The organism is Pseudomonas sp. B6001, assembly GCF_013386015.1.
Classification (GTDB): domain Bacteria; phylum Pseudomonadota; class Gammaproteobacteria; order Pseudomonadales; family Pseudomonadaceae; genus Aquipseudomonas.
Window position 1 is genome coordinate 231,164 of the sequence record NZ_JACAOX010000001.1, and the last position, 114,206, is coordinate 345,369.

113 protein-coding genes, 4 tRNA genes, 1 pseudogene and 3 riboswitches (2 of these 121 running past the window's edge) are annotated in these 114,206 nt (G+C 57.8%); of the genes and pseudogenes, 54 read left to right on the forward strand and 64 right to left on the reverse strand.

All coding sequences use genetic code 11. The annotated features are described in order from the left end of the window. From HX821_RS01120 to HX821_RS01160, 9 genes are all read right to left on the reverse strand, one after another. Positions 1-166: the 5' end (the start) of an XdhC family protein gene (locus tag HX821_RS01120; RefSeq protein ID WP_008434978.1), read on the reverse strand. It extends 821 nt beyond the left edge of the window; the window shows 166 of its 987 coding nt (coding positions 1-166); its start codon is at positions 164-166; its stop codon lies beyond the left edge, outside the window. 150 nt (positions 167-316) lie between these two features. Next, on the reverse strand, positions 317-1,336 hold the full coding sequence (gene murB / locus HX821_RS01125) for a UDP-N-acetylmuramate dehydrogenase (protein WP_177035149.1): 1,020 nt from the start codon (positions 1,334-1,336) through the stop codon (positions 317-319). Next, positions 1,333-1,797, reverse strand: a complete 465-nt coding sequence (locus HX821_RS01130; protein WP_004371338.1) for a low molecular weight protein-tyrosine-phosphatase — start codon at positions 1,795-1,797, stop codon at positions 1,333-1,335. The genes murB and HX821_RS01130 overlap by 4 nt, the downstream gene beginning before the upstream one ends. Continuing rightward, entirely contained in the window at positions 1,797-2,561 is a 765-nt protein-coding gene (kdsB, locus tag HX821_RS01135; protein WP_008434982.1) for a 3-deoxy-manno-octulosonate cytidylyltransferase, read from the reverse strand. The genes HX821_RS01130 and kdsB overlap by 1 nt, the downstream gene beginning before the upstream one ends. Then, a complete protein-coding gene (locus tag HX821_RS01140; RefSeq protein ID WP_003174668.1) occupies positions 2,558-2,743 on the reverse strand; it encodes a Trm112 family protein in 186 nt (61 codons plus the stop codon). Before HX821_RS01140 ends, kdsB begins: the two co-directional genes overlap by 4 nt. Positions 2,744-2,767: 24 nt before the next feature. Continuing rightward, positions 2,768-3,778 carry a tetraacyldisaccharide 4'-kinase gene (gene lpxK / locus HX821_RS01145; protein ID WP_177008421.1) on the reverse strand — a complete coding sequence of 337 codons (1,011 nt, stop codon included), beginning with the start codon at positions 3,776-3,778 and terminating at the stop codon, positions 2,768-2,770. Continuing rightward, on the reverse strand, positions 3,778-4,206 hold the full coding sequence (locus tag HX821_RS01150) for a biopolymer transporter ExbD (protein ID WP_004371361.1): 429 nt from the start codon (positions 4,204-4,206) through the stop codon (positions 3,778-3,780). The genes lpxK and HX821_RS01150 overlap by 1 nt, the downstream gene beginning before the upstream one ends. Next, positions 4,203-4,838, reverse strand: coding sequence for a MotA/TolQ/ExbB proton channel family protein (locus HX821_RS01155; protein WP_177035150.1), 636 nt, complete (start codon positions 4,836-4,838; stop codon positions 4,203-4,205). The genes HX821_RS01150 and HX821_RS01155 overlap by 4 nt, the downstream gene beginning before the upstream one ends. Positions 4,839-4,869: 31 nt before the next feature. Continuing rightward, positions 4,870-7,161: a DNA internalization-related competence protein ComEC/Rec2 gene (locus HX821_RS01160; RefSeq protein WP_177035222.1), complete on the reverse strand. Its 2,292-nt coding sequence runs from the start codon at positions 7,159-7,161 to the stop codon at positions 4,870-4,872. A gap of 147 nt (positions 7,162-7,308) precedes the next feature. On the opposite strand from HX821_RS01160, the gene HX821_RS01165 reads away from it, so the two are divergent. After that, positions 7,309-7,824 carry a DUF2062 domain-containing protein gene (locus HX821_RS01165; RefSeq protein ID WP_004371367.1) on the forward strand — a complete coding sequence of 172 codons (516 nt, stop codon included), beginning with the start codon at positions 7,309-7,311 and terminating at the stop codon, positions 7,822-7,824. Between the two features lie 3 nt (positions 7,825-7,827). Here the strand turns inward: HX821_RS01165 and HX821_RS01170 are convergent, their stop codons facing one another. Next, entirely contained in the window at positions 7,828-9,198 is a 1,371-nt protein-coding gene (locus HX821_RS01170) for a sensor histidine kinase (RefSeq protein ID WP_008434990.1), read from the reverse strand. Next, a complete protein-coding gene (locus tag HX821_RS01175) occupies positions 9,185-9,913 on the reverse strand; it encodes a response regulator transcription factor (RefSeq protein WP_004371371.1) in 729 nt (242 codons plus the stop codon). The genes HX821_RS01170 and HX821_RS01175 overlap by 14 nt, the downstream gene beginning before the upstream one ends. Before the next feature lie 205 nt (positions 9,914-10,118). Here HX821_RS01175 and HX821_RS01180 point away from each other — a divergent pair, with 205 nt between their 5' ends. The 4 genes from HX821_RS01180 (at position 10,119) to HX821_RS01195 (ending at position 14,989) form a co-directional block, all read left to right on the forward strand. Beyond that, a complete protein-coding gene (locus tag HX821_RS01180; protein ID WP_008434994.1) occupies positions 10,119-12,872 on the forward strand; it encodes a response regulator in 2,754 nt (917 codons plus the stop codon). 214 nt (positions 12,873-13,086) lie between these two features. Continuing rightward, complete coding sequence (locus HX821_RS01185; RefSeq protein WP_008434996.1) at positions 13,087-14,076, forward strand: 2-hydroxyacid dehydrogenase; 990 nt, start codon at positions 13,087-13,089, stop codon at positions 14,074-14,076. Between the two features lie 71 nt (positions 14,077-14,147). Next, positions 14,148-14,588 (forward strand): hypothetical protein, encoded by a 441-nt coding sequence (locus HX821_RS01190; protein ID WP_004371378.1) that lies wholly within the window; start codon positions 14,148-14,150, stop codon positions 14,586-14,588. Next, positions 14,585-14,989: an META domain-containing protein gene (locus HX821_RS01195; RefSeq protein WP_004371380.1), complete on the forward strand. Its 405-nt coding sequence runs from the start codon at positions 14,585-14,587 to the stop codon at positions 14,987-14,989. Before HX821_RS01190 ends, HX821_RS01195 begins: the two co-directional genes overlap by 4 nt. A gap of 117 nt (positions 14,990-15,106) precedes the next feature. Here the strand turns inward: HX821_RS01195 and HX821_RS01200 are convergent, their stop codons facing one another. Beyond that, on the reverse strand, positions 15,107-15,568 hold the full coding sequence (locus tag HX821_RS01200) for a TlpA disulfide reductase family protein (protein WP_008435326.1): 462 nt from the start codon (positions 15,566-15,568) through the stop codon (positions 15,107-15,109). Positions 15,569-15,683: 115 nt separating this feature from the next. On the opposite strand from HX821_RS01200, the gene arsC (HX821_RS01205) reads away from it, so the two are divergent. Genes arsC (HX821_RS01205) through HX821_RS01215 form a run of 3 tightly spaced genes read left to right on the forward strand, consistent with a single transcriptional unit; the run spans position 15,684 to position 17,051 of the window. Continuing rightward, the gene (arsC, locus tag HX821_RS01205; protein ID WP_008435325.1) at positions 15,684-16,037 is read left to right on the forward strand and encodes an arsenate reductase (glutaredoxin); all 354 of its coding nucleotides are present in this window, start codon (positions 15,684-15,686) and stop codon (positions 16,035-16,037) included. Further along, positions 16,034-16,648, forward strand: a complete 615-nt coding sequence (wrbA, locus tag HX821_RS01210) for an NAD(P)H:quinone oxidoreductase (RefSeq protein ID WP_004371390.1) — start codon at positions 16,034-16,036, stop codon at positions 16,646-16,648. The genes arsC (HX821_RS01205) and wrbA overlap by 4 nt, the downstream gene beginning before the upstream one ends. Next, complete coding sequence (locus HX821_RS01215) at positions 16,632-17,051, forward strand: DUF2069 domain-containing protein (protein ID WP_004371393.1); 420 nt, start codon at positions 16,632-16,634, stop codon at positions 17,049-17,051. The genes wrbA and HX821_RS01215 overlap by 17 nt, the downstream gene beginning before the upstream one ends. A 107-nt stretch (positions 17,052-17,158) precedes the next feature. Here the strand turns inward: HX821_RS01215 and HX821_RS01220 are convergent, their stop codons facing one another. Together HX821_RS01220 and ttcA are read right to left on the reverse strand one after the other, a co-directional pair. Next, the gene (locus HX821_RS01220; protein ID WP_004371396.1) at positions 17,159-17,830 is read right to left on the reverse strand and encodes a DNA-3-methyladenine glycosylase I; all 672 of its coding nucleotides are present in this window, start codon (positions 17,828-17,830) and stop codon (positions 17,159-17,161) included. Positions 17,831-17,897: 67 nt separating this feature from the next. Further along, positions 17,898-18,722 (reverse strand): tRNA 2-thiocytidine(32) synthetase TtcA, encoded by an 825-nt coding sequence (gene ttcA / locus HX821_RS01225; protein WP_008435321.1) that lies wholly within the window; start codon positions 18,720-18,722, stop codon positions 17,898-17,900. Between the two features lie 362 nt (positions 18,723-19,084). Between ttcA and HX821_RS01230 the strand changes: the two genes are divergently transcribed. Then, complete coding sequence (locus HX821_RS01230; RefSeq protein ID WP_004371402.1) at positions 19,085-19,687, forward strand: Yip1 family protein; 603 nt, start codon at positions 19,085-19,087, stop codon at positions 19,685-19,687. Positions 19,688-19,815: 128 nt separating this feature from the next. Next, the gene (locus tag HX821_RS01235) at positions 19,816-20,310 is read left to right on the forward strand and encodes a SprT family zinc-dependent metalloprotease (protein WP_004371405.1); all 495 of its coding nucleotides are present in this window, start codon (positions 19,816-19,818) and stop codon (positions 20,308-20,310) included. 123 nt (positions 20,311-20,433) lie between these two features. Here the strand turns inward: HX821_RS01235 and HX821_RS01240 are convergent, their stop codons facing one another. After that, on the reverse strand, positions 20,434-21,615 hold the full coding sequence (locus tag HX821_RS01240; protein ID WP_177035151.1) for a CaiB/BaiF CoA-transferase family protein: 1,182 nt from the start codon (positions 21,613-21,615) through the stop codon (positions 20,434-20,436). A 149-nt stretch (positions 21,616-21,764) separates the two neighbouring features. After that, a complete protein-coding gene (locus HX821_RS01245) occupies positions 21,765-23,099 on the reverse strand; it encodes a dicarboxylate/amino acid:cation symporter (protein WP_008435307.1) in 1,335 nt (444 codons plus the stop codon). A gap of 337 nt (positions 23,100-23,436) precedes the next feature. On the opposite strand from HX821_RS01245, the gene HX821_RS01250 reads away from it, so the two are divergent. Continuing rightward, positions 23,437-24,435 (forward strand): AraC family transcriptional regulator, encoded by a 999-nt coding sequence (locus HX821_RS01250; RefSeq protein WP_003214223.1) that lies wholly within the window; start codon positions 23,437-23,439, stop codon positions 24,433-24,435. A gap of 129 nt (positions 24,436-24,564) precedes the next feature. Here HX821_RS01250 and HX821_RS01255 read toward each other — a convergent pair whose 3' ends face one another. From HX821_RS01255 to HX821_RS01265, 3 genes are read right to left on the reverse strand one after another with little or no spacing between them, the layout of a single operon-like run. Next, positions 24,565-25,911 carry an ATP-binding protein gene (locus tag HX821_RS01255; protein WP_023659245.1) on the reverse strand — a complete coding sequence of 449 codons (1,347 nt, stop codon included), beginning with the start codon at positions 25,909-25,911 and terminating at the stop codon, positions 24,565-24,567. Further along, positions 25,908-26,585 carry a response regulator transcription factor gene (locus HX821_RS01260; protein WP_003214228.1) on the reverse strand — a complete coding sequence of 226 codons (678 nt, stop codon included), beginning with the start codon at positions 26,583-26,585 and terminating at the stop codon, positions 25,908-25,910. The genes HX821_RS01255 and HX821_RS01260 overlap by 4 nt, the downstream gene beginning before the upstream one ends. Before the next feature lie 18 nt (positions 26,586-26,603). Continuing rightward, on the reverse strand, positions 26,604-26,912 hold the full coding sequence (locus HX821_RS01265) for a hypothetical protein (RefSeq protein WP_003214230.1): 309 nt from the start codon (positions 26,910-26,912) through the stop codon (positions 26,604-26,606). A 180-nt stretch (positions 26,913-27,092) separates the two neighbouring features. Here HX821_RS01265 and HX821_RS01270 point away from each other — a divergent pair, with 180 nt between their 5' ends. Then, complete coding sequence (locus tag HX821_RS01270) at positions 27,093-27,809, forward strand: 4'-phosphopantetheinyl transferase (RefSeq protein ID WP_177035152.1); 717 nt, start codon at positions 27,093-27,095, stop codon at positions 27,807-27,809. Here the strand turns inward: HX821_RS01270 and HX821_RS01275 are convergent. Together HX821_RS01275 and HX821_RS01280 are read right to left on the reverse strand one after the other, a co-directional pair. Continuing rightward, on the reverse strand, positions 27,806-29,416 hold the full coding sequence (locus HX821_RS01275; protein WP_177035153.1) for an ATP-binding protein: 1,611 nt from the start codon (positions 29,414-29,416) through the stop codon (positions 27,806-27,808). The two genes, HX821_RS01270 and HX821_RS01275, sit on opposite strands and share 4 nt — an antisense overlap. After that, a complete protein-coding gene (locus tag HX821_RS01280; protein WP_087692787.1) occupies positions 29,413-30,138 on the reverse strand; it encodes a response regulator in 726 nt (241 codons plus the stop codon). The genes HX821_RS01275 and HX821_RS01280 overlap by 4 nt, the downstream gene beginning before the upstream one ends. An 805-nt stretch (positions 30,139-30,943) precedes the next feature. Here HX821_RS01280 and HX821_RS01285 point away from each other — a divergent pair. From HX821_RS01285 to HX821_RS01315, 7 genes are all read left to right on the forward strand, one after another. Next, on the forward strand, positions 30,944-33,841 hold the full coding sequence (locus HX821_RS01285) for a ribonucleoside-diphosphate reductase subunit alpha (protein WP_008435294.1): 2,898 nt from the start codon (positions 30,944-30,946) through the stop codon (positions 33,839-33,841). 140 nt (positions 33,842-33,981) lie between these two features. Further along, positions 33,982-35,211 (forward strand): site-specific integrase, encoded by a 1,230-nt coding sequence (locus HX821_RS01290; RefSeq protein ID WP_256348911.1) that lies wholly within the window; start codon positions 33,982-33,984, stop codon positions 35,209-35,211. A gap of 4 nt (positions 35,212-35,215) precedes the next feature. Then, the gene (locus HX821_RS01295; RefSeq protein WP_177035154.1) at positions 35,216-36,679 is read left to right on the forward strand and encodes a site-specific integrase; all 1,464 of its coding nucleotides are present in this window, start codon (positions 35,216-35,218) and stop codon (positions 36,677-36,679) included. 1 nt (position 36,680) lies between these two features. Further along, the gene (locus tag HX821_RS01300) at positions 36,681-38,798 is read left to right on the forward strand and encodes a hypothetical protein (protein WP_177035155.1); all 2,118 of its coding nucleotides are present in this window, start codon (positions 36,681-36,683) and stop codon (positions 38,796-38,798) included. Continuing rightward, positions 38,798-39,205 carry a hypothetical protein gene (locus tag HX821_RS01305; RefSeq protein WP_177035156.1) on the forward strand — a complete coding sequence of 136 codons (408 nt, stop codon included), beginning with the start codon at positions 38,798-38,800 and terminating at the stop codon, positions 39,203-39,205. Before HX821_RS01300 ends, HX821_RS01305 begins: the two co-directional genes overlap by 1 nt. Before the next feature lie 149 nt (positions 39,206-39,354). Beyond that, the gene (locus HX821_RS01310; protein ID WP_177035157.1) at positions 39,355-39,906 is read left to right on the forward strand and encodes a hypothetical protein; all 552 of its coding nucleotides are present in this window, start codon (positions 39,355-39,357) and stop codon (positions 39,904-39,906) included. Then, complete coding sequence (locus HX821_RS01315; protein ID WP_177035158.1) at positions 39,906-40,349, forward strand: hypothetical protein; 444 nt, start codon at positions 39,906-39,908, stop codon at positions 40,347-40,349. Before HX821_RS01310 ends, HX821_RS01315 begins: the two co-directional genes overlap by 1 nt. A 15-nt stretch (positions 40,350-40,364) precedes the next feature. Here HX821_RS01315 and HX821_RS01320 read toward each other — a convergent pair whose 3' ends face one another. The 3 genes from HX821_RS01320 to HX821_RS01330 all read right to left on the reverse strand — a co-directional run bounded on the left by HX821_RS01320 (position 40,365) and on the right by HX821_RS01330 (position 42,564). Further along, positions 40,365-40,574 carry a hypothetical protein gene (locus tag HX821_RS01320; RefSeq protein ID WP_371316407.1) on the reverse strand — a complete coding sequence of 70 codons (210 nt, stop codon included), beginning with the start codon at positions 40,572-40,574 and terminating at the stop codon, positions 40,365-40,367. A 256-nt stretch (positions 40,575-40,830) separates the two neighbouring features. Next, on the reverse strand, positions 40,831-41,295 hold the full coding sequence (locus HX821_RS01325; protein ID WP_177035159.1) for a hypothetical protein: 465 nt from the start codon (positions 41,293-41,295) through the stop codon (positions 40,831-40,833). Between the two features lie 714 nt (positions 41,296-42,009). After that, positions 42,010-42,564 (reverse strand): hypothetical protein, encoded by a 555-nt coding sequence (locus HX821_RS01330; protein ID WP_218172283.1) that lies wholly within the window; start codon positions 42,562-42,564, stop codon positions 42,010-42,012. Positions 42,565-42,869: 305 nt separating this feature from the next. Between HX821_RS01330 and HX821_RS01335 the strand changes: the two genes are divergently transcribed. The 6 genes and pseudogenes from HX821_RS01335 (at position 42,870) to HX821_RS01360 (ending at position 50,018) form a co-directional block, all read left to right on the forward strand. Beyond that, complete coding sequence (locus tag HX821_RS01335) at positions 42,870-43,337, forward strand: helix-turn-helix domain-containing protein (protein WP_177035161.1); 468 nt, start codon at positions 42,870-42,872, stop codon at positions 43,335-43,337. Positions 43,338-43,487: 150 nt separating this feature from the next. Then, positions 43,488-44,096 (forward strand): annotated as a pseudogene (locus HX821_RS31695) (histidine phosphatase family protein); the annotation flags it as partial. A 992-nt stretch (positions 44,097-45,088) separates the two neighbouring features. Further along, positions 45,089-47,365 carry a hypothetical protein gene (locus HX821_RS01345; RefSeq protein ID WP_177035163.1) on the forward strand — a complete coding sequence of 759 codons (2,277 nt, stop codon included), beginning with the start codon at positions 45,089-45,091 and terminating at the stop codon, positions 47,363-47,365. A gap of 110 nt (positions 47,366-47,475) precedes the next feature. Further along, positions 47,476-47,685, forward strand: coding sequence for a hypothetical protein (locus HX821_RS01350; protein WP_177035164.1), 210 nt, complete (start codon positions 47,476-47,478; stop codon positions 47,683-47,685). 498 nt (positions 47,686-48,183) lie between these two features. Next, entirely contained in the window at positions 48,184-48,600 is a 417-nt protein-coding gene (locus HX821_RS01355) for a hypothetical protein (RefSeq protein ID WP_177035165.1), read from the forward strand. Between the two features lie 65 nt (positions 48,601-48,665). Next, a complete protein-coding gene (locus tag HX821_RS01360; protein ID WP_177035166.1) occupies positions 48,666-50,018 on the forward strand; it encodes a hypothetical protein in 1,353 nt (450 codons plus the stop codon). 348 nt (positions 50,019-50,366) lie between these two features. On the opposite strand, the gene HX821_RS01365 is transcribed toward HX821_RS01360, so the two are convergent. The 3 genes from HX821_RS01365 to HX821_RS01375 all read right to left on the reverse strand — a co-directional run bounded on the left by HX821_RS01365 (position 50,367) and on the right by HX821_RS01375 (position 51,722). Continuing rightward, entirely contained in the window at positions 50,367-50,750 is a 384-nt protein-coding gene (locus HX821_RS01365) for a hypothetical protein (RefSeq protein ID WP_177035167.1), read from the reverse strand. Positions 50,751-50,840: 90 nt separating this feature from the next. Continuing rightward, positions 50,841-51,287 (reverse strand): hypothetical protein, encoded by a 447-nt coding sequence (locus tag HX821_RS01370; RefSeq protein ID WP_177035168.1) that lies wholly within the window; start codon positions 51,285-51,287, stop codon positions 50,841-50,843. A 42-nt stretch (positions 51,288-51,329) separates the two neighbouring features. Next, positions 51,330-51,722 carry a hypothetical protein gene (locus HX821_RS01375; RefSeq protein WP_177035169.1) on the reverse strand — a complete coding sequence of 131 codons (393 nt, stop codon included), beginning with the start codon at positions 51,720-51,722 and terminating at the stop codon, positions 51,330-51,332. A gap of 230 nt (positions 51,723-51,952) precedes the next feature. Between HX821_RS01375 and HX821_RS01380 the strand changes: the two genes are divergently transcribed. From HX821_RS01380 to HX821_RS01435, 13 genes are all read left to right on the forward strand, one after another. Beyond that, the gene (locus HX821_RS01380) at positions 51,953-52,429 is read left to right on the forward strand and encodes a helix-turn-helix domain-containing protein (RefSeq protein WP_122674071.1); all 477 of its coding nucleotides are present in this window, start codon (positions 51,953-51,955) and stop codon (positions 52,427-52,429) included. A gap of 475 nt (positions 52,430-52,904) precedes the next feature. Further along, positions 52,905-53,240, forward strand: a complete 336-nt coding sequence (locus HX821_RS01385; protein ID WP_177035170.1) for a hypothetical protein — start codon at positions 52,905-52,907, stop codon at positions 53,238-53,240. A gap of 137 nt (positions 53,241-53,377) precedes the next feature. Continuing rightward, positions 53,378-53,439: riboswitch (Fluoride riboswitch) on the forward strand. 138 nt (positions 53,440-53,577) lie between these two features. Beyond that, positions 53,578-53,961 (forward strand): fluoride efflux transporter CrcB, encoded by a 384-nt coding sequence (gene crcB, locus HX821_RS01390; RefSeq protein WP_177035171.1) that lies wholly within the window; start codon positions 53,578-53,580, stop codon positions 53,959-53,961. A 10-nt stretch (positions 53,962-53,971) separates the two neighbouring features. Then, complete coding sequence (locus HX821_RS01395; RefSeq protein WP_047338306.1) at positions 53,972-54,295, forward strand: DUF190 domain-containing protein; 324 nt, start codon at positions 53,972-53,974, stop codon at positions 54,293-54,295. Between the two features lie 96 nt (positions 54,296-54,391). Further along, positions 54,392-54,464: riboswitch (Fluoride riboswitch) on the forward strand. A 79-nt stretch (positions 54,465-54,543) separates the two neighbouring features. Further along, positions 54,544-55,890, forward strand: coding sequence for a voltage-gated chloride channel family protein (locus HX821_RS01400; RefSeq protein WP_177035172.1), 1,347 nt, complete (start codon positions 54,544-54,546; stop codon positions 55,888-55,890). Then, a complete protein-coding gene (locus HX821_RS01405) occupies positions 55,887-56,252 on the forward strand; it encodes a hypothetical protein (RefSeq protein ID WP_007247311.1) in 366 nt (121 codons plus the stop codon). Before HX821_RS01400 ends, HX821_RS01405 begins: the two co-directional genes overlap by 4 nt. A gap of 83 nt (positions 56,253-56,335) precedes the next feature. Continuing rightward, entirely contained in the window at positions 56,336-56,659 is a 324-nt protein-coding gene (locus tag HX821_RS01410) for a DUF190 domain-containing protein (protein WP_029615650.1), read from the forward strand. Positions 56,660-56,701: 42 nt separating this feature from the next. After that, on the forward strand, positions 56,702-56,968 hold the full coding sequence (locus tag HX821_RS31705; RefSeq protein WP_256348470.1) for a hypothetical protein: 267 nt from the start codon (positions 56,702-56,704) through the stop codon (positions 56,966-56,968). A 94-nt stretch (positions 56,969-57,062) separates the two neighbouring features. Next, positions 57,063-57,404, forward strand: coding sequence for a hypothetical protein (locus HX821_RS01415; RefSeq protein WP_177035173.1), 342 nt, complete (start codon positions 57,063-57,065; stop codon positions 57,402-57,404). Between the two features lie 73 nt (positions 57,405-57,477). Continuing rightward, complete coding sequence (gene eno, locus HX821_RS01420; RefSeq protein WP_020193419.1) at positions 57,478-58,761, forward strand: phosphopyruvate hydratase; 1,284 nt, start codon at positions 57,478-57,480, stop codon at positions 58,759-58,761. Between the two features lie 356 nt (positions 58,762-59,117). Beyond that, positions 59,118-59,648 (forward strand): inorganic diphosphatase, encoded by a 531-nt coding sequence (ppa, locus tag HX821_RS01425; RefSeq protein ID WP_177035174.1) that lies wholly within the window; start codon positions 59,118-59,120, stop codon positions 59,646-59,648. A 108-nt stretch (positions 59,649-59,756) separates the two neighbouring features. Beyond that, positions 59,757-60,182, forward strand: a complete 426-nt coding sequence (locus tag HX821_RS01430; protein WP_177035175.1) for an EamA family transporter — start codon at positions 59,757-59,759, stop codon at positions 60,180-60,182. Between the two features lie 176 nt (positions 60,183-60,358). Further along, positions 60,359-60,910 carry an arsinothricin resistance N-acetyltransferase ArsN1 family B gene (locus HX821_RS01435; RefSeq protein ID WP_177035176.1) on the forward strand — a complete coding sequence of 184 codons (552 nt, stop codon included), beginning with the start codon at positions 60,359-60,361 and terminating at the stop codon, positions 60,908-60,910. Between the two features lie 26 nt (positions 60,911-60,936). Here HX821_RS01435 and HX821_RS01440 read toward each other — a convergent pair whose 3' ends face one another. Genes HX821_RS01440 through HX821_RS01470 form a run of 7 tightly spaced genes read right to left on the reverse strand, consistent with a single transcriptional unit; the run spans position 60,937 to position 65,817 of the window. After that, a complete protein-coding gene (locus tag HX821_RS01440; RefSeq protein ID WP_177035177.1) occupies positions 60,937-62,013 on the reverse strand; it encodes an ArsO family NAD(P)H-dependent flavin-containing monooxygenase in 1,077 nt (358 codons plus the stop codon). 29 nt (positions 62,014-62,042) lie between these two features. Beyond that, the gene (gene arsC / locus HX821_RS01445; RefSeq protein WP_177035178.1) at positions 62,043-62,465 is read right to left on the reverse strand and encodes an arsenate reductase (glutaredoxin); all 423 of its coding nucleotides are present in this window, start codon (positions 62,463-62,465) and stop codon (positions 62,043-62,045) included. A gap of 20 nt (positions 62,466-62,485) precedes the next feature. Further along, positions 62,486-63,199: an arsenical resistance protein ArsH gene (gene arsH, locus HX821_RS01450; protein ID WP_177035179.1), complete on the reverse strand. Its 714-nt coding sequence runs from the start codon at positions 63,197-63,199 to the stop codon at positions 62,486-62,488. Between the two features lie 47 nt (positions 63,200-63,246). Next, positions 63,247-63,717, reverse strand: coding sequence for an arsenate reductase ArsC (locus HX821_RS01455; RefSeq protein WP_177035180.1), 471 nt, complete (start codon positions 63,715-63,717; stop codon positions 63,247-63,249). A gap of 16 nt (positions 63,718-63,733) precedes the next feature. Then, a complete protein-coding gene (locus tag HX821_RS01460; RefSeq protein ID WP_177035181.1) occupies positions 63,734-65,017 on the reverse strand; it encodes an arsenic transporter in 1,284 nt (427 codons plus the stop codon). Between the two features lie 24 nt (positions 65,018-65,041). Further along, on the reverse strand, positions 65,042-65,398 hold the full coding sequence (locus tag HX821_RS01465) for a metalloregulator ArsR/SmtB family transcription factor (RefSeq protein WP_074848706.1): 357 nt from the start codon (positions 65,396-65,398) through the stop codon (positions 65,042-65,044). After that, positions 65,395-65,817, reverse strand: coding sequence for an arsenate reductase ArsC (locus tag HX821_RS01470; RefSeq protein WP_177035182.1), 423 nt, complete (start codon positions 65,815-65,817; stop codon positions 65,395-65,397). The genes HX821_RS01465 and HX821_RS01470 overlap by 4 nt, the downstream gene beginning before the upstream one ends. 129 nt (positions 65,818-65,946) lie before the next feature. On the opposite strand from HX821_RS01470, the gene arsN2 reads away from it, so the two are divergent. From arsN2 to HX821_RS01505, 7 genes are all read left to right on the forward strand, one after another. Further along, positions 65,947-66,411, forward strand: a complete 465-nt coding sequence (gene arsN2, locus HX821_RS01475; RefSeq protein WP_177035183.1) for an arsenic resistance N-acetyltransferase ArsN2 — start codon at positions 65,947-65,949, stop codon at positions 66,409-66,411. Between the two features lie 72 nt (positions 66,412-66,483). After that, positions 66,484-66,852: a hypothetical protein gene (locus tag HX821_RS01480; RefSeq protein ID WP_017337075.1), complete on the forward strand. Its 369-nt coding sequence runs from the start codon at positions 66,484-66,486 to the stop codon at positions 66,850-66,852. Positions 66,853-66,913: 61 nt separating this feature from the next. Continuing rightward, positions 66,914-68,086 (forward strand): DUF3800 domain-containing protein, encoded by a 1,173-nt coding sequence (locus HX821_RS01485; protein WP_177035184.1) that lies wholly within the window; start codon positions 66,914-66,916, stop codon positions 68,084-68,086. Continuing rightward, positions 68,079-68,615: a hypothetical protein gene (locus HX821_RS01490; RefSeq protein ID WP_177035185.1), complete on the forward strand. Its 537-nt coding sequence runs from the start codon at positions 68,079-68,081 to the stop codon at positions 68,613-68,615. Before HX821_RS01485 ends, HX821_RS01490 begins: the two co-directional genes overlap by 8 nt. Before the next feature lie 609 nt (positions 68,616-69,224). After that, the gene (locus HX821_RS01495; protein WP_177035186.1) at positions 69,225-70,265 is read left to right on the forward strand and encodes a hypothetical protein; all 1,041 of its coding nucleotides are present in this window, start codon (positions 69,225-69,227) and stop codon (positions 70,263-70,265) included. Next, entirely contained in the window at positions 70,262-71,365 is a 1,104-nt protein-coding gene (locus tag HX821_RS01500) for a hypothetical protein (RefSeq protein WP_218182496.1), read from the forward strand. Before HX821_RS01495 ends, HX821_RS01500 begins: the two co-directional genes overlap by 4 nt. 50 nt (positions 71,366-71,415) lie before the next feature. After that, entirely contained in the window at positions 71,416-72,054 is a 639-nt protein-coding gene (locus HX821_RS01505; RefSeq protein ID WP_177035187.1) for a hypothetical protein, read from the forward strand. Between the two features lie 1,355 nt (positions 72,055-73,409). Here HX821_RS01505 and flgE read toward each other — a convergent pair. From flgE to HX821_RS01535, 6 genes are all read right to left on the reverse strand, one after another. Beyond that, on the reverse strand, positions 73,410-74,732 hold the full coding sequence (flgE, locus tag HX821_RS01510) for a flagellar hook protein FlgE (RefSeq protein WP_003214240.1): 1,323 nt from the start codon (positions 74,730-74,732) through the stop codon (positions 73,410-73,412). Positions 74,733-74,763: 31 nt separating this feature from the next. Next, positions 74,764-75,492, reverse strand: coding sequence for a flagellar hook assembly protein FlgD (gene flgD / locus HX821_RS01515; protein WP_003214242.1), 729 nt, complete (start codon positions 75,490-75,492; stop codon positions 74,764-74,766). Positions 75,493-75,508: 16 nt separating this feature from the next. After that, complete coding sequence (gene flgC / locus HX821_RS01520) at positions 75,509-75,961, reverse strand: flagellar basal body rod protein FlgC (RefSeq protein WP_003214244.1); 453 nt, start codon at positions 75,959-75,961, stop codon at positions 75,509-75,511. A 3-nt stretch (positions 75,962-75,964) separates the two neighbouring features. Beyond that, on the reverse strand, positions 75,965-76,372 hold the full coding sequence (gene flgB / locus HX821_RS01525; RefSeq protein ID WP_003214246.1) for a flagellar basal body rod protein FlgB: 408 nt from the start codon (positions 76,370-76,372) through the stop codon (positions 75,965-75,967). Positions 76,373-76,606: 234 nt separating this feature from the next. After that, positions 76,607-77,434, reverse strand: coding sequence for a protein-glutamate O-methyltransferase CheR (gene cheR, locus HX821_RS01530; RefSeq protein WP_177035188.1), 828 nt, complete (start codon positions 77,432-77,434; stop codon positions 76,607-76,609). 43 nt (positions 77,435-77,477) lie between these two features. Then, positions 77,478-78,410: a chemotaxis protein CheV gene (locus HX821_RS01535; RefSeq protein WP_003214250.1), complete on the reverse strand. Its 933-nt coding sequence runs from the start codon at positions 78,408-78,410 to the stop codon at positions 77,478-77,480. Between the two features lie 80 nt (positions 78,411-78,490). On the opposite strand from HX821_RS01535, the gene flgA reads away from it, so the two are divergent. The 4 genes from flgA (at position 78,491) to HX821_RS01555 (ending at position 81,082) form a co-directional block, all read left to right on the forward strand. Continuing rightward, entirely contained in the window at positions 78,491-79,255 is a 765-nt protein-coding gene (flgA, locus tag HX821_RS01540; RefSeq protein ID WP_032899382.1) for a flagellar basal body P-ring formation chaperone FlgA, read from the forward strand. A gap of 142 nt (positions 79,256-79,397) precedes the next feature. After that, on the forward strand, positions 79,398-79,721 hold the full coding sequence (gene flgM, locus HX821_RS01545) for a flagellar biosynthesis anti-sigma factor FlgM (RefSeq protein WP_003214254.1): 324 nt from the start codon (positions 79,398-79,400) through the stop codon (positions 79,719-79,721). 48 nt (positions 79,722-79,769) lie between these two features. Continuing rightward, positions 79,770-80,237, forward strand: a complete 468-nt coding sequence (gene flgN, locus HX821_RS01550) for a flagellar protein FlgN (protein WP_003214256.1) — start codon at positions 79,770-79,772, stop codon at positions 80,235-80,237. A gap of 95 nt (positions 80,238-80,332) precedes the next feature. Beyond that, positions 80,333-81,082 carry a flagellar brake protein gene (locus HX821_RS01555; protein WP_003214258.1) on the forward strand — a complete coding sequence of 250 codons (750 nt, stop codon included), beginning with the start codon at positions 80,333-80,335 and terminating at the stop codon, positions 81,080-81,082. A gap of 60 nt (positions 81,083-81,142) precedes the next feature. Here HX821_RS01555 and HX821_RS01560 read toward each other — a convergent pair whose 3' ends face one another. After that, the gene (locus tag HX821_RS01560) at positions 81,143-82,525 is read right to left on the reverse strand and encodes an MFS transporter (protein ID WP_102369716.1); all 1,383 of its coding nucleotides are present in this window, start codon (positions 82,523-82,525) and stop codon (positions 81,143-81,145) included. A gap of 342 nt (positions 82,526-82,867) precedes the next feature. Continuing rightward, positions 82,868-82,944: transfer RNA gene (locus HX821_RS01565), tRNA-Arg, on the reverse strand. A 336-nt stretch (positions 82,945-83,280) separates the two neighbouring features. Here HX821_RS01565 and HX821_RS01570 point away from each other — a divergent pair. The 3 genes from HX821_RS01570 (at position 83,281) to HX821_RS01580 (ending at position 84,470) form a co-directional block, all read left to right on the forward strand. After that, complete coding sequence (locus tag HX821_RS01570) at positions 83,281-83,508, forward strand: hypothetical protein (RefSeq protein WP_102604982.1); 228 nt, start codon at positions 83,281-83,283, stop codon at positions 83,506-83,508. Positions 83,509-83,528: 20 nt separating this feature from the next. Beyond that, positions 83,529-83,708 (forward strand): PA3371 family protein, encoded by a 180-nt coding sequence (locus tag HX821_RS01575; protein WP_003214263.1) that lies wholly within the window; start codon positions 83,529-83,531, stop codon positions 83,706-83,708. A 435-nt stretch (positions 83,709-84,143) separates the two neighbouring features. Beyond that, complete coding sequence (locus HX821_RS01580; protein ID WP_003175643.1) at positions 84,144-84,470, forward strand: Arc family DNA-binding protein; 327 nt, start codon at positions 84,144-84,146, stop codon at positions 84,468-84,470. Positions 84,471-84,573: 103 nt separating this feature from the next. On the opposite strand, the gene mgtE is transcribed toward HX821_RS01580, so the two are convergent. The 8 genes from mgtE to ltaE form a co-directional block, all read right to left on the reverse strand. Next, complete coding sequence (mgtE, locus tag HX821_RS01585) at positions 84,574-86,016, reverse strand: magnesium transporter (protein ID WP_003214265.1); 1,443 nt, start codon at positions 86,014-86,016, stop codon at positions 84,574-84,576. A gap of 339 nt (positions 86,017-86,355) precedes the next feature. Continuing rightward, positions 86,356-86,432: transfer RNA gene (locus HX821_RS01590), tRNA-Arg, on the reverse strand. Between the two features lie 72 nt (positions 86,433-86,504). Next, a tRNA-Arg gene (locus HX821_RS01595) sits at positions 86,505-86,581 on the reverse strand. 108 nt (positions 86,582-86,689) lie between these two features. Beyond that, positions 86,690-86,780, reverse strand: a tRNA-Ser gene (locus HX821_RS01600). A gap of 62 nt (positions 86,781-86,842) precedes the next feature. Beyond that, positions 86,843-87,031, reverse strand: a complete 189-nt coding sequence (gene csrA, locus HX821_RS01605) for a carbon storage regulator CsrA (protein WP_002554426.1) — start codon at positions 87,029-87,031, stop codon at positions 86,843-86,845. Positions 87,032-87,217: 186 nt separating this feature from the next. Continuing rightward, entirely contained in the window at positions 87,218-88,459 is a 1,242-nt protein-coding gene (locus HX821_RS01610) for an aspartate kinase (RefSeq protein ID WP_003214308.1), read from the reverse strand. Between the two features lie 95 nt (positions 88,460-88,554). Further along, entirely contained in the window at positions 88,555-91,173 is a 2,619-nt protein-coding gene (gene alaS, locus HX821_RS01615) for an alanine--tRNA ligase (protein ID WP_177022208.1), read from the reverse strand. A 146-nt stretch (positions 91,174-91,319) separates the two neighbouring features. Next, the gene (ltaE, locus tag HX821_RS01620; RefSeq protein ID WP_032899380.1) at positions 91,320-92,324 is read right to left on the reverse strand and encodes a low-specificity L-threonine aldolase; all 1,005 of its coding nucleotides are present in this window, start codon (positions 92,322-92,324) and stop codon (positions 91,320-91,322) included. Between the two features lie 190 nt (positions 92,325-92,514). After that, positions 92,515-92,684: riboswitch (FMN riboswitch) on the forward strand. Positions 92,685-92,795: 111 nt separating this feature from the next. Here ltaE and HX821_RS01625 point away from each other — a divergent pair. After that, positions 92,796-93,305, forward strand: a complete 510-nt coding sequence (locus HX821_RS01625; RefSeq protein WP_003214313.1) for a 6,7-dimethyl-8-ribityllumazine synthase — start codon at positions 92,796-92,798, stop codon at positions 93,303-93,305. 130 nt (positions 93,306-93,435) lie between these two features. On the opposite strand, the gene astE is transcribed toward HX821_RS01625, so the two are convergent. The 7 genes from astE to HX821_RS01660 form a co-directional block, all read right to left on the reverse strand. Further along, positions 93,436-94,440: a succinylglutamate desuccinylase gene (gene astE, locus HX821_RS01630; RefSeq protein WP_003214315.1), complete on the reverse strand. Its 1,005-nt coding sequence runs from the start codon at positions 94,438-94,440 to the stop codon at positions 93,436-93,438. A gap of 11 nt (positions 94,441-94,451) precedes the next feature. After that, complete coding sequence (locus HX821_RS01635; RefSeq protein ID WP_003214319.1) at positions 94,452-94,742, reverse strand: hypothetical protein; 291 nt, start codon at positions 94,740-94,742, stop codon at positions 94,452-94,454. A 23-nt stretch (positions 94,743-94,765) separates the two neighbouring features. Beyond that, positions 94,766-96,112, reverse strand: coding sequence for an N-succinylarginine dihydrolase (gene astB, locus HX821_RS01640; protein WP_102369720.1), 1,347 nt, complete (start codon positions 96,110-96,112; stop codon positions 94,766-94,768). Positions 96,113-96,270: 158 nt separating this feature from the next. Further along, positions 96,271-97,740, reverse strand: a complete 1,470-nt coding sequence (gene astD / locus HX821_RS01645; RefSeq protein ID WP_177035226.1) for a succinylglutamate-semialdehyde dehydrogenase — start codon at positions 97,738-97,740, stop codon at positions 96,271-96,273. Then, a complete protein-coding gene (gene astA / locus HX821_RS01650; RefSeq protein WP_003214325.1) occupies positions 97,737-98,762 on the reverse strand; it encodes an arginine N-succinyltransferase in 1,026 nt (341 codons plus the stop codon). The genes astD and astA overlap by 4 nt, the downstream gene beginning before the upstream one ends. 49 nt (positions 98,763-98,811) lie before the next feature. After that, entirely contained in the window at positions 98,812-99,831 is a 1,020-nt protein-coding gene (gene aruF / locus HX821_RS01655) for an arginine/ornithine succinyltransferase subunit alpha (RefSeq protein WP_003214328.1), read from the reverse strand. Positions 99,832-100,076: 245 nt separating this feature from the next. Continuing rightward, positions 100,077-101,297: an aspartate aminotransferase family protein gene (locus HX821_RS01660; RefSeq protein WP_003214332.1), complete on the reverse strand. Its 1,221-nt coding sequence runs from the start codon at positions 101,295-101,297 to the stop codon at positions 100,077-100,079. Between the two features lie 278 nt (positions 101,298-101,575). On the opposite strand from HX821_RS01660, the gene HX821_RS01665 reads away from it, so the two are divergent. After that, positions 101,576-106,564, forward strand: coding sequence for a dermonecrotic toxin domain-containing protein (locus HX821_RS01665; RefSeq protein ID WP_177035189.1), 4,989 nt, complete (start codon positions 101,576-101,578; stop codon positions 106,562-106,564). Positions 106,565-106,567: 3 nt separating this feature from the next. On the opposite strand, the gene HX821_RS01670 is transcribed toward HX821_RS01665, so the two are convergent. The 7 genes from HX821_RS01670 to acs form a co-directional block, all read right to left on the reverse strand. Further along, positions 106,568-107,548, reverse strand: a complete 981-nt coding sequence (locus HX821_RS01670; RefSeq protein ID WP_003214334.1) for a GlxA family transcriptional regulator — start codon at positions 107,546-107,548, stop codon at positions 106,568-106,570. A gap of 247 nt (positions 107,549-107,795) precedes the next feature. After that, complete coding sequence (locus HX821_RS01675; RefSeq protein WP_003214336.1) at positions 107,796-108,560, reverse strand: ABC transporter ATP-binding protein; 765 nt, start codon at positions 108,558-108,560, stop codon at positions 107,796-107,798. A gap of 27 nt (positions 108,561-108,587) precedes the next feature. Next, the gene (locus HX821_RS01680) at positions 108,588-109,700 is read right to left on the reverse strand and encodes a succinylglutamate desuccinylase/aspartoacylase family protein (RefSeq protein ID WP_177035190.1); all 1,113 of its coding nucleotides are present in this window, start codon (positions 109,698-109,700) and stop codon (positions 108,588-108,590) included. 1 nt (position 109,701) lies between these two features. Next, positions 109,702-110,400, reverse strand: coding sequence for an ABC transporter permease (locus HX821_RS01685; protein WP_008435252.1), 699 nt, complete (start codon positions 110,398-110,400; stop codon positions 109,702-109,704). Further along, positions 110,397-111,086 (reverse strand): ABC transporter permease, encoded by a 690-nt coding sequence (locus HX821_RS01690; protein WP_003214341.1) that lies wholly within the window; start codon positions 111,084-111,086, stop codon positions 110,397-110,399. The genes HX821_RS01685 and HX821_RS01690 overlap by 4 nt, the downstream gene beginning before the upstream one ends. Positions 111,087-111,177: 91 nt before the next feature. Next, complete coding sequence (locus tag HX821_RS01695; protein WP_003214343.1) at positions 111,178-111,963, reverse strand: ABC transporter substrate-binding protein; 786 nt, start codon at positions 111,961-111,963, stop codon at positions 111,178-111,180. Positions 111,964-112,647: 684 nt separating this feature from the next. Continuing rightward, a protein-coding gene (gene acs, locus HX821_RS01700; RefSeq protein ID WP_003214346.1) for an acetate--CoA ligase crosses the window boundary here: on the reverse strand, positions 112,648-114,206 show its 3' portion. It continues 397 nt past the right edge of the window; the window shows 1,559 of its 1,956 coding nt (coding positions 398-1,956); the start codon falls outside the window, past its right edge — the gene reads right to left on this strand; it ends in the stop codon at positions 112,648-112,650.

The window sequence follows — 114,206 nt, forward strand, 5'->3', positions numbered from 1 at the left end:
CGGACACCGAGCCAATCACCACCCCGTCGCCGCGCAAGGCCAGCATCGCCCCCGGCGGACGCGGGGCGCTGCCCCAGGTCTGGACCACGCTGTACAGCACCACTCGCTGCCCGGCGAGGCGCCATTCCAGCACGCTGCGTAATACATTCAGATCAACACTGTCCATCAGGCTTTCGCCTCCCGCCAACCTTGCAACTGATTTTGATAAACAGCATCTATGGGTTGATCAAAAATATCGGTAGTCAGCTAAGTTAACTCACCGGCAATAAAAAAGCCCTGCAATGCAGGGCTTGGTGCGTCAAAAAACAAGCTTAGTTCAATAGCGATTCGGCTCCATTTCCAGCACCACCTTGAAGCGCTTTTCGATGTCCTGCTGGATACGCAGCGCGAGCCCGGCAATGTCCTGGCCGCTGGCCGCGCCGTAGTTCACCAATACCAGTGCCTGCAAGCGATGCACGCCGGCATCGCCATCGCGAAAGCCTTTCCAGCCGGCCTTGTCGATCAGCCAGCCGGCGGCCAGTTTCATCTGCCCGTCGGCCTGGGGGTAAGCCACCAGGTCCGGGTATTGACGCTGCAACTCGGCAGCCAGTGCCTGGGACACCAGCGGGTTCTTGAAGAAACTCCCCGCATTGCCGAGCACCGCCGGGTCGGGCAGTTTCTCGCTACGAATGCTGCAAATCGCGCGGCTGACATCGCTGGGCGTGGCCTGCGCGATGCCTTGCTCGGTCAGGCGCTGTCGCACCGGCCCGTATTCAAGTTTCAGATGCACGGCACGGCTCAGGGCAAAACGCACCCGCAGGATCAGCCAGCGCCCCACTTCGTGCTTGAACAGGCTGTCGCGGTAGGCAAAGTTGCACTCGGCCAGGCTGAAATCCCGCAGTTCGCCGGTCTGGCGATCAAGGGCGGTCAGGCCGCTGAATACATCCTTGATCTCTACACCGTAGGCGCCGATGTTCTGCATCGGTGCGGCGCCGACCGTGCCGGGAATCAGGCTGAGGTTTTCCAGGCCGGAAAAGCCCTGGGCCAGGGTCCACAGCACAAACGGATGCCACGCTTCGCCCGCTTCGGCCTCAACCACGACCTGCACGCCATCGTCGTGCAACACCCGGATGCCCTGGCTGGCCATGCGCAGCACCAGTGCGTCAATATCCTGGGTCAACAGCAAGTTGCTGCCGCCGCCAATCACCAGCAACGGCAGTTGTTGCTTGGCGGCACAGGCCAGGGCCTCACGCACGTCGGCGTCATTGTGGGCCTCGGCAAACAGCCGGGCACGCACGTCGATACCAAAGCTGTTGAACGGCTTGAGCGAAACCTGTGCCCGTACCTGCAAAGTCATAACCGGCCCTTCAATTCAATCACCAACAGGTCACAGGCGCGCTCGATCAGGTCGAGGACAGTTTCAAAGCCCTGGTCACCTTCGTAGTACGGGTCCGGCACTTCATCCACCACCGAGTCGTAGCGGCGCAGGAACAGGTCCAGGTCCGCCTTGCCTTGAGCCGGCTGCATGGCCTTGAGGTTGCGCAGGTTGCTCTGGTCCATGGCGAGGATCAGGTCGTAGCGGGAAAAGTCGGCACGCGACACCTGTTGTGCACGCTGGGCCGACAGGTCGTAGCCGCGTTGCAGCGCTGCACGCTGGCTGCGCTTGTCCGGTGGGTTGCCGACGTGCCAATCACCGGTACCGGCAGACGCCACCTCAACCTGATCGGCCAGGCCGGCTTCGCGCAATTTGTGGCGCAGAACGCCTTCGGCCGTGGGCGAACGGCAGATGTTGCCCAGGCAGACGAACAGAACCTGCATCAGGCCCCCAGCAGGCGACGGACGCGCTCGAGGTCTTCAGGGGTGTCGACGCCCGCCGGCGGCGCTTCCAGGGCATCGCCCACATGAATGCGCACGCCGTGCCACAGGGCACGCAGTTGTTCCAGGGATTCGGTATTTTCCAGCCAGCACGGGCCCCAGCTCACGAAGTCGTGCAGGAAACCGGCGCGGTAGGCGTAGATGCCGATGTGGCGACGGTACGGCACGCCAGCCGGCAGCACGTCAGGCTGTTTGGCGAACGCATCCCGCGCCCACGGCAAGGTGGAGCGGCTGAAGGTCAGCGCCAGGCCATTGATGTCGCTGACCACTTTCACCACGTTGGGGTTGAACAGGGTCTCGATGTCTTCAATCGGCTCGGCCAGGGTCGCCATGCGCGCTTCGCCATGGGCTGCCAGGTTGGCCGCCACCTGATCGATCACGCTGGGCGGAATCAACGGCTCGTCACCTTGCACGTTGACCACGATGGCGTCCGCCGCCAGGCCCAGCTTGGTGGCCACTTCGGCCAGGCGGTCGGTACCGGAGTTGTGGTCTTCACGGGTCAGCACCGCTTCGGCACCAAAGCCTTTGCAGGCCTCGATGATGCGCGGATCGTCGGTGGCCACCACTACCCTTTCGGCGCTGCTTTTGCAGGCCTGTTCCCACACCAGCTGGATCATCGGCTTGTTGCCGATCAGTTGCAGCGGCTTGCCGGGCAGGCGGGTGGAGGCGTAGCGGGACGGGATGACAACGGTGAAGGCGGTGGTCATTTATCCAGGCGCTCGTCGGTGGTCAGGGTGCGGGCTTCGCTTTCGAGCATTACCGGAATGCCATCACGAATCGGGTACGCCAGGCCGGCGCCCTTGCTGATCAGCTCGGTTTTGTCGGCGCTGAGCTTGAGCGGACCCTTGCAGATCGGGCAAGCGAGGATATCGAGCAGTTTGGTGTCCATGAGTATGTCCTGGAGAGCAGCGTTTTAAGGCAAAAGGCGAGCGGGCAGCAAGCGCATCAACTGCGTGTCGAACCAGGCGATAAACGCCGGTGACGGTGCCGCGTCCACCGCAAGGTACCACCAGTCGGGCCTGGCAAAGGCGCGGCACTTCACCGCGTCCTTTTCAGTCATGACCAACGGCAGTGCCGGTGTGAAATTCAAGACCTCGGCGCTGTACGGCGCGTGGTCGGCAAAAGCATGGGGTATTGGGCGCCAGTGTAGCGTTTCAAGGGTATTGAAGAAACGTTGCGGGTTGCCGATGCCGGCCACCGCATGTACCTGCTGCCCCACCGGGAAGTGTTCGACGGGTTTACGCTCGCCGGTATGCAGGTTGACCAGCGCGGCAGGCAACAGACGGAAGGCAAAGCCGTCGTCACGGTCAGAACCTGCGCCGTTGTAAAGCAGCGCATCGACGCTCTGCAAACGCTCGACCGGCTCACGCAACGGCCCCGCCGGCAGGCAGCGACGGTTACCCAGCCCGCGGGCGGCGTCAATCAACACCAGTTCCAGGTCACGGGCCAGGCGGTAATGTTGCAGGCCGTCGTCGGAAAGGATCAGGTCGAGGGTTTCGCTGGCCAACAGCGCCTTCACGGCGCGGCTGCGGTCGGGGTCGATCATCAGCGGCACGCCGCTGCGCTGCACGATCAGCAAGGGTTCGTCCCCCGCCACCGCTGCGGTTTGATCGGCCTCTACGCGCCATGGAAACTGTGGCGGCTTGGCGCCATAACCGCGGCTGACCACACCGACGCGCAAACCACTGCGCTGGCAATGGTCGATCAGCCAGAGAATCATGGGCGTCTTGCCGGTGCCACCCACCGTGATATTGCCTACCACCACGACCGGCACCGGCGACTGATAGATCTCGCCCTCGCCCGCCAGGAACCGTGCGCGCTTGCGCTGCACCACCCGGCGATAGAGGGATTCCAGCGGCTGCAACAACGCAAGTGCAGGATGGCCTTCGTACCAAGCCTTGAGCAAACGATCAGTCATGGCCATCAGGGTTGGCTCGCCGCCTCGACGGTGGTCATGCGCAAATGGCTGAAGCCGAGCTTGCCGGCAGCGTCCATCGCCGTGATCACGGCCTGGTGCTTGGTGTTGCCATCGGCGCTGATGGACAGTGGCAAGTTAGTGTCCCCACCAGACTCTTTTTGCAGCGCTTCCATCAGGCTGGCCAGGTCGTTTTTCTCCAGCAACTGGTTATTCACCGAGAACACGCCATCGGCGCTGATGGCGATGTCCAGTTGCTTGGCCTGCTGGTCTTCCGCCGGCGAACCGCTGACGGCTTCCGGCAGGTCGACGCGCAGCTGGGTTTCCCGGGTAAAGGTGGTGGTGACGACAAAAAACAGCAGCAGGATAAACACCACGTCGATCAACGACGCCAGGTTGATATCGACGTTTTCCCGTTGCTTGCGACGAAATTTCACGCGTTGCCCTCAACCAGGTCCACGTCACGGTCGCCCTGTACCACTTCCACCAGCTTGATGGCTTCCTGCTCCATGCCCACCACCAGTTCGTCGATGCGCCGTTGCAGGAAACGGTGGAAGAACACCGAAGGAATACCGACCATCAGGCCCGCCGCCGTGGTGATCAAGGCCTTGGAAATACCACCGGCCAGCACTGCGGCGTTGGTGGTCATGCCCGACCCCATGAATGAGCTGAAAATATCGATCATGCCCAGCACCGTACCGAGCAGGCCGAGCAACGGTGCCATGGCGGCGATGGTGCCCAGGGCATTGATGTAGCGCTCCAGCTCATGGATGACCCGGGCGGCGGCCTCTTCGATGCACTCCTTCATGATCTCGCGACCGTGCTTGGAGTTGGCGAGGCCGGCGGCGAGGATTTCACCCAGGGGCGAGTTGGCGCGCAGTTCCTTGAGCTTTGTCTTGTCGAGCTGCTTGTTCTTGATCCAGCCCCAGACCTGGCCCAGCAGGTGGTCAGGCGCTACACGGCTGGCACGCAGGGTCCATAGGCGTTCGGCGATGATGCCGAGTGCGGCGATGGAACTCAAAATGATCGGCAACATCATCCAGCCGCCGGATTTGACCAATTCCCACACAGTGAATGTCCCCTCGAAAAAGTGCGCCACTTTACCATAAGGGTCCGGTGGAAGGGCTGGCCTGCCCCAGAGCATCCTGTCGCAGGGGCCGCTCTTTGGTAACGCTGTTTTGCGGTGGGCGCTCGCGCCAGAAACGCCGCTGGCTGCGCGCGGCCAGCGGCGGCTGGAAGGTGCCCAGTTGCAGGCGGAGTGCGCCTTGCTCGGCACTGTCATAAATCGCGCTGCCCATGGCCTGGTAACGCTCCAGCACCTGTGGATGCGGGTGGCCAAATCCATTGCTGCGCCCCCGGGAAATCAACACGGCCTTGGGTGCCAGGCGCTGTAGAAAGGCCCATGACGACGAGCTGCGGCTGCCGTGGTGCGGCGCTTGCAGCCAATCGACAGGAGCGCCCATGGGAGTGGCCAGCAATGCCCGCTCGGCGTCATGGTCAATATCCCCGGTCAGCAACAAGCGCTCGCCATTGGCCTGCACCCGCAACACGCAGGACATCTGGTTACCGTCCGTCGCATCAGGCCATTGCCATAGCTCGAACCTCACGCCGTCCCACTCCCACTGCTCGCCGCTGACACACGCCTGGGTACCGAGCGAGGCCGGCAGCCGTGCCGTCTCACCGCCCACCACACGCTTGACCGGCAACCCATGGACGACGGCCAACGCGCCGCCGGCATGATCGGCATCGGCATGACTGAGCAGCATCACGTCCAGCTCTGCGACCCCCAGCTTGCGCAACGCAGGCAATACGACACGCGCGCCAAGATCGAACTCACCGGAGCGCGGCCCGGCGTCATACAGCAGTACATGGTTGCGGGTACGCAGGATGATCGCCAACCCCTGGCCGACATCCAGTTGCACCACCTCGACCAGCCCATGAGGTATCGACTCCCGCGGCGGAAACACCGCCAGCAGCAACATCGGCCAACCCAGCAGCCGAAACGGGACGCCCTTGGGCAGCAATAACAGCACCGCCCCCAGCAGGCTCACCAGCCAATAGTTAATGGGCACTTGCGCCGGTATCCAGGCCGGCAAGTACTGCGCCAGCAGCGCCAGTGCCTTGAACAGCCCGTCCAGCGTGCCGCCCGCCAGCCATAACAACCCCTCTCCTATATAAGGCAGCGGCAATAACACCGTACCCAGCAAGGCCAGGGGCAGCACCACCAGGCTGATCCACGGCACCGCAACCAGGTTGGCCAGCGGCCCGCTCAGGCTGATGGGCAGGCCAAGCACCAGCAGCAGCGGAAACAGGCCGATGGCAATCATCCATTGGGCGCGGGTCCAGGCTTGCCACAAGGGCCAGGGGCCCAATCGGCCACTGAACGCCAAAATCAGCACCGCAACAGCCGCAAAAGACAGCCAGAACCCCGGCTGCAGGCTGGCCAACGGTTCGAGGATCAGCACCGCGTCCAGCGCCAGCAACAGCGGCCACCAGATTCCCAGGTGACGAAACCGCAGACGCCACAGCAATACCAGGCCCACCATCACACAGGCCCGTTGCACCGGCACCTCGAAACCTGCCAGCAGGCCGTAGCCCAGCGCTGCAGCAAACGCCAGGCCGCAGGCCCAGGGCAGCCACGGCAAAGGTTTCGGCCAACCCCCGTAGCGCGCAAGACCGGCGACCAGGCCATAGATCAACCCCGCCAGCAGGCCGATGTGCTGCCCGGATATCACCAGTAAATGCACGGTGCCAGTGGCTTGCAGGACCCGCCAATCCTCGGCGGCCAACCCGGAACCATCGCCGAGCACCAGCGCCGCCAGGCCCGCCTCTCGCCCCTGGGCATCCACTGCCAGCAGCCGCTGGCGAATCCCGTCGCGCCAGGCATGTCGTGCCGGTGCCAGCAGTTGGCCGTCCTTGACCGAGCCGGTGGCGCCAATCCGCTGGGCCAGCAGCCAGGCTTCATAGTCAAAGCCATCGGCATTGAGCAATCCGGAAGGACGCTTGAGAGTCACCGCCAGTCGCCAGCGCTCACCGCTCTTAACCGGTGGGCCGCCGCGCCAGGACACGCGAATGCGCTTGGGAAGCAGGTCCTTGCGTGACCGGCTGTCGGTCAGTTCGAAGCGCACACCGTCGCCCATCTGCTGCGGTAACCCGCTGACACGCCCCTCCACCCAGCGGGTCTGGCCATCCAGATGCGGGGCCAACCGGTCATCCAGCGCCCACTGGGCGCTGAGGCATGCCCAGCCCAGGCCAAGCAGGAAAAACCCCAGCGGATAGGTACGAAAAGGCAACAGCATCAGGGCCAGCACCGGCATCAGCAACAGCCAGCCGCCGGACGGCAACGCGGGTAAAAAACGCAAGGCGAGCAGCCCCAGCGCGAGTGCGAACATCCCTGTTCTCATGGATCTTTCCTTGAAAGCGACCCATTGAGTCTTAGCCGGGCTAGCGGTGTGGCCTATTATTATTTGTCACAAAGTCTGAATTTCACGTTCGTGGAATGCGGGCATACTTGCCCCTCGAACTGACCTGGACCCCTTATGCCACGGCGCTTATTCAAACGGTACATGCCCGATCCGACCAGCATTCGGGAACACAAGTCCTTACGCTTTCTCGGCAAGTTGCTGCATGACCCGAATCTCTGGCACCTCAATCGGCACTCGGTCGCGCGGGCCATGGCCGTTGGCCTGTTCGCGGCATTCATCCCCATTCCCTTGCAGATGCTGCTGGCAGCGGTCCTCGCCATCAGCGTGCGTGGCAACATGCCGATTGCCGTGAGCCTGGTCTGGCTGACCAACCCGATTACCATGCCGCCGGTGTTTTTCTGCACCTACATGACCGGGGCCTGGCTGATGAATGTGCCACCCCGCAGCATGCCCGACGAGCTGACCTGGGAATGGATCAGCGGGCAGTTGTCGACGCTGTGGCAACCGTTCCTGCTGGGCTCGGTAGTACTGGGGCTGGTGATGGCGGTGCTGGGTTATTGCCTGACCATGGGCTATTGGCGCTGGTGGGTGGCCCGGCAGTGGAAAAAACGCAAACAGCGCAGGTTGTAACCGTTAGCGCGCCAGCAAGCGCATGTGCACACGTAAACCCTGGCCGGTATTTTCCGCCCACAGGCTGCCGTCCTGACGCTGCACAGCGTTGCGCGCAATGCTCAAGCCCAGGCCAAAGCCGCCGTCGCCGGGCCTTGAGCCGTCCAGCCGGGTGAATGGCGCAAAGATTCGCTCCAACTCCACCTCATCGATCCCGCCGCCCTGGTCTTCCAGCCACAAGTGCCAGTGATCCCCCTCACGCTGCCCGCCCAATTGCACCGTTCCGTCTTGCGCAGAGTGCCGGATGGCATTGCGCAGGATGTTCTCCAATGCCTGGGCCAGCAGGTTCAGATGACCGCGCACCCAGCAGTCGGCCCCCAGCTCGCACTGCAAGCGTGAAGCCGGCCAGCCACTTTCAAAACAGGCGTTTTCCCGGAGCATGTCCCACAGCGCCTGCACCTGGATGTCTTCCTTGGGCAACGGCGCGCGTTCGGTGTCGAGCCAGGCCAGTTGCAGGGTGTCGTCCACCAGGCGCTGCATGCCGTCGATTTCCCTCCCCAGGCGCTCGCGCAGCTGGGTCAGGTCCTGCTCGCTGTCACTGGCCACACGCAGGCGGCTCAACGGTGTGCGCAACTCATGGGACAAATCCCGCAGCAGTTGCTGTTGCAGGGCCACGGTGCCTTGCAGGCGTTCAGACATCTGGTCAAACGCGCGGCCCAATTCCCCCAGTTCATCCTGGCGGCTGGTGGTGTCGCGGGAAAGCCGGGTGCCCAGTTGATCGGCACGCCAGGCGTTGGCCTGCTCTCGCAGGTGGTTGAGAGGCATGATCAACAGCCGGTAGAGGCCAATGCACAGCAGCAGGGTGAACAGGCCGGGAATCACGCCATTGGTGACGATCCGCCAGAACAGCTGGTTTTGCCCGGGCATGAAACGCCGCGGCAACTCGATCACCAGGGAGCCCGCACCCGGGTCGAGCGGGAACGGGATTTTCAACCACGGCAGGCCCTTGGCATGCCGGCTGACGGGCCAGTCCAGGCCGCGCAGGAAGGTCAGGCGCTGGCTCTCCTTGTCCGTCAGTGGGTAGCTGCTCAGGGATTGCAGGTCGTTGCCGATAACCCCCACCCAGGTGCGCTCGCGCTGGCCCAGGGTGTGCAACCATTCGTCCACACCGGCGTTGCCGCCCTTGTTCCAGGCCAGTTCCGCGCCAGCGGCATAACCGCTCAGGGTGGCGCGGGCCTCGCTGGACAGAAAGGCATTCTGCTCTTCCATATACCGGCCCCATGACCAACTGAGCCAGATCATCAGCAAGCAGAATGCGATCAGCAGGCAGGCCAGTTTCCAGAATAACGAATGCTTGCCCGGCAGCCGTTTGAACGCGGCTTTAAAGCCCGTCATCGTGACCGCTCAACACATAGCCCTTGCCCCACACCGTGCGCACTTCCCGCTCGCTGTAGCCGACAGCCTTGAGCTTGCGACGAATCTGGCTGATGTGCATGTCCAGGCTGCGGTCATGGGGCGCATAGCCGCGCTGGAACACATGCTGGTAGAGGAAGGCTTTGCTGAGGACTTCTTCGGCGTTGCGGTGCAGGGTTTCCAACAGGCGATATTCGCTGCGGGTCAGGCCGGCCCACTGCTCCCGGTGAAACACATCACACAGCTCGTCATCGAAACGCAGGCTGCGGGCATCGCCGCGCACCGCCGCCAGGGCCGGCAACGGCCGCCGGTCCAGGGCGACCCGGCGCAGGATCGCTTCGATGCGCACCCGCAACTCGGCCATGCTGAACGGCTTGGGCAGGTAATCGTCGGCCCCCAGGCGAAAACCGCTGATGCGATCGGCTTCGGCCCCCAGGGCCGACATCAGGATCACCGGCATCGAATGGCTCTGGCGCAAATGCGTGAGCACCGACAAACCGTCCATGCCCGGCAGCAGGATGTCCATCAACACCACGTCGAAGCGCTGATCGCGGGCCATTTGCAGGCCCTGCTGGCCATTCTGGCACCAGGTCACCTGGAAGCCACAGAGGCCCAATTGCTCATGGACATAGGCGCCAAGCACAGGATCGTCTTCAATCGCCAGGATACTGGGTAAGCCAAGTGCTGCGGGATTCATTAGCGTCTGCAAGTCATTCTCAATGACTGATTATTCAAGATTGCCCCCCCATGAGCAACCGCCGCCGGGCGTCCGGCGGCCCAAGGTTTGCCTCAGGTCATTAATTTTGCAAGATTCCCCGCCGCGCAAATGGCTACACTGCGCAGGTGGCGCGGGCCGGATGCCTGCGTGGAATTCGACAACAGTGTGGTAGCAGGAGAGTGGCGTGCTTAAAAGAATGGGGATAAAAGGCCGCGTACTGTTGCTGACCTTATTGCCTACCAGCCTGATGGCGTTGCTGCTGGGCGGGTACTTCACCTGGATGCAGCTTTCGGAGTTGCAGTCGCAGTTGCTGCAACGCGGCGAGATGATCGCCGAGCAACTGGCGCCGCTGGTGGCCCCGGCCCTCGGCACCAGGAACACCGACCTGCTGGAACGCATCGCCACCCAGTCCCTGGAACAAACCGATGTGCGCGCCGTATCGTTCCTCGGGCCCGACCGCACGCCCCTGGCCCACGCCGGGCCGACCATGCTCAACCAGCCGCCCATCGGCAACAGTTCGCACCTGTTGCAGCGCACCGGCAATGACGCCACCCGTTATCTGCTGCCGGTGTTCGGCCGCCATCGCAACCTCGCCGGTGAACTGATCCCGGATGAATCCGACCGCCTGCTCGGCTGGGTCGAGCTGGAACTGTCCCACAACGGCATGTTGCTGCGTGGCTACCGCAGCCTGTTCGCGAGCCTGCTGCTGATCGCCATCGGCCTGATCTGCACGGCGGCCCTCGCCTTGCGCATCAGCCGTACGATCAACTCACCGATCGGCCTGATCAAACAGGCCGTCGCGCAACTCAAGGACGGCAATCTCGAAACCCGCTTGCCACCCCTGGGCAGCCAGGAGCTGGATCACCTGGCCTCGGGCATCAACCGCATGGCCGAGACCCTGCAAAACGCCCAGGAAGAATTGCAACACAGCATCGACCAGGCCACCGAAGACGTGCGGCAAAACCTCGAAACCATCGAGATCCAGAACATCGAGTTGGACCTGGCCCGCAAGGAAGCCCTGGAAGCCAGCCGCATCAAGTCGGAGTTTCTGGCCAACATGAGCCATGAAATCCGCACGCCGTTGAACGGCATCCTTGGTTTCACCCATTTGTTGCAGAAAAGCGAACTGTCACCGCGCCAACTGGATTACCTGGGCACCATCGAAAAATCCGCCGACAACCTGCTGGGCATCATCAACGAAATCCTCGACTTCTCGAAAATCGAGGCCGGCAAGCTGGTGCTCGACAGCATCCCGTTCAACCTGCGGGACTTGCTGCAAGACACCCTGACCATCCTCGCCCCGGCCGCCCACGCCAAACAGCTGGAGCTGGTGAGCCTGGTCTACCGCGACACGCCGCTCGCCTTGGTGGGTGACCCGCTACGGCTCAAGCAGATCCTCACGAACCTTGTGAGCAACGCGATCAAGTTCACCCGCGAAGGCACCATCGTTGCCCGCGCCATGATTGAAGACGAACAGGAAGACAGCGTACAACTGCGCATCAGCGTGCAGGACACCGGCATCGGCCTGTCGAACCAGGATGTGCGGGCGCTGTTCCAGGCGTTCAGCCAGGCGGACAATTCGCTGTCACGCCAACCCGGCGGGACCGGCCTTGGCCTGGTGATTTCCAAGCGCCTGATCGAACAGATGGGCGGTGAGATCGGCGTCGACAGCACGCCGGGAGAAGGCTCGGAATTCTGGATCAGCCTGAACCTGCCGAAAACCCGTGACGATATCGAAGACCTGCCCTCCGCGCCGCTGCTGGGCCGGCGCGTGGCGGTGCTGGAAAACCACGAGCTGGCGCGCCAGGCCCTGCAACATCAGCTGGAAGACTGCGGCCTGGAAGTCACCCCGTTCAACAGCCTGGAAAGCCTGACCAACGGCATCACCAGCGCCCACCAGACCGAACAGGCGATTGACCTGGCCGTGCTGGGCATCACCGCCAACGACATTCCGCCGGAGCGTTTGAACCAGCACCTGTGGGACCTCGAACACCTGGGCTGCAAGGTACTGGTGTTGTGCCCGACCACCGAACAGCTGCTGTTCAACCCCTCGGTGCCCAACCCCAACAGCCAGTTGCAGGCCAAGCCCGCGTGCACCCGCAAACTGCGTCGCGCCCTGGCCGACCTGATCAGCCCGCGCCCGCTGCGCAGCGAACCCGGCGAGCCCCTGTCCAGCCGCGCGCCGCGGGTGCTGTGTGTCGACGACAACCCGGCCAACCTGCTGCTGGTGCAAACCCTGCTGGAAGACATGGGCGCCAAGGTCCAGGCGGTGGAAAGCGGTTACTCGGCCATCGAGGCAGTGAAGCAGGAAGCCTTCGACCTGGTGCTGATGGACGTGCAGATGCCGGGGATGGACGGTCGCCAGAGCACCGAGGCAATCCGCACGTGGGAAAGCGAACGCCATGGCACACCGCTGCCCATCGTCGCGCTGACGGCCCATGCGATGGCCAACGAAAAACGCGCCCTGCTGCAAAGCGGCATGGATGATTACCTGACCAAACCCATCAGCGAACGGCAACTGGCCCAGGTGGTGTTGAAATGGACCGGGCTGGCCCTGCGCAACCAGGGCCCGGACCGTGGCACCGAAAGTTTCGGGCATGCCACGCAATTGCCGGTGCTGGACCATGAAGAAGGTTTGCGCCTGGCGGCCGGCAAGGCGGATCTGGCGGCAGACATGCTCGCGATGCTGCTGGCCTCGCTGGAAGCGGACCGTGAAGCGATTCGCGTCGCCCGTGACGCCAATGACCGCAACGCCCTGATCGAACGGGTGCACCGCCTGCACGGCGCCACCCGGTATTGCGGCGTGCCGCAACTGCGTGCGGCCTGCCAACGGGCCGAGACCCTGCTCAAGCAGGACGACGCCAAGGCCATGCCGGCCCTGGATGAACTGGACATGGCGATTGCCCGGCTGGCCAGCGAGGCGCGAGTCAGCGCGTAAACTTTCGGGGCAATGTGGCGAGGGAGGCTTGCTGTGGCGAGGGAGCTTGCTCCCGCTGGAGTGCGAAGCGCTCCCAGGATTTTGGGGCCGCTGCGCAGCCCAGCGGGAGCAAGCTCCCTCGCCACAGCAAGCTCCTCGCCACAGTAAGCTTCCTCACCACAGACAAGCCCCCTCGCCACAAAATCAGCTTTCCATCATCAAGAAGGAATATTTGATGCGCATCATCCTCTTCAGCAGCCAGACCTACGACCGCGACAGCTTTCTCGCCCAACCGCTGCCCGAAGGCATGCAGCTGCAATTCCAGCCGGCCCGGCTGAACCTCGACACCGTGGCCCTGGCCGAACACCACGAAGTGGTCTGCGCCTTTATCAACGATGACCTCAGCGCCCCGGTGCTGGAGCAGTTGGCCAGCGGCGGCACCCGCCTGATCGCCCTGCGTTCCGCCGGTTACAACCATGTCGACCTGCCCGCCGCCAAGCGCCTGGGCCTGACCATCGTGCGGGTGCCGGCCTACTCGCCCCATGCGGTGGCCGAACATGCGGTCGCGTTGATCCTGGCCCTCAATCGCCGCCTGCACCGTGCCTACAACCGCACCCGCGACGGTGACTTCAGCCTGCACGGCCTGACCGGGTTCGACCTGGTGGGCAAGACCGTCGGCGTGGTCGGCACCGGGCAGATCGGCGCCACATTCGCCAAGATCATGGCCGGCTTCGGCTGCCAGCTGCTGGCGTACGATCCCTACCCCAATCCGCAGGTCGAGGCCCTTGGCGCCCGGTATGTGAGCCTGCCGCAGTTGCTGGGCGAGTCACAGGTCATCAGCCTGCATTGCCCGCTGACGGCGGACAGCAAACACCTGATCAACGCCCAAAGCCTCGCCCATATGCAGCCCGGCGCGATGCTCATTAACACCGGGCGCGGCGGCCTGGTGGACACCCCGGCGCTGATCGACGCGCTCAAGGACGGCCAGCTAGGCTATCTGGGGCTGGATGTGTATGAAGAAGAGGCCCAGCTGTTTTTCGAAGACCGCTCGGACCTGCCCCTGCAAGACGACGTATTGGCGCGCCTGCTGACCTTCCCCAATGTGATCATCACCGCGCACCAGGCCTTCCTGACCCGCGAGGCGCTGGGGGCGATTGCCGGCACCACCCTGGCCAACATCGCGGCGTGGGCCGGCGGACAGGCGCAAAACCTCGTCGAAGGATGATCAGCGGTCACATAGCCGCGCCATGATGGGTAGCGGCGCATGATAGGATGCCGCGCCTATTTGGAGGATCCATGGCCGAACACGATTTCCGCTTCAGCTTGCTGAGCCCGCAACACACCCTGATCGAATGCCGGGCCCTGGTGCCGGGCCGTTATCAAGTCACCGGCAACGGTGGCTCGATCAAGAACGGCGACGTTCTGATCGTCACCCTGCGCGGCAGCAAAACCCTGTCGATGCGCCTGACCGTCGAAGGCGATGCGCGCTACTCCATCCGCCCGGCGGGCCAGTGGGTCGCCATGGCCCAGGGGCCGAAATTCGGCGAACTGGAGATTCACACCTGGAAGGTCAACTGCGACAGCTGCGACAACGTGCTGGAGTTTGAATTCGCGGTGGAAACCAAGCTGACCAAGGAGCCGCTGCAACCGGCCGCCACTGCACGGGTTACCGAGTTGGGCTGGGCCACCCTGGGTGACAAGCACCGCTGCCCGAAATGCCAGCAGGCCGCGCAATGAAAGCCCTGCTGATGCTGGCCGTGCTCGGCGCAGGCCTGGCGGGCTGCGCCAGCGACGAGGTCAAGCTCAAGCAGGATCACAGCTACGTGGTGGAATGGATCGGTGAGCGGCCGCTGATGGATTACGCCCACCTGACCGTGACCCTCGGCGCCGATGGCCGGGCCTATGGCAACGGTGGCTGCAACCATTGGTTTGCGCCCTACACCCTGGACGGCGACAAGCTGAGCTTCGGCAAGGTCGGCAGCACCCGCAAACTCTGCGCCGAAGCGCTGATGGAGCAGGAGCACCGCTTCTTCCAGGCCCTGCAGGGCGTGCAGCGCTGGGACATTTCGCCGATCGAACAGACCCGCTTCTGGCCGGCGGATGGCAAGCCGTTGCGGTTGTGGCTGGAAGAAGGCTGATCTGAAGGCGCAACAAATCTAAATGTGGGAGCGGGCTTGCTCGCGAAAGCGGTGGATCAGTCGATGTATCCGGTGACTGTCACACCGCATTCGCGAGCAAGCCCGCTCCCACATTTTTTATCCGCGCAACGCCCTGAGCTTGGCCAACACCCCTTCCGCCGTCTGCTCACCCATCAGTTGCTCGCGCACCTTGCCCTTGTCATCAATGATGTAGGTCACCGGCAGGGCTTCACTGCGGGGAATGTCGAAGATCCCGTCCGGGTTCTGCGCCAGTACGGTGAACTTGATGCCCAGCTTCTCGCTGGCGCTCTTGAGCTCTTCACCCTGGACGTTGTCGAAATTCACCCCGAACACCCCCACCGACTGGCCCTTGAGCTGTTCGGCCAAGGCGTTGAGTTCCGGGATTTCGGTACGGCACGGGCCACACCATTCGGCCCAGTAGTTAACCACCAGCCATTGCTTGTCCAGGCGCTCGGCGGCCACTTTCTGACCATATTGGTCAACGCCATAATCATTGCCACAGCCGCTGAGCAGCAGTGTGCCGATGATTGCCAATGCGCCTAACAGTCGCCTCGTCATGGGGTAATCCTTCGTAAAAATGAACGTTGGCTGCGGCCTATCGCCTCTCATGGTTTAAGGACGCGGCGCAGCGCGGGTAGAATACCCGCCACCTTACGCAAGATGCGACCCGCACATGACCGATCTGACGCTTTATCACAACCCGCGCTGCTCGAAATCCCGCGGTGCGCTCGAACTGCTGGAAGCCCGTGGCCTCACACCGACGGTGGTGCGCTACCTGGAAACCCCGCTCGACGCCGCGCAATTGCAGGCCCTGCTGGGCAAGCTGAACATCAGCGCGCGGCAACTGCTGCGTACCGGCGAGGACGAATATAAAACCCTCAACCTGGGTGACACCAGCCTCAGCGAAGCACAGTTGATCGCTGCCATCGCCGCTCATCCGAAACTGATGGAGCGCCCGATCCTCGCCACCGCCGACAAGGCCGTGATCGGCCGCCCACCGGAGAACATCCTGGAGCTGGTTTCGTGAGTGCGCCGTATGTGCTGGTGTTGTATTACAGCCGCAACGGTTCAGTCAGCGAAATGGCCCGGCAGATTGCCCGGGGCATCGAGCAAGCCGGGCTTGAGGCGCGGCTGCGCACCGTGCCGGCCATCTCCAGTGAATGCGAGGCCGTGGCGCCGGACATTCCGGTCGACGGCCCGCTGTACTGCAGCCTCGACGACCTGAAGAACTGCGCAGGCCTGGCGCTGGGCAGCCCGACCCGTTTCGGCAACATGGCCGCGCCGCTCAAGTACTTTCTCGACGGCACCAGCAACCTGTGGCTGACCGGCGCCCTGGTCGGCAAGCCGGCAGGTGTGTTCACCTCCACCGCCAGCCTGCACGGCGGCCAGGAGACCACGCTGATGTCGATGCTGCTGCCGCTGCTGCACCACGGCATGCTGATCACCGGACTGCCCTACAGTGAACAGGCGCTGCTCGACACCAAGGGCGGCGGTACGCCTTATGGCGCCAGCCACCATTCCGGGGCCGACGGCAAGCGTGCGCTGGATCAACACGAGATCGCCCTGTGCCGCGCTCTCGGCCTGCGCCTGGCGAAGACCGCTGCGCTACTGGAGAACGGCCGTGGCCAGGAAGCCTAAGGTACTGCCGCCCCAGGCCTGGCTGGAGCCACGGGTCAAGGCGATGCGGGCGTTGAGCCTGCTGGCGTTCCTGGGATTGGTGGGGCTGCTGTGTGCCTACTACCTGGTGTTCGCCGATCTGCATGGCGCGCGGCCGTGGGTGATTCTGCTGATCGAATTGGTGCCGCTGCTGTTGCTGGCGCCGGGGATGATCCTGGGCAGCGCGCGCGGGCATTCATGGATGTGCTTTGTGGTGAACTTGTACTTCATCAAGGGTGCGCTGGCGGCGTATGACCCGAACCGGCAGTGGTTTGGTGTGCTGGAAATGCTGGCGAGCCTGGCGGTGTTCTGCACGGCGTTGATGTATGTGCGGTACCGGCATCAGCTGAATCGGCGGTTGGCGGGGGAAGGATTGCCTGCCTGATGCTTTTGTAGTGCCTGACCTGCCGCTATCGCAGGCAAGCCAGCTCCCACAGAGGAATGCATTCCAAGTGTGGGAGCTGGCTTGCCTGCGATGGCATCAACCCGGTATCAATGATTCACGGTGTAAGCCAGCATCATCGACAACTGGCACATCGGCCGCCCGCTCTCGGCATGCCACTGGTTGAATGCGCCCTGCACCGTGGCCAGGTCCCGCAGGCTGGTGGGCACCTTGTCGACGATCTTCTGCGCATTCAGCGCCGCCACCACGTCATAGCTCGGCACGAACGTGTCCTTGCCCACCATCCGCAAAAAGCGTGGCGCCGACAGCCCGCCCAACTGGTGGCCGTGCTTGCTCAGGTACTTCCACAGGCCGACGATATCGGTCACCGGCCAGTCGGCAATAAACCCGCCAAAGCTGCCTTTTTCCTTCTCGATATCCAGAATCATCTGCGCATTGCGCGGCACGCTCTTGAGCTTGCCCAGGTGACGGATGATGCGCGTATCCTGCATCAGCCGCTCCAGGTGCTCGGCGCCCATGAGCACGACTTTTTCCGGGTCAAACCCAAAGAACACCTGCTCGAAGGCCGGCCACTTGGCGTCCACCACGCTGTGCTTCAGGCCGGCACGAAACACCCGCAGCGACAGGGTCGACAGGTAGCGGTCATCGCTGATCTTGCGCAGTTTCGCCGGGGTCAGGGGCACAGGCAGGTGGGCTTCCAGCTCGGCCGCCGAACCAAACCGGTTCAGACAATATTCGTGCAGCCACTTGTAATCGCGCATGCCCTCTCCTAAGGATTGAAATGAAAACGGCGCCCAGGAGCGCCGTCTGTCAGAGCGGTGAAAACACTCAGAGGTTCACTACGTTGACGAAGCGCGACGCCGCACTTTCGTCGATACGCAGGCTGGTGAAGTCGAACAGGTTACGGTCAGCCAACTGCGACGGCTGCACGTTCTGCAAGCTGCGGAAGATGCTGTCGACGCGGCCCGGGGTCTTGCGGTCCCAATCCTGGAGCATGTCCTTGACCACCTGGCGCTGCAGGTTTTCCTGGGAGCCGCAGAGGTTGCACGGGATGATCGGGAATTGCTTGAGGTCGGAGTAGGCCTGGATGTCCTTCTCATGGCAGTACGCCAGTGGGCGGATCACCACGTTGCGCCCGTCATCGGCCCGCAGCTTGGGCGGCATGGCCTTGAGGCTGCCGTTGAAGAACATGTTGAGGAAGAAGGTTTCGACGATGTCATCGCGGTGATGACCCAGAGCCATCTTGGTCGCGCCGATTTCGTCGGCAAACGTATAGAGCGTGCCACGGCGCAGGCGCGAGCACAGCGAGCAGGTGGTCTTGCCTTCCGGGACCAGCTCCTTGACCACCGAATAGGTGTCTTTCTCGACGATGTGGTACTCGATCCCCAATTCCTTGAGGTAGGCCGGCAGCACATGCTCGGGAAAACCCGGCTGCTTCTGGTCCATGTTCACGGCAACGATGTCGAACTTGATCGGCGCGACCTTTTGCAGGTGCATCAGCACGTCGAGCATCGTGTAGCTGTCCTTGCCGCCGGACAGGCAGACCATGACCTTGTCGCCCTCTTCGATCATATTGAAATCGGCGACTGCCTCGCCGGCCAGGCGACGCAGGCGTTTTTGCAGTTTGTTCTGGTTGACCGTAAGAGTGCCCATGGCGCTTGGATCCGCGAAAGGTGTGTGACGAAAAGCCGGGTATTTTACCGGGATGGACGACCGAGTTCCAATGTGGGAGCGGGCTTGCTCGCGAACGCGAAGTGTCATTCGCCAGGTGTTTAGCTGACCCACCGCATTCGCGAGCAAGCCCGCTCCCACAGTTGACCGCATTCCAATCAACAGACCCCGCCGCGATTAAGCCCAATGTTTACAGCGCAATTTGCTCTAAAGCCCCACACTTTTTCCGGTCATCACTTCCTATACTGCGACATAAGGTCGCACATATATCCAGACCTTTCAGGCCAATTGGCCCGTGGGCGCTCCGCTGGGGGGCGATGGTAATAACGACAGGAGTGACTGGCATGATCCATCACGTCGTGGGACTTTTCACCCACCCCGATCAGGAATGGCGGGAAATTCGTGGCGATAAAGAAGAAAGCATCGGCCACATGTACCTCACCCACACGCTGATTCTCGCGGCCATCCCCGCTGTCTCAGCCTTTATCGGTACCACTCAGGTGGGTTGGGTCATCGGCAGCCGCGCCCCGGTGATGCTGACGGTGGAAAGCGCGTTGTGGATGACCCTCATGTCCTACGCGGCGATGCTCGGCGGCGTGGCGGTGATGGGCGCGTTCATTCACTGGATGGCCCGCACCTATGACGCCAACCCCAGCATGGCGCGCTGCGTGGCGTTTGCCACCTACACCGCGACACCGCTGTTTATCGGCGGGCTGGCGGCGCTGTACCCGCATATGTGGCTGGGCATGGTGGTGGGCACGGCGGCCATTTGCTACACGGTGTATCTGCTGTACGTGGGGCTGCCGACCTTCATGAACATCCACCCGGACGAGGGCTTCCTGTTTTCCAGCTCGGTACTGGCGGTAGGCCTGGTGGTGCTGGTGGCGATCATGGCCTTTACCGTGATCGTCTGGGGGCTGGGCGTAGGCCCGATCTACACCAACTGACGCGGTTTACCCGCAGGAAAAGCCACCGCAAGGTGGCTTTGTGCGTTATGCATGACCATTCGGCGCCTGACAGATTCGGATACACCCTTGTTTGCGGCATACTGGACGTCTCTGGAGATATGTACAGCATGCCCGAGCAACTCAATACCCGCGTCGAAGATTGTTTCCTGCAAGCCGAATCCTTTTTCAAACGAAGCTTCAAACGCCCCCAGGTCAGCCTCAAGCTGCGGGGCCAGAAGGCCGGTGTCGCGCATTTGCACGAGAACCTGCTGCGCTTCAACCCGCAGCTGTACCGTGAAAACAGCCAACACTTCCTTAAACAGACAGTCGCCCATGAAGTGGCCCACCTGATTGCCCACCAATTGTTCGGCGAGCGCATCCAGCCCCATGGCGAGGAATGGCAGTTGATCATGCGTGGGGTTTACGAACTGCCGCCGGACCGCTGCCACACCTATGAAATCCAGCGGCGGCGCGTCACGCGGTATATCTACCGCTGTCCGTGTGCCGACAGTGACTTCCCGTTTTCGCCCCAGCGTCACGGGTTGGTGGGCCAGGGGCGGCGGTATTTGTGCCGCAGGTGCCGGCAGACTTTGGTGTTTACCGGGGAAACCCGCGTCGAGTGAGGTTTGTGGTGCTTGTATGGCCCTTTTCGCGAGCAAGCCCGCTCCCACATTTGATCGCATTCCAACGATGGAACTCGGTTGAATGTGGGAGCGGGCTTGCTCGCGAAGGGGCCGGCCAAGGCGCTACTGAATCACCTTGGCACGCCGCAAATCGTCTATCTGCTGAGCACTGAAGCCCAACTCCGCCAACACCTCATCGCTGTGAGCGCCCACCGCCGCGCCTATGTGCCTGGCCGCCGGCAAGCCCTCGGAGAACTTCAGCGGGCAGGCGATTTGCGCCTGGCTGGAACCATCGCCCCGCGGCACCTGGCTGACCAGCTCCCGGGCTTTCAACTGCGGGTGTTCAACGGCCTCGCTCAGATTCAGCACCGGCTCGACACACGCATCAATCCCGGCAAACAGCTCACACAGCTCATCAAAGCTACGTTTCTCGAACTCGACCTGCAGCGCCAGCTTGAGGGCTTTCTGCTGCTCGGGTTTGGGCGATAGGCCCATTGCCGCCAATTCAGGGCGGCCAAGGGCCGTACACAACTGCTGCATAAACGCCGGCTCCAGACTGCCCACCGACAACCAGCGTCCTTCCCGCGATCGGTAATAGTCATAGAAACTGCCGCCATTGAGCACTTGGTTCTCCCACGCCGGCTCCACGCCGCACGCCAGGTAACCGGCGCCGGCCATGGCATTCAGGCTGAAGGCGCAGTCGGTCATGCTCACGTCCAGGTATTGCCCCACCCCACTGTGCTGCCGGGCAATCACCGCCGCCAGCAAACCGATCACCGCGTGCAACGAGCCGCCCCCCACATCCGCCAACTGCACACCCAAGGGCAACGGCCCGCTGTCCTGGCGCCCGGTGTAGCTGGCAATGCCTGCCAGGGCCAGATAATTGATGTCATGGCCGGCGCGATCCTTGTAGGGGCCGGTCTGGCCGTAGCCGGTGATGGAGACGTAGATCAGCTTTGGGTTGATCGCCTTCAACGCCTCGTAACCCAGGCCCAGGCGCTCCATGACCCCGGGACGGAATTGCTCGAGGACGATGTCGTAGTCCGCCACCAGTTGCCGCACGATCGCCACCGCCTCGGCCTGTTTGAGGTCCAGGGCCAGGCTGCGTTTGTTGCGGTTCAGATAGGCATGGCTGGCCGACACGCCCTGGTCATGGGGCGGCAGTACTCGCAGCAGGTCCATGCGCGTGGGGGATTCGATGCGCAACACCTCGGCGCCCATGTCGGCCAGCAGCAACGAGGCGAACGGCCCCGGCAGCAAGGTGGAGAAATCCAGTACTTTGAGGGACGCCAAGGGACCTGACATGCGGACTCCGATTCCGATTCGATTGGCCACAGAGTAGGCAAACCCGGCGGTCGGCGGCAATCACATAAACCATCATCCGAAGTGACTGATGCTTCCCGAAGGCATAAAAAAACCCATCCGAAGATGGGTTTTTCACAAACGCTGCAGCCTTACTTGACGGCGGTTGGAGCCGGGCCTTCGGCCACGCCCAGGTCGTCTTCTTCACGGGTGTCGGAGATACCGCGACCACCGGAAGCCAGTTCGACTTTCAGCTTGTCTTCGTCCAGTTCCTTGACCCACTTGGCCACAACCAGGGTTGCAACAGCGTTGCCAACCAGGTTGGTCAGTGCGCGGGCTTCGGACATGAAGCGGTCGATACCCAGGATCAGCGCCAGGCCGGCAACCGGCAGGTGGCCAACAGCCGATAGGGTAGCGGCCAGTACGATGAAACCACTACCCGTCACGCCAGCAGCGCCCTTGGACGACAGCAGCAGTACCAGCAACAGGGTGATCTGGTGGGTGATGTCCATGTGGGTGTCAGTCGCCTGGGCGATGAACACGGCAGCCATGGTCAGGTAGATCGAAGTACCGTCCAGGTTGAAGGAGTAGCCAGTCGGGATAACCAGGCCGACTACCGACTTCTTGGCGCCCAGGCGTTCCATCTTGATCAGCATGCGTGGCAGTGCGGATTCGGACGAGGAAGTACCCAGTACGATCAGCAGTTCTTCACGGATGTAGCGGATCAGTTTCAGGACGCTGAAGCCGTGTGCGCGGCAGATGGCGCCCAATACCAGCACCACGAACAGGATGCAGGTGATGTAGAAGCAGATCATCAGCTGACCGAGCTGCACCAGCGAACCTACGCCGTAGGCACCGATGGTGAACGCCATGGCGCCCAGGGCACCGAGTGGCGCGAGCTTCATGATCATGTTGATGATGTTGAACATCACGTGGGCGAAACGATCGATGAAGTCCAGCACCGGCTTGCCGTAGGCACCCAGGCGGTGCAGGGCGAAACCGAAGATCACCGAGAACATCAGCACTTGCAGGATGTCACCGGTAGCGAACGCGCCAACGATGGTGTTCGGGATCACGTTCAGCAGGAAGCCAACGATGCTCTGGTCGGCACCGGCAGTCACGTAGGCCGCGACTTTGGAGGCGTCCAGGGTAGCCACGTCGATATGCATGCCGGCGCCCGGTTGCACGACGTTGACCACGACCAGGCCGATCAGCAGGGCGATGGTGGAGACGATTTCGAAGTACAGCAGCGCGTAGCCGCCGGTCTTGCCGACCGATTTCATGCTTTGCATGCCAGCGATGCCGCTGACAACGGTGCAGAAGATGATCGGGGCGATGACCATTTTGATCAGCTTGATAAAGCCGTCACCCAGTGGCTTGAGGGCCACGCCGGTCTGCGGGTAGAAGTGACCGAGCAAAATACCGATAACGATTGCAACGATCACCTGGAAATACAGGGATTTGTACAGTGGCTGACGAGTCGTCATTGCAAAGTTCCTCAATCGTCCCGTGTGGCAAATATCCGCCATTGCCCACGACACTTGAATTGCGAACCCTCCTGCACTGGAGGGATTTGTTGTTTGAGAGCCTGCTCGAGGCGGTCTCCCTGCGCTCTGTATCGCAAGCGTCGTGCCACTTCTGCTGAAACTCCCTGAAGGCCTTTAGACATCAGCGCTCGGGCGATTTCCAGCTTAAGGTTATGCCTACAGACAGTGGCGGATTTCCGCCTGCTCGCCTGATCTCGTCCTACAATTTGGCGGATATCCGCCTTGTTGCACCCGCCCGGGGTGGCTAACATCCGCCACTCAATGGACGAGGCCCCTCATGCGTGAACGAACCATCGCCAGTCACTACGCCCGAGCCGCTCTCGGCGGTGCTCGCCGGGCCGGCTACGATTATTCGGGCCTGCTGCAGCAGGTCGGCATCACTGCGGAACTGCTGAGCGAGCCCCGCGCCCGCATCGCCCCCGAGCAATTCACCCAGTTGTTGCAAATGCTGTGGCTGGCGCTGGATGACGAATACCTGGGCTTCGCCGAAGGCCCGAGCAAGCGCGGCACCTTCGCCATGATGTGCCACGCGCTGATTCACTGCCGCACCCTGGAGAAGGCTCTGGAACGCGGCTTATTATTTTATAGCCTATTCCCGCAGGGTCCGCGCTGGCGTCTGACACGTGAAGGAGAAATGGCCCGCCTGAGCCTGGACGATTCGCAGCTCTGGGACCCGGATCACTTCCTCAGCGAATGCCTGCTGGTGATCTGGCACCGTCTCGGCAGTTGGCTGATTGGCCAGCGCATCCGCCTGCACCAGGCCACCTTCAGCTACCCGACGCCGCCCCACGCCGGTGAGTACGACTTGCTGTTCCCCTGCCCGCAGGTATTCGCAGCGCCCACCAGCAGCCTGGTGTTCCCCAGCCGCTACCTGAGCCTGCCGTTGTTGCAGGACGAGCGCACCCTCAAGCATTTCCTCGAACGCTCCCCGGCCGACCTGCTGTCGCGGCCGGATGAAGGCGACAGCCTGAGCAGTCAATTGCGCCGCCTATTGAGCCGCGACCGCACGCCCTGGCCCGACCTCGAAGCCGTCGCCCAGCACCTGCATATCAGCCCGCAGACCCTGCGTCGGCATTTGCGGGAGGAAGGCACCAGCTTTCAGGCGCTCAAGGATGAGTTGCGCCGGGACATTGCGATCTATCATTTGGGGCGGGCGGATTTGTCGTTGCAGGAGATCGCCGAGCAGCTGGGGTTTTCCGAACCGTCGGCGTTTCATCGGGCGTTCAAGAAGTGGACCGGGCTGACGCCGGGGGCCTATAGAGCACAAGAAACCTAGGTGTGTATTGATGCGACTGGCCTCTTCGCGAGCAAGCCCGCTCCCACATTTGACCGAGTTCCACGTTGGGAATGCCATCGAATGTGGGAGCGGGCTTGCTCGCGAAGAGGCCGGCACAGTCAATAAAGATCAAACAGCCGGGAAGTGGATCTTGAACGCAGCCCCACCCAGCGGTGAATCCCCAAGGGTCAGCCGGGCGCCATAGCTTTCAATGATGTCCTTGACCACCGCCAGGCCAATCCCCTGCCCCGGATGCTGGCGGTCGAGCCGCTCGCCCCGCTGCAGGATGCGCGCACGCTGGTCCGGCGGCACGCCGGGGCCATCGTCTTCGATGCACAACTCGGTGCCCTCCAGGCTTTCCTGCAAGGTGATGCGCACTTCGCTCAGGCACAGGCGATAGGCGTTCTCCAGCAGGTTGCCGAGCAGTTCCAGCAAGGCGCCCTTCTCGATCGGCACGTCGCATTCGTCCGGCAGTTCAAAGGCGACCTTCACGCCCTTATCGCGATAAACCTTGTCCAGCGTGTCGCACAGGCTTTGCAGCACCGGCTCCAGCCGCACCTGGTGGCGCACCAGGCCGCTTTTACGCAGGCTGGCGCGCTGCAATTGGTAGCTGATCTGCTGGCTCATGCGTTCGATCTGCGATTGCAGTACCCAGGCCTGGTCCCGATCTTCGGGGCGCTGGGCCATGTCTTCACTCACGCCTTGCAGCACCGCCAACGGGGTTTTCAGGCTGTGGGCCAGGTCATCCAGGGAATCGCGGTAACGGGTGCGTTGCTCCCGCTCGCTGTGGAGCAACCGGTTCAGGGAGCCGGTCAGGCGCAGCAGCTCGCGCGGGTGTTGCTCGCTGAGGCTTTCCCGGGTACCGCCTTCGATTTCATCCAGTTCCTGGCTCAGCCGGCGCAGCGCCTGCAGGCCCCAGGTCAGGCCCAGCCACAACAGGGTCAGCAGCACCAGCAAGGCGGCGCCGAAGCCCAGGTAGAGGTTTTCCCGCAGGCCTTCGAGGGTCAGTTGGTATTCACGCACCGGTTGCAGGGCGACGATACTGAACGCCGCGCTCTTGCCGCCCAGCAGCTTGACCTCGACGTCATAGACAAAAAATTCCTGGCCGTTGGCCTCGCGGATCCGCGCAAATTCGTTACCGCGCCCGTCATAGCGCGGCTTGTAGTTGATGTTTTCTTCCTGGGTGGCGCGCGACCGCCAGACCAGATGGCCTTCGCGGTCATAGATGTAGCCCAGCAGGCGGCTGTCGGTGAGGTTGAAACGCTCGTCCGGCAACTGCGCGGGCATCAGCAGGCGATTGTTTTCAACCCGGGCAGCCGAAATCAGCGTCGTGACATCCGACGCCAGGCGCTGCTCGATGGAGTCCTGCAGGGCCAGGCTGAAGGCGCCCTGCATGGCCGGCAACAAGGCCAGCATAAACAGCACGGCCAGGATGGTGGCCGCGAGCATCAAACGTACACGTAGCGAGCGAATCAACGGCAGCGCTCATTGAACAGGTAGCCCAGGCCACGCACGGTGTCGATCGGTTTGAAACCCGCCGGGCCTTCCAGCTTGCGGCGCAGGCGGCCCACCAGCACTTCGATCACGTTCGGATCACGCTCGTCGTCATCGGGGTAGAGCTGTTCCATCAGGCGGTCCTTGGCGACCACTTGCTGGTGATGCCGCATCAGGTATTCGAGGATGCGGTATTCGTAGGCGGTCAGCGCCAGTGGCTGTTCGTCGAGGGACGCCTGCTTGCGATTGAGGTCCAGCAGCAACGGCCCGGCGACGATGGTGGATTGGGTGAAACCGCTGGAGCGGCGCAACAGTGCGTTCATCCGCGCTTCCAGCTCTTCGAACTGGAACGGCTTGACCACGTAGTCGTCGGCACCCGCTGCCAGGCCTTCAACCTTGTCCTGCCAGTTGCCACGGGCGGTCAGGATCAGGATCGGGAAGGTCTTGGCCTGGGCGCGCAATTGGCGGATCAGGTCCAGGCCGCCCATGCCGGGCAGGCCCAAATCGATGATCGCCAGGTCGTGGTTGAATTGCCCGGTCTGGTACAGCGCCTCTTCGGCATTGGCGACGGCCTCGACCACGTGACCGCTGTCGGTAAGGCGGGTCAACAGGTGATGGCGCAGCAACGCCTCATCTTCGACAACCAGCAATTTCATAAAGCTCTCCAAGGCAAATCAACTTTCCAACTGGGGTATATCATAGCGGCCCTGCAGGTCTTGCTGGCGCAATTTACTGCCGTTGAAGTGACCTGACAGGTTTTCATTGCCCACGCGGTAGTCTGACTGCGGGGTGTGCTGGCCCAGGGACTGGCCCCATGGAGCCGCCTGTTCACCAGCATCCTCGAAGCTCACCCGCTGGAGAAGGCTGTAGGGTTTTTTGCTCTTCTCCTTGGAGAAACCCGCGAAACTCGAATCAGAGGCCTGGACGCCAGCGGTGGCGCTGAGCATGGTTAAGGCCAACATCAGCTTCTTGATCGCAGTCATGGTGCTACCTCATACGCTTGGGCTTTGGGTACGGGGCCAGACTACGCAGACGCCCCTGAACTCCCCCTGAACACTCTCTGAACCTGGGCTGAACCGAGGCCGGCTACTGTGTAAAGAGTTATTTACGTATCCCCGGCCGCAGGCTATCCAGCGGCCCTGCAACTCGGCAAAATACCCGGCATGAATTCCCTACCCGCCTGCTGCACCCCACTTGACGCCCATTGGCCGTTGCCCGATGCCTTGCCCGGCACGGTCTTGCTGAGCACCCGTTTTGACCCGGCCCTGCTGGCCATCGGCGATTTCCAGCGCAGCGCCGTGCCGCCACCCGCGAGCATCCAGCGTTCGGTGGCCAAGCGGCAGGCGGAGTTCCTGGCCGGTCGCCTGTGCGCCCGCGCGGCCCTGCAACAGCTGGACGGGCTGGATTGCGTGCCGGCGATCGGCGAGGACCGCGCGCCGGTCTGGCCCGCGCACATCAGCGGTTCGATCACCCACAGCACCGGCCATGCAGCGGCCATCGTCGCCCACAAGACACAGTGGCGCGGGCTGGGGATGGACCTGGAGAACCTGCTGCCCCTGGAGCGAGCGGAACGCCTGGCCGGGGAAATTCTCACTCCGGATGAATTGCTGCGCATGGCCGCCGGGCCGCGGGAGCAGGTTGCGCAACTGGTGACGCTGACGTTTTCGGCGAAAGAGAGCCTGTTCAAGGCGCTCTACCCGATCGTGCAGAAGCGCTTTTATTTTGAGCATGCCGAGTTGCTGGAGTGGTCGGATACCGGCCATGCGCGGCTGCGGTTGCTGACGGACCTGTCCGCAGAGTGGTGCCATGGTAAGGAACTGGAGGCGCAGTTTGCGGTGGATGGCGGGCAGTTGTTGAGCCTGGTGGCCGTCCAGGCCTAGACCTTCTCCTGATCCCGTGGCCAACTCAGGCTGAAACATGCGCCACCCAGATTGTTGCTCTTGCTGATCAACGCCCGACCGCCGTGCCAATAGATGATCCGCCGCACAATGGATAACCCCAGGCCGTGCCCACCCGACGCGCGGGTCCGGCTGTCATCCAGGCGAAGGAACGGCGTGAAAATCCGCTCCCAGGCACTTTCCGGTACGCCCGGCCCGTCGTCTTCCACGTCGATGCGGCAACGCACCTGGCCCACCTGGTAACTGATCAGCACCTGCCCCTGGGCGTGGCGCATGGCGTTGCTCACCAGGTTTTGCAGGGCACGGTGCAGGTAACGCGGCTCGGCCTCCACCCATGCATCGTCCCAATGTGCCGAGGACAGGCAGATGCCCCGCGCCACGTTGATTTCCGGGCGCAGCGGTGACAGTTCATCAATCACCTGATCCAGCAACGCATTGAGGTCGATCCGCTGGAAATTCAGTGCCGGCGCCCCCTGTTCCAGCCGCGCGTAGGTGAGCATTTCGTCCACCAGGCCATCGAGGTCCTGGATGTCGCTGTCCATGCCCTCCATATACTTGCGCCGCGCTTCAGGCGTGGCCGCGTCGCCGATCATCTCCAGGCCGAACCGCAGGCGCGCCACCGGGGTGCGCAGTTCGTGGGACACCGCCCGCACCAGTTCGCGCTGAATTGCCAACAGGCGTTGCAGGTGCTCGGCCATGCCATTGAACGCTGCCGCCAGGCGCCCCACCGAATCGGCACCGCGGGCCGGCACCCGCACTTCCAGGCTGCCTTTGGCGATGCGCGTGGCGGCGGCTTCCAGGCCACTCAGACGCCGCTCCAGCTGGCGCACCAATAGATAGACGATCAAACCGATCAAGGTCAGGCTGATCAGCGCAATCAGGATCAGCCATTGCGCCGGGTACGGATTCATCTGATACAGCGGGCCGATTTCCAGGACCCACGGCGTGCCGACCATGCCGGCAAATACCCGGATCGAATCCCCACCCTTGCCCAGGGCCATCACGGTATCGCCTTCGGACACGCGGCGGCGCTGGTCTTCGTCCATATCAGCCTGATTGAGCATCACCAGGTGCATCTCAAAACCAAAGCCCTTGGCTTCCTTCAGGTCTGCGAGTTTCTGCGGTTGCTCCGCCACCGGGAAACGCACCAGCTCATCGGCCAGCAGGTAAATCGTCGCGCGCGCCAGTTGTTCGCTGATTTGCTGCACTTCACCGGTCAGCAACAGTTGCTCCTGGTCACTGACCAAGCGCAGCACCCTGGCCGCGTGAGGCCCGGTTTGCTCCACCAACACCTGGCCGCGTTGCAGACGGCTACGCTGGGTCAGGTCCAGGTGCGCCTCGGCCACGGTCTGCAATTGCAGCGGGATACCCAGCAAGCGCTCCCACACTGCCAGGGCGCGGCGGCGCTCGATGGCACTCATGGGTTGCAGGTTGTCGCCCATCAGCGCGAAGGTGCCGTGGGCCAGGCGCTCGCGGTACTGGCCGCTGCGCACTTCATTGAGCAGGTGCAAGGCCAGTACGCCGAGCAACGCCACCAGAATCAGCGCCGCGCACATGCCGCCGTAGATGCGCAGGAAGATTGAGTTCACGGCGTCAGGTCAGCCGCAGCTTCGGGGACGAACAGGTAGCCTTTGCTGCGAATGGTCTTGATCAGGCGTGGGTGGATCGGGTCGTCGCCGATTTTCGGGCGGATGCGCGAGATGCGCACGTCGATGGAGCGGTCCTGGCCGTCATAGCCAATACCGCGCAAGGCGGTGAAGATTTCTTCCCGGGACAGGATCCGCCCGGCATTCACCACCAGCAGCCACAGCAGGTCGAATTCGGCGCTGGTCAGTTCGATGCCGCCCTCATGCAGCCAGGCTTCACGCAGGGCGTTGTCCACCACCAGCGGGCCGAATTGCAGGCGCCGCTGTTTTTCGGGGAGTGCCGGCTCGACGCTTTCGCTGCGCCGCAGCAGGGCCTGGATGCGTGCCAGCAACAGGCGTGGACGCACGGGCTTGCACACGTAATCGTCGGCGCCCATGTCCAGGCCCAGCACCTGGTCCATGTCGTCGGTGCGCGCGGTGAGCATCAGGATCACCCCGTCGTAGCGCTCGCGCACCTTGCGGCAAATGCTCAGGCCGTCTTCACCGGGCAACATCAGGTCGAGGATCACCAGGTCCGGCTGCTCGGCGATGATCCGCGCCGCCGCGAGGGCGCCATTGCCTTCCACCGACACCCGCAAGCCGTTGCTCTCCAGGTAGTCACGGGTCAACTCGGCCAGTCGCTCGTCGTCCTCGACAATCAATACCTGCCAGGCTTCTTGCTCCATGCGTTACCTCGGTTCTAATTATTGTAGGGGCGGGTTTGCCCGAGAAAACTCGAGGGCGCCGCGTTTATTCAGGTTTCCAACGTCATCGTTGACGTCCTTCGCGGGCACGCCCGCTCCTACAGTTGTCATGTAGGCGAGGCATAAACTGTATGGATAACCGCCGATTGTAGCAACGGGCCGGCCCTCTGCCACAAGCGCGCAAATGGGTTCGGACATCGTGTTTTTTTGTGATAGGGTTCGCGCCCGCAAAAATCCAACCGGTTGTTTTTACCTCGGAATATTCGGTGACAAACGGCGCAATGCAGCAGTACTGCGGCCTACACGGCCATTCCACGTTTCATACACATTTTACCCACAGCGTTATCCACAGGTAGTCCGTTGCTAAGCCCCCCAAAACGCATTATCTTGTAGGTCGTCGCCAAAAAAACCCTACATGTAGGGTTTTCAGCGAAAAGACCAAACACAAATCAGACAAGAAACTCAAGCTCTTTCTTGCTCCTGTTTGGTGAACTTAAGCCTTTTTCAGAAGACCAAACCGCGCACGCGGATGGCAGCCGTTTTCTGCCCCGATCAGGCGAAAACGGTACGGGTGTTGCAGTACGAAACTGTCACCCACCAGGAATACGGTAAAGAGCCCCAAGGCTTGTAACCGAAGACTTCGGCATGGAAGCGGCGCGAACAGCTCCCTTCCTCCTGTCCCGAAGTTGTTATGCCAGGCCCCCTGGCCTGTTGTAAGTGCTTCAGGACGGAACGGTGGGCACCGTGATGGTGCCCAAATAAATATAGAATGTGGAGACAACCCCCCATGCAAACCGACACAACTCGCGAGAACCCGCAGGGCTCCGTGCCGCAGGCCGCTGATTCGAACCTGGATCTGTCCGCCACCGCGCCCGGCCAATTGCGCGTGATCAAGCGTAACGGCACTGTCGTTCCTTACACCGATGACAAAATCACCGTCGCGATCACCAAAGCGTTTCTTGCAGTTGAAGGCGGCACCGCTGCTGCCTCGTCGCGCATCCACGACACCGTTGCCCGCCTGACCGAACAGGTCACCGCAACCTTCAAGCGTCGCATGCCATCGGGCGGCACCATTCACATCGAAGAAATCCAGGACCAGGTCGAACTGGCCCTGATGCGTGCCGGCGAGCAGAAAGTCGCCCGCGACTACGTGATCTACCGTGACTCGCGCGCCAAGGAACGTGCCGTACGTTCCCCGGCCGAAGAAGCTGCCGTACAAGCTCACCCGTCGATCCGCATCACCCTGGCCGACGGTACGTTTGCACCGCTGGACCTGGGCCGCCTGAACACCATCATCACCGAGGCCTGCGAAGGCCTGGAAGAAGTCGATGGCGACCTGATCCAGCGCGAAACCCTGAAGAACCTGTACGACGGCGTGGCCCTGACCGACGTCAACACCGCACTGGTGATGACCGCCCGTACCCTGGTCGAGCGTGAGCCGAACTACTCGTTCGTCACCGCGCGCCTGCTGATGGACACCCTGCGTGCCGAAGGCCTGGGCTTCCTGAAAGTCGCCGACAGCGCCACCCACCACGAGATGGCCGACCTGTACGCCAAGGCCCTGCCGGCCTACATCGCCAAGGGTATCGAATTCGAATTGCTGAACCCGATCCTGGCCACCTTCGACCTGGAAAAACTCGGCAAGGCGATCAACCACGAGCGCGACCAGCAGTTCACTTACCTGGGCCTGCAAACCCTGTACGACCGTTACTTCATCCACAAGGACGGGATCCGCTTCGAACTGCCGCAAGTGTTCTTCATGCGCGTGGCCATGGGCCTGGCGATCGAAGAGAAGCAGAAAGAAGACCGTGCCATCGAGTTCTACAACCTGTTGTCGTCCTTCGACTACATGTCGTCGACCCCGACCCTGTTCAACGCCGGTACCCTGCGTCCACAACTGTCCAGCTGCTACCTGACCACCGTGCCGGATGACCTGTCGGGCATCTACCACGCGATCCACGACAACGCCATGCTGTCCAAATTCGCTGGCGGCCTGGGTAACGACTGGACCCCGGTGCGTGCACTGGGGTCGTACATCAAGGGCACCAACGGCAAGTCCCAGGGCGTTGTACCGTTCCTCAAAGTAGTGAACGACACCGCCGTAGCCGTGAACCAGGGTGGCAAGCGCAAGGGCGCTGTATGTGCCTACCTGGAAACCTGGCACATGGACATCGAAGAGTTCATCGAGCTGCGCAAGAACACCGGTGATGACCGTCGTCGTACCCACGACATGAACACCGCCAACTGGATCCCTGACCTGTTCATGAAGCGCGTCTTCGATGACGGCAAGTGGACCCTGTTCTCGCCATCCGAAGTACCGGACCTGCACGACCTGACCGGCAAGGCTTTCGAAGAGCGCTACGAGTACTACGAAGCCCTCACCGAATACCCGGGCAAGGTCAAGCTGTTCAAGACCATCCAGGCCAAAGACCTGTGGCGCAAAATGCTCTCCATGCTGTTTGAAACCGGCCACCCATGGCTGACCTTCAAAGACCCGTGCAACCTGCGCAGCCCGCAGCAGCACGTGGGCGTGGTCCACAGCTCGAACCTGTGCACCGAGATCACCTTGAACACCAACAAGGACGAGATCGCCGTTTGCAACCTGGGCTCGATCAACCTGCCGAACCACATCGTCAACGGCAAGCTGGACACCGCCAAGCTGGAACGCACCGTGAACACCGCCGTTCGCATGCTCGATAACGTTATCGACATCAACTATTACTCGGTACCCCAGGCGCAGAACTCCAACTTCAAGCACCGTCCGGTCGGCCTGGGCATCATGGGCTTCCAGGACGCGCTGTACCTGCAGCACATTCCTTACGGTTCGGACGCTGCAGTCGAGTTCGCCGACAAGTCCATGGAAGCGGTCAGCTACTACGCGATCCAGGCTTCCTGCGACCTGGCCGACGAGCGTGGCGCCTACGAGACGTTCCAGGGTTCGCTGTGGTCCAAAGGCATCCTGCCGCTGGATTCGCAACAGATCCTGATCGAGCAACGTGGCCAGAAGTACATCGACGTTGACCTGAACGAATCCCTGGACTGGGCGCCGGTACGTGCCCGTGTGCAGAAAGGCATTCGTAACTCCAACATCATGGCCATCGCACCGACCGCCACCATCGCCAACATCACCGGCGTGTCGCAGTCGATCGAACCGACCTACCAGAACCTGTATGTGAAATCGAACCTGTCGGGCGAATTCACCGTGATCAACCCGTACCTGGTTCGCGACCTGAAAGCCCGCGGCCTGTGGGACTCGGTCATGATCAACGACCTGAAGTACTACGACGGTTCGGTGCAGCAGATCGAGCGCATCCCGCAAGAACTCAAAGAGCTCTACGCGACTGCCTTCGAAGTGGACACCAAGTGGATCGTCGACGCCGCCAGCCGTCGCCAGAAGTGGATCGACCAGGCTCAGTCGCTGAACCTGTACATCGCCGGCGCATCGGGCAAGAAGCTCGACGTGACCTACCGCATGGCCTGGTACCGTGGCCTGAAAACCACTTACTACCTCCGTGCCCTGGCTGCCACCAGCACCGAGAAGTCGACCATCAACACCGGCAAGCTGAACGCTGTTTCCAGCGGCGGCAACCACGGTGATGATTCGGTTCTCGCCGCACCTGCCGGCCCGGCGCCAGTGCCTAAAGCCTGCGCGATCGACGAGCCGGATTGCGAAGCTTGCCAATGAAATCCAGGTAGGGAAAAACGTATACATTAACCTTGAGAACATCCAAACCCCCTGATAACAAAGGGGGTTTTTGGTTTACAGCAAAAAATCACCTACCTATACTCCCAGCCCTGCTATCACAGGTTCAGGGAACGTATACATTGAAAGCCTTCCGAATAAAATCCTTCACCGCCACTGATGGCCTGCCCATGGCTGTACTTGTGGATGAGGACGGCTTCCCTCCCTTCCTACCCAATGTCTACGCGACTGTCAGATACCGCGACAGGGGCGCAGCCCTAACAACCACTGAGAAAATCCTGCGCGCCATCGGGATGGCCTACCTATGGGCTCACTGTCGCGAGATCGACATCCACACGGCGCTTACCTCAGAAACGTTCCTGACGCTTGAGCAGTGCGAAGACCTGGCCAACTTCCTGAGAATGAGCCGGGCGGGGCAGGATGCAGAAATGAAAGAATCAGCCACTGCGAAGCCACAGAAGATCATTCGACTCGAACACGTGCGCGGCAGGATGGCGGTAGCTCAATCGCACGATCATGCCTCTGCAGCTGACGGTGGCTACAGGATCCAGACGATTGCCAAGTTTCTTGACCATCATCACGAACGCCTCTGCAACCAAGTGCTGTCAAAAGATCGCGAGAGCCTAAAGGACGCCCGAGAGAAGGCGATACGCCGATTCCGCTCCCTAGCCCCAAGAACAGGCAATCCGACGCAGGGAGACCCAGTAGAGGGTCTTCCTGAAGACATGATGATCGACCTAGAGGAGATCTTCACTCCAAGATCGACAGAAAACCCCTTCAAAGAGGGTTTTATTCAGACCAGGAACTTTCTGATGTACAGGATTTTCTCGGATAACGGCATGCGTAGGAACGAACTAAGACATATTCGTCTTGACGACATCGACTACGCTCGCAAACGCGTGAAAGTGAGAGTTACGAAGACACGTCCCAGAAACTTGGTCATCTCACAGAAAACCGCAGATATCTTCCGCGAATTCGTCAAAGACTATTGGAGCACTATTCCTCCACGTAACCGTGAACATGGCTACCTATTCATCACTCGCTCTGGTGATCAGATATCCCTCTCGGCTATTAATCTCATATTTCAAGTTGGTCGTGATAGCTCGGAAGTCGTGTCGGACTATTTCGCTCCGCACGCCATGCGAAGGACGTGGAACGACCGGCTGAGCCGAAAAATCGATGCAATGCCGCCTGAGAAGCGCATCTCGGCAGAAGAAGAAAAGAAAATCCGAAACTATAACAACGGATGGTCGGCCAACTCTAATCTGTCCTCTAGGTATGCAGCAAGATCGATCAGAGAGAAAGCCGACAGGATTGCAGAAGAATTAGCGAATGATATCGCAGGTAAATAACACGATGGAACCAGCAACCCAGGTCGTGCCTGATCTCATTCCTCAAAATGAGACAAGCAGCACTGCCAAGTCAGTGGTACTCCTAGACGGTCGTGTAGTAACCGTGAAGCCTGGAGAAAAATTATATATCAAAGATAGGGATGGTAAGGCGTGCCCGATCCACCTCGACCAGCTTGATGCCAAAAACCCATTGCATCTAAGTATCTTCAGCTGCATAACAGGGACGCTATCGACCCACAGCCTTTCCTACAACAACACGATAACTAGGGCGCTAAAGTCTTGGTTATCTCTGGACGGCATGAAAGATCGCACGACTGCCGACCTGAAAGCCATCGGCTTAATTCTTGACATCAGCTCATCATATCGAGCTTTCCTTATCCCGCTTTTGAGGAGGATTAAAGCGCAGGGTTTTATTGGGCTCTCCGAAGAAACTTCTGACTTCCTTGAAAATGATCACAAGTGGGAGCAAAAAGGCGGCGGATCTTACTACACGCTAATCACGAACGATCCAGAAAAGGGAGCACTAACGAATCAAGAGCTGCATAACATTCACCTCGCTCTAAATGAAGGTTATGCAAACAAACATGTTTCCCTCTACGCCTTTACTCTATGCTGGTTTTTTATTGGAACTGGCGTTCGCCCAGTCCAAGCTTGCCGAATGAGACGAAGCGATGTAATTATACATGATCGAGCCGGCATGGAAGTTACGCTTAGAATCCCTTTAGCTAAGGGTGAGGGTCTAGCTACCAATGAGTATTGGATCAGAAAAGCACCAACAGTATTAGCAGAGTGCTTGATTACTTACCTAGATTTATACAAAAACAACTTGTCGTCCGGCGAAGCTCCGTTATTTGAAGGCTCACCCTCCGCAATCAGCCACTTAGTAACCGATACTCTGTCAGCACTCCCGACATATTCGGAGCGACTGGAAGCCTCGATTCATATTACGCCATACCGATTTCGTTACACCATGGCCACTCGCGCTTTGGCACAAGGTGCATCCGATGCGGAAGTAGCTAGGCTGCTCACTCACCGGAGCACCTCATGCATCAAGTTCTACAGAGCTTCAATGCCGCAACTTCAGAAGCCAATCAGGCAGGCGGTTGGTAAAGAGATGGATTACTTCGCCAGCGCCTTCAAGGGGCGTCTGATTGAGCATCTCGATGAGGCTAGCCGTGCAGGAGATGGCGAATGCGTTATTGCTGACTATCTACGGTTGACTGGCGAGACGCTGGGCGCTTGCGGAACTCGCGCTGAATGCCACCAGCACGCCCCTATCGCCTGCCTGTCATGCCCATATTTTGAACCCTTGATTAATGCTCCTTGGGAAACGCTGATGGTCACGTTGATTGAAGATCAAAAAGTTGAAACCGAGCCACGTATCCAGCAGATCAATCACAATGCTATGGCAGCTATTCAGCAGATTATTACAGTGCGGGATAGCAGGATGACTGAGGCAGTGTCTTGACATGGGCGAGCTAGTACATTTCGCAGGCAAGGCCGAATTGGCGGCAAGCGCCAACCTTGAAAACTTTATTCTTCATGCCAAAGCTAATATTCCGTTCACCAATGTGATTTGGGATGAAAATAGCTGGGATATTACCAGCTTCAACATTGGTAAAAACCAAGGACGAAGGAAAGATATCGCTCATTTTAAATGCATGAGAGACCCTTCAAAAAACAAGTCGATTGTCGAAATACCATTTGAGCGCCCATTTCTAGAGTTCGCAAAATCGGCTTTCAGTGAAATCATGCGACGCTTTCGGCTTAAAGAATTTAAGCGTTATCTCTACGCAATGCAGGCGATAGAGCAGGCCCTATTGAATGCTGGCAGGAATGCATGCATAACTGCGCTAGATGCGACTGTATTAGACGATGCGGCACAGTTGCTACGTGAGCGCTTCAAAGATGCTTGGAGTGTCGGGCGCTGCCTGGAGCGCCTGCTAACCCAAATCATTGCACCCGCCAAGCTAACACCAACGTTTATTGAGTGGGTTTCTCCGATACCTTACAAACAGCCAATCCGGACGGATCGTGTTGCTCCGAAAAATAACGATCAGGTTGTTGGTCGCCTGCCTAGCGTACAAACAATTCTCGATCTCGCAGATATTCACCATACGAGTGATCACATCCCGGATCGAGTCGTGACAGCGTTTGTTACACTAGCAATGTTCGCCCCCAGCCGGGGATCTGAGATTCTGTCGCTCCCAGTGAACTGCATACGTCATGTTCAGAGCGACGAAGGCACGATGATGGGGCTGGCGTGGGATCCGGCAAAGAACGGAGTGCCGCTTACTAAGTTCGCCGCATCGGAGCAATTCGAAAGGCTGGCGACAGAAACTGTCAATTTCTTACTTGAGCTAGGAATACCCGCCAGAAAGGCTGCATTGTGGTACGCACAGAACCCTGGACGGCTGTACCTACCACCCGAACTTGAAAACCTAAGGGGGAAGCCTATTACCCTTTACGAAGCGTCCAAAATCTTAGGCAAAAAAACTGAGATCCATTCCAGCCACGCTGTTAGGTACGGTTTGGTGAGGACGGGGGAAAAAACAAGCGACCCTTCACGTGTAAGCGATCTAAAGGCCCGTGGCGCTGCACTTTTCGAATTTTCGTCACTCGAAAGCTTTGTGCTCAAAAAACTTCCTGAGATCTTTCCCGTCCTAGATGGATCGACTGGATTGAAATGGCAGGACGCGCTATTCGTACTACCAGAGAACGTGCTGAATCCTACCGCAGAGTCGCTTTTCAATGTTCCCGCAGTCTTCAGTATTAATCAGATAAACAACCAACTTGGCTCCAACCCAAACGGCGTTACCATTTTTTCTAGGAACGGGAAAACGAACCGTGACGGGAGTCCAATGACTATCACGACTCACGGTTTCCGACACCTACTGAACACCCTTGCGCAGAGCAAGCACCTAAGCCAATCGTTGATTGCCTTTTGGTCGGGACGCAGGGATGTCCGGCAGAATGCGTGGTACGACCATTTACCTCAAGAGGCATTCATCGAAGCCTATCTCAAACTCGGTGACAACGTCGGAGGCTTATCCTCAGGAGAAGCACTGGGCGATAAACTGCACACTCTGATTGCCAGCCATGGGCTGACAGAACGGGAAGCGATGGGCATTGAGCTAGGCGCAATCAGCATGACGCGCTATGGCCTCTGTAAACATGACTATGCCTTGACTCCATGCCCTCTAGATAAAGACTGTGTAAATTGTTCCGAGCATGTATTCGTGAAGGGTGACAGTCGCCATAAGGCAGAGGCTGAGTTTCAATTCAAAATGCACAAAAACGCTGTCGCTGCTGCCTCAGCAGCGCTAGCAAACGGCGAACCGGGGGCCTCACGCTGGCTCAAGCAGAACCAACCAAGAATGGAGCGTTGGGCTTGGGTACTTGAGAAAATGAATGATCCTACTATCCCTGATGGAACCATGATCACGCTCCCTCCACCAGAGAATACCCAATCAAAAACCGGCCTGGCTCATGCCGTTCGAATGATCACAACAGACAGTAAACAGCAGCAGGAGCCTTATTCCGCCGACGAAGCTGAGGCCGCTCTGCTGTCTTTGGAGTTCTTTTAATGGGCGCGCCGAAGATGACCGATGCGATAATCAATCAATCGGTAAATATACTAGATGGATGGGCAGGTAAGCTCACTTGGGATTTATACTTAGAGACTTTGGCCGTAGATGTAGGTCATCGATACACCAAGGCAGCAATGCTGAGACATGATCGAATTAAAGACGCTTGGGATCATGCGAAAGAGCGGTGCAGGAATTCAGATGAGGGTTCATCCAAGTCTCCCGAAATAGCACTCATGGAAACTCGGAACAAAGAACTGGAAGAACGCGTACAACGCCTCACGCGCGAAAACAACAGGCTGCTTGAGCAATTTGTACGCTGGGCTCATAACGCCACCCGACGGGGAATGAGCTTTGAGGATTTAGAGCGACCTTTGCCGTACGTCAAAACCAAAGATCTATCCTGAATACAGGTCTTCTGCGAGAAATGCGTAGGCCACCGAAAACAGCCGTCTGCGTTGTTGGATGCCTCGATTCGCTAGCATTCGAGTCGGAAAGCCTTGAGTAATATGCTCGGGAGATACTTCGGACATTACCGTACTGTTGGAGACACGCATTGAAGCTAATCTCGATTTTTTGGAACCTCATCAGCCCCGACCGCCGCCCCGGCCATGAGAAAGCTCGTGAGCGCGAGTTCATCAGGGCAGCAAACAGCCTCAAAACCCTCAGGGTGACACCGGAGGGCGGGATGTCCATCGATCCTGAAGAGCTTCGCGAACAGATCGTCGCGTCACGTGAGCAGTTGAAGCAGCTTGTCCACAAACCACACGCGCCTAACCGATCATTCAGAGCAGCGGAAGATGCCCATGTGGAACCGTTAGTGAGTCGCACCGTAGCGGCTCCGGTGGGCGCCATGGACTGTATCGAGGTCGTGGCGTGGCGTAGGTTGCAGACCGGCACTGCTGTGCGCTATGTGTGCCTCCAGTCTACGAGTACCGGTGGATACTCCGTCGCGACGGCCAGCATGTTCTCAGGGGCTATAGAGAGCCTCCCGACTTGGGTCGAAGGCAATACCAACAGGCAAATTGCGAATGCCCTACAGCTCGGTGAGTTCCAGTGGTACACGACTTTGAGTGATGCGATGGATGCCTGGGATGCGGAGCTCTGATGGCACGACAAGGTAGAGAGATTCGTTCGGTTCGGCAGCTTCCGCTTGAGCAATACGAAGATTATGGTGACGTCCCACCAGAGGGGATGGGTCTGGATGACGTCGAGCTCATTTGGTGGGCGTTCGCTTCGCGGATGAGCAAGAAAGAAATCCGAAAAAACTTAATGCAGGTAGCGGATGGCTATCTTGATAAAGGCTGCTTCAGGTATGCGGCAGTCTCAGATGTTCAAGGGCGCGGTCGTTATCCCAGGGGCGTCATCAAGGTTCTGAAGCAGGTGTTTAAGCCACGTGGATTCATGCCCCATAACACTGCTGAAGGTGTGCTTTATGTCCAGGTTGAAGTCTGGCATCTGTGCATCTTCAAAGCGCTTGAGTGGTGCCCTCCGAATGCCCTCCCGAGGAAACTTCGCGGTATAAAAATTGAGACAGATCTGGGTTTGTAAGTGGTGGAGTTCGGCTCACTGACACCAAGGCCCCCAGGTCGGCGGGTTTTCAATGAAATCGATTGAGGTGCTGAGCTCGTCCTGTATGCGTTCCAAAACTATATCGAGTTTCGGATGGGCTTTCGACTCTCTCAATGTCGTCACCAGTTGCAACAGCTCACGGCCCTGAGCCAAGGGCATTTGAACGTCGCAGTACACTGTGTCGTCATCGTTCTTCATTGCCATCGGCACATCCTCGCAGAATGTTCTTCGTCTCCAGTTCATAAGGCCTGGCGTTGGTGCCTGCCCCTTCGGGGAGGGGCTGTCGTAAACCGAGCCTTGGCGCAAGCGCCGGCCTCTCGGCCCTTCGGGCTTCCATCCCTCACGCCTGCGCGCTCCGCCTACCGCGCTTATGCAGGCGCGTAATCACCTGCCTTTGGTTCGAGCTGACACTCAGGCTGAGCAAGATCCAAAGCTCAATGGGTTCCACCCCTTCGAAAGTTCAAGCTTCAAAAAAAACACGGCAGGCGTTCATCAAAGCAGTCGCGTCATGGAAAGCTCGGTGGTGCCTGGTTGTTGGCAGTAGGCGATAAATGTCACTTGCAGCCTCCCTACCCACCAACACCTCCAAAGGCTTCAACTCGAAGGTAGGTATCAGATCTGCTGCCTCGTAGAGCACATCGAGCCAAAAACCGTCCTGAGGTGAATCACTGCAAAGCACCTGCCCGGAAAACAGCTGATTCATATTTCTCGCGACGGCGGCTGGGGTATCACCTTCCTGATGTAACTGATCCTGCGTAAGGCCATGCATGTCTTGCGCATCGAACGACCAGTGCGTCCAGTATCGGATTGGCTGGATAAGTGAGCTGAAAGAGGTCTCACTCGACACGACGGCGACCTCAATGGGATAGCTATCAGGAGCTATTCCAGAAGCTTCAAAATCAACAAAAAACGAAGGCCGTTCCACCTTGCTGCTCCTGTTGTAGGGTGGATTTTCAGCGGCTACACCGACTGCTTGTGTGGTTGCGCCGCCATTGCTCGCCAGCCGTTCTAGCTGTTAGTAGCCTGTGCAACTCGGTGATTTTGCAGATGCTGCATCTCACGCTCCCATTCAACCAAAAATTTATCCCAGTCTGTGGCGTACGGCCCATCAGGAACGCTGGTCGACCCGATGCTTGCCTGATGGAACCGCTCCCTCCAGGGTTGCGGAATAGTCTGCTCCAAAATGATGTCGATTGCGGAGTTGTGGCGCGTCACCGAGACAGAGTTACGAACCTCAGAGAGCTCGAGTAGCCTATCGCTACAGGGGGTGTCGTTTCGCTCTTGGTCGTCGAGATCATCGAGGATGGCAAGGAGCTCGGATGCTGTGGGATCGCCAGGACGGAGGCATGCAAGCGCCCACAGAGTCCTTCGTCTAGCGCCCTCAAGCTGACGGAGTTCATCGTCGGTCATTTCAGCCGCATCCTTGTTGATTTGATATCGGGCAGTAGTAGCTATGGCGTGCCGCCTGCGGCGGAAGGCTGGCGAGAACTGAGCCACGGCTGCGCCGCGTCTCAGCCCGTTGGGCGCTCATCCTGTACGCCTGCGCGCTCCGCTTGCCCGATACTCGCTAGGAAAGGAAAGTCTGGCGCAGCGATCCTGGAGCCGGGGCGGGTGTAAGCGTGCCCTACGTACAGGATTATTACTTATGGAGCTTACTGAAGCGACTCGATAGCACTGCAGCTTCGGTAGTTTCCCAAGCTTCAGGATCAGACGTAGCGTTGAACATCACCCAGGCCCTCCACAGGAAAAAAGCGGCAACCAAGCTCGACTCAATTACTGCAAATACCGTAGTGGTATACATATAATCTGAATTTTCTCCAAACAAGAAAAGCACTGGAAATATCGAGGCGATCCAACCGGCGACGAAAGTTAGGCAAAATGCTATGGCTGCAGTGACCGTCAGGAAAAGTGGGACTTGATATCTATACTGGGTTGCAAATGATTTCTCGCCGTTTTGCTTCGCTAGGCCGTACAAAATGCCTGTGTTTTTTTCTTTGTCATTATTTCTTTTAAACAAGCCATACAAAGTTACACTCTCGCCGACCGCCAACTCTTCGTAAAGCTTGTTCGACACTTGCAAATTCGGGATAACTGCACCGTCAATGCTGACTTTAGCTTTATGTCCGCCGTTCATTCGATCAACAGATCGAACGTAGTCAACTTTTCCTGAAACCTTCACGCAATCGAACTTCATCACTCACTATCCCTGCCTTCGCTCAAAAAAGTGGATCTGGTTCTTGCCAAGACGTCGCTCAGCGACTATTGCAGGCGGGCTCACGCGGGCCATGAACGTCGGACTTGATGAGCGCGTCTCCCATCGAGACGTCCCTGGCCGTGTCTTAGGTGCTGCTCTCATGACCAATCCATCATCAATCCAAACATCCCGCCGCTATGATCAAACGACTGCTTGGCAAACCATATATCACGATAATATCACTATGGTCTGTTTATCGAAACACGCTTGCCGTGGCTCTATCCTCAGTTTTGAGGATCCGACTCATGCATCTGAAAGAAGCGCTGGCAGGAGCATTGCGTGGAGCTCGTGCTCATCAGGGATTGAGTTACGAAGAGTTGGCGGGGGCAACGCACAGAACGTACGTGGGGAAGCTTGAGCAGGCCCGAGCGAATGCGACGTTGGAGAAACTGGACGAGATCGCTGACTACCTAGGCCTCGATCTTTTGACTATGGTCACTCTCGCCATTGCTGCGCAGGGTGACGAACTCCCCTCGGAGGCTTTACAGCGTACTGCCTTGCGTGTCAGGGAATTCGAGATGTCTGGAGGGTGGCAGTTGGTAGAGGAGCAATTTAGTAACGGAAAGCTCATCAAGCGCTCCCAGGGAAAGCCTAAGCAGCCGCTTAATGCGGAATACATTCGAGCCTTGAAAGCGCAAGGTTTCGACAGGAAAACAATCGCTGAAAAGCTCGGAATTGCACGGACTACCGTTCAGAAGTATTGGAATACATAAACCTCCAGGTTATCGCGATCCCTCTTTCTCTACGTGGTGTCTTTCGTGCTCATGGCTGCGGTGTATCCTTGGGCAAGGTAGGCACTTGTGGTGTTGCCCATAACGTAGAGAGCAGGTTCGGATGGCTGAAATAGTGGGGGTATTTGGTCGGTGAAGCACGTCAGACTGATACGCCACGGGGAAAGCGCCGCGAACGCTGGAGAAGCCAGTTCGGATCATGCGAGCATCCCCCTAACGCCAAAGGGTGTTGAACAAGCGCACTTGGTGGCCGGGGCATTCGCCCAGGCCCCAGATCTGATCGTTGCCTCGCCGTTCTCCCGAGCGCAAGCAACTGCAATGCAGACAGTGGCTGCTTTCCCTTCAGTGCCGTTTGAAATATGGCCCATTCACGAGTTCACCTACCTTGAACCTGCACGGTGTATCAACACGACCGTCGCCCAGAGACGAGCTTGGGTGGAGGGATACTGGGCCAAGTCAGACCCAGCGTTCACGGATGGTGAAGGCGCCGAGTCATTCCTGGACTTTATATCTAGAGCTCAGTCTTTCTTAGATAGACTTGCAGAGCATCCTGCCCAGGACATCGCCGTGTTTTCACATGGGCAACTCATCAATGCGGTGGCATGGCTGATTGAGTGCAGGCCACAGAAGATTGACGGTCAAGCTATGGCCGAATGGCGAGAGTACGAGATCACTAACCACGTGCCTAACTGCTCTGGTTACAAGCTTACCAAGCACCCAGACGATGCCGGCTGGAGAGTAAGTCCTGGGGAGTTGCGGGTTGGCGTAACTCAACGCGTACCAGGCAGATCCTACCAAGCGGTTCGCGATCCCGAGCGCCTGCTGATTGAGGAGCGGGCCCACGCCCTATCGGATGCAGGCTACCCGCTCAAACTAGATGATGATCCGGCTATGTACGCTGAGCAAAGGCTGGAAGAGGCCAGAGCAGAAGCTCGCTCATCCCAGGTCGGTAGAGTTAGCCAAAACACAGCGGCTGCGCTCTCCGCAAGAGAGGTATCCCAGGTACTAAGGGAGGCGATTTTCGGTCGAAGCGTCATGAGTAAGGTTAGTCAGCAGTCATGGGCTCACATCTATTCCGGCCATTTCCAAGTCGATGTCGATGGATGGCGAATGTCGATTTACAACGACGGCAATCAGCTCGACTACTGCAAACAATGCGTGAGTCCTGATGGGCGGCGGTGGTCGTTTGACTCGGGGGATCGCTGTGGCACTGATCCAGTTGCACTACTCAGCACATGGGAGCATCAGACGCTTGAGCGAATGTTGAAGGCGTTGTGATGAAAATTTGGTTCTGATATGCCCCATTGGACTGATGTCGTAAACCATGCCGACGGTGTCCGATGTCTTGGCTCTCTGGGCTTCCATCCTCACGCTTTGGCCTCTCTTCCTGCGCGCTCCGCGTGCGTTGAACGCGTCCCTAATCGACAGAAAAGAACTCCTTTGATACTCGGTTTGCTCGCTTTTCTTCGCTAATGGGAGAGTCCGCTTTCTCATTCGAGGCAGCTGAAACTATGCGCTTATCTCTGAGCGACCGAGAAAGTCATGACCTCTCTCATGCAGTCACATATCCGAGCGCCGACTAATGGCAGGATGCTATTGCATAGTTCTTAGGGCACCTCGTACCATCCTTGAGCGGGTAAGCCACTCGCTTCTTTCCGCTGGCGGAATCAATAATAAAAAGGAAGCATCTGTGAAGGAACGACGCGCATTGAAGGCCTTTAGGAGCTGTTTCCATGGCTAACCGACAGCTTTCTCCGGATATCGTCGCACTAATCCACCACGTGGAGTTGAACGAGTCAGGCTGGTGGAAAAAAGGTGTCAGCCAGATCGTAAAAGGCGTGCTTTGGAAGAATCATGGTGCAGCGTTGGGGTTGAATGCGCTACATGACGCGATTCGTGCAGAGGCGCCCGGAGCCCTAGGATCTGATGACGAACTTGAAAGGCAACTAAATAATCTCCGTGATCAGGGAACCGTTTCAATCTTGCCTGGGCCAGCCTACAAACTGACTGAGCGAGCTTTTAACGATCTATCTGTTCAAGCTGCCGCTGCACATGCGGAGCAGGATGCATGCGAAGCGGACTTCATTGTGACCTGCCGGGAACACTGTCCAACCCTTGACCCCAACCTGGTATGGAAAGATTTCACTGAGGCGCTTTCTCGAGCTATCCGCGTCAGCGGTGCCAACCTCTTCCGGCTATTAGTTGGCGGAAAGCTGCAAAACGATTTTGATTGGCTGCATAACCTTTTCCACAAAGTGGACGCCGACAACCGAGAGGGTCTGCGTAAGGTTTTGATGTTTTTCTTCAATCCGGGAAATCAAGTCTGTCGAAGCCAGATTCTTCGTTTCATGACGGCCTACTTTTTCGCGGAGGCAACCCGCCTCAACCCTGAAACCCTTGCTGCCATCAACCAGGCTCGTAAGGTGAAAACAATTAAGGTGGTACTGGATACCAATTTCCTTTTCTCAGTGCTCCAGCTTCACGACAACCCGGCTGACGCAGCAGCGTTATCACTCGTTGATTTGGCTCACAAGAGCAACGGGAAGCTGGATATAAAGCTTTACGTCCTGCCGAGCACCCTGGAAGAAGCCAAGCGCGTTCTAATCGCACAACTGCATATTATTGAGCGCATACGGGTCACTCAGGCAATGTCCCGCGTAGCCATGACTCAGCCGCTACCCAGCATCGCCAAAAAGTTCTTCAGCACTGCCGCCTCGACTGCAAATCTTTCTGCAGCCGATTTCTTTCGCCCTTACATTGATGAGCTTAGGTTCATCCTAGAGGAAAAAGGAATAAGCGTACTGGATGCACATCCAAGCATCTATCACACACGCCAAGATGTCATTGACGATGTAATGCACGAGGTTGAGAGGGAGACAAAAGAACTCCCGGAGAAACGTCGCAAAGGGTACGAAGCTCTGCTGCATGACGCCGTACTTTGGCATGCCGTCAACGACCGTCGCCCCCCAAATAATGAGTCACCTTTCGAGACTGAGTATTGGGCAGTTTCCATAGACTGGCGCCTGATCGGCTTTGACCGAGCAAAACGCGCAGCCATCCGCGCGAAGCTGCCGGTGGTACTGCATCCAAGCAATCTGGTTCAGCTCATTCAGTTTTGGGTGCCTCGCTCTCCAGAACTCGAAGAAAGTTTGGTTGACTCCTTGCGCCTGCCACTTTTTTTCCAATCGTTCGATCTTGAGGACGAAAGGGCGACGTTGAAGGTGCTGGAATCAATGTCGAGATTCGAAAATGTTGGAGATCTACCAGAATCCGCCATCCGCGTGGTGCTTACTAATCGGGCGCTTCGCGCACGGATCAGCAATATCGAGGCTTCCAATCAGGAAGTGTTCGAGTTGGTACATGATGAGCTGTTGAGCCACCACCGAAACGTTTCCCAGCAGCTTGAAGAAACCAAGGCCGTACTGGATGAAAAGGAGCAGCACCTGCTCGAGGAGCGGGCGGCCCGTTCTGTCGTTGAAGGTCAGCAGGACATCACTGCCAAACAGATCGCTGATTTAGAGTCCGAGCGGAGGATGGCCGAGCAGAGGGCTCAAGATCTCGAGAATACACAGACTCAGTTGCAGCAGCGTCTGCAGGAAGCTAACGAGGCCACAAACGAGATCCAGGCTCATCGAGACCGTGCCGAAGCCGCTGAGAGATCACTCACACGTATCAAATATGTCGGGATTTTTCTCGTGCTTCCCACCCTACTAGGTGTGGGTATTTATTTCTTGAGCAGTGCTTTAACACCCGAAATGCTGCCGGTGATAACCACAGATACAAGGGTACTGTGCTTGCGACTTTTCGCAGCCACTCTCCCTCTCACTTTAGCTTTCTGTTTTTCAGCGAAATATGTCGAGCCCAAGCCTCATCTGAACTCTTGGAAGCTGAGCAAATTCTTGAGCTGGGTCGGCACTAAGGTGATCGTTGCCCCAGCATTGATCGCTGGCGAAGGTATCTTCACTGGCGGGACATGGGATGGGATCAAGGCGCTGCTCGGTATTAGCTGATACGGATCTGGGCCTACCTCTCGGTGCGCCCTGCCTCCCTGTCCTGTCCCAGCGACGACCAACGCCCTATTCCCCTGTTGCTATGCTCGGCTTAAAACAGGAGTGAAAAAGTGGCTAGCGAATACTCATTATCAGACGTCCTGGAAAGGATGTACGAGAACCAACTCGCCCTTGAGGCCGCCCTGATGGAGCTGACCCTCCAGGTCGAAGCCCAGGGGCATGCGCAAGTCGGTGAGAACGTTCGCGGTGCGCTTTACACAATAGGCGAGAACGCCGGCCACATAAAACAGGGCTTGGCCCGCCTCAAAAAGCTTCCATGAGGCAGCCGCTATTTGATTTTGTTCTCAAACGCGTTACCAACCAGCTACATCACAGGAAAGGCCGCCATCAATTTTCCGCATCGGGAAGCACTGAAGGTGGTTGGCATTTCTTGTCCTGCTTCGACCGAGAATCTGGCGTAACAAGTTAGCTGGCCGTGGCTGGTCTGTTGAAGGCCAACGGCTGTACATGACGGATCATTACAGGGCTGCAGCGGACATGATTGTTAAATGGGCACTGAGCGAGTGCGTTCACTGCAGCGTTGAGATTGATGATTGGCCTCCCTCTCAAACGGAGAAACAGCGCCTGATTGAGCTTCTAGATACGCGAAGGTCAAAGCCTCTCCAAGGTGGCAGATTGCAAAAAAGTAGAGACTTGGCTAAGTACATAAACCTGAAACCGGGATAGAAGCGTGCCATCAATATTGACGCTTATCTAATACCGTATGAACATTGCAGCCTATTAATTGAAAGCACTTTGAATCTATGGAGAAGTGAAGAATGAAAAAGCCACATAGCACAAATTACAATCCTGATCACACAGAAACCAGCAAGCTAATTATTTTTTTGATGATCGTTGCTGCCTCCATCTTTGCTACTACTATAGTGCTGTGTGTATGGTTCAGCTGGGGAGCAGTCCTAGGATTTTCACTGTTTTCTACATGCTTCGGACTTTTAATGACAGCTGTGCTGACAATAACAAAATTAAGTGACAAACGCACTTTTTGGCTTACTCTCTTGGGTATCTTTATGTCTGCCGCAGGTTATATTGCATGCTTGCAGGGAGTTTTCCATCCTGTCTCACAGCTATATTTAAAGACAAATCAGAGCTTTGAAGTGAGCCCTGACACTGCCAACTGCAAATACGTTGTCGCGAAGAGTTCATTGATTTGTGATGTGGCGGTTCAACCTAAGTAGAATCAAGTCTGTCTTTACACTTAATAAGCGTGCAGTCAGTATTCTCACGCTAAAGAGGAACCTTTATGAAGTTGGAAATACTAATTTACGACGCTTTCGTGTCATTTAGTAAGGCGCATACAGGTGAGGAGCCAGCCTCTCCTAATTTCGTCACAACAAAAGGTGGCTGGCAGATGAGTGTCAGTGGCGCTACAGAAAACAAAATCAAGTTCGTTTCGTCAGCTCTGTTGAAAATCGGTTGGCCTGATTGTATTAAGCTTGATATAGCGGAGCATCATGGTTTAATCAAAAAGGCCATGGTTGGAGTGTATGCCGAGTTTTTAGAGTCTGGCACGAGTCCGTGTGCAATTAGGTATTTCTTACCTGCCTACTTGAAAGGCGTCATAAAGCCATCTGTGGCAGAGCTGGCATCTACATCAGCCCGTGACTTCACGTGCCACTTACCTGCTGCGCTCACAGGCTTAGAGCGTAATGGGCCTTTTATCCTGGGGCCTGTTGCAATTTTTAAAAAAATGGATTGGATTGATTCTGTTGATTTTCCTGCTAGTGCGCTGAACTATTTAGGGGTAGATAACTCTGACTGGCGTGAAAACTTAAAAGCGGCGCTGGTTGATAAAAGTGTACTACTAAAGCCTCTGAATACTTCGCTTTTTGGTGTACTTACTAAATCAGGAAGTATGATCAAGGTAACTACTTCAGGTTATGGGCAGGCCCTCTCTCACAAGCTCTCCACGATTGCAGCGAGGACTGCACTTGACTCCATATCACTAATAAGTGGTAGTCATAAAATGTTTAGAAGCCTTACTCTTTATACTGAGAGAAGACCTCCGATCTTAACACATAGCATAGTTGAGACAGATGGGTTTCTTTGGCATGCCGGTGCTAAACTATCTGACGAAATCAATCCGTTTCTACTCAGTCTTGAGAATTTGAGTTGTAACCAGAAAAGATTTTTAGATGCGGTAGCTAAAATATTGACAGGCCTCTTCAATATGAACGAAGGTTGTCCTGGCCTCTGTCGGCGATGGTCGACAGCACTTGATTGGCACGGTGAAGCATGCCGGGAGGTGAATGACCAGATAGCGATTGCAAAATTTGGTACTTGCTTAGATGTATTAAGTAGTGGGGGTGGAAAAACCCCCGTGATAGCAAATATGGTTTCAAATTTAACCAAGATTCCTGTAAATGATAATGTTGTAAATATTGGTGAAGCGCTTTCTCTTTATAAGGCTATATCCAGGATTTATGAAAATGGCAGGTCTGAAATATTGCACGGTAATAAGGTTGATAGGATGAGTTCATTTGAAGAGCTAAGGGGTATGGCTGAGCATTTTTCTAAGATTACTCTTGTTAGCGCAGCTCTAGCTTTTTTTAATTATTCAGGCGCGGATTCAGAAAAAGCTTTCTGCGACATGTGACTTACATTCTATTGGAGCACCTACGACGAGACGGCTTAGAGCAGATTTACACAGTTTACTCCAAGCCGCTTAACCTGACGTTTCTGTTAAGTTATTGAATTATGGGCGGGATGGCTCTGCCTCGAAGCTATAAGCCGCCCCGCTAAGTGGTTATGCGCAAAGCGTACGTGCCGCGCGTTGCCATCAAGTTACGATGGCAGGAATTTAACCGGAAAGCCTTGCGAAGTAGTCTCTCTACCAAGACCATGCAGGGGCTCGGAGGAAGTGCTCCTGGCTGCTGACATAGACGCGCAGAGGATTGATGTGATTATGCAGAAGGCACCGCTGATGGCAAAGTAAGCACGACCACTACTGAAGTACCGGTGGTGTGAAATGTTGCTGCCCATGTGAAAGGCGCAAAAACTCCCGCAGGCTCGCCCGTCCATTTTCCCGCTGAAACGTCGCAAGCACGTACCGAGAGTTAACAGTCGTCAGCACCCAGAATCGTCCCTCGCGCTCCGCTTTGATGACGTCAGAAGTCCGGATCAGGTGACCGTCGCCGAACCGTCCATATTGGTCTTTACGGTTGTGACCAAACACGACGCCTAATCCAGCACGAGCCTTTATGGATACTCCGCAGAGATAGGCTGTTATCGGTTTGTCGAAGCCTTGCGCCTGTGCTTTTAGGATTCGTGCGAGATCGAAATCTGTATGTCGTTTTCCATGAAAGTTCACATCCACAGTGTTCAGCATAATTGCGCTCCTTTTGCAGCCAGTATGGCGTTACCAGGAAAACCACACGCAACCAACTGTGCTGGTATCGTGCAGAAATCTTTGTAAATCTCAGGCTGTACGAATCATGTTTGCGTGATAGATCGGACGAAGGTTGCTCAGCACATCAGTGTTGAAGCCAGGTTGGTGAGAGCTGTGGTATTTGGAGCCGGTCTCCACCTCTAGCAGGCACACAACACACTCGTTTTGGTCTTCACCAAGCGTCACTTTGGTCAGTTTCTCCATGCGCCAAACTCCCGTGCCATTCATGTGGGAAGGTGTGACTACTTGCACCTCTGTGATGATCGTCTCCGCGTCCTGGGCAATCAGCAGTTGCTGAAGCCGTGGTTCGCTGTCGATCATCAGAACCGCCTCTGAAATTCTGTCCTCGTAAATGGCCTGGACAGTTACGTGATACCAGTGATTACGAAGCACTTTGGATACCTGATGCCACTGGTATTGACCCTCACCGAACATGCCCGGTAGGCCCAGCATGTCGGCGTCGTGTGTTCTAAACATCGTATGTCCTTGGCCTGAAGGGGCTCCGATATAGAGCGCAGGTTAGAAGAGGGAGAAAACGTCTTTCAGGCTTGCGAGCTGTTCATGACCAGGGCCAATCAATACGTAAACAGAGTTTCTGGTCTCGAACGCAACACCGTCGTGGAGACCGGTGCACATGCTTGAACGAACCCAATCGCCGCGTTCGAAACGACCTTGGCTGTCCTCTGCCACGTTGTGAGCAAACAGGATCATCGGGAGCTGGCCCGCTGCATGGCATTTGAAGAGTTCGTCGCGGGTGACTTCAATGCGAAATATTGTCCAGTCTCGAACCAAGCAGTAAGGCTTTTCGGGAAAACGTTGGTTCGCCAGCGCTCGTGCATCAGAGCTGCTCGACAGGCCTTCCAGTGGTGTACGTGGCCCCTTCATAAAGTCGGGTTCTACGACGCTAGCCATAAGGCCTCCCCTCAGTAATTAACATCAAATTGACAATTCAACCCTCTCTACCCGCCGCTCACGATGGCTTGGCTGATCCACGACAGGGCTGCTTTTTCGTGGCCTTGGCGCATGGGTAAAGCTATTAAACCTCTAGATAAGCCCCAAGGCAATCATAATGAACCTGATTGGGCGTGTTATGACGCTTCTAGGTGTGGCTTTATCCTCGGATTTGGTTGGGGAAAATACCGATGGATGCGGCAGAAGCACTGGCTGTCGTGGTTCGTGGAATTCGCAGAGGCCAAGGTCTGTCCCAAGAGGACATCAACAATCTTGGGCGCTCTCATTTCAGCCGTATAGAGCGCGGAGAAGTCAGTATTGGACTCGACGTCCTGGTGAGGCTCGCCGGGATCCTAGACCTCGATCCGGCTACGCTCCTGCTGATGGCGACCTCCATGCAAAATCACGAGTCATTCAAGGACGGCCAAAAACGTCTTACGAAGCAACTCGCAAGAATTAGGAAGGCAGGGATCGATCTTGAGATTGAGTCGCAGGCTCGAACTGGAAAGCCACGTCCTGGGCGGCCAGCTCGTCCTGATGCGGCTAGAAATGCCATTGAAGCCAATCGATTGAAGCAGTGGGGAATTTCTGTTGCTGAGATCGCGGAAAGGTTGGGGCTTTCTGAAGCGACTGTTCGTAGGTATTTGAAAACAACCAAGCCCGAATAGCCGTGATTTTTGAATGACCAGCACCAGACTGAAAATGGCCCAAGAAGGTTTGCTGTGGAGGACTGCTCTGCAACACCTTGGCCCCGCAGGGCTTCATCACATTGTTGTCGAACTATGGACAAAGGCAGAGCCGCGAGTCCGCGCAACCGTCGAGTACCTGGAAAGTCTTCACATTGGCAATGAGGTGCTGAATATACTGAGAATTGCCCAAGTATCTGTCGGTGCGGTAGTACCTTACAGGCCGCTAGAGCCAGACAGAATCGCGATCTATTCCGCTCACGCCGAGCATCTTGCCGACAAGTTGTTGCGGGCCATGCCTGTCGAAAAGCTGCCGCCCAGCTTGAAGGGTGCCAGGCTTGAGGTCGATCTAGGAATGTAGGTCGAGCGCGGGGCGATTCATACACGCTTCCAGTGGACACGCTGGAGCAGCCATCCTAGTAGATCGAGCTGATTACCGCCCCCTTTGAGATGTTCTATGAACTCTGAATTAACTGAAGAAGAAATGCGTCGTGCGTTATTCGGTACGCCTCAGCCCGAGGAGCAGATGCCCGCTCCTGTAGCAGAGGAGCCAGTGGAAGAAGTTGTGCTCGCGAAATCGGAGGTCGCTCCAGCAGCCAAGAAGAAAACGGCAAAAACATTCACGCCCAGGCTGAAGGTCACGTTACGCGTTGGAAACGAGTTTGAAGGGAAAATGGTCGAGTTGATTCACGAGGCTGATACGTTGAGCTCGTTGCTTGCTGAGCAAGAGGCTGTGAAGGCTGCTAGGAAGAAGTACAAGTACGTGGACGTGGTATCGGTTAAATCCATGTAAATGCGCGCCAAATGACCTAGTCGTGCAAAGGGTCGGCCCGTACATGGATCATTGATCAAACATCTTGCCTAGCCTAAAGGGCCTTCAGATCGCTTGCATGCAGCTGCTCTTGATGCCATTGGCGCTGATGCTATAGGATCAGATCAGGAGATGGCATTCCTCCTTTAACCGCCTTCGTGCTGATGATGCCTACGTGAACCCTGGACAGGGTGCGTAGGTGTATCCGCTTCCTGTCCCCAATCTAGGACAGGATTATGATCCTACTACCCCAGTCGTCACTCCCGCGTTGTGCTTACCTGGTATCTACTTGGCCTAGGTCTGACGAGGTGAGCCCGCCATGCTGAAATCACTTGTAGTTATCGCCGTTGGCGCGTCACTTGGTGCCTGGTTGCGCTGGCTCTTGGGCATGAAGCTAAACGCTCTGTTTCCGACGATTCCCCCAGGCACAGTGGTTGCAAACATGGTTGGGGGCTACATCGTTGGCCTAGCCATCGCGTTTTTGGCCGCATCTCCCACCCTGAGTCCTGAGTGGCGTCTGCTGATCATCACGGGTTTCTGTGGCGGGCTTACAACCTTTTCCACGTTTTCGGCAGAAACAGTTGCCCTGATCCAGGAAGGCAGGCTGCTGTGGGCGCTCGGTTCGGTTTCATTGCACGTCGTGGGCTCGCTGGCGATGACGGCTGCCGGGCTTCTGTCCTATCAAATGATCGGTACGCGTTGAGGAGATGAAAATGAAAGGTTTTCTGGTGATTTTCTTTACCCAACAGAACCGTCGTTATCAGGGAAAGATGCTCGGCGACTGGATCGTAGATTTGGCGAAAGAAATGGGACTACGTGGTGCGACCCTATCTACGGGTATCGAGGGTTTTGGGCATACCGGTCGGCTACACTCCTCCCATTTTTTTGAACTGGCGGATCAGCCTACCGAGATTCGCATGGCTATCACCGAGGACGAATCTGAACGGTTGTTCGTACGATTGGAGCTTGAGGAAATCTCGGTGTTTTACATAAAGACTCCAATTGAAATGGGCTTCGTCGGCAAAAAAACCACCTAGTCCGGCATCCTTTTACCAAGCAAGGCTTCAGGAGATCTTCCTGTGCTTACTGCCTCCGTAACATGATTTTACATTTTGAGCGGAGCTAGCTAAGATCGACGGATTGGAGATGGCATTCCTCCATTAACCAACCGCTGCGCCCGTAGCAGCTGATGATGCCTACAGAAACCTGATCAATCAGGTCTGTAGGCGTTCGCGCTCAGATTCCCTTTTTGGTCAGGCCCACTTACTTTTTTGTGGCCGGCCAAATGTCTAAATTTCGACGACCTGAACAACTCGACTTACTGCCCTATATAGCGAAATGGCTTGCGCTTGCTGGTCTTGTAGCTCTTTTGGCAGGCTCTGCTTCTGCGTTATTCCTCCTTTCTTTGGATCATGCCACCCAGTGGCGAGAAACCCATCCCTGGGTAATCTGGCTCCTGCCAGTGGCCGGCTTTGCTGTGGGACTTGCATATCACTTGATAGGCAAACCCGTTGATGCCGGAAACAACCTGATCATCGATGAGATCCATGATCCTAAGAAGATCGTGCCTTTGCGCATGGTGCCGATGGTGCTGATCGGAACCGTGGTTTCCCACCTTTTTGGTGCATCTGTGGGACGTGAGGGGACGGCGGTGCAAATGGGCGGTGCCCTTGCCGATCAACTGACGCATGTCTTCCGTCTGCGCCGCGAAGACCGTCGGGTGATTCTCATGGCCGGCATCAGCGCTGGCTTTGCGTCCGTCTTCGGCACACCCCTCGCTGGAGCTTTGTTCGGACTTGAAGTGTTGGCCATTGGACGTATGCGTTACGACGCGCTTTTTCCATGCGTGGTTGCGGCAATCGTTGCTGACCAGGTGGGGCAAGCCTGGGGCGTGGTTCACACGCATTACGTCATTGGCGAAGTGGTTCCGGTGCAGCTGTGGAGCGTCATGGCTGTGGTGGCAGCTGGGATTGTCTTTGGCCTTACCGGCCTGCTATTCGCGACAGCGACCCACAAGCTCGGAGCCTTCGTTAAGCGGCTTATCACCTATTCACCATTAAGACCCTTCGCCGGCGGCCTGCTGATCGCAGTCGCATTGTGGGCGCTCGGTAGTAACCATTACATCGACGTTGATAAGTACATCGGGCTAGGCATTCCGAGCATCGTCCAATCCTTTCAAATGCCAATGGCCCCTTGGGATTGGCTTGGAAAGATGGTGTTCACCGTTGTCTCCTTGGGCACTGGATTCAAAGGCGGTGAAGTGACACCGCTGTTTTACATCGGTGCCACCTTGGGGAATGCGCTGGCTCCCCTCTTGCACCTTCCCTTCGGCATGCTGGCTGGTATCGGCTTTGTCGCCGTCTTTGCCGGTGCAGCTAATACGCCACTGGCAACCATCGTCATGGCCATGGAGCTCTTCGGGCCCGAAATTGCTCCGCTTGCAGCCATTGCCTGTATCGCAAGTTACCTCGTATCCGGACACACCGGGATCTATCACGCCCAGCGCGTCGGCCACAGCAAGCATCACCGTCCTCTTCCGGAGGAAATCCGGCTCTCTGATATCAAGCAATTTCATGCTCAAAGTGAATCCGCCAGCGAGCGGAAAGTGACTCTTGTGGGGGAAGAGAAATGATTGAACATCACCAAGATCGCCTGACAGCTTTGCAGCTCTATTTTCCTGGTGCTAGCAGGGCTCGAGTGACTAATTTCTGGCATCACCTGAGTGCGCCCGCGCTTGCCCAGCATCTACTTAAAGTGGCCCAAAAAGCCAAGATTGAGCAGGTCATGCTCAAACCGATTTCTGCAGGCTATTTGCCGGGCCATCGCATTTCCCATCATCACCCGGAGCTTGGTGATATGCGTCATCCCCAGTGTCTGGAATTGCTGGATACAGAGGGCAAGCTGCGCACGTTCCTGCGCGACCACGCTGACGAGTTGCGCAAGGTACGAGCAGTTCTTCTCTTATGCGAATTACCGCTCAGTGAGGCCTTGTAATTCAGTTCGAAGAAACAGTTCGCAAATGAAGAGGCATGGGCGACCAGGCGTTGGTCGCTCTCGCCACATTAGAGGATGTTGCCATGAACGGCTTTCAACTGACGTTTTTCACTGAACAGAGTACCAACTACCAGCACCTTCCACTGGGGGAGTGGCTGGTCGACTTCGCCAAGCGACAAGGTGTTCTGGGAGCAACGCTGGTGAGCGGTACGGAGGGGCTAGATCATTTGGGGCATTTGCATACGGCGCATTTCCTCAGCGGTGCCGATCATCCCGTCACGGTGACTATATCCACTGATGAAATTGGGTGCGACAGGTTGCTGGAGGCATTGGCCAAGGAGTCGTTTTCACTGAGCTATATCAAATTGCCCATCGAATACGGTCGAGTGGGCCAGGCGAATAACTAAAAAACACACCTTGTTGGACAACAAATAAAAAGGATAAACGCAATGTACCGAGTTTATAACCTACGTCCACAGCCAGCCCCTGCTAACTCGGCTCGTGACAACAGGCGGCTTCTCGTAGGACTGGTTTTTTGGTCACTTTTTCTGGCTGGCCTCGCAGGCAGTCAAAAGGTTTCGAGTGAGGGATGGTACATCGTCACCTCGCTCGAAGGCGCATTGGTCACGATGCGTATGCCCAGTGAAAAGTCCTGCAAGGCCGACGTAGCCCAGACCTGCGTACCGGGCTACGAGCTGAGAGCACAGCAACATTGAGCGCGATGGCGGTTGGCAATCCAAAGATGAGATCGCGAAATGGAGCTCACCGACGTCGGCTCATCAAAATCATTTTAGAGAATTGGGAGACCACATGAGCGCAGTGACGCTGAGCATCGTATTCGGGCTTGTGATGGGCAGGTTTTTCACAGGATCCGTCTATGAGTTCGCCGCGCTTTTCATCGTAAGCGTTGGAGTGTCCTTGCTGACCTTTCATCTGCTAAATCAAAGGCGCGCCAGGCTACAAGCCCAGACGGCGTATTGCTGCTCTGTAATGGTTGCTTCAAACCAAATGATGGAGCTTTTCCAGATGGCAAAAAGAGAGCAGTTCATGCCCTTGGTGGGAGAGATTCCTGAACTAATTATTGGAGGCTTCTTGGTTCCCGCAATTGCGGTGTCGGCAGTGCAGCTGTTCAGGATACTCATGGAGAGCTGACGTCCGACATAGAGGCCTCTCAACGGTTTCACATCGTTAATGACGTTCCCGAATCGTTACTTGGAGAAGATCTATGAAAACGCAAATCCAGGCCATTCATGCACGTGAAATTCTCGATTCACGCGGCAACCCTACCGTTGAAGTCGACGTCACCTTGGAGTGCGGCGCCATGGGCCGGGCTTCAGTACCGTCCGGTGCCTCTACAGGCGCTCACGAAGCAGTTGAGTTGCGTGACCAAGATATACAGCGGTATTCCGGCAAAGGAGTTTTGAAGGCCGTTAGCAATGTAAATACCGAAATACTTGAGTCTTTGAGAGGCCTGGATGCGGCTGACCAGGAACAGATTGATCATCTGATGATTAAGCTGGATGGAACCTCTGATAAATCCAGGCTTGGAGGAAACGCGATCTTGGGCGTGAGCCTCGCCGTTGCCAGAGCGGCGGCTTCTGCGCTGAACTTGCCCTTGTTCCAATATCTGGGCGGCGAGCAAGCAGCAAGAATGCCCGTCCCAATGTTCAATATTCTCAATGGCGGTGTTCACGCCAACTGGCAAGGCCCTGACTTTCAGGAATTCATGATTGCACCTACAGGGGCTGGCAGTTTCAAGGAAGCCTTTCGTTGGGGCGCTGAGGTGTACCACGAGCTGAAAGTGGTGCTTAAGGACGCCGGCTACTCAACTGCGGTCGGAGATGAAGGCGGCTTTGCTCCGACACTCAAGAAAAACTCAGATGCCATTGAGCTGATCATCAAGGCAATTGAAAGGGCCGGTTACGCCCCTGGATCTCAGATCGAGATCGCTATCGATCCAGCATCCAGCGGTTTCTATGAAAACGGTCTTTACCATCTGCGTTCGGAAGGTCGTAAGGTCGATGCCCAAGAGCTGATTAGCCTCTATTCCTCCTGGGTCGACAAGTACCCGATTGCGGTACTGGAAGATGGCCTCGCGGAAGACGATTGGTCAGGCTGGAAGCTATTGAATGCTGCTCTGGGTGACCGGATCGAGTTGGTTGGAGATGACCTATTTGTCACCAATGTCGAACGGATTCAGCGAGGCATCACAGAAAACGTCGCCAATGCCGTACTGATCAAACCCAATCAAATCGGAACCCTGACTGAGACCAAGGCCGCCATCGAAATGGCCTACGGGGCAAATTGGGGGGCGATGGTTTCTCATCGTAGCGGGGAGACGGTGGACAGCTTCATCGCTGATCTGACTGTCGCGATGGGGACTGGCCATCTCAAGACAGGAGCTCCATGCCGGGGGGAGCGGGTCGAAAAATACAATCAGTTTCTGCGGATAGAAGAGCACCTGGGAAGCCGTGCCATTTATGCAGGACATGATGCATTTGTGCGGTGATACCCACCGATTTGAGGCCAAGCAGATTGACGCGAGAGAGAAGTAATGACCCCGTCCGAGAAGCTAGTCGAATGGAACAAGAGATGGAGAATCCAAAGCGGCATTGTCATTTGTCGAAAGTGCGCGGCTCAGCAGCCCGAGACATTGAGTAATCAACCATTCGCCCATGGCTTTGGCTGTGCTGAGGTCAGCTCGCAATTTTCGCAACCTTGGGCTGACTTGGATGCGATCAGAAGGTTATTTGTCGTATAGCCAGTAAATCTGTTGGTTGGTCAGCGTAAAAAATCGAATCACGTGTATCCGTTGGCAAAAAAGTCAGCGGCCTTTGCCTTTCATAGACGCTTGGAGATATGAGCATGAGCTACACGGACATTCCAGCTGGTAACGCGATTCCCGATGACTTCTTCACCGTTATCGAGATTCCTGCAAACCACTCGCCGATCAAGTACGAGGTGGACAAGCCAAGCGGACAGATCTTCGTTGACCGCTTCCTCAGCACGCCTATGTTCTACCCGGCCAACTACGGATTCATTCCAAATACGCTCAGCGATGACGGCGATCCTCTCGACGTGCTAGTGATTTGTCCTTACCCAGTATCACCTGGCGTTGTCATTCGTAGTCGCCCGGTTGGTGTGATGTACATGACGGACGAAGCTGGAGCGGATGCCAAGGTGATCGCTGTGCCTCATGAAAAACTCAGCTCTATGTACAACGACGTTAAGGAGTGCTCAGACCTCCCTGCATTACTCCTCGCGCAGATCCAGCACTTCTTCGAAAACTACAAGGCGTTGGAGCCGGGTAAGTGGGTGAAGATGGGCCGCTGGGGAAGCGCAGATGAAGCGCGGGAAGAGATTCGCAAGTCGGTCGCGGCGTACATTCCGAAATAAGTCATACGCCAAATTGACTGCGTTAGCCGGGAGTAGGTACTGAGGGGCAAGTGATTTGTGATTGGCCTCTCAGTCGCTTGCACATCAAATGTTCAGGGAAATACACGCATGGAAAAATGGGTAGCTTATGCCTTCATCTCAATGTTTTTTGCCGGGTTTACTTCTGTGATTGCAAAGATTGGACTCGCAGGCATTTCAGCTGAGCTTGGTCTAACAGTTCGCACCCTGTTTGTGTGTGCCTTTGTACTCGTATTCGCGGCCTGGGCTGTTCCGACACAGGAGGTGGCCAACATCACAAGCCGAAATCTGTATTGGCTGGGACTGTCTGGCGTTACCACTGCCTTGTCGTGGATCTTCTACTACAAGGCACTGAAGGTAGGGGATGTCGCCACGGTGGCACTGATCGATAAAGGTAGCGTGATCGTTGCCATGCTGCTCGCAGCCCTAGTGCTCAGAGAGGTCATCACGTTGCGCATGATTGCAGGCGCGGGCCTGATCGTGGCGGGGCTGCTGGTCATAGCCAAGAAGCCCTGACATGGATGCAAAGTGAATACTCAGCGATGTCGCTAAAACATTTGACGGTCTTAATCAGAACCGATCCAAATGGAGATTGCGACGATTTCAAGAATGCCCACGACTTCAAATTTCGAACATGTCCAAAGCTAAACTAAAAAGGGTAATGTTCAACTTTCGAATCAGGGACGACATACATGGCTTTGAAAATCCGTACGGCAGTGGTGGCAGATGCTGTAGCCATCCAGCGCATTTACGCCCCCATCGTTTCAGCAACGGCGATCTCGTTTGAAGAGATTCCGCCAAGTGCTGAAGAAATCGCTCAGCGAATAGCGACAACGCTTCAGATTTATCCCTACTTGGTGGCCGAAGAAGGTGGGGAGATCAAGGGCTACGCCTATGCCAGCCAGCACCGCGCACGTCCGGCCTACCGGTGGGCGGTGGACGTGACGGTTTACATAGCTGAATCGGCTCGCCGACAGGGCGTTGGCCGTGAGCTCTATGAGACTTTGCTTCCGATCCTTGAAAAACAGTGCTTTCGCGCAGCTTACGCCGGAATTGCTCAACCCAATGAAGGCAGTGTGGGTCTGCACGAGTCGCTGGGATTCGTCCATATCGGGACATATCCGGAGGTAGGCTTCAAGCTCGGGAAATGGCACGACGTCGGTTACTGGCGGCTCGGGCTGTGCCAGACAACTCCTCCACTGGAGCCTATTCTCTTTCCTGAGCTTGAAGTCGCATCACAGTAGGCGCACTCGATTTGCGTCGCGAGCGATCAGAGTTCGCTTTTGAGATAGCTTTGGACTTGGTTGACTACATCTCGAGCGGTGCGTGTCACTCCGATCAATGTAGCGGAGGCTAGCCCCGTCCAATCGCCGTAGCCCACCAACCACAGATTAGGTGAAGCAACACTCCGGTTTTCATTCACGGCGACTTTGCCGTCATCGCCAACGATACCCAGGTTGCTCAGGTGGTCGAGCGCTGGAGAAAATCCAGTACACCAGATGACGGCATCGATCTTCGTCTCGGCCCCCGCCGATGGCCACACAACACCTGTTGAGGTGAAATGCGTAAATGGCCGCACCGTGTTCAGCACGCCGCGTTCGCGAGCTTCCTTTACCGGTGGCACCATTACAATGTCTCCCAGCCCTCCAACGGGCTGTTGAGGCTCAATCCCATCTTGTTGCGCCTTCAATCTAGCAGTGGCCCGCTCGAACAGGACGCGGCCATCGACCTCATCTGGAAGATACTTTGGCGCTTGCTGAGTCACCCAGGTTGCGTGAGCCACCTTTGAAACTTCGGCGTAAATCTGGGCACCCGAGTTACCACCGCCAACGACCAGCACTGCCTTCCCTTCGAACTCTCTCGGCCCAACGTAATGGGCGGAATGGATTTGCTGCCCCTCGAAAAGCTCCTGCCCTGGATAGGTTGGAATAACCGGACTGCTCCACGTGCCTGTTGCACTGATGACCGCTTTGGCATCCCAGTAAGTATCCCCGGAAAAAACGCGCAACCCGCCTTCGATGTTCTCGACATGGGTCACCCGCGTGGAACGGATGATGGGGAAGTCATATCGGCGCTCGTACTGAGTTAGATAGTCGACAACATCGTCCCGCCCAGGAGTCCCATCGGATACTGCTGGCATGGGCCAGCCGGCAATTGAGCTCCAAGCAGACGGCGAGAATAGTCTCAGAGAATCCCACCCATGCCGCCAGGCCCCTCCCGGTGCCGACTCGGCGTCGAGTAATACGTAGGAAAGGCCTGTACGCCTCAAAAAATAGGCTACGGTGAGCGCGGATTGGCCACCGCCAATGACCACTACATCAAATTTCGAGTTTTGATTCACCAGCATCTCTCCAGGCCCATCTGCTTTACATCGGTTTAAACCCTACGGCCATTCTCATCAATGACGACTTGTCCGTCTTCTTTGACGAAGCTGCCGCGCTGCTCCTGCGGCAGAAGGTCGAGGACTGCCTCTGACGGACGACACAAGCGTGTGCCCAAAGGCGTCACGACGATGGGGCGATTGATCAGGATGGGATGAGCCATCATGGCATCAACGAGCTGTTCATCGCTCAGTGATGCGTTGCCCAGTCCCAACTCTTCGTAAGGAGTGCCCTTGATACGCAGCAGGGCTCGCACCTCAATACCCATATCCTGGATCAGCCTCACCAGCGTGGCGCGATCAGGTGGAGTTTTCAGGTATTCGACGATGGTCGGTTCTTCTCCGCTGTTGCGGATCAGTTCCAAGGTGTTTCGAGAGGTGCCACATTGCGGGTTGTGATAGATCGTGATCTGGCTCATACAATTCCCTCGCCCAGGCATTAAATGGAAAGCTGATTGACGCGCTTGGATAACTCTTCGGCGGACTCTTTACGCTCGGAATAGCGATCAACCAGGTAGTCCTGCCGATCCCGCAACAGCAGCGTGAACTTCATCAGTTCTTCCATCACGTCTACCAGGCGGTCGTAGTACGAGGACGGCTTCATACGGCCTGCCTCATCAAACTCGGTGAATGCCTTGGCAACGGAAGATTGGTTCGGAATGGTGAACATCCGCATCCATCGTCCCAGTACCCGCAGCTGATTGACCACGTTGAAAGACTGCGAGCCGCCGCAGACCTGCATCACTGCAAGGGTCTTCCCTTGCGTAGGTCGTACAGCACCTATCGCCAGCGGAACCCAGTCAATTTGGGCTTTGAATACTGCACTCATGGAGCCGTGACGCTCAGGGGAGCACCATACCTGCCCCTCAGACCACCGCATCAGCTCACGCAGCTCGGCAACTTTAGGGTGGGTGTCGGGAGCATCATCCGGCAGCGGCAGCCCTGACGGATCGAAGATCCTAGTTTCGGCACCAAATTGCTCCAGAAGACGTGCGGCCTCCTGTGTGACCAATCGGCTGAAAGAGCGCTCTCGGGTCGAGCCATACAGAAGGAGGATTCGAGGTTTGTGGATCGACAGGGACGCCGGGGTCAGTTGCTCCACTGAAGGGATGTCGATCAGATCGGCGTGTACGTTCGGCAATGTGTCTTGCATATAAACTCCTACGACGGCGCCCAGCGGGGCGCTGCCTCGGTTGATCCTCAAAGCGAACCGATGCGGTTCAGTTCAGCTTTGAGCTGGTCAGCACTCATTGTCTTCAGCGGCAGGGCAAGAAATGCACTGACACGCTCGCGGATCTTGGCGAGCGTGGATTCAAACGCGCCTGTAATCTCGGCTTCCGATCCGGTGGTTTCGGACGGGTCGGCCAAGCCCCAGTGCGCCTTCAAGGCTGCCCCTAAAAAGATAGGGCACGCTTCACCCGCTGCCCGGTCACAGACGGTGATCACGATGTCTGGAGGCGAGCCTTCAAAAGCATCCGAAGCCTTGCTGCTCAAGCCCGCAGTGGAGATACCCGCCGCCTCCAGCGTTTGCAATGCCCGTTGATTCACCCGGCCACTGGGAAAGCTTCCTGAGCTGACGGCTTCTACACCCTCGGGCGCCAAGTGGTTGAATAGCGCCTCGGACAGAATGCTGCGGCAGCTGTTGTGAGTGCACATGAACAAGACTTTCATCAGACGATTCCTTGATTCAGAAACTGAGGCGCAGTGCCAGGGCGGACAATGTGGCGACGAGGATGGGCACGGTCAGCACGATCCCGGTCTTGAAGTAGTAACCCCAGCTGATCGTTATGTTTTTCCGGGCGAGCACGTGCAGCCACAACAGAGTTGCCAGACTGCCAATTGGCGTGATCTTTGGGCCTAGGTCGCAGCCAATGATGTTGGCGTACACCATCGCTTGCTGAACGACGCCATCAACTTCGGCGGCATGAATGGATAAGGCACCAACCAGAACCGTAGGCATGTTGTTCATGATCGAAGACAGCACCGCTGTTAGCAGCCCTGTACCTAGGGACGCGCCCCAAACGCCATAACCGGCGAACACGTTCAGGATCTGCGCGATGTGGTCGGTCAGACCGGCGTTTTTCAGGCCATAAACAACCAGGTACATACCCAAAGAAAAAATCACCACCTGCCATGGCGCCTCTTTGAGCACCTTGCTTGTGTTGATGGCGTGACCACGAGCCGCGATGACGTAAAGAATGAATGCACAGACCGCTGCAATGGCACTGATTGGCACCCCCAATGGCTCAATGACAAAGAAGCCGATCAGGAGTAGTGCCAACACCCACCAGCCGGCTAAAAAAGTGGCCCGGTCGTGGATTGCCTCGTCCGGATTGTCCAGTTGGTTGAGGTCATAGGTCTTTGGTAAATCTTTGCGGAAAAACCACAGCAACATGACTAATGTCGCCGCCACGCTGACGAAGTTTACCGGCACCATGATCGAAGCATATTCGTTGAAGCCGATATCGAAGTAGTCGGCAGAAACGATGTTGACCAGGTTGGAAACCACCAGCGGTAAGCTCGCCGTATCGGCGATAAAACCGGCTGCCATAACGAATGCCAACGTAGCAGCAGGAGAAAAACGCAGCGCCAGCAACATCGCGATCACAATGGGTGTGAGGATCAATGCTGCTCCGTCATTAGCGAACAGGGCAGACACCGCTGCGCCCAGCAGGACGATAAATGCGAACAGCTTGCGGGTGCTCCCGCCTCCCCATCGGGCCACATGCAGCGCAGCCCATTTGAAAAAGCCTGCCTCATCAAGCAACAGACTAATGATAATGACCGCGATGAACGTTCCGGTAGCGTTCCAGACTATGCGCCATACCTCCGGTATGTCTGCGAGCGTAACGACACCTGCCAGCAACGCCACGATGGCACCGAACATCGCACTCCAGCCAACCCCAAGCCCCTTGGGTTGCCAGATGACAAGGACGATGGTGGCAATAAAGATCAATACGGCAATCAGCATTTCATTAATCCGGTTGGGCGTGAATCAGCTACACACGGCTTGGTTGATCGGACGGTCGTTCATGCCGCAGAGGCGCTTAGCCTCGGTTTCCAGCCATTGCTGATTGGCGTCTACCACTTCCTTCAAAACTGCCGTCACCCACTCGGGCAAATCAGGATTCAGTCGGTAATACACCCATTGGCCTTGGCGACGATCCAACAGCAAACCGGCGGAGCGCAGCAGCGCCAAATGACGAGAAATCTTCGGCTGACTCAGGTCAAGTGCTGCCGTCAGCTCGCATACACACAGCTCACCTTCACTCACGACAAGCAGCGAAATTTTTGCTCGGGTGTCATCCGCTAGGCACTTGAATAAGGTGGTGGGGTTCATGGGTTCTGTCATAGATCCTCCAGGTGTTTGGTCTTGACCAAAACGAAGAGCTTTATGCGCTCGTGGATGTCGTGGAGCGTGTGGCGAAATGCGCCAGGATCATCGCTAGTAACTGGGTCAGGAAAATCCCAGGCAATGATTTCACCTGCATTGGGCATTGGTAGGCACTCGCTTGCGGATTTATCACAAAGAGTGATTACGTAATCGAATCGATCAGCTTGAAACTCGCTGATGGACTTGCTGCGCAAGCCCGTTGCATCGACTCCAACAGCCTCCAATGCCTGAGTTGTGCGCGGATCAACCTCAGACGGTTCAGACCCTGCGCTGAAGGCCTCGAAGCGATGATCGGTGTGACGCAGCAATGCCTCTGCAAGCAGGGATCGGGCTGAGTTGGCAACGCACACGAATAGCACTTTGATAGCAGGGCTCATGGTTAAACTCGACGCATATGGAAAATCGAATATACGCTTTGGCGAATATTCGGTAAAGCGAATATGATGGCTGCTGCTTAGGCTTGAGCCGTGACAGTTCCTACAAAGCGGCACAAAGGAGATAAGGGGATGGGCAAGGAAATGATGATCCAGGCAACGGAAATAGCCGGAGGGCAATGGCAGCTCTTTCGCGATGCACTGAAATCTGCTGACCTTCCTGCAGACGATATTGATCTTCCGGGCCGAACATTTTTTGAGTTCACACTGGACAGCGAGACGGTCGCATGGGGAGGATTCGAAACGCATGGTACGGACGGGTTGCTGCGTTCCCTGGTCGTAGTCTCGACACACAGATCGAAGGGGGTCGGTGTCACGGTGCTTCGGGTCATTGAAGCGAAAGCCGCCGAGCTGGGAATCGCTCGACTTCATTTGCTGACAACAACTGCGTCAGGCTTTTTTGAACAGCAGGGCTATGCAGCAAACCAACGAGGTTCTGCGCCGCCTCTGATTTCTCAGACGGAGCAGTTCATGGGGCTTTGCCCTGGCTCGGCTTGCTACATGTGCAAGGCATTATCTGCGAATGCACGAAAGTAGCTGATCACCTTGGCGATGGCTTTTAGCCTCGATGCCAGCTAGATTTGGAACTTTCTACGATCAAGGATGGATATGAAAAAGCTCATCGCAGTAATGGGGATCTGTGTCGCACTTGGCGGTTGCGCTACGTCCCACTACACCGCAGGGCGAGACTTTCCGTCGGCCAGTGTAGCGAGCATCACCAAAGGCAAAACGACGACTACTGAGTTGAAGTCCCTGTTTGGTGAGCCCTATGCCAAGAGTGCTGTCAGCGAGACTGACGAAAAGTGGATCTACACCTACACCAATGGCTCAGCCCATGCCCAAAGCTACGTGGTCACCATGAAGGTGACGACTACGGGCACCCAGAAAACTCTCGACGTCTTGATCCGAAATGACGTGGTCATCAACTACACGTTCAGCGAAGGCCCCGCTCCAGGCAGTACCACTGCGACGAACTAAGTTCGCCACCTTGCCATTGGGCGACCCACCGCACTCAGTACGTTGTTGATGGAGCAAGCTCATGGACAGAACGTATGCATTCGTGGATGAGTCCGGGAATTCCGACCTTGATACGTCAAAGGGAGGAAGCTCGGGATTCTTCATCGTGTGCTCCATTCTGGTGGCAGAGAAAGATCTGGAAGCTGCTTATGCCCAAGCTGAAGCACTCCGCATGCGTCATTTTCAAACAGGCGAGATCAAATCTAGCAATCTGAAGCCCAAAGATTCAGATCGCCGTGCCCGAATCCTCAACGAGCTAGCTGAGCTGCCATTCAAGCTCTATTTCACCGTCGTTGATAAGTCTCGAATTCACAAAGACGGCGGCCTCCGTATCAAGACCTCGTTCATAAAATACGTCAACGGGTTGCTCTATGAACGTTTGTTCCGTGCATACCCTGACCTCCAGATGGTCGTAGACGAACATGGTGGCCAGGAATTTCAGGAGAGCCTCAAAAGCTACGTTGCAGAACGATTCGTGGACGACCTATTTGGCGATAAGGATGCCTTCCAGACGATGGCCAGTAAGGACAACGTTTTGGTTCAGGTTGCGGATTTCTTCGCTGGCTCAGTCGCTCAGATCTACGAAGAGAAAGCATCGGAAGAAGCAGTTCTTGCCTACAAAAAGATCCTACGCCGCCTGACTCTTGGAATGCTTGAGTGGCCATCCAAGTACCAGTCTCTTCTGCCACCACCGACGGATGAATCTGGGTATGCAGACTACCAGGTACACCAAGAAGCTCTCCGCCAAGCTAATCGTTTTAGCGAGCGGGCTGGTGAACACCCTGATGAGGATGAGCGCCTGCAATTGAGTATCCTGCGGTTCTTAAGATTTCAAAGCGAATTCGTCACCAAGGATTACGTGCTGACTACGGAGATCATGGCCCATCTAAAAGACAGCGGACTGGGAGAGGTCAACGGCCAGAGAATTCGTTCCAGTGGCATTGCCAAGCTTCGGGATGCCGACGTAATCATCACAAGCGCGGCCAAAGGCTACAAGATCCCTCAAACACGGGCAGACATTAACGAATTTCTTGAAAGAGCGTCAGGCATTGTTGTTCCTCTACTGGAACGGGTCAAAAAGGCTCGAGAGGTATATCGGCTGAGTAGTCGAGGAGAATATGACATCGTGACGGCGGCCAACCTGGCTGAGCTAGCCAAGCTGCTCGCTGCGCTCGAGGCATTTGCAGATGACTGAACTCAGTTATGGCCAGGAACCTCACCAGGCTGCATTAATCCAGGATGAAATCCTAGAGATTTTGAAAGAGGCCAAGGTGCTCGCGCGTAGATTCTATCGCCTGACCGGCAAGCCGCTGGGCGTGACCGGCGAGGTCGCAGAGTACGAAGCTGCTGCTAGGCTCGGCCTGTCACTACATCCTGCAAGGCAGGCAGGTTACGACGCTACAGAGGCGCTGGAAGATGGAGTCGCGAGAATCCAGATAAAGGGCCGTTGCATCCTGAACCCACGAAAGATTACGGGCCGAATGGGGGCAATTGATCTTCGCCAACCCTTCGATACTGTGCTCTTGGTACTGCTTGATTCTGAGTTCAACGCATTTGCGATGTACGAAGCGAGTCGTGCCATGGTCGAGGCAGCTCTAACCTTGCCAGGTTCCAAAGCCAGAAATGAACGTGGCGCGCTGGCAATTAGGCAATTCATGTCGATAGCCAATTTGCGCTGGACTCGTCATGAAACTGGCGAATCGAAGAATAAATTCCCGCCTTAAAGCCGAGCGATGAGGATATGTCTCTAATGGGGCGCGAGAGTTAATGTCCCCTAAACGGGACATTAACCACCATTTTTAGGCTTAATGCTCCCATTTTGGCTCATTACGATGGGCCATGGATCGCGGATGATATGGCAATGGCGTCACTGCTGATTTTCGATATCAAGGCAGGCCTCCACACTACGACGCGATGGAAATCCGACGAATAAGGATTACAGCCTAACATCTTGAAGCTATTATTGAGCCATCACCAAGGTTCATTAGGTGCAATTGAATGGATTCGCATATGAACGGCTTGACCCACACGCGATATGCGTGCAGCGGCTCATTCACATTAGGAGATACTTTCCAGGGAAGCCTAAGCCTTGGAGTAACGGTGGCTGTTCTTCTGAGCGGAGCTCTCATGAATTACAAAATAGCTGCCATGACAGATCGAGACTATTCTCATCATTACAGCTCCCTTGCACTTTCTCGCACAGCGCATGAGATGCTTCTAATCGGGTTGTTCATCTGGCAATCATAGGAGTGATTGACTCTCTCGCGTCTTCACGACTCGATAGCGATCATAAATTTATCTGGTTATTTAAAACTATAAGAGGCTGAGGGGATATGTCGGGTGGGGAATTAGTTAATATTGGAAGGATAGCAGAGAAGATTTCGGATGATCTTTTTTCGTTCTTCAAGTGGGAGATTGTCGGGCCTTCGAACCTGAACTATCTCTGCGTTCAAAAAGAAATCCATGCTAAAGGAAAGTCGGGAGACCACCACCACCCTACCGATGTTGTATTCCGGTATTTTGATCCGTATGCCAATAAAACTGTGTATATGCATACAGACTTGAAAAGCTATGCTAAGGGCAGTATCGGTACCACAGAGATCAGAAAAGCACTGGTCAGCTTGGCGAAATCAATAGACTGTGCCTATATCAGCCCGGACTGGCGAGATCGCTATCTTCTTATTCGTGGCGAGAAAAAAATAATCAGCGGAATGCTTTTCGTATTCAATCATGACGATCAATATGATCGAGATTTCTATGATCATTTTAAGGATTTGAAATCGGACAACCTCCATGTCAAAGAGGGGCAGCAACTTCACATCGTCGAGCCAGCCCTAATTAACTATATAGCGACTCTTAGGCAGGATATAAACAGCTTGGTAGCAAATGGTACCTTCCCACGAAGGAAATATACTTTTTTGTATCCGGAAATGACCTTGCACAAGGCAGCAGGCGACTACTGGGCCAGGCCAGCAACGATGGAAATGATAGCATCTCCTTATCTGATCATTCATCATGGAGAAGTCCACGAATTAGATGACGATGGACATAAGGTAAAAACGTCTGGTGAAGGCTATATTATCTACTATCGACGCAGTGGTGCGAGCGAATATGAGTTCATGTACTTGTTTGACGCACTCTCCAGATTTCAGATATTGAATGGCGACAAAGAAAAGAAAATTAGAATTCGGATAATTTGCAAAGATTCCAGCGACAAATTAATAAGCAATTATCGGTCAGCCATCGCAAACTATGTTCGGGAATGGAACGAAGATGAACATCGCCGAAACATACTAGAAAGGATTGACCTGCAGGTAGTTACGATGGCAGTGCACAATTACAAAGCCGAACACATCGGATGGGATCGACCATGAAAATTGGTAGTCTTTATTATGCTTCAGACAAAGCCATGTTTGATGCTTTAACCCAACGAAAAGTGACCATTGCTCACTTGCGAGAGCTATTCTTATCGCGAGGTATTATAATTTCACCCGACACAAATAAAGAATTTCTGGCTAGACAATTCAGTAGTTTTTTTCATGATTATGCTGACTTTCAAAAACTCTCTATACTCATTGGTGCTCACAGTGCTAGAGAGCGGACAACAAATATCAATCTTAAGGTCGTTCTGAGCAAACAGAAGCTACTTGAATCTCTTGAGTCTACAAAAGAGATGCTAGAGGATAAGCATCAAGATAGTGTTGATTACTGGGTTGAAGGTGACGCAATCCTGTGCACAGTGCGATATACAAAAACGGATTACGGGCAGTCAGAGTTTAGGCAGGTAGTACAGAAGGATGCGCAGATAAAGTTTGAACCTACGACTGATGGATGGAAGGTCACGGGGCCCATGAACGATAAGTTCAAGGTTGTTTCAGCAGCACTACAAAGCCAGATAGAGACTCTTACCGATGAAAAGGTTAGCGTGGTGGATATTTCTCTAGCATCCTTCCCGGACTCAAGCTTGAGGAGTAAATTTTTCCGGCAAATGATATATGCCCTGCCCAAAATGAAAGTTCTCGATGTAATTGATGTTGCTACATATAACCCAGTCAAAGATATCGATGACGATATGCTGGAGGATGAATTTGACTCCTCAGACGTCGATGAGCCTGAGATCAAAGAAACCAAGGCAATCACTCGAATATCGAAAGCTCAATTACGTGGTCAAGGGGTGCTTGAGTCGGAACAACTTCTCAGCCTTGAGGCGAATGGGTTCTATATTTGGAAGATATTGTGGCATGCAGTGGACGAAAACCAGTTTGATTCTGATGTTTACGTCTTAGAGTCACAGTTCGGCAAACAATCTGAGTGCGCGGACTTCTCCTACATTGTCAAAGGTGTAATGCGCTACCAATCGGTAGGCGAATATGGAGCAAGGATCAAAGCCAACCCAGTGGACGAGGAACGTATTAAAAAGCTTATTGTAAAGGCAGCGGAGTCTACACTGGCAGCACTAACCAAAGGTAAATAAAGATGCGAACTATAAGGTTCAAGGTTTTTTTACTGCATATAAATTCGACAATGGACGAGCTGAACAGCCTGATGTCGGCAGCGCCGTTTGACCCCGACTATGGCTCTGGCGTGGAGCTAATAGCTCCCGTCCAAAAAATGCTCAGCGCTAAATATCATGAGCAAAACACTTTGATCAGCGATTTGACGGATGTATATGGGAATTCCCTTCAGAACACCGTTATTCAATATCTCAGCTTCAGGTTTTATATTCGCGAAAAAGGGCTGAATCTCTATGAGGTGATAGCCGAGTCGCCTCCGCAAAGCATGAAAGGCTTTACGACGACTCTCAGACGCGTACTCCCCAAGTCCTTCGCTTTCGAAGGCGCTAAGCTCGATGTCTACGACTGGTTTAAAAAGCTTGATAAGTTAGAGCGAATTACAACTCTGAAGCCAGTAAAAACTCAGACTGCACTCGTAAACCTTGATGGTGATTCAGCATTCAAAGTTGCAGTTGAATCCAGATCTGATGCGGTGGCCAAGACAGAAAAACTGGTAGGTGATCAGAAGCTGGTATTGGATAAGGTCAAGGTCTCCTTATATTATGAGGCATCTGAAAGAACATTAGAGGTAACTCGAACTTATGGAGCCGCCCTCACCGGTTTTTCTGATCCATACGAAGCAATTGAGTTCTTGGCATATGTAATCTGAGGTAGTAGGAAATGACCAATCTGTTACCCGAATTCAATTTAACTGAGTGGCTTGAGAATTCAGCAACCGGTAATTTTTTCTATATCTCTATTATGCTTGCCGAGTCATTATAGCTTTCCAGAACTCTATATTCGGGCAAACCACTATGTCAGCGGGACGTGCGTCATTAAAACTAATTTCAAAGTTCTGGAATTTCATCAGTTCCGACCGACGCCCCGATTGCAAAAAGACGCGTGAACAAAATTTCATCACGGCTGCTAACAAGGTTAAGACTATTTCATTAAACGCCGGTGGTGTAATTTCTATAGATCCAGAAGAGATCCGTGATCAAATAATTACGTCGCGTGAGCAACTCAAACATCTTGTCCACAAGCCGGGAACTCACAGTTGGCCATCCGCTACTCATGGGGTACGATTCTGGCTCTACTGGAGAAACTCCAGTAAATGTCTTGGACTGCAATTGTTGCTTAGCGTCGGCTCGCCAGCGGAGAGGCAGTAAAGGTACGCATGCCTTAAATCTATAAAAACCGGTGAGTACACCGTCATAACAGCCAGCCCATTTTTGGGCGATGTGGATAGTCTTCCGCCGTGGTTTGACGCCGATACAAATCGGCAAATTGCTACGGCCTTGTGGGGTTATCGCTTGAGTGGTTCTACACTCTCATCGGGGCGATGGACGCTTGGAATGCGGAGTTGTGACGGCCTACCGCAAAGCCCAATGACAGCCCAGGGCCAAAATCTAAGGGAGATGAACCGATGCTCGGAGCTGAAGGGCTTCCCGATGTCTGGGAAACGGCCATAGACTCAAAACGTGAAAAATAATGCCACGCCCCCCAGATCGATTTTCGTATACTTTCGGGCCTAGAAACGCCAAAAAACGCTCTAAAGTATACGAAAACAAACGCCATACAAGCGACTAAATCGCTGCAGGCCACGACTTTCGGCGGACTCAGGAAAGTATACACTTCCTAGCTGGCTACTATGCCAATAAGCTGAGCACACCCTGGGTCTAACCACCCAAGGTTGAAAAACCCCCGATAGGCCTACGGCGTATCGGGGGTTTTCTTTTGCCTGGAACAACACCGTCGCGATTCGCGCAGGTATTTCACCTCCTTGAAAACATCGGTGGGCTTCTGGCCGACGTGCATCATGGCGGCTTTTATCGCTGAAACAGTGATGCAGTTGCCGCCAGGGCCCTGACTGAATCCGCTCCAGATATCGCCCGGCTGGCCTTGTACCGTTCCGACAGCCGTGTATCCGCCTGTGACGCCCCCACCTATAGGCGTTATCTGAACGTCCAAAAAAAAGCCCCTCACGCGAGGGGCTTTTCGGTAAAGCGAGTTAAAGCGACAACATCAGGTCATCTGAATGATGGTCTGCATGATGGTGCTTTGGGTGGAGATGGTCTTGGCGTTCGCCTGATAGTTGCTCTGGGCCTTGATCAGGTCCACCAGCTCGTTGGTCAGGTTGACGTTGGAGTTCTCCAGGGAGTTGGCCACGATCGAACCCAGGGTACCGACTTGCGGGGTATCAAAACCCGGCTGGCCCGACGCGAAGGTTTCTTTCCAGGTGGTGCCGCCGGCTGGCTGCAGGCCCTGCTCGTTGTTGAAGCTGGCCAGGGAGATCTGGCCGATGGCCTTGCTCTGCTGGTTGCTGAACGTGGCGAACAGTACGCCGCTGCCGTCGATTTTCAGCCCGGTGATTTGCCCGGTGGCGTAGCCATCGGTGGTCGGCGGGTTGCGGTAGGTGGCGGAGTTGTACTGGGTGATGTTGCCCATGTTGACGGCCACGCCGTCTGCGTTGGCGGCCGCACCGTTAGGCGTCCAGACACCATTGACCAGGCCGCCCGGCTTCCAGTCGGAAATGGTCAGGGTGGTATTGGAAGCGGTGGCTGGCGGGGTAACGATCCCGGTCAGCTTGCCGGAGGTGTCAAACGACAGCGTCGAGGCGACTGGCGCTTTCACGTCAGTACCGGTGCCGCTGATCGGCGAGCCGTCAGGGTTGCGCCCATCGATCAGGGTGTAGGACTTCCAGGTGTTGGAGTCGGTCTTCACCAGGTACTGCACCATCGGATGCGCGTTGCCCTGCGTATCGTACAGCGTGGTGGAATATTGAGTGGTGAAGCTGTCCGATTTGGTCGGATCAAACGGGTGCGCCGTCTGGTCGATCGCCGTCTCGGAGGAGTTCAGGTTACTGGTGGAATCCACCTTGCTCGAAGCCTTCGGCGGCAGGTACGACAGGTTGAGCTGCAGGTCGGTCAAGCCGCCCTTCTGGATGTTGCCATCGGCATCCGCTGCGTAGCCTTGCAGGCGCGAGGTGCCGGTGTTGTTGGTGATGTAGCCGTCCTTGTCGGCCCGGAACGCACCGTTGCGGGTGTATTCCAGCGAACCGTCGCTGCCCTTCTGCACGAAGAAGCCGCCGCCCTGGATCGCCATGTCGAGCGTGCCGCCGCTGTTGTTGACGTCACCCTGGGTGAACTGCTGGGACACGGCCGCCAGGTTCACGCCATTGCCGATGCTGTTCTGGCCGGTACCCAGCTTGGAAGCCGCGTAGATATCCGCGAATTCCGCACGGGACGACTTGAAGCCGGTGGTCGCGACGTTGGCGATGTTGTTACCCGTCACGTCCAGTTGTTTGTTGGCCGCATAGAGGCCGCTAAGGCCGATGTTAAAAGACATTGTTCTCTCCTTTTGCCGTATTTAGCCGGCTCTATGTACCGATAGTCTGAATTTGCGACAGCTTGATACTGCCCAGGCCGCCCGCCAGGTTCAGCACCATTTCAGCGCCGTTCGTGCCCAGGGTTACGCTGGTCACCGTTGCCGGCAGCGAGGTGGCGAGGGCCACCGAGTCACCCTTGTCATTCTTGGTGGTGGCATTGAAGGTGTAGGTGCCCGGTGGCGCCGTCTCACCCGCATCGGTCTTGCCGTCCCAGACGAAGCTGGAGTTGCCGGCGCTCTGGGCGCCCATGTCGATGGTGCGAACGACGTTGCCATCCTTGTCGGTGATCTTGACGGAGACGTTGCCCGTCGCCGCCGTCACCGCCACGGAACCGGTCATGCTCTTGCTGGTATCCACCATCGCCTTGTCGGTCTGGGTGATGACCGAACGCCCCACCAGCGACGAAGCCTGCAGCGCCTGGGAGGAGCTGAAGTTGCTGGAAATCGCATTCACCGAGTCATTCAGGTTGTTGATGCCTTCCAGACTGCTGAACTGCGCCAACTGTGCGACGAACGCGCCATTGTCCTGGGGCGACAGCGGGTCCTGGTTTTTCAGCTGGGTCACCAGCAATTGCAGGAACGCGTCCTTGCCCATCGCCTGGTTGCCCGTCGCCGACTTGGCGGCGTCACCGACGCTGGTGTTATCTGTCGCCGTCTTGACCTTGGAGTTAAAAAGGTCCTGGACTGCCGTGTTCGTCGAACTGTTATCAACAATGGCCATTATTTGGCGCCCCTTATCACTGACCCAGGGTCAGGACCTTCTGCATCATGGTTTTGGCGGTGTTCATCATTTCCGCGTTGGTCTGGAACGAGCGGCTGGCGGAAATCATGTCGGCCATTTCCTCGACCACGTTGACGTTGGGGTAGTACACGTACCCTTTTTCGTTCGCGGCAGGGTGGTTCGGCTCGTAGCGGGCTTCGAGGTTGCTCTGGTCTTCGACCACACCGAGCACCTGCACGCCCTGGCCTGCGGCATCCTGGTTCTGGAACAGCGAATCGCCGCTGCCACTCTGGCCGCCCTGGCCGCCCTGGAACATGGTGGCGAACACCGGGTGCCGGGCGCGGTAGGTCTGGTCGATGCTCGAAGACACGGTCTCGGCGTTGGCGATGTTACTGGCGACGGTGTTGAGGCGCGTGGTCTGCGCACTCATGCCACTACCGGCAATATTGAAAACACTGGCGAGGGACATGGCTTATTCTCCACGCAGGGCTGACATCAGCCCTTTGAATTTGCTGTTGAGCAGGGTGAAGCTGGCCTGGAAGTTCACTGAGTTCTCGGCGTAGGCCGATTGCTCCAACTGGGCGTCCACGGTGTTCTGGTCGATCGACGGTTGCATCGGCGTGCGATACAGCAGCGACTCGTCACCATTGCCCAGGCCTTGCGCCTCGATATGACGGCTGTTGGTCATGTTCAGGGCGAAGGTGCCGTTCTTGGTCTTGTCTTGCTGGGCGGCGAGCACGGCAGAGAAGTCCAGGTCCCGAGCCTTGTAGTTCGGGGTGTCGGCGTTGGCGATGTTGTTGGCCAGGACTTCGGCACGCTGGGCGCGAAAGCCCAGTGCTTGTTCGTGGATACCGAGCGCTTTATCGAAGCTGATGCTCATGGCGGAAACCTTTAGGGGCTGACCTGCTTTTCGTAACAAGGATTTAGCAAGGGCCATGCCAAGTTGCTTGAGCCCCGTAAATCAAGGGTTTGCGAGGGAATTGCCGGCGGCAATGCCAGAAAAGCGGCAAAGGGTTTCCGCGAAACGCCAGTAAAGCGGCAATGAGGGCTTGCCGCTTTGCGGCCATAAAAAAAGGGAGGCCTGTGCAGGCCTCCCTTTTTGTTCAAGCACTCATCACTTGGCCTGGTAAATGATTCCAGGACTGCACTGCACCATCTGGTAATGATCCGGCAAACCGTTCAGCGCCTCGGAAGCCCCCAGGAACAGATAACCGCCACGCTTGAGGGTGCCGTGGATGCGCAACAGAATGTCTTTCTTCACCTCGGCCGAGAAGTAGATCAGCACGTTGCGGCAAAACACCATGTCGAACTTGCCCAGGCTGGCATAATTGTCCAGCAGGTTGAACGAACGAAACTCCACCCGGCTCTTGATCGGCGCCTTGACCGCCCAACGCCCTGCCCCCTTGGGGTCGAAGAAACGCTGCAAGCGCTCCTGGGACAACCCGCGCCCCAGCGCCAGGCTATCGTACTCGCCGGTCTTGCAGTTGGTGAGCATGGTGCCGGACAAATCCGTGGCCACGATTTGCGCCCCGGCTTTCAACTGGCCCATGTTGGTCCGCTCGAACTCATCGATGGCCATCGAAATCGAATACGGTTCCTGTCCCGACGAACAGGCCGCCGACCAGATGCGCAGGCGCTGGCCGGGAGCGGCCTTGATCGCCTCGGGCAGCACCTTGTTCTTGAGCACTTCAAACGGATAGGTATCGCGAAACCACAAGGTTTCGTTGGTGGTCATGGCGTCGACCACCATCTCCTTGAGCCCGCTGCGTGGCTGGCCCTGGATCCGTTGCACCAACTCCCCGAGGGACTTGATGCCTTGCTGCTCCATCAGTTTGTTGAGACGGCTGGATACCAGGTACTGCTTGTTTTCACCGAGCAATATGCCACAGGCCTTTTCCAGGAAGACCCGGAACTGTTCGAAATCCAAATTACCCGTAGACAATGATACCGCCTCTTAAATCGTGTGACCGCCAGGGAAAAGGCCCCTAGCCGTGATCTGCTGCCTTGATCCGGTCGACTACCCGGGATGCCAGGTCATCAGGGCGGAATTTGGCCAGGAAGTCATCGGCACCGACCTTCTTGACCATCGCCTGATTGAATACACCCGACAACGAAGTATGCAGGATGATATGTAGTTTTTGCATGCGTGGGTCGTTGCGTATCTCGGCCGTGAGGGTGTAGCCGTCCATTTCCGGCATCTCGATGTCGGAGATCATCATCAGGAATTCTTCTTCCGGCTTCTTGCCCTCATCCACCAGCTTGCGCAGGTAATCCAGGGCCTGGCGACCGTCATTGAGTGCTACCACTTCGACCCCAACGGTCTGCAGGCAACGGGACACCTGCTTGCGCGCAACCGAAGAGTCGTCCACCGTCAGCACCCGCAGCGAGATCGCCTTGTGCGCGGTTTCGGCGTCTACCACACCCACCGATATCGCCTCGGAGGTCGGGGCCACTTCGGCGAGGATTTTCTCCACGTCGATGATTTCCACCAACTGGTTGTCGACCCGCGTCACCGCCGTGAGGTAGTGATCGCGACCGGTGCCCTTGGGCGGCGGATGGATCTCTTCCCAGTTCATGTTGACGATGCGCTCCACCGAGCGCACCAGGAAACCCTGGGTCTTGGTGTTGTACTCGGTAATGATCACGAACGGGCTCTCGCGGTCCTGCAATCCCGCCGAACCGGTGGCCATTGCCAGGTCAAGAATCGGGATGGTCGCGCCACGAATGTTCGCCACACCGCAAACCACCGGGCTGGACTTGGGCATTATTGTCAGCTTGGGACACTGCAGCACTTCGCGAACCTTGAAGACATTAATCCCGTACAGCTGCTTGCCGTCCAGACGGAACAACAGCAACTCCAGGCGATTCTGCCCCACCAGCTGTGTGCGCTGGTTCACTGAATCCATTACACCGGCCATGCCCAGACTCCTACGCTAAAACTTAGGGGTACGACGCGTACCCAACACTAAACGGCACGAGCTTTGCTTTTTTATTGGCCATGGACATCAAAACGACAGTTTCCCGACGCCTCCGATCCCCACAGTACCGCAGATTGCTCTGCGTCTCGATGGCGTTGCTTGCCTTGGCTACGGGCCAGCCGGCCCGCGCCGATAACGTCACCTTGCCTGATCTGCTTATCGGCGTCACTCAAGGCTTTCTTGAGTTCACTGTAGAAGATTATCTGGCCACGACGCAGACACCGGGCCGCTACGAAATCCAGGTCAACCAGCTGGATCCGCGCCTGCGCATGCCCATGTGCGACAGAGAATTGACAGCTTCCCTGGAAAGCCCCGCCCAGCCCATCGGGCGCGTGACCGTGAAAGTGCGCTGCGAAGGCGCCTCGCCCTGGACGGTGTTCGTGCCCGCCCAGGTCAAACTGTTTCGCGAAGTGGTGGTGGTGACGCGCCCGCTGAAACGTACCGGAATCATTGGTTATGATGACGTCGCGATGCGCGAGCGCGACATCAGCATGATCACCCAGAGCTACCTCACGTCCCTTGACCAGGCACTCGGGCAGAAACTTACCCGACCAATGGTTGCTGACCAGGTGATTACCCTGGTCCATCTCGAGCAGGCTGAAGTCGTGCGCAAAGGTGACCAGGTGGTGATTTCCGCCAGCAGCGGTGGCCTGAATGTAAAAATGCCGGGGGAAGCCCTGTCCAACGGCGGCATGAGTGAACAGATTCGCGTCAAGAACCTGAATTCCAACCGCGTGATCAAGGCCCGGGTGACTGCGCCGGGGCAGGTTGAGGTGGCTTTATAGATCACTGGCATCGGACGCCAGCTTTTCCTACACTGTGCGCAAAGCGGCATCGCGCATAGGTTTATTGTCAATCGAGCCTAAAGTTTGTCCGGGTATGGCCGAAAACATGGCAAGCGTCCAAATACCCAGAGGTTTTTTTAACATGGTCATCGATTTCAGTCGTTTGAATAACGCCCTGCCAACGCCCGGTTCTTCGCGCACCAACGGTGCCAAAGACAGCGTTGAAGCCAAGTCCCAGCCTCTGCCTGCCAAGACAGAACAGGCCGGTGCGAGCCAAAGCGGGGAATCGGTACACCTGAGCAATGAGGCTCAACAGTTGCAGAAGGTCACTGACTCGCTGAGCGATCAGCCAGTTGTCAATAAAGCCCGTGTGGCCGAATTGAAACAGGCGATTGCCGATGGCAGCTATAAGGTCGACAGCAACCGTGTAGCCAGCAAACTGCTTAACTTCGAAGCCGAGCGCTAGGCAAAGGCCTGCGCCAGGCTTTTGGACGCTTAAACCCCAAGGCCAGCCATGCACGACGAAAACTTGCTACAACTGATCATTGAAGACCTGCCTCCCGCACAGCAGCTGCTGGAGCTCCTTCGAGAAGAATCACTGGCCCTGTACGGCCGGGACATGCGCATGCTGGAAGAAATCCTGGCGCGCAAGCAATCGCTGATCGTCCTGCTGGAACAGCACGGCAAGAAGCGCAGCCAGATTCTGATCAGCCTGGGCCTCACGGCCGACCACAAGGGCCTGGAACAACTCGCCAGCCACTCCACGGTGGGCGACCAGTTGCTGGCCCAGAGCAAAGAACTCAACCAGTTGCTGACCCTGTGCCAGGAAACCAACCTCCTCAACGGCCAGGCCATCCAGCTTCAGCAAGCCACGACCGCCAATCAGTTGCGTATCCTCCACGGCGGCGAGCCTCCGGCTCTCTACAACGCTCAAGGCTCCACCTCACGCCTGGCCAAGCCAAGCACCCGCAGCCAAGCCTGAAACCAGTTTGAGCGCGCCCTATCCAAGTCGCGCCACATACTGGCAAAATGACAGCACTTGCGTGTAGTCGTATTTTGTCTGGAGATGGAAGAACCGTGTTCAACACCCTTAACGCGGAAGATGCTCCGCAGCCACCCAAGGTACTCACCACGCCGCTGGAAATCGCTGGCACCTTGCGGATGCTGCAAGAAAGCCATGATCCGCTGATCATCACCTTCCATGAACGCAACCAGCGGTTTCAAAGCTACCTGGTGGAAATCGACCGGGACAGCAAGACACTGGCCTTGGACGAAATGGTCCCGCGCGACGGCGAACGCTACCTCGAGAATGGCGAAGCTTTCCGGATCGAAGGTTTTCACGAGGGGGTGCGGGTAGCCTGGGAAAGCAACGGCACCCTGACCCTCGATGAAGCCGGCGGCCACCGCATTTACCGCGGCAGCATGCCTGGCGAGGTGATTTACCATCAGCGTCGCAACGCCTTCCGCGCGGCGTTGAAGCTGGCGCAACTGGTGAGCGTCGAACTGGGCGGCGACAAACTCAAGGCCCCCATCAGCGGCAAGTTGCTGGATATTTCCGCCACCGGCTGCAAATTGCGCTTCGAAGGGGATATTTCCGAGCGCCTGCAACTGGGCCAGGTCTACGACCGATTTATCGCCGCGCTACCCTTTGGCAGCATGACCACCTCGGTAGAACTGCGTTACCTGCACTTCGAAGAAAGGATCAACACCACCTTCGCCGGCCTACGTTTTCATAACATGAGCGGGCTGGTGCAGCGCCAGGTCGAGCGGTTTGTGTATCAACTGCAGCGTGAAGCGCGCCGGTTTGACAAGGACGACGACCTTTAAACAATAAAGGTCGCGACAAAAAAACGGGCAGTCCCTCAAGGGGGCTGCCCGTTTTTGCTTTCAGGGGCGCGCCCTGCTCAAGTCGTGGGGGTGATCATCCGGGTCCGGATGCTCTGGTGGCTCGGTGACAGGCTCCGGCTGATCCAGTTCGGGATCGACTACTGGCTCGGGATCCACAACGGCGGTCTGCATCTGGTCCTGCACCACCTGTTCGTCCACTCGCGGATCGAGGCATGCTACCAGGGGCGAACTGGACATGCTGTCGGGCATCGCCACGTGATGCAGGGGTGCGTCGTCCACCTGATGCAGGTTGGTGACCGCCTTGGGCCGGATGCGCCACACCAGGATCAATGCGCACACGCTGAAAAACGCATACAGCATATGGCTGCCGAACAGCTTCATCACCACACCGGCCAACAGCGGGCCGACACTGGCGCCGATGCCGTAGGTCACCAGCAACATCGCAGTGAGCGACACCCGGCGATCGCCCTCGACGTGGTCGTTGGAAAACGCCACAGCCAGCGGGTACAGGCAGAACTGCACCAGGGAACAGAGAAAGCCCGCGACGAACAGCACTTCCAGTGGTACCTGGGTCATGATCGCCAACGGCAACGCGGCCACCGCCAGGCACAAGGCGAAACAGCGAATCAACAGCGCGCGGTCATATCGATCGGACAGCCAGCCCAATGGCCACTGCACCAGCAGCCCGGCGAAAATGCAGCTACCCATGAACAGGCCGACCTGCTCGGTGGTCAGCCCTTGCTGAGACGCGTACAGCGGCGCCAAACCGTAGAACGAGCCGACGATCAGCCCGGCCCCCAACACCGTACTGAGGGACTGCGGCACCCGCTTGATAAAGAAGCGCGGCTCCATCGGCGCCGGATGCAGCGGCGCCGGGTGAATGCGGCGAGTCATGGCCACCGGCACCAGGCACAGCGCGAAACACAGCGCGACCAGCATCAGCAACTCAAGCCCCAACTGTGGGTGCATCACAAGGATCAACTGGCCCAGCACCAGGCCCAGGTACGAGGCGATCATATAGCCGCTGAACACCGCACCGCGTTGCTTGGCCTCAGCTTGTTCGTTAAGCCAGCTCTCGATGACCATGTACTGGCACATCATGCCCAGGCCGACAATCATCCGCAGCACAATCCAGGCTGGCAGCCAGTTGATCAGCCCGTGGCCCAACACCGCCGCGCCGACGATCCCGGCACAGGTGGCGTAGGCCCGGATATGCCCAACGCGGCCAATCAGGCGGTGACCGATCTTGCCCCCCAACACCAGGCCAAAATAGTTGGCGGCCATCAACGCACCGACCCACAGGCTGTCGACGTGATCTGCCGCCAGGCGCAAGGCCAGGTAAGTACTGAGCAGGCCAGAGCCGATCAGCATCATCAGGGAAGCAAAATAAAGGGCTCGAAAAGGTTTCCAGATCTGGCGCATCGGCGTTCCGAGCGGCTCCTTGCTGTGGGTGTCAGGACTACCGGAATGATAGTCCCGGGTCGTCGGGTCCGGACAGCCAAAACATGCGGTTGCCGGGGAATATTTTGCTCATGCCAATTGGCTACGTGTCAGACGCTCGCCAGTCACCCGCGAGGTACAGGATGCAGACGAATACTTGCGCCGCCCCGCTCTTGCCTCCCGTGTGAACCTCAAACGCGGGCAAGGTTCGGTTGGTGTTTGAAAAGACTGCCGCACTCAAACGCCCGGCCACAAAAAAGCCCCGCCAGATAAATCTGATCGGGGCTTGCGGACGTCGAGGCCGCTTGGGCAGCAACGGTGAAGTGGTGTCCCAGGGCCGGTTCGAACGGCCAACCTTCCCCTTAGGAGGGGGATGCTCTATCCAATTGAGCTACTGGGACTAATGACAGCCAACCGGCGATGGGCACGGCGACGGACGGCGTGCATGTTAACGGCGCAGGTGAATTTTGTCATGTCGTCCGTTGGCTTTTTGAGTGTAGGCCCATGCCAGTGACAGCCGGTGGTATTGCGCTCAACGATTACGGACGGTTCGGACCATCGTGCAAAATGCACTCCCCCAAAATGCCATCATTGCAAATTGCAACAGCATGGCAATCTGGACACTATATAAATATTTGATTTTAAAGGATTTATTATCAATTAAAGACTGGCACGACACCTGCAATCCTTTATCCTACAAATACAGTCCGGCCCAGCCATCTGCGGAGAACATGCACATGAACAGCGCACTTTTACTAGCCCTCAATACCGTTGCACTGGCTGCGCTGGTGATGTTCCATTTTCAGTCCACCACTTCCGACGACGCCGCACAGGTCAGCCAGGCGATTCCCCACCACCTGCAGCAGCGCCCGCAACTGGCTGTCATGAAGCCGAACATGCAATCCCCACTGCAACTGACCCAGGGCACTCAAGCTGCTCCTGCCGCTGAACACTGGGTTTTCTGAACCGCTTACCGGAGCATTCCATGAACAAGTCCGCCTGGCTGTTTCTGACCCTGGCACTGGCCGCCGCCGGCCTCGGCCTGAACGTATTGTCGCAAGACGTACAGACAGTCTCCTTCGTCGCCGCCGGCGTGTTTGGCAGCCTGTGGGTCTTGGCAGTCTTCATTGGTCGCCGCATCAAATTCGATCCCGTACTGCGCTGAATCCCCCCGCTCGTCGCCCTCGCTAAAATCGCTGCCACGCCTCGGCTTGTCCGTCCGGACAGCCGACCATATGTCGCTCCGCATTCGTAAATTGGCAATTTGCCACTAATCTTAAAGTTAAGGGCAAAAGGCCATATTGCTATAGGATGTGCGCCCGAAAAGCCTTTTGCGCCCAGGGTCTGCGGGCTCAACACTCATTTGGGTGCGTCCGCGGAAAGTTTTCCAACCAGTCCGCAAATTTTGAAATGAGTACTGGCATAAAGCCGGTAGCCGGTTCAATATTTGTCACAGAATTGACGCCAAGGAACTGGCAAATCTGAGGCATGATGCGGCCTCTTTGCAATTCAGGTTGAACATTTGGCAGCAAACCTTGTCCTAACATGCATCTTGCGGCCAATTCCAAAAACCGCTCCCCTGAACTAACCGGTTAAATATATGCGCCCATTGAAACAGGCAATTTATTCCAGCCGTACGGCTGACAAGTTCGTCGTACGTCTGCCAGACGGAATGCGGGAACGCATTGCCGAGGTGGCTCGCAATCATCACCGCAGCATGAACTCCGAAATCATCGCACGCCTGGAACAAAGCCTGATTCAGGAAGGTGCGCTGGGCGACGAGCTGAGCATGCGCCTGGACAGCCCCGAGCTGTCACTGCACGAACGCGAACTGCTGCAGCGTTTTCGTCAGCTCTCCCACCGCCAGCAAAATGCTCTCGTCTCGCTGATCGCCCACGACGTTGAGGCAGCTGCAGAAGCCAACTGATTGGCAACTGAAAGCTGAAAGCCAGCCATGCGCTGGCTTTTTTTTGCCCGGGATTTGGTCAGGAAAGGATCAAGGGGCAAATGCCCCCGATCCATGGAAGGGATCAAAGCAGGAAGATGGTTGCCAGGCCCAGGAAGATGAAGAAGCCGCCACTGTCGGTCATGGCCGTGATCATCACACTGGCGCCCATCGCCGGGTCTCGTCCAAGGCGCACCAGGGTCATTGGAATCAGAACCCCCATCAACGCTGCCAGCAGCAGGTTAAGCGTCATGGCCGCCGTCATGACCACGCCGAGCGACCAGCTGCCATACAGCAGGTACGCCACGATACCGATGACACCGCCCCACACCAGGCCGTTGATCAGCGCGACCGCAAGCTCCTTGCGCATCAAACGCTTGCCATGCCCGGTCCCCACCTGATCCAGCGCCATGGCGCGGACGATCATGGTGATGGTCTGGTTACCCGAGTTACCGCCAATACCCGCCACAATCGGCATCAGTGCTGCCAGGGCCACGAGCTTCTCGATGGAGCCTTCAAACAGGCCGATCACTCGTGAAGCAATAAACGCGGTAATCAAATTCACCGCCAGCCAGGCCCAGCGGTTACGCAGGGACTTCCAGACCGACGCAAAAATATCCTCTTCTTCCCGCAGACCGGCCATGTTGAGGACTTCGCTTTCGCTCTCCTCACGAATCAGGTCGACCATTTCATCGATGGTCAGACGGCCGATCAGCTTGCCGTTCTTGTCGACCACCGGGGCCGAGATCAAGTCATAACGCTCAAACGCCTGGGCCGCGTCGTAAGCGTCTTCGTCAGGATGGAAACTCACCGGGTCACTGGCCATGACGTCCGCGACTTTTTTGTCCGGATCATTGACCAGCAGGCGCTTGATCGGCAGTACGCCCTTGAGGATCCCTTCGTAGTCGACCACGAACAGCTTGTCGGTGTGGCCTGGCAGCTCTTTCAACCGGCGCAGGTAGCGCAGAACCACTTCCAGGCTGACGTCTTCGCGGATGGTGACCATCTCGAAGTCCATCAACGCACCGACCTGCTCCTCGTCGTAGGACAACGCCGAGCGCACACGCTCGCGCTGCTGGCCATCGAGGGTTTCCATCAGCTCATGGACGACGTCACGCGGCAGCTCGGAAGCCAAGTCAGCGAGTTCGTCGGCATCCATGTCCTTGGCGGCCGCCAGGAGCTCGTGATCATCCATGTCGGCGATCAGGGTTTCACGGACCGAGTCGGATACTTCGAGGAGGATGTCGCCGTCGCGGTCAGCCTTGACCAACTGCCAAAGGGTCAGGCGGTCATTCAGCGGCAAGGCTTCGAGGATGTAGGCAACGTCGGCGGAGTGCAGGTCATCGAGCTTGCGTTGCAGCTCGACAAGGTTTTGCCGGTGGACCAGGTTCTCGACCCGGTCATTGTTCGCGCCTTCCTGGCGATGCGTCAGGTCTTCGACCACGCGCTGGCGCTGCAGCAGCTCGACGACTTGAGCCAGGCGATCCTGCAGGCTTTCTTGTGTTTTCTTTACTTCAACTTCGGTCATAGGCGAACTCCACTCCCAGCAGCGGGGCACGCCGGAAGGATCAATCAGTCAATTCATGATTGGTAAAACGGGGTACTGAGTAACTACTGGGTAAGTCCATGGAGGTGTTCCACAAGCCCCGGCGGGGCTGACGGGCGCAATGATACACCGGGCGGCCGCGTTTAACGTCAAAAAACTGGAAAGAACAAGCGCTTGCGACACAAAGCTGAGCATTGGCCACACATATGAACTGCGACGACGCAGCTTGAGAGGAAAACACATGGGCGGGAGAAAAAGGCGCCCCGGGAAATAAAAACCCCAGACGGCAAAAAGCCCGCACTAGGCGGGCTTTTTGTTGTTTGGTGCACTCGACAGGATTCGAACCTGTGACCGCTCGGTTCGTAGCCGAGTACTCTATCCAGCTGAGCTACGAGTGCAGATTGTGTTTTTAGACCAGATCACAACTGGTTGAAGCCAAGCTACCTGCATTGCTGCAACTAACTCTTAAATGGTGCACTCGACAGGATTCGAACCTGTGACCGCTCGGTTCGTAGCCGAGTACTCTATCCAGCTGAGCTACGAGTGCATTTGTTGCCGCGCATTATAGGCCGTTCAATCTCTATGTAAAGCTATTTTTTCGTTTAGTTTCAACAACTTAGCGAAAAAACCAGATTGCAACGTACTAAGCAAATAATGGCGGAGAACGGGGGATTCGAACCCCCGACACCCTTTTGAGGTGTACTCCCTTAGCAGGGGAGCGCCTTCGGCCACTCGGCCAGCTCTCCGCAACACGGGGCGTATATTAACCAGCTTCATCCCCGTTTGCAAACATAAAAAACGATAAAAATTAATGGCTTGGTTCTTCGTCCTTCTCTTTCTTGATCCGCAGGTAGATTTCCTCGCGGTGGACAGCCACCTCTTTCGGAGCGTTAACCCCGATACGCACTTGATTGCCTTTGACGCCGAGCACGGTCACGGTGATTTCGCCATCACCAATAATCAGGCTTTCTGCGCATCGACGAGTCAGAATCAGCATACCTTTCTCCTCACGCATTTCATTTCGGGAACAACAGTCTGCAAAAAAAAGGCATTCGACCTACAACCAAATGGCCATAGCCCTGCACGCCTAAGTATTGTCGAGCGCAGGTAAAAGAACAGGTCTTCACCACGCGCCCGACAAAAAAATGAAAGGCGCGGATAACCGCGCCTTCCTGGTAACGCATCACTCGCCCTGTCGGGCCGGAGCGTCCAGCTCAAAAGCGGTATGCAGTGCGCGTACAGCCAGTTCCAGGTACTTCTCTTCGATCACCACCGACACCTTGATTTCCGATGTGGAGATCATCTGGATGTTGATGCTTTCCTTGGCCAGGGCTTCGAACATGCGGCTGGCAACGCCCGCATGGGAACGCATGCCCACACCCACGATCGACACCTTGGCAATCTTCGTATCGCCGACCACTTCACGGGCGCCGATTTCCTTCGCAGTGTTCTGCAGGATCCGCTCCGCCGCATCGTACTCGTTGCGGTGCACGGTGAAGGTGAAATCGGTGGTGTTATCGTGCGAGACGTTCTGCACGATCATGTCGACTTCGATGTTCGCGCCACTGATCGGGCCCAGGATCTTGAAAGCCACGCCCGGGGTGTCTGGCACGCCACGGATAGTCAGCTTGGCTTCATCACGGTTGAAAGCGATACCGGAAATGATCGGCTGTTCCATGGATTCCTCTTCATCAATAGTAATGAGGGTGCCCGGACCCTCCTTGAAGCTGTGCAGTACGCGCAGCGGAACGTTGTATTTGCCGGCGAACTCAACGGCACGGATCTGCAACACCTTGGAACCGAGGCTGGCCATTTCCAGCATCTCTTCGAAGGTGATCTTGTCCAGGCGCTGGGCCACGGACACGACCCGCGGGTCAGTGGTGTAGACGCCATCCACATCGGTGTAGATCTGGCATTCGTCAGCCTTCAGGGCTGCCGCCAGGGCCACGCCAGTGGTGTCGGAACCGCCACGACCGAGGGTGGTGATGTTGCCGTGCTCGTCGACGCCCTGGAAACCGGCGACAACTACCACACGACCGGCTTTCAGGTCAGCGCGAATCTTCTGGTCATCAATCTGCAGGATGCGGGCTTTAGTGTGCGCGCTATCCGTAAGAATGCGGACCTGGTTGCCAGTGTAGGACACCGCCGGCACACCACGCTTGTTCAGCGCCATGGCCAGCAATGCGATGGTCACCTGCTCACCGGTGGAAATGATCACGTCCAGTTCACGGGGAACCGGTTGCTGATCGCCACTGATTTGCTTGGCCAGATCGATCAGGCGATTGGTCTCGCCGCTCATGGCCGACAGCACCACCACCAGGTCATCGCCGGCATCGCGGAATTTCTTAACCTTGTCGGCGACCTGCTCGATTCTTTCGACAGAGCCGACCGAGGTGCCTCCAAATTTCTGTACGATCAAAGCCATTTCTAAGCCGCCTCAGCCCGTAAAGGGGCGCCTGTTATTCAATCAACCAGCACTGACTGAGCCCGCGACTAGACCACGGGCTCATTAACAGCGCCTTAAATACCTGCCTCGACAAACGGCACGGTCAGGGCCAGGGCCGCGTCCAGGGCGCCGGCGTCAATACCACCGCCTTGCGCCATGTCCGGACGACCACCGCCCTTCCCGCCCACTGCCGCGGCGGCTTGCTTCATCAAATCACCGGCCTTGAGTTGGCCAGTCAGGTCCTTGGTTACACCGGCAACCAGAACGACCTTTTCCTCATGGACACTGCCGAGCAGGATCACTGCGCGGCCGAGCTTGTTCTTCAACTGATCGACCAAGGCCAACAGCGCCTTGCCGTCCTGACCGTCCAGGCGTACGGCCAGCACTTTCACACCCTTGACGTCCAGGGCAGAAGCCGACAGATCGTCGCCCGCCGCACTGGCCGCCTTGGCCTGCAACTGCTCCAGCTGCTTCTCCAGCTGACGGTTGCGCTCCAGTACGCCGGAGAGCTTGTCGATCAGGTTGTCGCGGCTGCCCTTGACCAGGCCGGCCGCTTCCTTGAGTTGTTCTTCTGCCGCATTGAGGTAGGCCAGGGCCGCAGCACCGGTGATCGCTTCAATACGACGTACGCCGGAAGCCACGCCGCCTTCGCTGATGATTTTCAGCAGGCCGATGTCGCCGGTACGGCTGGCGTGAATACCACCACACAGCTCCACCGAGAAGCTGCCGCCCATGCTCAATACGCGCACTTCGTCGCCGTACTTCTCGCCAAACAGCGCCATGGCGCCTTTTTGCTTGGCGCTCTCGATATCGGTTTCTTCGGTTTCCACCGGGGTGTTCTTGCGAATCTCGGCGTTGACGATGTCTTCCAGGGCCTTCAACTGCTCAGGCTTGATCGCCTCGAAATGACTGAAGTCAAAACGCAGGCGCTGGCTATCGACCAACGAACCCTTCTGTTGCACATGCTCACCCAGCACCTGACGCAACGCAGCGTGCAGCAAGTGAGTGGCAGAATGGTTCAAGGCAGTTGCATGCCGTACGTCGGCATCTACCTGAGTGTCCACCGGCGCGCCGACGGTCAGGTTGCCCAGCACCAGCACGCCGTGATGCAGGAACGCACCGCCGGTCTTGGTGGTGTCGCGCACTTCAAAACGACCGGAGGTGGAGCTCAGGAAACCACAGTCGCCAACCTGGCCACCGGATTCAGCGTAGAACGGGGTCTGGTCGAGGACCACAACGCCCTCGTCACCTTCGTTCAGCACGTCAACCGACTTGCCGTCCTTATAGATAGCCACGATCTTGGCCGAGCCAACGGTGGCCTCGTAACCAATGAACGAAGTCGCCACATCAACCTTTACCAGGGTGTTGTAGTCCAGGCCAAAGGAGCTGGCGGAACGGGCACGGACGCGCTGGGCTTCCATCTCACGCTCAAACCCGGCCTCGTCGATGGTCAGCTCGCGTTCGCGGGCGATGTCGGCGGTCAGGTCCATCGGGAAACCGTAGGTGTCGTACAGCTTGAACACGACGTCGCCCGGCACCACGGTGCCCTTGAGCTCGACCAGGTCCTGCTCGAGGATCTTCAGGCCGTGCTCCAGGGTCTTGGAGAACTGCTCTTCTTCAGCCTTGAGCACGCGCTCGATATTGGCTTGCTGCTGCTTGAGTTCCGGGAAGGCATCGCCCATCTCGGCCACCAGCGCGGCAACGATCTTGTAGAAGAAGCTGCCGGTGGCGCCCAGCTTGTTACCGTGACGGCAGGCCCGACGGATGATGCGGCGCAGCACATAGCCACGGCCTTCGTTCGACGGCAGCACGCCATCGGCGATCAGGAAGCCGCAGGAACGGATGTGATCCGACACCACCTTGAGCGACGACTGGTTGTCGTTGGCACAGCCAATGGCCGCGGCCGAAGCGCTCAGCAGGTTGGTGAACAGGTCGATCTCGTAGTTGGAGTGAACGTGCTGCATCACCGCACTGATCCGCTCCAGGCCCATGCCGGTGTCCACCGACGGCGCTGGCAACGGATGCAACACGCCATCGGCGGTGCGGTTGAACTGCATGAACACGTTGTTCCAGATTTCGATGTAGCGGTCGCCGTCTTCTTCCGGCGAGCCCGGTGGGCCGCCCCAGATGTCGGCGCCGTGATCGTAGAAAATCTCGGTGCACGGGCCGCACGGGCCGGTATCGCCCATGGTCCAGAAGTTGTCGGACGCGTAAGGCGCGCCCTTGTTGTCGCCGATGCGAATCATGCGCTCGACTGGCACCCCGATTTGCTGGGTCCAGATGTCGTAGGCTTCGTCATCGGTGGCGTAGACGGTCACCCAGAGTTTTTCCTTCGGCAGCTTCAGCACGCCGGTCAGGAAGGTCCAGGCAAAGGTGATCGCGTCTTTCTTGAAATAGTCGCCGAAGCTGAAGTTACCCAGCATCTCGAAGAATGTGTGGTGGCGGGCGGTGTAGCCCACGTTTTCCAGGTCGCTGTTCTTGCCGCCGGCGCGTACGCACTTCTGGCTGCTGGTGGCGCGGGTGTAGGCGCGCTTTTCCTGGCCCAGGAAGCAGTCCTTGAACTGGTTCATCCCCGCGTTGGTGAACAGCAGGGTTGGGTCATTGCCTGGGATCAAGGAGCTGGAGGCGACACGGGTGTGACCTTGCTCTTCGAAGAAGCGAAGGAAGGCTTCACGGATTTCTGCGCTTTTCATTAGGTTCTTCCACGGAGGCTGCGGCCAAAGGCCAGTGCTAAACGTCATCAGACGGAGCGACGGCAAAGGGCCGCATTATATCGGCCCTTTGCCCGTGGTACAGCGTGTTTATGTGATAGAAACAGTCAATTAGACGGTCTGCACTGTCATTTCCGGGAAAACTCGACAAATGTCGCGAGCACTTGCTCGATCTGCGCCCGGCTGACGTCCAGGTGCGTGACCATGCGCAGGCGCGGCGCCGCGCTCAACTTGATCCCGCGTTCGGCAGCAAACGCCTTCAAGGCCTGGGCTCGATCACCGATGTCGACGTAGACCATATTGGTCTGCACCGGCTCCACCGTATAACCCGCCTTGCGCAGTTCATCCCCCAGCCATTGGGCATTGGCGTGGTCGTCGGCCAGGCGCTGCACCTGGTGATCCAGGGCGTACAGCCCCGCCGCCGCCAGCGAACCGGCCTGGCGCATGCCGCCACCGACCATTTTGCGCAAACGGCGGGCCTTGGCGATCAATGCCGTGGAGCCGCACAACACCGAGCCGATAGGCGCGCCCAGGCCTTTGGACAGGCACACCGACACCGAATCGAAGTGCCGGGCAATTTCCCGCGCATCCACACCCAGCTTGACCGCCGCGTTGTAGAGCCGCGCGCCGTCCAGGTGCAAGGCCAGGCCGTGTTCCCGGGTAAAGGCTCGCGCGGCCGCCAGGTATTCCAGCGGCAGGACCTTGCCCTGCATAGTGTTTTCCAGCGCCAACAAGCGGGTACGGGCGAAGTGGAAGTCGTCCGGCTTGATCGCGGCCAGCACGTGCTCCAGGTTCAGGGAACCGTCGGCCTGCACTTCCAGGGGTTGTGGCTGGATCGAGCCGAGAACCGCCGCGCCGCCGCCTTCGTATTTGTAGGTGTGGGCCTGCTGACCGACGATGTATTCCTCGCCACGCTCACAGTGCGCCATCAACGCCAGCAGGTTGCTCATGGTGCCGGTGGGCACGAACAACGCGGCGGCAAAACCCAGGCGCTTGGCCAGTTCGGCTTCCAGGCGATTGACGCTCGGGTCCTCGCCGTAGACGTCGTCGCCGCTGGCGGCCGTGGCCATCGCCTCGAGCATGCCAGGGGTCGGTTGGGTCACTGTGTCGCTGCGCAGGTCAATCACGTTCATCAAACTAGCCTCTAGCGGATTGGAGCGTTTCTTGTGTTAACGATTACTGCGGGCAAACCCGCGGAATATCAAGCCCCGTGCTTGCACAATCGAATACCAACCAAACAAACCGATATAGGTTATCGATAAACCAACCGTGCAGTTTCTGAAAAACCATGATAAAAACTCTCCGCCGCCAGGGTTCTGGCGGCAACGTTCTCAGGGCGGGGTGTAATTCCCCACCGGCGGTAATTGCACGCAACGTGCATAGCCCGCGAGCGCTTGGCGCCTCGAACTGCCTCGGCAGGACGGCGACAAGGTCAGCAGACCCGGTGTGATCCCGGGGCCGACGGTCATAGTCCGGATGAAGAGAGAACGGGATTGGCACCTAAGGGCCGCGCTGACGTCATGTTCACATGAGCCCGCTGTGCGTACCCTTAAATCCCATTCGATTCATAACGCCCTGTTTTTTTCTTAAACAGGAGTCAGAACATGCAACCCACCGCAATCGACAGCAAAAGCAAAAACCATCACGGCGAGCGCGTCGCGTTTATCCAGGCCTGCTGGCACAAGGATATTGTCGACCAATCCCGTAAAGGTTTCCTCGCCGAAATGATCGCCCAGGGCTACCAGGAATCGGACATCGATTTCTTCGAAGTCGGCGGCGCCTTTGAAATGCCCCTGCACGCCAAGCTGCTGGCCAAGTCCGGCCGTTATGCCGGTATCGTCGCGGCCGCCCTGGTGGTGGACGGCGGGATCTACCGTCACGAGTTCGTGGCCCAGTCCGTGGTCAGCGGCCTGATGCAGGTCCAGCTGGAAACCGAAGTGCCGGTGTTCTCGGTATCCCTGACCCCGCACCACTTCCACGCGGGCAGCGAGCACCATACGTTCTTCTATGAGCACTTCGTGCACAAGGGCCAGGAAGCGGCACGCACCTGCGCCGACACCCTGCACAAGGTTCGCGCACTGCGTCGCAATGAGCCACGGGCTCTCGCGGTTTAAGCAACACTGCAAAGCAAATGTGGGAGCGGGCTTGCTCGCGAAAGCGGAGTGTCAGTCAATACATGTCTGACTGATACACCGCCTTCGCGAGCAAGCCCGCTCCCACATTTGACCGAGTCGGTCTCGGGGTTCAGGCCAGGCCGGCATCCGTGGTCGGCACAATCAATATCCCTGCTCGCAAGCCATTCTTGACCTTCGGGTTCGGGAAGATGATGCGTGCGCCCTCCTCCTCGATCACCCAGCGGGTCTTGGCAATGTCCTCGGCCAGCAGATAACCCTTCTCCAACTCCGAAAAGTTTTCCACGTCCGCCGGCAAATGCAGGACGAAGGTATCGCTGTGCTTGATCACTTCCCGGGAGACGCTGAACAGCTGCAGGCCATCCAGGCTCTCGGTGGCCGGCTCGTTACCCTCGATGATCTGCGTGAGGCGGGTTTCCAGGCGCGATACGTCCACGCCCTGGTTCTGCCCGAACGGCCGGGCCTTGCCCAACTCCAGGGTGAAGGACTCGGCCTCCAGCTGCTCGTAGGTAAACGCCGTGAAGGTGATCGACGTCTTGTTCTGCAACAGCACCGCCTCCAGGCCGGCGGCTCGCAGGCGCGCCAGTTCACGACGTGAATGCTGGCGACCGTCCTTCCACGGGTACAGTGCGAACTGCTCGATCTTCGAGCCACGGATGGCGGTGTGCAGGTCGTAGTGCAAACGGCTACGCCCAGGCACGCTGAAGAAGGTGCGGGCCAACTGTTCAAGCTCGGCGGCGCGCATGGCTTCAGGGCCGATGTTTTGTTCATGACGGCCGTTGAACAGCCGGTTGACGTCCAGTTCGAGGTAACGCTCGCCGCGGCGCATGGCCTCAGGGTTGCCGAACAGGAACAGGATACGGGTGCGGGGCTTGATCTCCCCACGGGCAATGCCCTGCAGCAAGCGGTCGGCCAATTCGATTGGCGCGGTTTCGTTGCCATGGATGCCGGACGACAGCAGCACGTCGCTGCCGTTGTCCCGCGCCTCAGGAGGCCGCACTTCCAGCGCGCCCTCACTGAGCCAGCGCAGTTGCACGCCGTCGACAGTCAGTTGAATTTTTTGCGCCGGTTCGCGACCGGCGAGGGTCAGTTCAAGCAGTTTGCCGAGGGCGAGCATACGCAGCTTCCTTAGTGGTTGCAGCCAGGACCGTGGACGTGATCGTCGTCATCACCTTCAACGTCGGCCGGTTCCATTTCCAGTTGCAGGCTCATCAGGTTGGTGGCCAATGGGCGCATCAGCAGGTTGGCGTATTCCGCGTCGCCTTCTTCCACGTCCACGCCGATCAGCAGTTGGCCACGGCCGTCGTGCTGGATCCAGATCTCCTTGCCCTGCCACACCACGGCGACGCGGGTGCAGGAGGTTTCCAGCTGGGTGCCGTCGGTGTCTTCAAGGATCAGTTTCAGGGTGTCGGTGGTCATAAATAGTTCTCAGCCGTGCGGCGTTAATTGATCTGGAAAGGATAAACCGAGCCCAGTTTAAGGATTTGCGTCAGTTCATCCAGTGCCGTCCGGCACTCAAGCAGCAATTGCGGGTCAGCCAGGTCGGTTTCCCGCAGGCTGTCGCGGTAGTGCTTGTCGACCCATTGGGTCAGCGTGTCGTACAACGGCGCCGTCATGATAACCCCTGGGTTGACCGCCGCCAGTTCGGTTTCATTCAAGGCTACACGCAAGCGCAGGCACGCCGGGCCACCGCCGTTCTGCATGCTTTGCTTGAGGTCGAAGACTTTGACTTCACGGATCAGCCCGCCGGAGGACGTCAGGCCTTGCAGGTACTGCCAGACACGCTCGTTGGCGCGGCATTCTTCCGGCACGATCAGCAGCATCGAACCGTCGGCGCGGGTCAGCAACTGGCTGTTGAACAGGTAGGAACGCACCGCGTCTTCAACACCCACCTGGGCCCGTGGCACGCAGATCGACTGGAAATTGCCGCCGAGCTTGCCGAGCTTGCCCTGCAATTCGCCGAGCATCTGATCGGTATTGAGGAACGCATCCTCGTGATAGAACAGCACCTCGCCATTGCCCACCGCGATCACATCGTTGTGGAACACACCGGCATCGATCACCGCCGGGTTCTGCTGGGCGTAGACCACGCCGTCATCCCGCAGGCCGTGCAGGCGCGCGACCGCCTGGGAAGCTTCAAGAGTCTGGCGTGCCGGGTACTTTTGCGGCGCCGGGTAGCGGGTGTCGAACGCGCTGCGGCCGAACACGAAAAACTCTACGCCCGCCTCGCCATAGTCCCGGCAGAAACGCGTGTGGTTGGCCGCGCCTTCGTCACCGAACTGCGCCACCGCCGGTAATGCGGCGTGGTGGGCGAAGTGCTTCTGGTCAGCGAACATCGCCCCCAGCACGCGGCTGGTGGTCGGGTGTTCGATGCTGCGGTGGTATTTGCAGTTGAGGTTGGCGGCGGTGAAATGCACGCGGCCGTCAAAGGTGTCGGCGCTCGGGCTGACGGTCGCGGCATTGGCCACCCACATGCTCGACGCCGAGCAACTGGCAACCAGCAGCGGCATGGCTTGCTTGGCGGCCTGCTGGATGACTTGTGCGTCGGTGCCGGCAAAACCGAGGTTGCGCAAGGCGGCCACATCCGGACGTTCCTGGGGCGCCAGCACACCTTGCACAAAGCCCATTTCCATCAGGGCCTTCATCTTCGCCAAGCCTTGCAGCGCAGCTTCCTTCGGGTTGGAGGACTGCTGGCTGTTGCTTTGGGACGCGACGTTGCCGTAGGACAAGCCGCCGTAGTTATGGGTCGGCCCCACTAGACCGTCAAAATTGACTTCACAGGATTTCATCGGCGAGGCTCCACGAACATCTGTATTTTTATAGGCATCAAATTACTTGAACACACCACAAATCAAGTGTGGGAGCGGGCTTGCTCGCGAAAGCGGTGGTTCAGTCGCCTGAAATGTTGAATGACACACCGCCTTCGCGAGCAAGCCCGCTCCCACATTTAGATCAGCGTCACACCCGGGGTTAACGTCGCCGGTAGCACCAGGCTCGGGGTCTCAAGGGAGGCCACCGGGTACGCGCAATAGTCCGCCGCGTAATAGGCGCTGGCGCGATGGTTACCCGAAGCCCCTACCCCGCCAAATGGCGCGCTGCTCGCAGCACCCGTCAGCTGTTTGTTCCAGTTGACGATCCCGGCACGGCTTTCCAGCCAGAACTGCTGGTAACGCGCCTCGGAATCCGACAGCAACCCGGCCGCCAAGCCGTATTGAGTGTTGTTGGCCTCGGCAATCGCCGCCTCGAAACCAGCGTAGCGGATCACTTGCAGCAGTGGGCCGAACAGCTCTTCGTCAGCGCGTTCCGTAACCTCGGTCACATCGATAATCCCCGGCGTCAGCAACGCAGCCTGGGCCTGGGGTTGAGTCATTTCCAACAGCGCCACGGCGCCATTAGCCAACAGCAATTCCTGGGCATCCATCAACGCCTTGGCAGCACCGAGGGAAATCACCGAGCCCATGAACGGCGCCGGCGTTTGGTCAAATGCGCCGACTTCGATGGTCGAGCTCACCGCCACCAGGCGTGCGAGCAACGCATCGCCCCAGGCGCCTTCCGGCACCAGCAGGCGACGGGCACAGGTGCAACGCTGGCCAGCGGAGATAAACGCCGACTGGATAATGGTGTACACGGCCGCATCCACATCGGCCACTTCGTCCACCACCAGCGGGTTGTTGCCGCCCATTTCCAGAGCAAGGATCTTGTCCGGGCGCCCGGCGAATTGCTGGTGCAGATGGTTGCCGGTGCGGCTGGAGCCGGTGAAGAACAAACCGTCGATGCCCGGATTCGCCGCCAGGGCGATCCCGGTTTCCCGTGCGCCTTGCAGCAGGTTCAACACGCCCGCCGGCAGGCCGGCGTCGATCCAGCATTGCACGGTCAACTCGGCGACTTTCGGGGTCAGTTCGCTCGGTTTGAACAGTACGGTGTTACCCGCCAGCAAGGCCGGTACGATGTGGCCGTTAGGCAGATGACCGGGGAAGTTGTAAGGGCCAAACACCGCCACCACACCGTGGGGCTTGTGGCGCAATACGGCAGTGGCGTCGCCCAACGGGCCGCTCTTTTCGCCGGTACGTTCGCGGTAGCTTTGCACCGAGATCGCGACCTTGTTGACCATGCTGGTGACTTCAGTCGCCGATTCCCACAAAGGCTTGCCGGTTTCCTCACCGATGCAGCGGGCGAGTTCGTCAGCACGACTCTTCAGGTTGGCGGCGAAGGCTTCCAGCACGCTCAGGCGCTCTTCCAACGAACGCTTGGCCCAGGCCGGAAACGCCTGGCGTGCGGCCTGGACGGCGGACTCGACCTGCTCGGCGGTGGCGCCATTACCCGACCACACCACCTGCTGGGTCACCGGGTTCAGCGACTCAAACACTTCACCCTGGCCAGCCAGCCATTCACCTGCGATGTATAGCGAATTCATTATTTCGACTCCCGGGCAGCGGACAACGGTACGGCACGCACTTGATCACCGGCGATCAGTTGCAGGCGCTTGGCGGTCTGTTGATCGACCACCAGGGTGCCCGCAGCCAACCGCGCCGGCGCGGCGGTGATGCGGCAATCTTCACGTTTGCGGTTATGGATCAGGAACGGCGTGGCGTCGTCGCCCGGCGTACCAATCGCCAGCACCAGCGCTTCGCTGTCGCGCACGGCGCGGATCTTGGTGGTTTCACACTCCACCGCCGGGCCCGCGTCGAAGATGTCGACGTAGCCCTGGTAGCTGAAACCTTCGCTCTTGAGCATGCTCAGGGCCGGCTCGGTGTCGGTGTGGACCTTGCCGATCACGTTGCGCGCGTCTTCAGACAGGAAGCAGGTGTACAGCGGAAACTTCGGCATCAGCTCGGCGATAAACGCCTTGTTGCCCACGCCAGTGAGGTAGTCGGCCTGGCTGAATTCCATCTTGAAAAAGTGCCGGCCCAGGCTTTCCCAGAACGGCGAGCGCCCGGCTTCGTCGGACATGCCGCGCATCTCGGCGATGATCTTGTTGCCGAACAGCTGCGGGAATTCCGCGATAAACAGCATGCGCGCCTTGGCCAGCATGCGGCCGTTAAGGCCGTTGCGGTAATCGGCGTGCAGGAACAACGAGCACAACTCGGAGTTGCCGGTCAGGTCGTTGGCCAGAAACAGCGTCGGGATTTCACGGTAGATGTTCAGCTCCTGGGAGGCGCTGACCGTCAGGCCGACCCGGAAGTTGTACCAGGGCTCACGCAGGCCGACAGCACCGGCGATGGCGGAAATCCCCACCACGCGGCCTTCGTCGTTTTCCAGCACAAACAGGTAGTCCGCATCACCGCGCCCGGCTTCGCCGCGAAAGGTCTTTTCAGCCCAGCCGACCCGATGGGTCAGGCGCTCTTCGTTGGCCGGCAAGGTGGTGAGGCCGGTGCCGGTGCTGCGCGCCAGATCAATCAGGGCCGGTAAATCGCTGCTGCGTACGGGACGAACGATCATGCTATCTCCTCAAACGGGCCGCCTTGCAAGCCACCCGCGAAACTCATTCTTAAACCGCTACCAGTCGAACGCTGGCACCTTCGCCGACGCCCAGGGCTTCGGCGGTTTCCAGGTCCAGGGTCACTGGCTTGCCCGGCGCGTAGTCCAGCTCCAGCATCACCGCGCGGTAATCCTGCAACTGGCCGTTGCTCACCAGGTACTGGCGGCCGACACCCTTGACCATCTCACCGATCTTCACCGGCACCACACGGCTCTGGGCGATCGAGCGAATGCCCGAGACGCGTGCATGCAGGGTTGGGCCGCCGTCGAAGATGTCAATGTAATGGTCGGTCTCGAAGCCTTCGCGCATCAGGATGTCGAAGGTGATCTGCGCCCGCGGGTGCACCTGGCCCATGGCTTCCTGGGCTTCGTCGGGCAACAGCGGCACGTAGATCGGATAGTGCGGCATCAGTTCGGCGAGGAAGGTCCGGCTCTTCAACCCGCACAGGCGCTCGGCAGCGGCGTAGTTGAGGTCGAAGAAGTTGCGGCCGATGGCGTCCCAGAACGGCGAATCACCGTTCTCGTCGCTGTAGCCCACAATCTCGGTGACCACCGAATCGGCGAAGCGCTCCGGGTGGCCGGCCACGAACAGCAGGCGGCCACGGGAGTTGAGCTCCGACCACGGCGAACCCACCAGCTCCGGCACCACGTAGAAGCTGGTCAGCAGGCTGTTGCCGGTGAGGTCATGGCACTGCGAGAGCACGTGGATCTTGTTGTGGATCTTCAGCTCGCGGGAAGCGTGCACGAAGGTCTCGTTACGGAAGCTGTAGAACGGTTCCGAGTAGCCGGCCGAGGCAACGATGGCCGAACAGCCCACCAGCTTGCCGGCGTCGGTGTCTTCCAGGACGAAGAAATAGCTTTCTTCACCGTTGAAGCTGACCTCGGCGGCGAAGGAAGCTTCGCTCGCAGCGATCTTGTCGCTCAGGCGTTCGACATCATCCGGCAAGGAGGTGACACCAATCGGGCTGTCCGCAGCCAGACGCTGTACCTCGCCCAGATCAGCCATTTGCGCGGGGCGCATCACCAGCATGGTGTCACTCCTTAACTCGAAAAACTCACAGGAAAAAATGCCGGACACGATCTTGAAATCAGTGAGGTCAAGTGTGGGAGCGGGCTTGCTCGCGAAAGCGGTGTGTCATTCAACATTTCAGGTGACTGAGCCACTGCATTCGCGAGCAAGCCCGCTCCCACATTTGATCTTCACAGCTTCAACTAAAGAGTCCGGCATACAAAATTTGTGTTGGGCGCCCGACTCGCCGGGCACCCGACGGTCCATCAGGCTTGCGTCAGCTTTTTCACAGCACGTTCGAAGCGGTCCAGGCCTTCCTGGATATCGGCATCTTCCACCACCAGGCTCGGGGCGAAACGCACCACATCCGGGCCGGCTTGCAGGATCATCAAGCCTTCGCGCTCAGCGGCGTTGAAGATGTCCTTGGCCTTGCCTTTCCAGGCATCGCTCAGCACGCAACCGAGCAACAGGCCCAGGCCACGCACTTCGGTGAAGATGCCGTATTGCTGGCCAATCTTCTCCAGACGGGAAACGAACAAGTCGTGCTTGGCGTTAACGCCGGCCAGCACTTCTGGCGTGTTGATCACGTCGATCACCGCTTCCGCCACCGCGCACGCCAGCGGGTTGCCGCCGTAGGTGGTGCCGTGGGTGCCGACCACCAGGTGCTTGGCCAGGTCTTCGCGAGTCAGCATGGCCGCGATCGGGAAACCGCCGCCCAGGCTCTTGGCGCTGGTGAGGATGTCCGGCACGACGCCGTAATGCTGATAGGCGAACAACTCGCCGCTGCGGCCCATGCCGGTTTGCACTTCGTCGAACACCAGCAGCGCGTTGTTCGCGTCGCACAGGTCGCGGGCACCTTGCAGGTACGACAGTTCTGCCGGCAGCACGCCGCCTTCGCCCTGGATCGGCTCCAGCACCACGGCGCAGGTCTTGTCCGAGACGGCGGCTTTCAGCGCCTCCAGATCGTTGTAAGGCACGTGGGTGATGCCGACGATTTTCGGACCGAAGCCGTCGGAGTACTTCGACTGGCCACCCACGTTCACGGTGAACAGGGTACGGCCGTGGAAGCTGTTCAGCGCGGCGATGATTTCGTATTTCTCGGTGCCGAAGCGGTCGAACGCGACACGACGGGCCAACTTGAAGGCGGCCTCGTTGGCTTCGGCGCCGGAGTTGCAGAAGAACACACGCTCGGCAAACGTGGCGTCGATCAGCTTATGGGCCAGGCGCAGGGCCGGCTCATTGGTGAAGACGTTGGACACGTGCCACAGCTTGTTGGCCTGTTCGGTCAGTGCACCGACCAGCGCCGGGTGGGCGTGGCCCAATACGTTGACCGCGATGCCGCCGGCAAAGTCGATCAGCTCTCGGCCCGCCTGGTCCCATACGCGGGAACCTGCGCCACGCACAGGGATGAAAGCGGCAGGTGCGTAGTTGGGAACCATGACCTGGTCGAAATCGGCACGTTGCACCGGGGCTTGCTCAACGGACATCGGAGTCTCCTGAAGAGGAACGCCTGCCTGAAACTGGCGGGCGATGCAGGGATTGTAAGGACAGTTTTCAGCGCGGCCTTGCCGCCAAGCGACAACTTCTTATAGCGCCAACCCGCGGTTTTCGCGGGTTTACGCCAATGCGACAAATAGCATCGCAATGGCGCAGTTTAAACCGCCCGAGCCGGTTTTGGGCGGTCGGTGAGGCACAACTATCTAATGCCGTCGCCGATTGCTGTTTTGGTCTGCTGTTGATCTCATCCGCGCACAGGAACAGCGCCATGCCTGAAATCGACGAGCAACACTTTCCGCAACACCCCGATGTTCATTATCAACCGCTGGCCCAGGCAGCTCCCGACTGGCTAACCAGCGCTTCGGCCGACCGACGCGCCCAGCTCAAGAGCGCCCGGCCCAAGCCTTTGGCGTGGCACAAAATCGCCACCGGCGAGCAGCACCGCCAATTGCGCCTGCGCAACGCCAGCCACTGGACCGCGCAAAATCTGGTCGACCAACGCCTGGCGCAGCTGCAAGACGCCGGCGCTTTCGCTGCGCCCCTGCTGGCCGATGCCCTGAAAACCCGCTTTGGACTGACGCTGGACGTCCGCACAACCTGCTTGCGCCTGTACATTCCCGCCACCATTCCCTGGTTCCCCGTCAAAACCGGCGCCGCGCGAACCTGGACCGTCTCGCTGCTGGACGCCGCGCTGCACAACTTCGAAACCCCCGAAACCCAGCCTGACGCCTTCGAGGCTGCCAGCGAATTCATTACCCAACCCGATGCACTCGGCCACTTCCAACCCTTGCCCGAGATCAAGCGCAGCCTGTCGATCCCGGCGTTTACCCAACTGTGCAGAAGCCTGGATCTCGGTGCCCGGTACACCGCCTATCTGGAGGAGAACCTAGGCATCACCAACGCCGTGGTCGCGACGGTGCTGCAACGCGAGGTCAAGGCCTGTGAACGTGCGGCGCTGGAGGTTGGCCTGCAACTGGCCCATATGAAAGGCGACCTGGACACCCTCTCCCATCAAGCCCTGCAAGGCATGCTGGAGGGCAAACCGGGGATGCGCCTGGCGGGCAAGCCCGTGCGCTGCCATGACTTGCGCATGATGTCTGCCCGGCTGACCGGGATCGTGCTGTTCGCCCCGGACCTGGAGCGCGAGCACGGTGCAGTGCCCGTGGTGGCCTATGTTCCGGACGACCCGGAACACCCTATCAAGCAATACACCTCGACCGCCGCGTTCACCGCTGAGCTGACCCGGCAACTGCGCGACGCCAACTATCAACGGTTCTTCAGTCGCTTCGTTGCCCACCAAGACCGTGGCTTTTTCTTCGCCAACCTCAACAACCGCCTGGGGCAGATCACCTGGCATCCGCACAGCGCCACCGACCCGCAACCCACCTGGCGTGAAACTCCGCACCAGCGCCCCAACCTGCAATTGAGTGCACCGGTCATTCCCGGCGATTTGCTGACTCATCTCTACCAGCAAAAACTCAACAAGATCCTCAATGACGCCAAAGTCATTGCTGTGTCCACTGCCGATGTCGATCAGAAAGCCCGCTGGGCCCTGTGGGACTCATTCCAGCAAATCGCCACCTCGCTGCTCAACATCGCTGCACTGGTGATCGCGCCGTTCGTGCCGGTATTGGGCGAGGCCATGCTGGCCTACATGGCCTATCAACTGCTGGATGAGACCTTCGAAGGCATCGTCGACTGGGCCGAAGGGCAAACCACTGACGCCTTCGAGCACTTGATGGGCATGGTCGAAGCCCTGGTGCAACTGGGCACCTTCGGGGCGGGCGGGGCCATTGTCGCCGGCGAGTTTCGCGCATTGCTGCCGCAACGGACGGTGGCCTTTATCGACAGCTTCAAGCCGGTCCAAACGCCGAATGGCAAAACGCTGTATTGGAAGCCCGATCTCAAACCCTATGCGCGCAAAATCCCGCTACCGAAAGATTCCACCCCTGACGGGCGGGGTATTCATCAACACCAGGACCAGGCAGTGATCAGCCTGGAGGGCACCGCCTATGTGCTGAACAAAGCGCCGGCCGGCGAGGACTTCTCGCTGCTGCACCCGGACCGCCCCGAAGCCTATCAGCCCAAGGCCTGGCACAACCGCAGGGGCGCCTGGCAAACCGAGCTGGATCAACCGCTGTATTGGGACAGGCCAACCCTGCTGCGCCGGCTGGGACACATGGCGAACAGCTTCAGCCCACAGACGCTGGAACAGATTCGCAGCGTGAGCAACACCCCCGAGAACGTGCTTCGCCAAATGCATGTCCAGCGTGAACCGATGCCCGCGCTGCTGGAGGACACGCTCATGCGCTTCAAGATCGAGCAAGACATTTCGACCTTCATCCAGCAAATGAACAGCGACGACCCGACGGTGTTTCGCAACGCCACGCCCCTGACACAATTGCAACTGCTGTGCGAAACCCATATCTGGCCTGAAACCAAGGCCCTGCAAGTGGTGGATGCCTCGGGCCAGGTGCTCTGGCAATACGCACCCCGCGACAGCGCTGCGAAGGTACGGATCAACCAGGCGCAACTCGACAACGGGGATCTGTTGAAAGCCGTGCTGTTGGCGCTAGACGAAGACGAGATCAAGACACTGCTGGGGCAAGCGTTTGGTGAACCGCCCGATGCGCTTGAGGTACAGGCTCGCGCACTGCGCAAAAAGATCGCGCAGGCCGCCGAGGCGAAAGCCTCCAGCCTGTTCGAATCGCGCTACAAAGGCCTGAACCAACCCGAGCACGGGGGCGCTCAACAATTGATGGACCGCTACCCCGGGCTTCCGGCCTCGGCGGCCGAGGTCTTGCTGGCACAGGCCAGTGACCTGGAGCGCGCAGCGCTGCGCAACAGCAACGTTTCCACACGCCTGGACCAACTGGCACGCTGGGCGCGCCAGGAAACCCGCTTGAACCGCGCCTATGAAGGCCTGTACCTGAAATCGCCCACCAACCTGGACACCCACACACTGGCCCTGCACTCACTGCCGGAACTGCCTGGCTGGTCGGGCACCGTACGCCTGGAAGTGCGGGAACACACGTTTGATGGCGCCCTGCGCGACAGCATCGGGCAAGCTGCCGCGCCGCAACGCAAAGTGCTGGTACACGAGGAGGGCCGGTACCAGGCCTATGACAATGAAGGCCTGCACCTGCTTGGCAAAAGCGACCTGTACAGCGCGCTGCTCCAGGCGCTGCCCGACAGCGAGCGCAAAGGGTTGAGCCTGCATATCCAGCAAGGCCCGCAACTGCGCCAGGCCATTGCAAACGTTGCCCTGCCCCGCGACCGGCTGCTCCCGCTACTCGAGCGCCAGCCCGTCAGGCCGCCCGCCACCGGCAAACTTCCGAAGCTGTTGGGTGGCATGAACGGCTATGCCATCCCACCCGAACCAATGCCGGCACCCGGCGCGCCGCTTACGCTGATTCAGCGCCTGCAAGCGCTTTACCCCAACCAGAGCCCGATGCAAAACCGCGTCTTGCTTCAACAGCTCAATCGGCTGCCGGGCGGCGCGTTGCCGCAACTGGTGCAGTTGCAGGCCGAATACGCCCAACTCACTGCGCAGCTGACCGCCTGGCACGGTGAGACGCCGGCTCTCCATCCCCAGACTCAAGCCCCCCTTGCTCCGGATACCTTCGCATATGAACAGGAAAAACGCGCAACGCTGGCCGAAGAAATCAGGCGGTGCTGGCGCTGGGAAACCGGGCCGGCCATCAATGAAGAGGATGACGATGCAGTCGGCTACAGACTGGTGTACGAAGAGCCCATCATGGGCCGACTTCCCGTACTGAGCGCCAACTTCGACCACGTGACCACGCTCGGCTTGATGGGAGATAGCAGCACTTCGGGCGCACAGGCGTTTATTCAACGCTTTCCTCGCCTGCGAATCCTGGAGCTCAGGAACATGCCGCTGGGCGCGCTGCCCGTGGGGCTGGAAACAATGCCCAACCTGACCAGCCTGGTACTCGACAGTTGCGGCATTCAATTGACCGAGCAGAGCCTGGCAGCGCTGTCGTCGATGTCACGCCTCGAATCCCTGGACCTGTTCAATAACCCGTTAGGACGCGTACCCAGTGTCGAAACCATGCCTCAGCTCAGGTACCTGGACCTGTCTTCCACCGGGATTGATCAAGTCCCGGCCGGACTGCTCTCACGCCCTGAGCTTGAAAGTGCGATCCTCAATAACAACCGCATCACCGCGCTGCCGGATGCACTGTTTCAACTGCCGGAGGCGGTCAGTGACGGGATAGACCTGGAGGACAACCCCTTTCCCGACCCCGTCATCGAGCGTATCAAAAGGCACTTCCAGCGCACCGGTGAACGCTGGGAAACCACGGCCCCACACACCGATATCAACCGACTCCAGGCGCTCTATCCGACCTTCACCACCCACGAATGCAATCTGTTCATCTTCGGCATGCCGGGCACCCTGGAAACAGGCCGACTGGAACTGACGCGCATGGAAGCCGAGTACGAAAAGCTGACTAACGATCTGCATGAATGGCATATCAACGTGCCCACCCACCACCCGAGACTGGGCACCGAACTGACTGCGCAGGTACGCGCCCAGGAGCAAGTCAAGCGACTTGCCTTCAAGGAGCTGCTGGAAGGTTGCTGGCGTCGGGAAACCGCGATTGATGAGCTCGACGAGGGCTCTAGAATCACCCACGAGTTGCGCTACCACACCACGCTACTGGGGGATTTCCCGGCAGTGACGGCCAATTTTGACCACGTGACGCTGCTGTCGCTGTTTGGTGAGCAGGCCACCACGGGAGGCATCGACAGCCTTCTGGCGAGCTTCCCCAAGCTCAGGAGCCTGACCATTCACAGCTACCAGTTGCACAGCATCCCGCAAACCGTATTCCGCATGCCACGGCTGGAAGAGCTGATGCTGCAGCGCTGCAGCATCCGGCTGACACCCGCAACGAGCAACCAACTGGCAGACCTGCATACCCTGATCAACCTGGACTTGAGCCACAACCCCCTGGGCATGCCGCCAAGGCTGGGCAACCTGCAGCAACTGACGCTGCTGGACCTGGAACGCACCGGCATCAACCAGGTACCGCCGGGACTGTTTTCACTACGGCGGATAAACAGCGCCGACCTGAGCCATAACGCCATACAACATATCGACCGCAGCATCCTGGAAGTGCCCCCGCACAACTTCAACGCGATGCTCTGGGACGGTAACCCGCTGTCCAGGCCGAGCAGGAACATCCTGCGACGTTATGCACAGCGCCATCGCCTGGAGATGCCCGCCGAGCACTGATGCCTAGCCGCGCTCGGACGGCACCGACGACAATTCGAACGGGCTGCTGCTGCGGCGCTGGTTGCGGTCTTCACGAGGGGTGGCGCCGAAGAAGTTGCGGTAGGCGCTGGAGAAGTGCGGCCCCGAGGAGAAGCCGCAGGACAGGCCGATCTGGATGATCGACTTGCTGGTTTGCATGAGCATCTGGCGGGCCTTGTTCAGGCGCAGTTCCAGGTAGTACTGGCTGGGGACGCGATTGAGGTATTGCTTGAAGATCCGCTCGAGCTGTCGTCGGGATACGCACACGTGCTGGGCGATTTCGTCGGTGGTCAGCGGTTCTTCAATGTTGGCTTCCATCAGCAACACGGCCTGGGTCAGCTTTGGATGGCTGGAGCCCAGGCGGTTTTGCAGTGGGATGCGCTGGCGCTCGCCGCCTTCGCGGATGCGCTCTACCACCAGTTCTTCCGAGACGGCACCGGCCAGTTCAGCACCGTGGTCACGGGCCAGCACCGCCAGTAGCAGGTCGAGTACCGACATGCCACCGCAGGCGGTCAGGCGGTCACGGTCCCAGTCGAACAGATGGCTGGTGGCGATGACCTTGGGGAAACGCTCGGCGAAATCGTCCTGCCAGCGCCAGTGCACAGCGGCGCGGTAACCGTCAAGCAGACCGAGCTGGGCCAGCGGATACACACCGGCCGACAGGCCGCCGATCACACACCCGGCACGCACCAGTTGCTTGAGGGCGGTGCTGAGCTGGGAGGCGATGACGGTCGGTGGCTCATCGGCCAGCAGGAACAGCTTTTGGAAACCTTCCAGCTTGCCAGCCCAGGGCTCACCCGGCAGTTGCCAGGCGCCGTCGATTGGCGGTTCGGCCTGCAAAAACGAGAGTTCGTACACCACGTCCGGATGCACCCGCTGAGCAACGCGCAAGGCCTCCTCAGCCAGCGCAAGCGTCAGTGCTTTAGTGCTGGGCCAAATCAGGAAACCAATTCGATGGGCAGTCATGGAGTGCTATCCGAAGCGAGTAACAGTAATGAAGACAAAGGCCAATGCTAGCCGGTAAACCAACACAAATCTCTAAAGCGGGTGAAGATCCAAATGTGGGAGCGGGCTTGCTCGCGAATGGGGTGGATCAGTCACCGGATGTATCAACTGATACACTGCTTTCGCGAGCAAGCCCGCTCCCACAGGGGATTGGGCAACCTCAGGATTGTGAAGCTTGCACTAATTCAGTGCATAAAAGCAGTTCTGTTTACTTCAAGCTGCCGGAAAGAAACTGCTGCAAACGCTCGGACTGTGGGTTTACCAGCACTTCGCGCGGGTTGCCACGTTCTTCAACGATGCCTTTGTGCAGGAACACCAGTTGGTTGGAGACTTCACGGGCAAAGCCCATTTCGTGGGTCACCACCACCATGGTCCGGCCTTCCTGGGCCAGGTCCTGCATCACCTTGAGCACTTCGCCCACCAGCTCCGGGTCGAGGGCCGAGGTGGGTTCGTCGAACAGCATCACCTCAGGCTCCATCGCCAGGGCACGGGCAATCGCCACGCGTTGCTGTTCACCGCCGGACATGTGGCCAGGGAACGCATCCTTACGATGGCCCACACCCACTTTAGCCAGGTAGTGCTCGGCCTTTTCCCGGGCGTCTTTTTTCGACATGCCCAAGACGTGCACCGGTGCTTCCATGACGTTTTCCAGCGCGGTCATGTGGGACCACAGGTTGAAGTGCTGAAACACCATCGACAGTCGCGAACGCATGCGTTGCAGCTGTTTCGGGTCTGCAGCCTTCATGGCGCCGTCTTTGTTGGCCACCAGTTTCAGCTCTTCGTTATTGAGCAGAATCTTGCCGGCGTGGGGTTGCTCCAGCAGGTTGATGCAGCGCAAAAAGGTACTTTTGCCCGAGCCACTGGACCCGATGATGCTGATCACATCACCGGCCGCGGCGGCCAGGGACACACCTTTGAGCACTTCATGACTGCCATAGCGTTTATGCAGGTCTTGGACTTCAAGTTTGTACATGCGGTCGGTTCTCACAAAAACAGTTGGTCAGTCGTTGAGCAAGCGCCCGTGCCGCAGCGCTTCGCGCCCCGCCACCTTGGCCAGCCAGAAACCCGCTTGGGCATAACGTAGCCGTTCAACGGCAAACAACACCCCAGACGTACCCGCGCAAACAATGCTCACGCGGTCGGACAAGGGATCGATCACTTCAAATATCGGGTCGCCGGCTTCGACTACGTCACCGGCTTTACGCAGGTAGCTGATCACACCGGCGTGGGGCGCGAACAACAACTCGGTGCCTTCGAAAGGCAGGCCTTCACAGGGTTCGTGCTGCGGCGCGGGCCATTCACCACGGATCAGGCCTTGCTCGGCGAGGAACGCCAGGATGCCTTCAGCGTGGAAAATCGCTTCGTCACGGCCAGTATCGGCCTGGCCACCCAGCTCCAGAGTCGTCGCCAGGCACGCCAGGGGAATCTGCGCCTCGGGGAACGCCCGGGCCAGGCGCAGCCACGGTAGCGAGCAGGCTTCGTCAAACGAACTGCCGCCGGAATCTTCCGCCAGCAGGCCGACCTTCACATTCAGGTGCGCCGACAGCGAACGCCACTGCGGCCAGTGTTGCGGCAGCGCGTACATGTGCAACGCGGCTTCGGCGTCGCAATGCAGGTCGAGGACCACGTCGGCGGTGCAGGCATGGCTCAGCAACACCCGCTGCATGCCTTGCAACTGGCTGCTCGGCGCCGGCAACGCATTGAGCGCATCGCTCATGGCCTGGCGGATCAAGCGCACATTGGCGTGAGGATCATCCCCCAGCTTGCCGTTGAGCAACTCGGTAACCGGCTCGCTCAACTCAACGAAGTCGCGGTTGAAATTCTTGCCGCTGCCGATCTCGAAACGGCCCTGGTGACTGCCTTGCAGCAGTTGCCCCAGGCCCATCGGATTGGCGACGGGAACCAGCTCGATCACGCCGTTGAGGGCGCCTTGCTGTTCCAGTTCCGTCAGGCGTTTTTTCAGCTCCCAGGCGGCGCGCATGCCGGGCAATTCATCCGCGTGCAGGCTGGCCTGGATATAAGCCTTGCGCTCGCCGCTACCGAAACGAAACACCGTCAGCTGGCGTTCGCAGCCCAGGTGACCCCAGGGCAACAGGTGATCGATACGTTCCATATCAATGCTTCCGTGGAGCCAGGTAGCTCAGCCAGCGGCCTTCGGCCAACTTGAACAGGCGCACCAGGATGAAGGTCAGGCACAGGTAGAACGCACCCGCAGTGATATAGGCTTCGAACGGCAAGTAGTACTGGGCGTTCACCGTGCGTGCGGCACCGGTGATGTCGATCAGGGTGACGATGGACGCAAGGCTGGTGGTCTGGAGCATCATGATCACTTCGTTGCTGTATTGCGGCAGCGCCCGGCGCAGGGCCGATGGCAGCAGGATCCGGCGGTACAGCTTGTAGCGCGACATGCCCATGGCCTTGGCTGCCTCGATCTCGCCGTGGGGCGTGGCCTTGAGGCTGCCGGCGATGATCTCGGCGGTGTAGGCGCTGGTGTTCACGGCAAACGCCAGGCACGCGCAGAAGGTCGCGCTGGACAGCAGTGGCCACATGAAGCTTTCGCGCACCGCTTCGAACTGGGCCAGGCCGTAGTAGATCAAGAACAGCTGCACCAGCATCGGCGTGCCGCGAATCACATAGGTGTAGAGCCAGGCAACACCGTTGACGATCGGCTGCTTGGACACACGCATCAGGCCCAGGGGCAAGGCCGCGAGCAAGCCGAAGAACAGCGAAATGGCCAGCAGTTTCAGGGTGGTCAGCAAGCCGCCGAGGTACAGCGGCATGGCCTCCCAGATGACGTTGTAGTCGAAGATCATAGATCAGCCGCCTTTACGCCTACCGAGTAGCGCTTCTCAAGATGACGCAGGGCCAGCAACGACACGCTGGTGATCACCAGGTACATCGCCGCCACTGCGAGGAAGAAGGTAAAAGGTTCGCGGGTGGCGTCTGCCGCCTGCTTGGCCTTGAACATCATGTCTTGCAGGCCCACCACCGAAATCAATGCGGTGGCCTTGGTCAGTACCAGCCAGTTGTTGGTAAACCCGGGGATCGCCAGCCGAATCATCTGCGGCACCATCACCCGGAAAAACACCTGGAACGGGCTCATGCCATAAGCCAGGCCGGCTTCGGCCTGGCCCTTGGGAATGGCCATGAAGGCGCCACGGAAGGTTTCCGAAAGGTAGGCGCCAAAGATGAAACCCAGGGTGCCGATACCGGCGGCCAAGGGGTTCAAGTCAATGTAGTCGTTGTAGCCGAGCAACGGCGCAACGCGGTTAAGCAGGTCCTGACCACCGTAGAAAATCAGCAGGATCAGCACCAGGTCGGGGATCCCGCGGATCACCGTGGAGTACAGGTCGCCCAGCCAGGCCAACCAGCGCACCGGCGAGAGGCGCAACGCGACCCCGATCAGACCCAGAACAATGGCCAGGGCCATGGACGACAAGGCGAGCTGAAGCGTCAACCAAGCGCCATCGAGGATGACAGCCCCGTAGCCTTTCAACATGATTCAGGTCCTCGAAAAGGGGGATGAAAAAATGGCGCAAACTTCAGAGATCCTGGTGCTTGCGCCATTCTGGACAGACAGCTGCGACGGTTTACTTGGCTTCTGGGCCGTAAATGTCGAAGTTGAAGTACTTGTCCTGGATTGCCTTGTACTTGCCGTTGGCACGGATCGCAGCGATTGCAGCGTTGATGCGGTCCAGGTTTTCCTTGTCGCCTTTACGTACCGCGATGCCGATGCCGTCGCCGAAGTACTTGGCGTCGGTGAAGGCCGGGCCGGTGAACGCGTAGCCTTTACCGGCTGGCGTGTCGAGGAAGCCTTCCTGCAACAGGGTGGCGTCGGCTACGGTGCCATCAAGGCGACCGGCTTCTACGTCCAGGTAGATTTCGTTCTGCGAGCTGTAAGGAACAATGGTGGCGCCTTTGGGAGCCAGCACTTCCTTGGCGAAACGGTCGTGGATCGAACCGCGCTGCACGCCGATTTTCTTGCCTTTCAATTCATCCAGGCTGTCGCTGACGGCAGTGCCTTCCTTCAATACCAGGCGAGCTGGGGTCAGGTAGTAGCGGTTGGTGAAGTCCACGGACTTCTTGCGATCGTCGGTGATGGACATCGAGGACAGGATGGCGTCGATCTTGCGCACTTTCAGCGCCGGGATCAGGCCGTCGAATTCCTGCTCGACCCAGGTGCACTTGACCTGCATCTGCTCACACAGGGCGTTGCCGATGTCGTAGTCAAAACCGACGATGCTGCCGTCCGGTGCCTTGGAGGCAAACGGAGGGTAAGCCGCTTCAATACCAATCTTCAGTGGCTTGCCTTCGGCGAAAGCCTGCATGGACAGCACGGACAGCGCCAGGGCGCCCAACAGCACGAGTTTCTTCATCTTGGGACTCCATCGGTATAGGGCAAAACAGCAGTATGAGCCAGGGCCCACGATGCGAATGAGTGAAACCGAATAGCGGTGCTGCGTCCTGCGCCAGTTCAGCATCGGCGACGACGAGCGAGTGATCGGCATTCTAACGACAGGCCGGAAGCCGATATTTCCTCAATGCGACAACAATTTACAGAAGCACCGAGAAAGCGGTTCCAGCACATTGACAGCCTCTTGATTTTATGCAGAGGCAAAAGATATTAAACCTGTTAACGCTGCAAGTTGCGGGCCTATTATTCGCAAACCCTTCTAGCACGGCAAGTGTAGCGTTGGATCTAATTTTTCAGGGCGTCTAAGACGCGGGTTTTCGGGGCAACGGCGTAGCACTTTGCCTCATGTTTGGGCGCGGGGTTACACATTTGCTAGGTTCGGTAACATTCAGAAACTTCCTACAACACAATCCGATATTTATTGGCCTTGTGTAAGTCGCGCCACTGAATGACCAATCTTGGAATGCAATCAAAATGTGGGAGCGGGCTTGCTCGCGAAGACGGTGTGTCAGTGGGTGATGTGCTGGCTGACACGCCGCCTTCGCGAGCAAGCCCGCTCCCACAGGGGTTATAGGTCGCCTGTCCGATCGCACAAAAAAGCCCCACCCGGCCTACGCCGAATGGGGCTTCGTCCCACAAACCCGCCTTACGCGACGTTCATGGTCTTGTGCGTCTCGATCAAATGCGCCACCACACTCGGGTCCGCCAGGGTGGAGATATCCCCCAACCCGTCGTATTCAGCGGTGGCAATCTTGCGCAGGATCCGGCGCATGATTTTCCCCGAACGGGTCTTCGGCAAGCCCGGCGCCCACTGGATCACATCCGGTGAAGCAATCGGCCCGATCTCTTTACGCACCCAGTTTTTCAACTCCAGGCGCAACGCTTCATTCGGCTCTTCGCCGTTTTTCAGCGTGACATACACATAGATGCCCTGGCCCTTGATGTCATGAGGCACCCCCACCACCGCCGCTTCCGCGACTTTCGGGTGGGCAACCATGGCGCTTTCAATCTCGGCGGTGCCCATGCGATGGCCGGACACGTTCAGCACGTCATCCACCCGCCCGGTGATCCAATAGTAGCCATCCTCGTCACGACGCGCACCGTCACCGGTGAAGTACATGCCACGGAAGGTCTTGAAGTAGGTGTCCACAAACCGGTCATGGTCGCCATACAGGGTACGTGCCTGGCCCGGCCACGAATCCAGGATCACCAGGTTACCCTCGGCCACGCCTTCAATCAGGTTGCCGAGGTTGTCCACCAGCGCCGGTACCACGCCAAAGAATGGGCGCGCCGCCGAACCCGGCTTGAGGGCATGGGCGCCCGGCAGCGGGCTCATCATGTTGCCGCCGGTCTCGGTCTGCCACCAGGTATCGACGATCGGGCAACGGGATTGGCCGACGTTCTTGTAGTACCAGTCCCACGCTTCCGGGTTAATCGGCTCACCCACCGAACCCAGCAGGCGCAAGCTGCTGCCATCGGCGCCTTCGCAGGCGGCGGTGCCGGAGGCCATCATGGCGCGGATCGCGGTCGGTGCGGTGTAGAGGATGTTCACTTTGTGCTTGTCGACGATCTTCGCCACCCGGGTGATGTCCGGATAGTTCGGCACGCCTTCGAACATCAGCGTGGTTGCGCCGTTAGCCAGTGGGCCATAGACGATATAGGTGTGGCCGGTGACCCAGCCGACGTCGGCGGTGCACCAGTAGATTTCGCCCGGGCGGTAGTCGAATACGCGCTCGTGGGTCAGGGCTGCGTACAACAGGTAGCCGCCGGTGGTGTGCTGCACGCCCTTCGGCTTGCCGGTGGAGCCGGAGGTGTAAAGGATGAACAGCGCTTCTTCGGCGCCCATCTCTTTCGGCGCACACACGGTGCCCGCCACTTTCATCAGGTCTTCGTACCAGATGTCGCGATGCTGGTTCCACTTGATGTTGCCACCGGTGCGCTTGCACACGATGACTTTCTGGATGCTGCTGGTTTCCGGGTTGGTCAGGGCGTCGTCGACGTTGGCCTTCAGGGAAATCTTCTTGCCGGCACGAATGCCTTCGTCGGCGGTGATCACCACCTTGGATTTGCAGTCGATGATCCGACCGGCCAGGGCCTCTGGCGAGAACCCGCCAAACACCACCGAGTGAATCGCACCGATCCGGGCACAGGCCAGCATGGCGACCGCGGCTTCGGGAATCATCGGCATATAGATAGTCACCACGT

Coding starts and splice junctions, on each gene's coding strand:
- murB (WP_177035149.1), bottom strand. CDS start 1,336: ATGACTTTGCAGGTACGGGCACAGGTTTCGCTCAAGCCGTTCAACAGC.
- HX821_RS01130 (WP_004371338.1), bottom strand. CDS start 1,797: ATGCAGGTTCTGTTCGTCTGCCTGGGCAACATCTGCCGTTCGCCCACG.
- kdsB (WP_008434982.1), bottom strand. CDS start 2,561: ATGACCACCGCCTTCACCGTTGTCATCCCGTCCCGCTACGCCTCCACC.
- HX821_RS01140 (WP_003174668.1), bottom strand. CDS start 2,743: ATGGACACCAAACTGCTCGATATCCTCGCTTGCCCGATCTGCAAGGGT.
- lpxK (WP_177008421.1), bottom strand. CDS start 3,778: ATGGCCATGACTGATCGTTTGCTCAAGGCTTGGTACGAAGGCCATCCT.
- HX821_RS01160 (WP_177035222.1), bottom strand. CDS start 7,161: ATGTTCGCACTCGCGCTGGGGCTGCTCGCCTTGCGTTTTTTACCCGCG.
- HX821_RS01165 (WP_004371367.1), top strand. CDS start 7,309: ATGCCACGGCGCTTATTCAAACGGTACATGCCCGATCCGACCAGCATT.
- HX821_RS01170 (WP_008434990.1), bottom strand. CDS start 9,198: ATGACGGGCTTTAAAGCCGCGTTCAAACGGCTGCCGGGCAAGCATTCG.
- HX821_RS01175 (WP_004371371.1), bottom strand. CDS start 9,913: ATGAATCCCGCAGCACTTGGCTTACCCAGTATCCTGGCGATTGAAGAC.
- HX821_RS01185 (WP_008434996.1), top strand. CDS start 13,087: ATGCGCATCATCCTCTTCAGCAGCCAGACCTACGACCGCGACAGCTTT.
- HX821_RS01190 (WP_004371378.1), top strand. CDS start 14,148: ATGGCCGAACACGATTTCCGCTTCAGCTTGCTGAGCCCGCAACACACC.
- HX821_RS01195 (WP_004371380.1), top strand. CDS start 14,585: ATGAAAGCCCTGCTGATGCTGGCCGTGCTCGGCGCAGGCCTGGCGGGC.
- HX821_RS01200 (WP_008435326.1), bottom strand. CDS start 15,568: ATGACGAGGCGACTGTTAGGCGCATTGGCAATCATCGGCACACTGCTG.
- arsC (WP_008435325.1), top strand. CDS start 15,684: ATGACCGATCTGACGCTTTATCACAACCCGCGCTGCTCGAAATCCCGC.
- HX821_RS01220 (WP_004371396.1), bottom strand. CDS start 17,830: ATGCGCGATTACAAGTGGCTGCACGAATATTGTCTGAACCGGTTTGGT.
- ttcA (WP_008435321.1), bottom strand. CDS start 18,722: ATGGGCACTCTTACGGTCAACCAGAACAAACTGCAAAAACGCCTGCGT.
- HX821_RS01230 (WP_004371402.1), top strand. CDS start 19,085: ATGATCCATCACGTCGTGGGACTTTTCACCCACCCCGATCAGGAATGG.
- HX821_RS01235 (WP_004371405.1), top strand. CDS start 19,816: ATGCCCGAGCAACTCAATACCCGCGTCGAAGATTGTTTCCTGCAAGCC.
- HX821_RS01240 (WP_177035151.1), bottom strand. CDS start 21,615: ATGTCAGGTCCCTTGGCGTCCCTCAAAGTACTGGATTTCTCCACCTTG.
- HX821_RS01245 (WP_008435307.1), bottom strand. CDS start 23,099: ATGACGACTCGTCAGCCACTGTACAAATCCCTGTATTTCCAGGTGATC.
- HX821_RS01250 (WP_003214223.1), top strand. CDS start 23,437: ATGCGTGAACGAACCATCGCCAGTCACTACGCCCGAGCCGCTCTCGGC.
- HX821_RS01260 (WP_003214228.1), bottom strand. CDS start 26,585: ATGAAATTGCTGGTTGTCGAAGATGAGGCGTTGCTGCGCCATCACCTG.
- HX821_RS01265 (WP_003214230.1), bottom strand. CDS start 26,912: ATGACTGCGATCAAGAAGCTGATGTTGGCCTTAACCATGCTCAGCGCC.
- HX821_RS01270 (WP_177035152.1), top strand. CDS start 27,093: ATGAATTCCCTACCCGCCTGCTGCACCCCACTTGACGCCCATTGGCCG.
- HX821_RS01280 (WP_087692787.1), bottom strand. CDS start 30,138: ATGGAGCAAGAAGCCTGGCAGGTATTGATTGTCGAGGACGACGAGCGA.
- HX821_RS01285 (WP_008435294.1), top strand. CDS start 30,944: ATGCAAACCGACACAACTCGCGAGAACCCGCAGGGCTCCGTGCCGCAG.
- HX821_RS01295 (WP_177035154.1), top strand. CDS start 35,216: ATGGAACCAGCAACCCAGGTCGTGCCTGATCTCATTCCTCAAAATGAG.
- HX821_RS01300 (WP_177035155.1), top strand. CDS start 36,681: ATGGGCGAGCTAGTACATTTCGCAGGCAAGGCCGAATTGGCGGCAAGC.
- HX821_RS01305 (WP_177035156.1), top strand. CDS start 38,798: ATGGGCGCGCCGAAGATGACCGATGCGATAATCAATCAATCGGTAAAT.
- HX821_RS01315 (WP_177035158.1), top strand. CDS start 39,906: ATGGCACGACAAGGTAGAGAGATTCGTTCGGTTCGGCAGCTTCCGCTT.
- HX821_RS01320 (WP_371316407.1), bottom strand. CDS start 40,574: ATGGCAATGAAGAACGATGACGACACAGTGTACTGCGACGTTCAAATG.
- HX821_RS01330 (WP_218172283.1), bottom strand. CDS start 42,564: ATGAAGTTCGATTGCGTGAAGGTTTCAGGAAAAGTTGACTACGTTCGA.
- HX821_RS01335 (WP_177035161.1), top strand. CDS start 42,870: ATGCATCTGAAAGAAGCGCTGGCAGGAGCATTGCGTGGAGCTCGTGCT.
- HX821_RS01345 (WP_177035163.1), top strand. CDS start 45,089: ATGGCTAACCGACAGCTTTCTCCGGATATCGTCGCACTAATCCACCAC.
- HX821_RS01355 (WP_177035165.1), top strand. CDS start 48,184: ATGAAAAAGCCACATAGCACAAATTACAATCCTGATCACACAGAAACC.
- HX821_RS01360 (WP_177035166.1), top strand. CDS start 48,666: ATGAAGTTGGAAATACTAATTTACGACGCTTTCGTGTCATTTAGTAAG.
- HX821_RS01365 (WP_177035167.1), bottom strand. CDS start 50,750: ATGCTGAACACTGTGGATGTGAACTTTCATGGAAAACGACATACAGAT.
- HX821_RS01370 (WP_177035168.1), bottom strand. CDS start 51,287: ATGTTTAGAACACACGACGCCGACATGCTGGGCCTACCGGGCATGTTC.
- HX821_RS01375 (WP_177035169.1), bottom strand. CDS start 51,722: ATGGCTAGCGTCGTAGAACCCGACTTTATGAAGGGGCCACGTACACCA.
- HX821_RS01380 (WP_122674071.1), top strand. CDS start 51,953: ATGGATGCGGCAGAAGCACTGGCTGTCGTGGTTCGTGGAATTCGCAGA.
- HX821_RS01385 (WP_177035170.1), top strand. CDS start 52,905: ATGAACTCTGAATTAACTGAAGAAGAAATGCGTCGTGCGTTATTCGGT.
- crcB (WP_177035171.1), top strand. CDS start 53,578: ATGCTGAAATCACTTGTAGTTATCGCCGTTGGCGCGTCACTTGGTGCC.
- HX821_RS01395 (WP_047338306.1), top strand. CDS start 53,972: ATGAAAGGTTTTCTGGTGATTTTCTTTACCCAACAGAACCGTCGTTAT.
- HX821_RS01400 (WP_177035172.1), top strand. CDS start 54,544: ATGTCTAAATTTCGACGACCTGAACAACTCGACTTACTGCCCTATATA.
- HX821_RS01405 (WP_007247311.1), top strand. CDS start 55,887: ATGATTGAACATCACCAAGATCGCCTGACAGCTTTGCAGCTCTATTTT.
- HX821_RS01410 (WP_029615650.1), top strand. CDS start 56,336: ATGAACGGCTTTCAACTGACGTTTTTCACTGAACAGAGTACCAACTAC.
- HX821_RS31705 (WP_256348470.1), top strand. CDS start 56,702: ATGTACCGAGTTTATAACCTACGTCCACAGCCAGCCCCTGCTAACTCG.
- HX821_RS01415 (WP_177035173.1), top strand. CDS start 57,063: ATGAGCGCAGTGACGCTGAGCATCGTATTCGGGCTTGTGATGGGCAGG.
- eno (WP_020193419.1), top strand. CDS start 57,478: ATGAAAACGCAAATCCAGGCCATTCATGCACGTGAAATTCTCGATTCA.
- ppa (WP_177035174.1), top strand. CDS start 59,118: ATGAGCTACACGGACATTCCAGCTGGTAACGCGATTCCCGATGACTTC.
- HX821_RS01430 (WP_177035175.1), top strand. CDS start 59,757: ATGGAAAAATGGGTAGCTTATGCCTTCATCTCAATGTTTTTTGCCGGG.
- HX821_RS01435 (WP_177035176.1), top strand. CDS start 60,359: ATGGCTTTGAAAATCCGTACGGCAGTGGTGGCAGATGCTGTAGCCATC.
- HX821_RS01440 (WP_177035177.1), bottom strand. CDS start 62,013: ATGCTGGTGAATCAAAACTCGAAATTTGATGTAGTGGTCATTGGCGGT.
- arsC (WP_177035178.1), bottom strand. CDS start 62,465: ATGAGCCAGATCACGATCTATCACAACCCGCAATGTGGCACCTCTCGA.
- arsH (WP_177035179.1), bottom strand. CDS start 63,199: ATGCAAGACACATTGCCGAACGTACACGCCGATCTGATCGACATCCCT.
- HX821_RS01455 (WP_177035180.1), bottom strand. CDS start 63,717: ATGAAAGTCTTGTTCATGTGCACTCACAACAGCTGCCGCAGCATTCTG.
- HX821_RS01460 (WP_177035181.1), bottom strand. CDS start 65,017: ATGCTGATTGCCGTATTGATCTTTATTGCCACCATCGTCCTTGTCATC.
- HX821_RS01465 (WP_074848706.1), bottom strand. CDS start 65,398: ATGACAGAACCCATGAACCCCACCACCTTATTCAAGTGCCTAGCGGAT.
- HX821_RS01470 (WP_177035182.1), bottom strand. CDS start 65,817: ATGAGCCCTGCTATCAAAGTGCTATTCGTGTGCGTTGCCAACTCAGCC.
- arsN2 (WP_177035183.1), top strand. CDS start 65,947: ATGGGCAAGGAAATGATGATCCAGGCAACGGAAATAGCCGGAGGGCAA.
- HX821_RS01480 (WP_017337075.1), top strand. CDS start 66,484: ATGAAAAAGCTCATCGCAGTAATGGGGATCTGTGTCGCACTTGGCGGT.
- HX821_RS01485 (WP_177035184.1), top strand. CDS start 66,914: ATGGACAGAACGTATGCATTCGTGGATGAGTCCGGGAATTCCGACCTT.
- HX821_RS01490 (WP_177035185.1), top strand. CDS start 68,079: ATGACTGAACTCAGTTATGGCCAGGAACCTCACCAGGCTGCATTAATC.
- HX821_RS01495 (WP_177035186.1), top strand. CDS start 69,225: ATGTCGGGTGGGGAATTAGTTAATATTGGAAGGATAGCAGAGAAGATT.
- HX821_RS01500 (WP_218182496.1), top strand. CDS start 70,262: ATGAAAATTGGTAGTCTTTATTATGCTTCAGACAAAGCCATGTTTGAT.
- HX821_RS01505 (WP_177035187.1), top strand. CDS start 71,416: ATGGACGAGCTGAACAGCCTGATGTCGGCAGCGCCGTTTGACCCCGAC.
- flgE (WP_003214240.1), bottom strand. CDS start 74,732: ATGTCTTTTAACATCGGCCTTAGCGGCCTCTATGCGGCCAACAAACAA.
- flgD (WP_003214242.1), bottom strand. CDS start 75,492: ATGGCCATTGTTGATAACAGTTCGACGAACACGGCAGTCCAGGACCTT.
- flgC (WP_003214244.1), bottom strand. CDS start 75,961: ATGTCCCTCGCCAGTGTTTTCAATATTGCCGGTAGTGGCATGAGTGCG.
- flgB (WP_003214246.1), bottom strand. CDS start 76,372: ATGAGCATCAGCTTCGATAAAGCGCTCGGTATCCACGAACAAGCACTG.
- HX821_RS01535 (WP_003214250.1), bottom strand. CDS start 78,410: ATGGCCGGTGTAATGGATTCAGTGAACCAGCGCACACAGCTGGTGGGG.
- flgA (WP_032899382.1), top strand. CDS start 78,491: ATGGACATCAAAACGACAGTTTCCCGACGCCTCCGATCCCCACAGTAC.
- flgM (WP_003214254.1), top strand. CDS start 79,398: ATGGTCATCGATTTCAGTCGTTTGAATAACGCCCTGCCAACGCCCGGT.
- flgN (WP_003214256.1), top strand. CDS start 79,770: ATGCACGACGAAAACTTGCTACAACTGATCATTGAAGACCTGCCTCCC.
- HX821_RS01560 (WP_102369716.1), bottom strand. CDS start 82,525: ATGCGCCAGATCTGGAAACCTTTTCGAGCCCTTTATTTTGCTTCCCTG.
- HX821_RS01570 (WP_102604982.1), top strand. CDS start 83,281: ATGAACAGCGCACTTTTACTAGCCCTCAATACCGTTGCACTGGCTGCG.
- HX821_RS01575 (WP_003214263.1), top strand. CDS start 83,529: ATGAACAAGTCCGCCTGGCTGTTTCTGACCCTGGCACTGGCCGCCGCC.
- HX821_RS01580 (WP_003175643.1), top strand. CDS start 84,144: ATGCGCCCATTGAAACAGGCAATTTATTCCAGCCGTACGGCTGACAAG.
- mgtE (WP_003214265.1), bottom strand. CDS start 86,016: ATGACCGAAGTTGAAGTAAAGAAAACACAAGAAAGCCTGCAGGATCGC.
- csrA (WP_002554426.1), bottom strand. CDS start 87,031: ATGCTGATTCTGACTCGTCGATGCGCAGAAAGCCTGATTATTGGTGAT.
- HX821_RS01610 (WP_003214308.1), bottom strand. CDS start 88,459: ATGGCTTTGATCGTACAGAAATTTGGAGGCACCTCGGTCGGCTCTGTC.
- alaS (WP_177022208.1), bottom strand. CDS start 91,173: ATGAAAAGCGCAGAAATCCGTGAAGCCTTCCTTCGCTTCTTCGAAGAG.
- ltaE (WP_032899380.1), bottom strand. CDS start 92,324: ATGAACGTGATTGACCTGCGCAGCGACACAGTGACCCAACCGACCCCT.
- HX821_RS01625 (WP_003214313.1), top strand. CDS start 92,796: ATGCAACCCACCGCAATCGACAGCAAAAGCAAAAACCATCACGGCGAG.
- astE (WP_003214315.1), bottom strand. CDS start 94,440: ATGCTCGCCCTCGGCAAACTGCTTGAACTGACCCTCGCCGGTCGCGAA.
- HX821_RS01635 (WP_003214319.1), bottom strand. CDS start 94,742: ATGACCACCGACACCCTGAAACTGATCCTTGAAGACACCGACGGCACC.
- astB (WP_102369720.1), bottom strand. CDS start 96,112: ATGAAATCCTGTGAAGTCAATTTTGACGGTCTAGTGGGGCCGACCCAT.
- astA (WP_003214325.1), bottom strand. CDS start 98,762: ATGATCGTTCGTCCCGTACGCAGCAGCGATTTACCGGCCCTGATTGAT.
- aruF (WP_003214328.1), bottom strand. CDS start 99,831: ATGCTGGTGATGCGCCCCGCGCAAATGGCTGATCTGGGCGAGGTACAG.
- HX821_RS01660 (WP_003214332.1), bottom strand. CDS start 101,297: ATGTCCGTTGAGCAAGCCCCGGTGCAACGTGCCGATTTCGACCAGGTC.
- HX821_RS01665 (WP_177035189.1), top strand. CDS start 101,576: ATGCCTGAAATCGACGAGCAACACTTTCCGCAACACCCCGATGTTCAT.
- HX821_RS01670 (WP_003214334.1), bottom strand. CDS start 107,548: ATGACTGCCCATCGAATTGGTTTCCTGATTTGGCCCAGCACTAAAGCA.
- HX821_RS01675 (WP_003214336.1), bottom strand. CDS start 108,560: ATGTACAAACTTGAAGTCCAAGACCTGCATAAACGCTATGGCAGTCAT.
- HX821_RS01680 (WP_177035190.1), bottom strand. CDS start 109,700: ATGGAACGTATCGATCACCTGTTGCCCTGGGGTCACCTGGGCTGCGAA.
- HX821_RS01685 (WP_008435252.1), bottom strand. CDS start 110,400: ATGATCTTCGACTACAACGTCATCTGGGAGGCCATGCCGCTGTACCTC.
- HX821_RS01690 (WP_003214341.1), bottom strand. CDS start 111,086: ATGTTGAAAGGCTACGGGGCTGTCATCCTCGATGGCGCTTGGTTGACG.
- HX821_RS01695 (WP_003214343.1), bottom strand. CDS start 111,963: ATGAAGAAACTCGTGCTGTTGGGCGCCCTGGCGCTGTCCGTGCTGTCC.